The organism is Pseudovibrio sp. Ad5 (assembly GCF_001623095.1).
Classification (GTDB): Bacteria; Pseudomonadota; Alphaproteobacteria; order Rhizobiales; family Stappiaceae; genus Pseudovibrio.
On record NZ_LMCH01000005.1, the window covers coordinates 1 to 115,343 of the forward strand.

The following is a 115,343-nucleotide window of genomic DNA, read 5'->3' on the forward strand; positions in this document are numbered from 1 at the left end:
ACAAACTCTTCTCGAAGTTTCATTGTTGAACACTCTTTCCAAGGCATCCCGGTCCCTCCCTGAATGCCATGTTAATGTGTCAACCATCTCTCCGAACACCTGTCACCTATGTCTCCGGTATGTACACGTAGACCCGGGATCCATACCCACAAACCTGCCGTCTAATGATTGAACCGCAAGTACAAATCATCCCACTTCGGGTTCAGACCTTCAATCGCATCAATCTTCCAAACCCGGCGCCACCGCTTCACTTGCTTCTCCCGGCGGATCGCGTCACTCACATCCCTGAACTGCTCAGAATAAACCAGCTTCGAAACATCAAATTTCGCGGTAAAGCGACACCTAACCTTGCTCTTATGCTCATAAACCCGACGCGCAAGGTCATTCGTCACACCAGTATAAAGCACTCCACGCGGCTTACTCGCCAATATGTACATGAAGTAAGACATGGAAGCAGTTTGACCATCACAACACGCCCCCACAATCACCCAAACACACCATCATCATTTGAGGGACCACCCCATAGATCCCGGCTCAATGGCAGGGAAGATAACGGTGTTGCGGCGGCGGCCAGTGACCAACCAACCGAGACACTTTTACGTGGTGTCCATCAACAGTCCCATTCAATTGCTGCCACCTCGGCGAAGCAAAACTCCGGAATCCCATGTAACATAGGTAATAACCTAAAGATTGCAGGGAGTAAGTCTCATATCCGTCTCACTCATTTCGCAATATCAACTATGTCAGCTTCAATAATGGCAAAAGCTATATTCTTTGCTATGGGTTGCCATTTTACCTGATACTCGCCTTCAATGTTTAACAAGACATCTTTGCTGCCAGTTGGTTTGCAAACTGTTCCAGTCAAACATCGGTCAGACCGAAAAAAGCTATAGATACCATTGCTCAAACCGCTGTAGAACAACGGATCATCAACAACAATGACTAAATATGCACTCTGAACCCCAGCTTTCTTAAGCTGTTCAAGGAAAACTAAGTCCTTGCAAAAACTAAACATCTGTTCAGGGTACTGACCATTACGTGGAAACTTGAGCTCAATTGCAACCAGCAACTCACGCGTTTCACTTAGTACGCAGATATCTAGCTCTTTTTTAAAGAAGGCACTTTTATCAAAACCAAAATAACTAATATTTCGCTCAAACTGTACCACACTGTCGGGAAGTTGTTGCCTTAAGAAGATGCCCAACTCATGCTGAAGGCTAAACTCATTGTAGATTTCAACTTCAGCATTTTTTACAAGATTAAAAAATTCCGAGACATAAGTTTTCATCACCCTCCAATACTCTCACTACCGGATACTATCGAGCTATTGCTAGGATTAAGACCTGCCTTAACTTCCCGAATATCATTGAGTATCCTCAAGCCAATCTGTAGAGCTTCTTCTGCATATCCCCCTGGCACCTGCTGTGCATGAATTGCTGAGTTAGCAACATCATTTGCAAAACGAAATCCATCAGAAAGGTATTCCTTTTCAGGGTACCTCTTTAGGTACTCTGCCCATAGGTTGCGCAGTGATCTGAATTTAATGCTAGTCTTACGATTGATCGACGTGCGAGCTCCTAAGAGTTCACGCAACTCACTTTCCAAATTCATCCTGAGTTTAGCCAGAGCAAGGTGGCGATCATTTTCGCTCTCAGATAGAAATTCTCCGAACAAACTATCTGCATTTTTGTCCATTTCCGCAGAGTGTTCAGATATTTTCTCATAAGCTTGCTGTCCAACAGACAACGGCGGTAAATTGATTGTTGTATGTTGTGATATTTGGCTTGTTAAGGCCAGCAAATTAGAAGATTGAAGACTAAAATTACTTCTAGTCTCTTCTTTAAAAGTATCGATCTCTTTCTTCACTTCCGCTAGATTAGTCTCAAACTTAAAGAGTCCACCTAACGATAATGACTTAGAAAAAGGTAGCAAGAAGAGGAAAATAGAAAGCAAGGCTTGGAAAAATACGTGAGTATCAGAGCTTAAAGGGAAGCCGCCAGCTAAAAAAACAGACGCCCCCAAGATTGCAGCTAAGCTCCAGCAAATTACAAAAAAAAGAAATATCATACGCCGCCCCAATTTCCAAAAAAAAGCAATATACAGAACATCCCTACAGCAACTTATGGGAGAGTGCACGACCAATACGACTCCCCCACCATGACCACATCCCGCCCAAAACACGGCAGCACGCGCGCAAAAATGCGACTTATTTAAAAACTTACGCTTTTCTTGCCCAATCGCAGCGATTTGCGGTTTCCTATTAACCGGAAATCGCGTTATCTAAAGACATCATTAACTTTAAAGCGGGTTCTGCTTGATTGGTCTGACCAGACAAAGAGAAGCCGCTTTGCTTTAGATGTACGCAGGATAATGGCACGCGACTACGATCCCTACAGTCTGTCGAGCCCACAGGTTTATCTGTGGCGCATGATTATTTTTCTGGTTCTGGCAGGCTTCATCGCCTTTGTCCTGATCGGGCAAATCACCGCAGCCTTCATGGCAAACCCCGCATTGAACGGCCTGATCGTAGGCGTCGCAGCACTGGGTATACTTCTGTCTTTCAGGCAGGTCCTGCGAATTTTCCCGGAAGTATCATGGGTTAACGGCTTCCGCCTCGGCGATCCACGCCTAGAGGTGCGCCGCCCGCCGATCCTTCTGGCGCCAATGGCAACCCTGCTTGGCAACAAAGCAGGCGACATGACCATCTCGCCAACCACCATGCGCTCCATGCTCGATTCCATCGGCATGCGCCTGGATGAATCCCGCGAGATTTCACGCTACCTCACCCGCCTGCTCATCTTCCTCGGTCTGGTCGGTACCTTCTGGGGTCTGATGCAAACCGTAAGCGCTGTGGCAACCACCGTCAGCACGCTGAACGCGGCGGGCGGCGACGCAAACGTGCTGTTTGAAGATCTGGTCTCCGGCATCACCGCACAGATGACCGGCCTCGGCATCGCGTTCTCCTCCTCCTTGCTTGGTCTGACCGGTTCCCTCGTTCTGGGCTTCCTCGACCTGCAGGCAGGACAGGCCCAAAACCGCTTCTATCAGGAGCTGGAAGACTGGCTCTCCACCCTGACGGATATCGATCCGGACGAACTGGGCAACGGCACATCTGCCGATATGGCTGCGGACCTGCGCATCACGCTCGACAAGCTGCGCAAATCCATGGAAACAAAAGGCGCTGAGCCGGATGAAAATTCCAACGCCGCCATGAGCAAACTGGCAGAAGGCATTCAGGGCCTCGTCCAGCATGTGCGCTCCGAGCAGAAGATGATGCGCGAATGGGCCGAGGCCCAGTCCATGCAACAGCGCCGGATTGAACGCTTCCTGAAAACGCTCACCGCAGAGGTAGAGCGGGAGAAGGAATAAAGCATGGCTGGTGTACGCACACGCAGGTCTCAAAACAACTCAGAGGATTACTGGCCGGGTTTCGTGGACGCCATGTCCGCGCTCCTGCTGGTGTTCATCTTCCTGCTCTCCATCTTCATGATTGCGCAGTTCTTCCTCAGCCAGCAGCTGTCTGGCCGGGATAAGGTGCTCAACCGCCTCAACCAGCAAATCGCAGAGCTCACAGAGCTGCTGGCGCTGGAAAAGGCGAGTGTTGGAGATCTGGAATCCACCATCTCCTCCCTGCAACTGGGTCTGGACCAGACCGCTGAAGAACGGGATCGTCTTCAGGGCCTGCTCAACGAGCGCTCCGGCCAGATTGACGAGGCAGGTGGCGCACTGGCATCCCTGCGCGCAAAGCTGGAAGGCGAACAGCAGATCAGCGATAAGGCTCTGGCACAGGTAGAACTGCTCAACCAGCAGATCAGCGCCCTGCGCCGCCAGATCGCCGTGTTGGAAGACGCACTGGACGCCTCAGAAACACGCGACCGAGAAAGCCAGACCCGCATTGCGGACCTTGGCAAACGGCTCAACGTCGCCCTCGCCCAGCGGGTGCAGGAGCTGTCACGCTACCGTTCAGACTTCTTTGGCCGCCTGCGCGAAATCCTCGCCCAGCGCTCTGATATTGAAGTTGTCGGCGACCGTTTTGTGTTCCAGTCCGAGGTGCTGTTCTCCTCCGGTGATGACGAGGTCAACCCGCAAGGCAAAAACCAGCTGGATATCCTCGCAAGCGCCATTTTGGAACTTGAGGGACAAATCCCATCAGAGATCAACTGGGTCCTGCGCGTGGACGGCCACACAGATGCCCGCCCACTCTCCGGCACCGGTCGCCTGCGCGACAACTGGGAACTCTCAGCCGCTCGGGCTATCTCGGTGGTCAAATACCTCATTGCCAGAGGCGTGGAACCAGACCGCCTGGTCGCCGCCGGCTTCGGCGAGTTCCAACCCCTCGAAGAAGGCACCACCAATGAGGCCAACGCCAAAAACCGCCGCATCGAGCTAAAACTCACACAGCGGTAGAGACTGATAAAACTTGATAATGAAGCAGGCGTTTGAGCATCCCTCAAGCGCCTGTTTTTTTGTGCTCGTGGAAATAGGTTATATTGAGCAAAACTGCTGCCCCTCAGGGCCACTGAACAACTGATGTGCGAATAACGCCGACATTCGCTGCATCCTAATAGTTCTGCTACGCAAGATGAAACTGTAACGTAGAAGGCCTAAGCGGCCATCCAAGTACTTCTCACTGAGGTTGAAACAGGCACACCCCAAGGCTTCTACAGTCACCCTTATGAGAGATCTGGAATTACCCAACTGACCAGAAGGAACTGACGGCACCCCTCTTGTGGAGAGATGCCGTAAAGAGAATGTTCTAAACTAGATTTCGGCACAGGCAGAAAAGTAAGCATTCGCTGTCTCTAGATCAGCCAGAGGCGTGAACATTTCAAAATCAAACGGACGCCGCGCTTCGTTCTTTTGCACTTTCACAGGCCAATTCTGCGTAACAAGCGCGTCTTTACCAATCGCCACAAAATCACACTCATCTTGCAGGATCATTTTTTGTGCGATTGCAGGATCACCCAGGCCGCCATTCGCTATGACAGGTAAAGCGGTAAGATTTTTTGCATGTGCAGCTAAAGACGCTCCATGTTGAAATGCCGAGGCCTGAGCAGAAAATTCTGTAGTGTGCACGTAATCAGCACCACTCGCTTCAACCGCCTCGAAGATAACCTTTGCGTCGTCTTCTTGTCCTGCCCATTTGTGCTCGAAGTCGTTGACCTTGCTCTGTGATAGACGTACGCCAACCGTAAAGTCGCCCCCGACAGCATCACGAACAGCTTCTAGAACCTCGCATGTCAGTCGTGCGCGTTCAAATATGCCTTGGCCGTATTGGTCACCACGCTGGTTTGCGTAATCGGTTAGGAACTGATCCAAAAGATAGCCGTTGGCACTGTGAATCTCGACCCCATCTGCACCAGCTTCCTGAGCACGTTTAGCCGAGTCTGCAAAACCGCAAATTGCAGTCTTAATCTCAGAAACCGTCATTTCGGAAGGGGTAGGATACATACCAGACCCCCGATAGAACTCCATTTGATGACCTTTAGGCTGTACGGGGGAAGGGCCACGTGTCTCATTAGAGAAGCGATTAAATTGAGACAGGGCACCAGCATGCATTAATTGCATAATTATTTTTGCGCCTGTTGCCTTCACGCCTTTGATTAACTCAGCCCAACTTGCAGCTTGCGTTTTATCAGTGATCCCCGGCTGGAACTCGTATCCCTGACTAAAGTGTTGGTCAGTGTAGACACCCTCGGTAATGATTGCTCCAAAGCCGCCCTTGCCAAATCTCTCATAATACGGCTGCATAAGAGGGCCAACGCAGCCTGAAGCACTTGCACTGACGCGCGTCATTGGAGCGACAAGAGTTCGGTTGCGTAGCTCTAGCTTCCCAAGTTTTGCGCTTTCGAATAACTGAGAGTAGGTCATGGTATCTCCGTTTGCTGGTAGTCAATCGGGTATACCTCTTCCTGCTAGTATGTTAATTGGATGCAATGACTAATCACCTTTTCCAATTCGTTATATAATGACAAGCGAGAACCTATCAGATCTACTCGGTATTTTTCGGGTTGTTGTTGACTCTGGAAGCTTTTCAGCTGCCGGACGCATTCTCAATATCTCACCTGCCTGGGTTGCCAAGCAGGTTACCCGGTTAGAGGCTGTTTTAGGCGCTAGCTTATTGATCCGATCAACCCGTGCTTTGCGTCTTACAGACGCCGGGCAGGAATGCTACCGAACCGCAAGTATTGTTGCTGATGAGCTGACATGGTTGAAGGACAAGCTTTGTGCAGACTCGAAGGCCATCACGGGCGTTGTACGGCTCAATGTGCCCTCAATAATTGCTCAAGATGTTATAGCTGAGCACATTTCTGAGTTTCAGATGAAATATCCGAGCATAAAACTGGACATAGTTGTATCTGATAGCTTTTCTGATGTCTTGAATGAGGATGTTGATATCATTTTTAGGGTCTCCAGAGCCCTTGAAGACAGTACAGCTGTTACACAGCAAGTTTCGTTCGTGCCACGAGTACTTTGCGCCTCAAAAGACTACCTCTCCCGTACTCCCAAAATTGAAACAAGCCATGACGTGAAAGGCCATAAAGCTCTTGTGTTCGATAGCCCTCAGAGTTCTTCTGAGTGGTTTTTGCGCTGTCGCGAGGGGCAGGATTGGATTGCGCCAAACGTCGTGCTGCGTGCCAATAATAGTTTTGTTTTAAAACGAGCAGCGATCAGCGGCGCGGGTATCGCTTTTCTGCCTAAAGTGATTGTAGAAAGTGAACTAAGAACTGGTCAGCTGATCCATTTAGACCAAATAGAAGATGCTGACCCCTTTAAATTGTTCTTATTGCGCGCGCCCAGAAAACATCTTCCCAAGCGTGTTCAAATTGCATGGCGCTTTTTTGCCCAAGCTTGCAAAGACAAAACATAATGGGTGTAGCGCAGCAGTTGTGATGGAATGGCTGCCTCACCTACAACACTCTCAGGTCAAATTGACTTATTTATCCCTTAAGTACTGACGTCACACACTCATTGATCGTTTTTGTACTAGCACCATAAGCACGACAATGCTTTATGTTAGCTTCAACACAATGATAAGGTAGACTAAATCAATGGCAGATCGTTTTGAACGCCACCGCCAAGCGTGGACCCCTGAGGAAATTCGGAAGCTGCATTTGCTGGCGACAAAGGGGATGAGTTTAAAGGCCATAGCCAAAGCTCTCACGCGTTCTGAAGAATCCACCAAGAATAGAGCGAAGCAAGAAAAACTGAAGATCTCAAAAGCCCGCTGATTTCTTACGATCAGACTTTCACAAAAGATACTTTCATGTCAGCCTCCGCTTAATTGATACTCAAAGCCCACGTCACCCCACTCACGGACACTTCCTGCCCTCAATCCGGCTATCACACACCTTCACACGGGACAGATAAGCCGACCACTTCGCAATATCTGCCTCTCCCACGTTTGAGCGCCAGGACTTGATGGTGAAGTAGGTACTGTCATTACCCACAATAACCTTGGTCAGCACTGTCTCACTTTTGGAAGCTGGTGTGGTGGTGCAGCTGGTAAGAAAGAGGCCAAACTCGTAGCCATTCTCACGCCCCCTTCTCACGAGGCGCCCATCTTGCTGCTTGCAGATAGGACTCTTCACCTGCGTATATTGCTTCTCCAGTACCTTCATTGGTACTCGCCGGGAAAAATGAATCTGAACGGTCACCATATCCTTCCAGTTCTTCAGAGATTGTCCGCGAGGGATCATCTCGGAAACCAGCAGACCATTCTTGTTTTGTGAAAAGGCAACCTTGTAGCCCTCAGGCATCCCCACCAGAAGGTTCTCGTCCTTCAGGCCAGAAGCAAACGAAACACCACTTGCAACAAGTAATGCAAATACAGCACCAAGCAATCTACGCATAAGAGCAACTATCCAAACAATCAGGAAATGAAGTGATGCTACATCATAGCCTCAAACCTCAACAAGGGGAGTAACTTCCCTGATGGAGGAGGCCAGCGTTCAGCCAACGAATGTACGCCATTCCGACCTGTATAGCGCAATCAACATAGCAACGCGGCCAGAACGTAAAAAACGCAAAATAACGCAAAGTTTCACATAGTAGCGCAAACACGAAAAAAGCCGCTCCCAGCAGGCAGCGGCTTTTCATGTTATCCAACAAAGGCAGGGCAAGCTCTTTTAGAGTTATGCCCCTTCCAAGCGCGTTCCATTTGATTGAGTCCAATCAAATGATAAGAATTCGCGCTAAAGACGCTCTTAGCGCTCGTCTTCGTCCTCATCACTGTCACCGGTAGATTTGAAGTTCGCGAACACAGCATCTGCATCCACGGCTTCTTCAACTTCACGGGTCTTCGGCGCAGGTGTCGCAAACGCAGCAGCCATTGCTTCTTCGCTTGTTGTTTCATCAACAGGCAGAAGGGATTGCGGCTCTTCACCTTCAATCGGTTTCGGAGCGTTCTTCGCAGCTTTCTCAACTTCGATGTCCAGCTCAATCTGAGAACTCAAACCCAGAGTGACCGGATCCATCGGATCAAGATGCGCAGAGTTCCAATGCGTTCTCGTACGAATTGCTTCAATCGTCGGCTTGGTTGTGCCAACAAGACGCATGATCTGAGCATCAAGCAGCTCAGGATGGTAGCGTACAAGCCACAAAATTGCGTTCGGACGATCCTGACGACGAGAAACAGGGGTGTAACGAGGACCCTTGCGCTTGTTCTCTGGAACACGCACTTTGGACTCGAAAATCTGCATACGGTAGCGCGGATCGTTCGACGCTTTTTCAATTTCGTCACGGGTCAGCTGGCCTGCCAGAACAGGGTCCATACCCTTGATGCCCTGAGCAGCTTCACCATCAGCGATCGCCTTCACTTCAAGCGGATGCAGCTTACAAAACGCAGCAATCTGATCAAAGCCAAGAGCGGTGTTATCTACCAACCATACGGCTGTTGCCTTTGGCATAAGCGGCGCGTTGGACATTGTATAAATCCCTCCTGAGTGCTCCACAGCCTAATCAAAGGTGGCGAAGCCGAATTCCATAAGAGTTTTTGGGAAACTTGAGCGCATTATACGCTCACATTTTCCCAAAAGCAAACCAGATCAACACGGGCCTCCACCATCTTTAGGAAACCTGTGAGAATTCAAAACCGGCCTATGCACTTTCCCTGGCCAACCTTGAGGATGATCTTTCCGATATGGCCGGAACCTTCCATCCTGTCATGGGCGGCCTTTACATCGCTGATATCAAAGACCTTATCCAAAACCACCTTGACCCGGCTGGTTTCCAGCAATGGCCAGACCTTCTCACGAAGAGCCTCAGCGATCTGACCTTTATACGCGTTGGTCCGTGGCCGCAGTGTTGAACCGGTGTGCGTCAGCCGCTTCATCATTAATCGGCTAAAGTTGACATTTTCCGAAGGCCCATGAAGCGTCGCAATCTGGCAGATGCGCCCGTCAACTGCTGCAACAATCCAGTTCTTCTCAACGTAATCACCGCCAACCATATCAAGGATCACTTCAACCCCCTGCTTAGATGTGATGTTACCAATCTCTTTCACAAAATCGGTCGTCCGGTAATTGATCACATAGTCCGCCCCAAGCTCGCGAACCGCCTGAGCTTTTTCATCAGACCCAACCGTTGTAAACACCTCAGCGCCGAAGGCCTTTGCCAATTGAATGGCTGTTGTCCCGATCCCGGAAGACCCGCCATGAACAAGGAACTTCTCACCAGACTGAAGCCCCAAACGGTCAAACACATTGGACCACACCGTAAAGAAAGTCTCCGGAATGCCGGCAGCTTCCTCCATAGATATCCCCGCAGGCACATGCAGAACATGCGCAGCAGGTGCAACACAATACTGCGCATACCCACCACCCGGCGTCAGCGCACAAACCCGCTCCCCTAAGCTGTGAGAAGCAACACCTTCTCCCAACTCCACAATTTCACCAGAAACTTCCAATCCCAGCAAAGGAGAAGCCCCGGGAGGTGGCGGATATGCTCCCGTCCGCTGAATGACATCCGGACGATTTACCCCCGCCGCATGAACCTTGATCAGCACCTCACCGACACCAGGTCTAGGGACTTCAACCTCTGCAATTTCAAGGACTTCCGAACCCCCGACACCGTTCATTACAACGGCTTTCATTTGTGCTGAACGATCATCTATTGTCATAAGCTGCCTCGATTTTTGCAAATAGCGAAACTGCTGCTTGCTCACCTTCTCAATTAGGTAAAGAATAGTAGCCAACAAGTGCCCGTCTACCCCACCAAAGGTGAATTCTCGCTTTTTTGATATCGAGAATTCCCCAAGGCAAACACAAGGAGTACATAACGCTATGGGTTTATTCGATGATGATGACACACCTCACCCAGCAACCTCCGGGGTAATGGTGGGAGAGCCCCTCACGAACCTTTCAATCCACGAATTAAATGAGCGTCTTGAGCAGCTTAAGGCAGAGATCGTGCGCGTTGAGAATGAGATCGAAACAAAATCAAGCGCAAACTCATCAGCCGAAAGCTTCTTTAAGTAATCAAACAAAGTTTAAAACAAAAACTTACTCAAATTCATATAAATGCAAGCTACAAATTGCAAATAAATGAATTGGATACTTATAGTTTACCTATCATTAACCATTTTAAATTAGAACTTAGTTATTCCAGTTGATCTGGAGCCAGAGTGAACATTCACTCTGCTTGACGCCTCCCTGTTAAAACACCTCAGAGCCGCACCGATGCGGCTCTTTTTTTCTGCTCAGGCAACACCCAGTCCCGGTTTAATCACTCTATTCACAACCATGAGTTGGCACGGGCTTTGCTCCGCTCAGATTGAAGTAAGATCTCTTGCTCCATTTCGAGACAGTTTTATTCTTTCCAAAAGGCTCACTTCAATTTTCGAGCCGTAATTGTTTCAGACTGGGATTTTAAAGGACGCGAGTGAGAGAAACCTAACGCAGTTATTGAAGGGATTTTTAAGATGGGTGAATTCAAAACTGAAACAGGGCCAGAGAACACCTTCAACTTCGCTCAACGGCTCATGTCCTCCCAAAACTTCACGGAGCTTTTCCGCGAAGGGATGGGCCTTATTGAAGACACTGCATCCTATCTTGATGGTCCGGGCAGGAAACAGAGCAAAGCTCTTGGCTCCGCCGCGTCTCTCGCTTACGCAACCGAGTCCATGCGCCTCACCACACGCCTCATGCAGATGGCCTCCTGGCTTCTGCTGCAACGGGCAGTCAATGACGGTGAGATTGTACAAGCAGAAGCTCAGAATGAGAAAAACAAGATCCGCGTCGATAATGCGACCAAGGAAATGCAGAACCCGGCCTGGCCAGACCTGCCTGAAACACTTCGCACCCTGATCGAGACCTCATTCCACCTGCAAAGACGCATCAAGCACGTCGATAGCATGCTCAAGGAGGAGCTCCTGCGCGAGCAAGCGGCAAACACCTCCAATCCAGTAGGTGATCAGCTCTCTCAAATCACAGCAGCGTTTAAATAGCCTGATAAGTTTCGCTAGCGTCAAACTCCGCTAGCAACCCTGCGCACTCCTCAAACGCGCACAAAAAAACCCGAAGCAAACGATTCGGGTTTTTTATTTCGCAAACTTCAGAGCAATTATTTGCCCAGGAAGCCACCAAACTTGTTGGTGAAGCGGGACACGCGACCGCCACGGTCCATGAGCTGACGGTCACCACCAGTCCATGCTGGGTGGGAGCTCGGATCGATGTCGAGCTGCAGGGTGTCACCTTCTTTACCGTAAGTAGAACGGGTGGTGAATTCGGAACCATCAACGAGTTTTACAGTGATGGTGTGGTAATCTGGATGAATGTCCTGTTTCATGACTAAACTGTCCTGTCAGCAACGGCTGAGCCGCCTCAATCAAAAGATGGGCTTAGGGCTGGCCTGAAGCATCGGTAGAAAGAAGCCGCACTTTTCCAAGCACGGCACAATTGTGAAGGGGTCTATACCCCATCCAAACCGAGGAAACAAGAGGGTACAGCCCGCAGAAAACCAGAGAAAGCGCTTGCAATTAAAACTATCGGGACACATCTACTGCATCATACGATAAACTTAAATGATTTCGCAGATATCCGGGGGTGGCATGAGCCAGCGGGACTCAAACAATCGGGAAAAGACCTTGCGTCCACTCGCAACACTTTTCCCTTATCTTTTAAGGCACAAAGCCCGTCTGGTTCTGGCAACCTTTGCTCTGCTGGCGGCAGCTGGCCTCACTTTGGTACTGCCAATTGCCGTCCGCTACATGGTTGACTACGGTTTTACCGGCGACAACCCCAACTTGATTGACGATTATTTCATTGTCATTATTTTTGTAATCGCGCTACTCGCCCTCACCAGCTCTCTTCGTTACTACATGGTCATGATGATTGGTGAGCGAGTCGTAGCGGACTTACGCTCTGACGTGTTCCGTCACCTCACTTATTTATCCCCCTCATTCTACGACAAAACAAAATCCGGTGAGATCATTTCGCGCCTGACAGCCGATACAACCCTCATTCAGTCAGCATTCGGAGCCAGCGCATCTATTGCTCTTCGACACTTGCTGATGTTCGCTGGTTCGACGACCCTGATGGTCATCACCAGCCCGCGCCTCTCCTTGTTTGTGCTGCTTGCGATCCCACTCATTGTCTTGCCTCTGCTTGGCTTTGGCCGTGCGGTTCGCAACAGAACCAGCCATGCGCAATCCACTCTGGCAAACGCAATTGCTTATGCAACAGAAGCACTTGGTTCCATTCGCACGCTGCAGGCTTTCACCAATGAAAAGAGCGTTTCAGATCGCTTTGCAGGAGATATCGAGACAACCTATGAAGTTGCTCTCATTGCCACCCGCGCCCGCGCATTCCTGATCGCTACAATCATCCTGATCATCGCCTCAAGCATTGTGGCAGTACTCTGGGTTGGCGCACTGGACGTGATTGATGGCCGTATGAGTGGCGGTCAGCTCACACAGTTCCTCATCTATTCCATCATTGCTGCCGGGGCTATGAGCGAACTCTCTCAGGTATGGGGCGAACTGGCAAAAGCCGCTGGCGCAGCAGACCGCATCACAGGACTGCTGCATGTTCCATCCGAAATCAATGCACCAGCCAATCCAGTCACTCTCCCCTCTCCTGCCATTGGCGAGCTCGAGTTTGATGATGTCGACTTCCATTACCCGACAGCAAAAGAAGCTGGCGTTCTGGAAGGCTTGAACCTCTCCGTCAAGAAGGGCGAAACAGTTGCTATTGTCGGCCCAAGTGGCGCAGGCAAGTCCACGCTGTTCCAGCTCTTGATGCGATATTACGATCCGGTTGCAGGTAAAATCACACTCGACGGTATCGAGCTGAACTCTGCTGATCCACGAGACTTACGCGAGCACATCGCTCTGGTCCCTCAGGACACCGCTATTTTCGGCAGCTCAATCGCAGAAAACATCGCATTTGGCAAAGAGGTCGCGTCCAGAGAGCAAATTGTTGAAGCTGCAAAGTTCGCATTGGCTGATGACTTCATCAACAACATGAAAAACGGCTATGACACACTCATTGGCGAGCGTGGGGTAACGCTCTCAGGAGGCCAACGACAGCGCATCGCGATCGCTCGTGCCATTCTGAAAGACGCCCCTGTTTTGCTGCTGGACGAAGCCACCAGCGCACTGGATGCCGAAAGCGAGACCATTGTCCAAAAAGCCCTCGATAAGCTTATGGAAGGCCGGACCACACTGATTATCGCACATCGTCTGGCAACGGTCCTCAAAGCAGATCGTATCGTTGTGATGGACGGCGGAAAAATCGTGGAAGAAGGCACCCACGACACACTGGTCGCTCAAAACGGCCTTTATGCGAAACTCGCCAGAATGCAGTTTGAGATTGGAGCAGAAGCGCTCAACTCTCAGGAAAAAGCAAGCTAGAGCGCACTCCAGAAAAGCGTATCTGTCTTTCAGACAAAACACTCATAAAAAAAGCCGCGCTTGCACCAAGCGCGGCTTTTTCAATTCTATCTGCGAAGCTTACTCAGGCTCACTCACATCCACTGTATAGTTCAGCGGCATGCGCGCACCATCAGCAAAAATGGTCTGCCCGGAAACATAACTCGCATCTTCTGAAGCGAGGAACGCAGCAATGCTGGCCACTTCAGCAGGTTGTCCCAAACGACCAAGCGGCGTCCGGGAAAGAACCGTTTCCATCTTGCTCGCATCCTGCACAACGCTCTTGAGCATCTGTGTCTCAATGGAACCAGGCCCAATACCGTTGACACGAATGCCGTGCTTTGCCAACGCCACAGCCGAAACATGCGTCAGCTGATTCAAACCACCTTTGGAGATCGTGTAAGGAACCTGATCAGGGATCGCCAAAACACTGTTTACGGAGCTGATATTGATGATTGAGCCAGCAGAACCGCCCTCTTCAACTTTCTCAACCATATGCCGTGCAACAGCTTGAGAGCACAGGAATGCACCCTTCAAGTTGACACGTAGAACCCGGTCAAAATCATCTTCAGAAAGCTGCAGAAAATCACCAGCTGCTGTAATGCCAGCGTTATTAACCAGCACATCAATGTCGCCAAACTCATCCAGAGTGTTTGCAACCATATTGCGCACATCAAGGCGAACGCTGACGTCGCAATGGCAGAACGCCACATGCCCAAACTCGGAAAGAGCTTCCTGAGCCGCTTCACCGGCCCGCTCATCGGAGTCGGAGATCATGACTTTGGCGCCATCTTGCAAAAAACGCTGCGCAATAGCGTAACCGATGCCTTGAGCGCCACCGGTTACAATCGCAACTTTCTTCTCTAGTTTCACTTTGAAGATACCTCTGGCAATGCCGAAATTTCGCCGACCATAATCTCAAAGCCTAAACATGTCGATGCACTTCTCCAGTAAAACTGCTTAGTTCCTCTGAATTTAGCTAACAGATGCCACCCCACGAACAGAGATCGCTTCAGCAATTTCCTCGAGAATAGCAGGGTCATCAATTGTTGCTGGCATCTTGAACTCTTCGCCATCTGCAATCTTCCGCATGGTCGCTCGGAGGATCTTGCCAGACCGCGTTTTGGGAAGGCGCTCAACGGTAATCGCCAGCTTAAAGGCAGCAACAGGACCAACCTTTTCACGCACCAAAGCAACCAGCTCTTTCTCAATCACAGCAGTTTGTTTTTCAACGCCACTCTTCAAAACGACAAAACCACATGGCAACTGGCCCTTGAGATTGTCGGCAATCCCAATCACGGCACACTCAGCCACATCCGGGTGCTCAGAAAGAACTTCCTCCATGCCACCCGTAGACAAGCGGTGCCCGGCCACGTTGATGATGTCATCGGTACGAGCCATGATGAAGAGATAACCGTCATCATCCATAAGACCGGCATCTGCCGTCTTGTAATAGCCGGGGAACTCTGTGAGATACGCTTCCTTGAACCGATCATCAGCATTCCAAAGCGTTGGCAGTGATCCCGGTGGCATCGGTAGCTTCACAACAATGTTGCCCAGCTCACCCGCTCCAAGCTCATTCCCTTCATCATCAAGCACGCGCATATCATATCCCGGCATCGGGACAGTGGAACTACCCAGCTTGATAGGCAGCTTACCAAGGCCAAGAGGATTACCAGCGATGCACCAGCCAGTCTCTGTCTGCCACCAATGATCGATGACAGGTACACCGAGCAGGTTTTCTGCCCATAAAATTGTATCCGGATCAGCTCGCTCTCCTGCAAGGAACAGCGAACGCAGCCCAGCAATGCTGTACTTCGCCAGCTCTTTACCTTCCGGATCTTCTTTCTTGATCGCCCGGAAAGCGGTCGGCGCAGTGAACAGCGAAACCACGGAATGCTCTGAGATCACCCGCCAGAACGCACCAGCATCCGGTGTTCCAACCGGCTTACCTTCATAAAGAATAGTCGCGGCCCCATGAAGCAGCGGTGCATAAACGATGTAAGAGTGACCAACCACCCAGCCCACATCAGACGCAGCCCAGAACACTTCGCCCGGATCAATACCGTAGAGGTTTTCCATGGACCACTTGAGGGCAACCATATGCCCGCCATTGTCACGCACCACGCCTTTCGGCTGTCCGGTCGTACCGGAAGTGTAGAGCACGTAAAGTGGATCAGTCGCAGCAACAGGAACACATTCGGTGGTCATCTTCTCGGCCACCGCAGTTTCCATCAGCGCGCCCAGATCAAAGTCACGGCCTTCAATGAGGCCAGCAACCTTTTGCTCGCGTTGCTGAACAAAACAGAAATCAGGTTTATGGGAGGACAGTTCAATGGCACGGTCCAGCAGCGGCTTATACTCAACCACACGCCCCGGCTCGATGCCACAGGACGCGCTGATGATAGCCTGAGGTTTGCAATCCTCGATACGAACAGCAAGCTCTTGAGCCGCAAAACCGCCAAATACAACAGAGTGGATCGCACCAAGCCGTGCGCAGGCGAGCATTGCAAACGTCGCTTCAGGGATCATGGGCATATAGATCAGCACCATAGAGCCTTTTCCAACGCCCTTCTCACGCAGCAGCGCTGCCATAGCTCCCACTTGCTCTTGCACATCAAGATACGTGTAGGTGCGCTTCTCACCAGTAACAGCACTGTCGTAAATGATCGCTGGCTGTCCCGGACGGCCATGCTCTACGTGGCGATCAACACAGTTGTAGCAGGTGTTGCACTCACCGCCGACAAACCATCGTCCATATGTGCCTTGCGAAGCATCGAATGTCTTGGTGTAGGGCGAGAACCAGTCAATGCCCTTAGCAGCTTCATCCCAGAAGGCTTCTTTGTTTTCTTTCCATCCATTGTAGATGTCGTGGTATCGGCTTGTCATAGCTGCTCTCCTCCCATGCACCCCTGCATAGTACCTGTCCACAGGTTCGGCTAAGACTGAGCCCTGAATGCCCTAAAGGCAAGTTTTGCTATATTATAAAATCGGCTTATAACTAAAGATAACCATATAGTTTTCAACCCGCCTATTTCTTAGTTTCCTCTTAAATAAAAAGGACTTGCCTGCACCCTTGCGGGAAACAAATCATGCTGCCAATTACCGATCCCTTCTTCTACCTCTGTGCAATACCTGCTGTTTTCATCGTTGGCATGGCCAAAGGAGGATTCGGAGGCGGCCTCGCCCTTGTCGGTGTGCCGCTTATGTCATTGGCAATTCCACCTGTGCAGGCAGCAGGAATACTCCTCCCGATCCTGCTGGTCATGGACGCAGTCGGTCTTTTCTCCTACCGGGCAATCTTTTGCAGGAAAACACTGGCCATTCTTATACCAGCTGGCCTGACAGGAACTCTGATCGGCTATTTCGCGGCAGCCTACATCTCTGAAACCCACATCAGATTGGTCACTGGCGCAATCGCTTTGGTCTTTGTGCTCGATTATTGGTTCAACAACAAAGCCAACAAACCACCAAAGCCGCAGAATGTGCTTTTAGGAGGGTTCTGGGGCACAGTTTCTGGTGTCACCAGTTTCATCGCCCATGCAGGCGGAGCCCCATTTCAAATGTATGTCTTGCCACTCAGACTGGCACCACCAGTCATGGCAGGTACCGCAGTCATCTTCTTTTCGGTCGTAAATTTCTCAAAAGTGCTGCCTTACTTCGCCCTTGGACAGTTTGACGCCAAAAACATCGCGACATCTCTTGTATTGCTACCGCTCGCCCCTCTGGCGACACTGGCGGGAATCAAGATCGTAAAACACATCAACAAAGAGCTGTTCTACAAGATCACGTATGCAGCCCTGTTTGTTATCGCACTCAAACTGATTTGGGATGGCGCATCAGGCTTTTAAGGCGTGTTATACGGTGGAGAGAAAGGATGTAGCATAAGCCATCAACTACGTGAGTATCAGTCGCGCTCACCCAAGCCGTGGTAAAGCACACTCTTGATCATGTCGATTGGCCCGTCGACCTCAAAAGCAGCATCCGGCATTGTCTTCCAGGTCACTCGGTTATGAAAGAAACCAGAGGGATCAGTCAGATCCAGATCTCCACGCGCGGGCGAAACAATCCGATACCGAACTTGCTTTGCATTATAGGCATCTGATGGATTGCCTGCATATTCTGAGCTTGGCGGCTGCCCTTCGACCCACGAGAAGAAATAAGTCCGCAGCTGATCTGCCATACTGCCTGTCGAATTGAGCTGACCGAAGTTGAGTTGGAGCCCGACAACCAGACAAACAGCTGTCGATATGGCCCAAAGATACCAATGATCCCGGAAGTGATTCAAAATGACTGCACGATTGAGATACAGCTGGATCAGAACAGGGAACGCCACCAACAAAACAAACCACTGCGCATCCTGTGATCGTTGTGGTCCGAGGGTGAAAATATAACCCGTCAGAGCCACGGTAATCGCGCAGAAAACCACGCCAAAGAATAAGGCGATCTTCCCCTGTCGATTTGGTGTCACTACGGTCATGCGAGCCCTGCTTGTTCATCACTCGCCGTATCAAACGGGTCGCGATTTATTCTTTTATCAGACAGGTCTACATTACAAATCGAAAGGCAAACGGGGAAGACTTCTGAGGTGTTGCAAATTGTCGCGAGCGTTTGTCTTGCCCAAAAACGCAACAAGATTTCACCTTTGCCGTTAAGTTAAGGCACCAGTTGCAACCACCGCATTTAAATTCGCCGAATATATCGACACCAATCCACAAAACATCTCAAAAATACTTATAGATGAAAGTCTAATAACAAGAAGACCCTCAGACTAACATCTAAGTCACCTGAACTACCCCCTGCGTCTATACTCAGATATATCAAAATATGCGACACTCTTAATTCCAAGCTCTTCATCGGAGCCAATAACTATCTTGGGAAAGCTGATAGCCAGCTCAACGGATCTTCGCAGTTCTCTTGAGCGGAAGTTGAATGCCTGGGGAATTTCATGAAAAACAATAGTCCAAACACATCATATTTCGACAAAGACCTCCCAAAAACTGAAGCAAATTACACGCCATTAAGCCCACTCAGTTTTTTGGAGAGAGCTGCAAAAGTTTTTCCAAGCCACACAGCCATCATTCACGGCAAGATTCGCAGGTCCTATAAGGAGTTCTATGAGCGCTCTATTAAACTCGCGAGCGCCCTGGAAAAGCGTGGTATCGACAAGAATGACTGCGTGTCTGTCATGCTGCCCAACACACCACCCATGCTTGAAGTTCATTACGGCGTACCAATGGCTGGAGCCGTTCTCCACGCACTCAACACCCGCCTCGATGCCGCTATCATCGCATTCCAGCTAGACCATGCAGAGAGCAAGCTCGTAATCGTTGATCGTGAGTTCTCGAAAGTCATGGCCGAAGCATTGGAACTGGCAGCGGTGAAGCCGGAAGTGGTGCTTTACGACGACAAAGAATTCCCTCAATCAGCGCCTGCAATTGGAGAGTTGGAGTACGAGGAGCTGATTGCCAGCGGTTCCGCTGATTTTGACTGGCAACTTCCCGCGGATGAATGGGATGCAATCACGCTCAACTACACGTCGGGTACAACAGGAAACCCGAAAGGCGTCGTTTATCATCATCGTGGTGCCTACCTGCTCGCACAGGCAAACATCATCACCGCAGCCATGGGCAAAAAGCCGGTCTACCTCTGGACACTGCCAATGTTCCACTGCAATGGCTGGTGTTTTCCATGGGCTTTGTCCCTCGTTGCCGGAACGCATGTCTGTCTCCGTCAAGTACGACAAGCCCCTATCTGGAATGCCTTGGCAGATGAGAAAGTCACGCACCTCTGCGGTGCTCCAATCGTGATGTCCACGCTGCTCAACACCCCCGAGGACCAAAAGCGCAAACTCACCCATGATGTCGAGTTTTTCACCGCCGCAGCACCACCGCCTGAAGCTGTTCTTGCAGCTATGGCAGAGGAAGGCTTCAATGTTACCCATCTCTATGGGCTGACAGAAGTCTATGGCCCAGCCGTCGTCAACGAATGGCACGACCATTGGAATGAACTTCCAACATCAGAACAAGCTGCATTGAAAGCCAGACAAGGCGTCAATTACGTCGCTTTGCAGGATCTCGCTGTTCTCGACCCCGAAACCATGAAGCCAGTCCCTGCTGATGGAGAAACCATTGGCGAGGTCATGTTCAAAGGCAATGTCGTAATGAAAGGGTACCTGAAGAACCCCTCAGCAACACAGGAAGCCTTCAACGGCGGTTGGTTTCACTCAGGTGACTTGGGCGTTCAGCATGAAGATGGATACGTCCAGCTCAAAGACCGCTCCAAAGACATCATCATCTCAGGAGGTGAAAACATCTCATCCATTGAGATCGAGGAGGTCCTCTACAAACACCCGGAAATCTCCGCAGCAGCAGTGGTTGCCCGTCCCGATGACAAATGGGGGGAAACTCCCTGTGCGTTTGTGGAGCTGAAAGAGAACAGCAGTGTGACGGAAGACGATATCGTAACCTACTGCAAACAGCATCTGGCCAGCTTCAAATCACCAAGAACTGTTGTCTTCACAGACCTGCCGAAAACCTCAACAGGCAAGATCCAGAAGTTCGTACTGCGCGAGGAAGCAAAAAAGATCGGCTGACCCAAAACAAAAAATGCGCCGCTAAAAGCGACGCATTCTCTATTCGGTTAAGAAAAAGGAAGCTACCCTGTCACTCGTATTCGCGAGATCTCATCCTTAAGCTTCAACTTTTGCCTTTTTAAATTGCCTAGTTCGATCTCATCCATCGAAGGATGGTGCTTGGCTGTTTCCAGCTCCCTCTCAATGGTAGCATGGCGGCGTTCCAGCTCAGTCAAATGCTCACGGATGGACATAGGTTTTGATCCTCCTACATTGTCTCTGTTACAGGTGGATGATGGCACCATTTTATTGAGTTGTCGAACTATGATTAGCTGTTTTTTTGGGGCCTCTACAACGCGAGATCGCTAATTCATGAAAAACTTAGGGAACTTATAAATGACCCAGTAAATTTAATGGGTTTCATATTCCACTCAAAAGAGAATTTCACTAAGTATTCAACCCTATATATACGCTGCGTAAATCCGTCATGAGACAACACTTCCTGTAAAAATCGAGAGACTCTTGTTCATCACCGCTGCACATTCGGTATACTGTTGCCGAGCGGTGAATTGCGACAACGCGCCCCACCAGATTTGATCAATGATGGGCCTCGTTGCACACAGACCGATATGTGTCATGTGAGGACAAAACGATGACGGAAGATACTCTCGATCAGGATAGCAAGCGTTCCGAGCTCGCTGAGTTGCGACAGGAGCATCGGGATCTTGATCATTCCATCGAAGCTCTCATTGAAACGGGACGGGCAGATGTTCTCCAGCTGCAACGCTTAAAGAAGAAAAAACTGATGCTAAGAGACCAGATTCAGGTGCTGGAAACACAGCTCTTGCCTGACATTATTGCCTAAATTAGAGGCAGAGCTCTAACCTTCGTATACTATTGGCATTTCTTGTTGTAATTGGCTTGAAACACGCCGTGTTATTTCTATAATCCGCGCTTTCTTCCCAGACGCTCAGAGGGTGCCCGTTTTATGAACCGCACAGACCAGCCAGAAGTCGCTATCATCATGGGAAGCCAATCCGATTGGCCAACCATGAAAAATGCTGCAGATACGCTAGAAGCACTGGGAGTTTCCTATGATGCTCGCATCGTCTCAGCCCACCGCACCCCGGACCGTCTGGTAGAGTTTTCCAAAACAGCAAAAGAGAACGGCTTCAAGGTTGTTATCGCTGGCGCTGGCGGAGCAGCCCACCTTCCGGGTATGGCTGCATCCATGACACCGCTGCCAGTGTTTGGTGTTCCAATTGAGTCGCGCGCCCTGAAGGGACAGGACAGCCTCCTTTCCATCGTTCAAATGCCAGCAGGCATTCCAGTCGGCACTCTTGCTATTGGTCGTGCAGGTGCCGTCAACGCAGCATTAATGGCTGCCGCTGTTTTGGCACTCAACAATCCGGAGATCGCTGCCAACTTGGATGACTGGCGCGAAAAGCAAAGTCAGGCTGTGGCAGAGAAGCCAGTCAACCCGGAAGAGTAAGAGTTTCAGAGGCGCCCACTTGCAGGCGCCTCATTTGTTTCAAGCCGCCCCTAACATCTGGCCCCTAACATCTGGAAAGTTTTCGAAATGGGTTCCACACTACGTCCTGGCGACACGATTGGTATTTTGGGTGGAGGCCAGCTTGGCCGCATGATCGCGCAAGCTGCCAGCAGGATGGGCCTGAAGTGCCATATTTATTGCCCGGATGAAAACAGCCCTGCTTTTGAGGTCTCAGAAAAGAAGACCGTTGCGGCCTACGAAGACGAACAAGCACTCACCCAGTTTGCGAAAAGCGTTTCAGTCGTCACTTATGAGTTCGAAAATGTCCCCGGCGAGACAGCCCGCATTCTGGAGCAGTTTGTTCCAGTTCGCCCCGGTCCACGTGCACTGAAAGTTTCCCAAGATCGCCTGGCAGAAAAGACATTCCTTTCAGAAGAAGCGGCAACAAAGGTCGCTCCCTTCATAAAAGTCGACACGCAGGCAGAGCTGGAAGCTGCGCTCATGGAGTTGGGCGGTCAGGGTGTACTGAAAACGCGCCGTTTTGGATATGATGGCAAAGGCCAGATCATGATCCGTACACCTGAGGATATCGAAGGCGCCATGAGCAAGCTTGGCAATCAGCCATCTATCCTTGAAGGCATCGTCCCGTTTGAAAAAGAGATTTCCATCATCGTCGCTCGTGGCGTGGATGGGACGGTCAAATGCTATGATCCGGCGGACAACTACCACAAGAACCACATTCTGAAGACCTCTAGCGTACCTGCAGACATCCCGGCAGAAACCGCTCAGGAAGCCATCGATATGGCAACCCGCATCGCTGTTGCGCTCGATTATATCGGAGTGATGGGTGTAGAACTGTTTGTCGTCAGAGACGGCGAGGCTACAGAGCTGAAGGTCAATGAAATAGCGCCACGCGTTCACAATTCAGGTCACTGGACAGAAGACGCTTGTCCGGTTTCTCAATTTGAACAGCATGTTCGCGCTGTTGCAGGCTGGCCACTTGGCAGGCCAACCCGAGCACACAATGTCATCATGGAAAACCTGATTGGTGATGATGTCAACTCATGGGAATCAGCACTTCTGGAGCCAAACGCTCGTCTGACGCTCTACGGTAAAGCAGAGACACGGGAAGGCCGCAAGATGGGCCACATCAACCGCCTCTCCCCAAAATCCTGATCGCGTTATCCTACAAAGAAAAAGCCCCAAAGATCTAATCATCTTCGGGGCTTTCATTTAATTGAACCAGACTATCCTAGCCTAACCAGACCAAGTTGATCACGTTTCTGGAACCGGATCAGCAACAGGATGCCGGTGATAAAGAGACCACTGGCCAAACCAACCCAGATCCCTTCTGGGCCCCAATTAAAGGTGAACGCCATCACGTAGGAAAGCGGCACCCCAATAATCCAGTAACCAATCACCGCAATCACCATTGGTATTCGCGTATCGGAAAGACCGCGCAGAACACCGCCAGCAACCACCTGAATACCATCAACAACCATATACACCGCTGCAATAAAGACCAGCGGTACGCCAAGGCGGATTACATCGGCTGCGTCCGGATTGCTGGTGTCCAGATAGAAGGAAATCAGCGTGTCAGGGATCGCAACAAACAACACCGCACCAAGCAGGCCAATCACAATGGACCAGATCAGTGCGACCCAACCGGCTCGCGTAATAGCATCAGCATCACTACGGCCAGATGCGATACCAACACGCACCACAGCAGCGTTTGCAAAGCCAAGCGGAATCATGAACGCAATACCAGAGAGCTGAACCGCAATACCGTGAGCAGCAAGCTCAAGTGTCCCGATCCACCCCATCATCAAAGCGGCAGCTGCAAACAGCCCCACTTCAGCAACCAACATGAGGGAAATCGGCCAGCCGAGACGCAGGATTTCGAAGAACGCAGGCCAGTCAGCGCGCCAGAAGCGAACGAACACCTCATATTTACGAGACTTTTCTTCCCAAAACACATAGGCAATCAAAATTACACAGGATGCCAACGCAGTCACAACAGACGCAATCCCGGCACCTAGAATGCCAAGTTGAGGAAAGCCGTAGTAACCAAAGATCAGCACATAATCGAGAAGTGCATTGACCACAGCACTCACCACAGTCGCCCACAAAACAATCTGCGAACGTTCAATACTGGTAAGGAAGCTACGCAGCGCCGCCACAAATAGGGATGGATACATCGACCACTGCACAATGCGCAGATAATCCGCAGCAATGGCAGAAACTTCTGCGTCCTGCCCAAGAGCCAGCAAGAGGCTCTCACCGTTCCACAGCACGACCATCGCAAAAGTCGTATAAATGAGCGAAATCCAAAGGCCCATGCGCGAAGCACGTCGCACATTACGCACGTCGCCTTTACCTTCGGCTCTGGATGCCAATGGCATAACGGCTTGCAAGAACCCAAGTCCTGCCAGCCATGTCAGAAAGAACAACTGCAAAGCCAGCACGGATGCTGCCAGCTCTGTTGCGCCAAGCCAACCGATCATCAATGCATCGGTGGCATTAATTGCCATCTGCGCAAGCTGCGCACCGATCAAAGGCAATCCCAAAATAAGCGTTGCATTGGACTCCCCCCACCATGCAGACATGGATGTGGGTTTGGCAACGCTGGTGCTTTCAACCCGCGTCATCATAAGCTCCTGAAGAAAAGGGCATGGAGCCCCTCCAGAACTTGAGCCTCTCAAGAACATAAACAAGGCTGGGTCCTGCAATTGACCACAGTGCCTCGCTGGGAGGAAACTTCCTATCATAGAAACAGACCGACAAAATCCCAGTGGCTTCTTGCCTAAGCAATACCGCTAGTGAAAATGTCGATTACGCTACTTTGCAAAACTCTTCAGGAATGTCCAGAGGAATAAAGCAAGGCGCATTATCACCGCCATAGACCATGATGTGTCCGCAAGGCACTTCATACCAACCTTGCCCGCCCTTTTCCAAAGGCTCTGAGACAACACTCAAGTTGCTGTTATGTAAGCGGTAATACAGGCTTGGAACGATCTTATCACTAGAGCAACGCACAGCATAAAGACGCTCACCATCAGTCAAGGCCATCGCTACACGCAATGGAGCAATGACATCATTGCAACGCATAATCTCAAGTGTTTTCGTGAACACCTGTTGCACAGCCCCCACAGGATCAACATCCAGACCATGACTTAGCATGGCAAGAAACAGCGCTTCACTGTCCGTTGTACCCTGCCGGTAACGATAAAAGTCGTCGCTGATCAAACTCTCAATCTGGCGGCGGATATCATCATACCCTCCAATCTGCCCGTTATGCATAAACATCCATTTACCGACAGCAAACGGATGACAGTTTGAACGGGAGGTCGCAGTGCCTGTCGATGCGCGTACATGAGCAAAGAATAAAGAGGACTTGAGGTGCTTGGTGATACTCAGAAGGTTCTCATCACCCCACGCAGGTTGCGTATCACGATAAAGTCCAGGCTCTGATTTGTGACCGTACCAACCAATCCCAAAGCCGTCACCATTAGTGTTTACCTTGGCTTCCGCACAATGCAGGCTCTGCGCAATCAAAGAATGATTGGGCATTGAAATCAGCTCTTCCATGAAAATGGGAGCTCCACGGTACGCAAGCCAGCGGCACATTACATTATTCTTTCTTCTGGTCGATTACCCAAATGAGGTCACTAGAGTATGCATGATCCATCAGCACGTATAAACCCCTTCCCTATAACTAGAGTAACGAGTTTTCTCAGGGATCGTTCCGTGGATCTAAAGAGAGCCCCTCAACCGCAGCTCTCGTGAGTAAGATGGACTCACTCGACTCATCTTCGAAATCGGACATGACGAACGACGTTTGAAGCAAATTCCATTCAAATTTCCACCTCAATTTCCACTGTTCAGAAAAGCTCCTGTGACTTTTTTCAGCAGCAAAAGAGAGACTCAACCATACACAATCAAAGGTTGTATTTTTTCAAAATAATTTCATATGTGAAGTTACAATGCATTTTGAAAGCATTTTTTACTTATCTTTTACTTCACACACGAGCGTGCCAATGCGCCATTTTGAAGAAAATGAGCAAACGCTGCTGAGATTGCCTTGTCCCACAAGAGGTATTCCCCCCTTTCCCATCTATAAATTAACATAGATTCTCAAGTAAGGAGGTAGACAGCCCCCACGCAGTCTGTTAGTTACCCCGTCAAGAAGCGACGCATCAGCGGCGACGGAGTTCTTGTGACCCGTGCATATGCGCTAAGTGTTGCTATCAATCATTTCATCTATGTCGTTCTGGATACGTAATCCAGAATGCTCGAAGGTAAGGATAAACGCGTGCAGGTTCTCGTTCGCGATAATAACGTCGATCAGGCGCTTAAAGCGCTTAAGAAAAAGATGCAGCGTGAAGGCATCTTCCGTGAAATGAAGCTTCGTGGCCACTACGAAAAGCCATCTGAAAAGAAGGCTCGCGAAAAGGCTGAAGCAATCCGCCGCACTCGCAAACTGGCTCGCAAGCGCGCACAGCGTGAAGGCCTGTTGGTCGGCAAAGGTCGTCGTTAATCCGGCGGCACTCGGGACATCACACAGCTAAGGCTCAACTATGTTTGACGAAAAGCGTGTGAGCGGACCGAAGCTAGAATTCAGAACGGACTAACCGGTAAACCGGTTGGTCCGTTTGTTGTTTTTGCTGGTTCATTTGACCTTTTTTTGCCACACTAAAGTGTAGGCTATCGTGTCATTGCAAGGACTCTTTAAGAATGGGGCACATTCTCGTGAACAATAAACTGGCTAAAGGCATCTGTGCGTGTCTGCTCGCACTTGGCGTTGCAGCATGCCAATCCAACTCATCTGGCCTTGTTTATCAGAATGTGCCCATCGACAAAGCTGTTGGCTCTTCCTCCAACATCGATAGTCTGAGTGCTGTTGTTGACGCAAATCCAACCGATGCCGACGCCTACAACAAGCGCGGCATTGCATACGCAAAAGCTGGGCGCCTTGATCAGGCCATTGAGGACTTCAACAAATCTCTTCAGCTGAGACCAAACTCTTATCAGGCTTACGCAAACCGAGCTTTGGTAGAACGCCGCAAGGGCAACACGTCTCAGGCAGTTCAGGATTACAGCTCAGCACTTTCCATCAAGCCAGATTACGTGAAGGCCCTGAACGGACGCGGCAACACCTACCGTTCTATCGGTCAGAACACAGCAGCACTTCGTGATTACAACGAAGTCATTCGCTTGAATTCCGGCGATGCACAGGCCTATCACAACCGCGGCCTCATCTATCAGGCACAAGGTTTACAGGAAGCAGCTCTCAATGACTTTTCATCTGCTGTTGGCCTGAACTCCCGCGCATATTCACCTCTGATCGCGCGCGGTGTAACTTACCTTTCTCTGAGCGATCCAAAATCTGCACTCAAAGATTTCAATGCAGCGATTGCGCTTAACGGCAAGTCCGCATCTGCTTGGGCGAACCGTGGCCGCGCAGAAGAAGCACTGGGGCAGATTACAGAAGCACGCCAGTCCTACAGCAGAGCACTGCAGATATCTTCGACAAACCAGATTGCGAAGGAAGGCTCTCAGCGCCTGTCAACGTCTTCAGGCGTTCCGCAAGCTTAGGCTCGCCAACATATCGCTTTCTAAAGGCCGGACACTCCGGCCTTTTTTATTGCCTTGTTGCCGAAGATATCGACAGCATCCAGTTAATCTCATCACGCCAGTCAATCATGCGAATGGGCGTCCCGTGAGAGCCCGTTTCGAATAGCCGAAAGCGCACCGGATACCGCTGGGTTTTGCCAATGGCTGCCTTAAACAACTGATATTGCTTCTCCCAGCTGTAGACCCTGTCAGCACTACCGTGGCCAAACACAATCGGCACGCCTGCCTTATAGGCTTCACTCGTCAACAATCGTCGATCCGTCGCTCCGCCCAATAATATGAGGCCGGACAGCGGCCCAGCAACGCCCGCCTGATCCGCAAGCCCATAGCAGACCTGTGCCCCCATGGAACCACAGGCCACAATCACTTTGGCCTGGGGGGCTTCTTTTCGGTATTGCGCAATCAGCTCGCGAATTTCCTGGGTGCCTCTGGGACTTTCGAGCTTCACATCAGGAGATAGATAAACGCCATTGTTCCGCACCATCAGGTTTTTCAAGCGATTGAAGTTACCGCCAAACGTCCAATCAGCATTCCCCTGCTTTCGATTGCCCCCCTTACCATGCAGATAAAGCAGCAACAGCTTGGTGTCGGTATCAGGTTTCCCAACTCGGATGTGCTTACGCTTACTACCCGCAAGCACAACTGAGCGCTCCCGCACATACCAGGCAGGCCTGCTGGAAACGTATCGCCCTTCAACCCGTCGTTCTGGTATTTCATCCCGGTCCCGCAAGTCACGCTGGATCTGATAGTCAAGCCGCAGGAACGCCCCGTCCATCGCCTGATCCAGAACCCGCGGATAAGCAAACAGCTCGTCTTTATAAGGCTTCAGCTCAAACCCGGCGGCCTGCGAGACCAGCAGAGCTGACATGAATAAGCTGCCAATCAAATACTCAAAGATCCTGAAGTTGCCTCGCATGGAGCACCTCCGAAATAGCGCATCGCTTAAGGCTTCAGGTAATCATACATAACCCGGCCATAAGGTAGCGTGAGGTCCGTAATAAAATGAACACCGCCGAGTGATTTAAGCATTGGCAGCTCAGCCACTGGCGCATTGGCATGGTGAAACAATTGCAAGCTCGCCGGACCAGACCACGCGCCCTTCACCGTCACATCAGACGCCTCATAAGCAACCAGTTGAGCGATAGCCAAAGAGCCATCAACATCTGGAATAAGCTTCAGATTCACCTGAGTTTTCTGCAGCTTCTTGAGGATCGCATCGGGATGACACTGCGTGCCATGCTCGACATCATAAAGAAGGTGTTGGTACTTGTACCCCATGGTCGCAATAGCAATCGTCACATCGTCAAAAACCAAATGGCCGGTCAATGTTGCGCCCGATATACTCAATTCTGGATGGCCTAGCTTTTTCGGGAAACCCCAGATCTCACGCCCACCAAAAATCGGCGGAGTATCATCAAGAAACATTTGCTGAGTGAAGTTCACAGGGTGATCTCCAAACTTGGCTGGAATCACGATGCCAGACTCGGTGTAGTCTCCAAATCCAGCAGAATCGGGCATACGGATCACTTCAAACATCACCGTGTTGGACCCATCCGGTTCCAAAGGCTCAGGCACAGCTTCACGAATAGCGTCAGGGTCACTTTCATAGGAGACCACAAAAAACTCGCGGTCGATAAACCTGTATGGCCCCTTGGGATAAGCAGGAGAAGCAATCGGCATAGAAGCCTGTTCAAGAATATCGGCAATTTTCATGGACCACCTCGATCATGAAAGAGTGTGAACCGCGGCCAAATCACAGCCAGCGCGCTCTCACCATAAGCACCGATATTTTGGATGTTGCCCCTTGGGTTTTGGGGTGACACTTTCAGAGCTCACCCCAAACACTTTTTTAATCAGCTTGTTACGTCAATTTCTTTGAAAGTAGCCAGTGGCGCTTTTTCGCGGATAACCCAGTTCAACGCACCAAGCTCCGCTTTTAACGTCGGATGAACCAGTCCCAACACGCGCAGTTCACTCGCTCCAGTGCCCGCATGGGTTTGATTTACACGGCTTGCGATATTGAGTGTGGTCGTTGATTGATCAACACTCCAACCAACACGGTCACCAGCAACAAAGGCAACTTTACGCCCGGTTCTGGTCGTACCAATCGGAATACCCTCAAACAACTCAACAGAAGCAAGACGCTCTGTATCAATATGATAATCAGCGATCATCATCAGACCCAACAGGTAATAATATCCCGCCTCTTGAGAAAGCCTCCGCCGGCTCACCTGATCAACCAGATCACTTCGCCCACGAACACCTTTCAACGAATGTAAGCTTGCAACAAAAAACATCTTTTCACCGCGCGTCATAGACGTAGCGCTCAGGAATGCTCGTGTGCTGCTCTGGCGAATAGCCATCTCACCAAGCATCTCGCGCATCGTCTCATCAGCAACGGTCGGGCTGGCCTTGAGAGCTTCACTGAAGTTGGTTGTCGCCAGAACTCCACTAACCGCCGTCCCAACACCACCCGGAATAAACACAGTTGCAAGATTGGTCAGGCGATTGGAAGTCGCATAGGCCCAGGCAGCCTTATCAAGCGCGTCAGAGAGTGGAGGAAACGTCGTGTAAGGGTCTACATTCGCAGCAACAGCAATATAGCGCCGGGCTCTATCTCGCCCTACTACAGCCGCAGCAACACTCTCAACCGCAGAAGTCTTCTTACCACTTTCTTTGGAAGGAGCAGTCGCTCCGGAATTCCCGGTAATGGTGTTCACAGTCCCATTCAGCAACAGGCCGACGCCATCAGCTGTGGAACTCAGTGTCTCTTTGGGAGAGGTTACAAGACTGCCGAGAAATGTCAGAGGCTTGGCAACGGCAGTCACAACGCCCTCACCCGCTTGAGAAACCGTATCCAGTTCTTGAATACCCTTCAGCGCATGAAGTTCATTGATGCGCTTTTGCAATGTCGCCGTACCGCGCACCTTATAAGTCTTGCCATGAACCCTGAGTCTGTAAACAAGCAATGTCCCATTCCGCAACACCGGCGGCACGATTTCGTAGTTGCTACCACTCGCAGCAACGCCTTCTTCCTTCAGGATCTGGGAGAAACCAAGATCAGTCGAGGCAGAATGAGATGGCGATGAGACAACTGCAACCACGATAAAGATTGCAAGCAGCAAGGAACAGCGCAGAAGAACGCGAACAGTTTGCGCAGTAGACATATGATACCCGAACTCAGAACAACTCTTACTAAAGGCTCTATTCTTCAATAATGATCAGAAAAGGGCAGCGCCTCTGGCAAATTTCGGGGTTGAAACGAAAAATCGCAGAAGCACGCTGCTCCTGCGATTCTCAAAACCTTTAAAACCTGAAGGTTTCTTAGATTGTCAGCACAGCTGTTACCACACAAGCAAGCAGGAATACGATTCCCGGTACAACGTGCGACCTGTCACCAGATGCCATACCAACGCCAACTGCAATCACTGTTGCGATTGTGGTGATGCTTGCCCAAACCGTCCCGGCAGTACCACCAAATCCAATCATTGCAATAACGAGTACAAATGTGAGAGCTGCAAGAATTCCAACCTTTGAGAAGTTGATAAAGTTCTTGTAGGTCTTCTCGTGTTCCTCATAGTCCATAACAGACGCGCTCCCGTCAGCCATGCTTCCCCCTCGAAACAAGTAGTTTTCCTAATATCAGTCTTTAACACCACATGGTCCGGTGACGCAACTTCCCTAAAGAACCGCTTTGGAAATAACCTAAGTGCCGGGGATAATTCCAACGGCCTGAGTATGTGCCTCAATCTTCGCCAGTCAAACCACATAAGTCCAGTTGGTGCTTTTGATGGGCACTCAACGCATCCAGCTCAAACCCATCAATCTGCTCATTAAACAGTTGATGGAAGTTAAGCTCAGCTCGTAAGTGAAGGAAAACAGATCCAAGCCCAATAGCCGCCCGGTCCATAAAAACAAAGTAACGAGGTATTTTCACCGGCCCCAGCTCTTTGAGGGACTGATGCACACGAAACGCCTCTTGCCGCCCATAAGCCGCTGGAGAAACACCATCGGCAATCGAGCGTACTCTATCGCTGAGCAACGGGCCAAAAATAAAACTCGCCCAGATATTCAAAGTCTCAATAAGCTCAGTCGTCAGCCCATCAAAACCCCATGTCTCATAAGCAGCAACCACACGGTCCTGATCATCTTCAAGCAGACCGTGATACAGATCCACCACGCCTTGCACAAAATCTGGCGGAAAGATGCGCACGCATCCGTAATCCAGCAAATTCACACCAGCCAGCTCTCCGCCATCCTCAAAGATCGTATAGTTCCCAAGATGGGGATCACCATGAATCACACCATAATGCGCAAACGGGTGCCACCATGCCTTAAACATCACTTGCGCAATCTTGTTACGCGCCTCCAGCTTTTCTTGTCGATAGGCCAGAAGCGGACGTCCTTCCAGCCAGCTCATGGAAAGCAACCGCCGCGTTGACAAATCTTCAAACACTTCTGGAATCTGGATCTGCTCATCTGCAGCAAAAACATTGGCATAGAGCTTTGAATGCCGCGCTTCCCGTCGATAATCCAACTCTTCCCGCAATCGGTCACCAACTTCCTTCGCAATTTCAGAAGTCTCGATCGCAGGCCTGAAACGTCGATGCAGAGCAAGCAACATGTCGAACTGATTCAGATCAGCTTCAACCGCACTATCCATATCCGGATATTGAAGCTTACAGGCCAGCATCGCCCCATCCTGATCATACGCTCTGTGCACCTGACCAAGAGAAGCCGCTGCTGCAGGCTCCTTCTCAAACTTATCAAACCTGCCTTGCCAGCCCGGGCCAAGCTCTGCCCGCATGCGTCGCTTAACAAAAGCCCACCCCATGGGAGGTGCGTTTGCCTGAAGGCTCGCCAGTTCTGCTGCATATTCAGGAGGCACGGCATCAGGAATCGTTGAAAGAAGCTGCGCCACCTTCATCAACGGCCCTTTGAGTTCACCAAGGGATTCTGCGATAGAAGCTGCATTCTTCGCAGGGTCTTGATCCCAGCCAAATAGCTTACCAGCTGCAAGCTTGGCTGCAATGCCACTCATATTTCCACCAACCTTGGCATAGCGGCCAAGTCGGGCGGACATTCTGTTTGCTTCCCGGTCACGAGATGAAGGCATATGGGGTTCCTGCGGCTCACACTTCTATTGCAATATATAGTGCACTGCAAAACCTAGCAGAAAACGCAGAGAACCCAAGGGCACTTTTAGAGATTACCTAATCACATCTTTGCTCAGGCTTGCTCAACACTCTCCACAAACTCCAGCTCAAGCCTGCACTCAACAGCGTTACCATGAGAAGTAACAAACTCCCCCCGACCAGAAACGCCTTCAAATTCCCCAGTCCCGGAACCGGGCACCACAGTCATCGAAGAGCGAACAGTCTGTGCATCAAACACCCCGTTCTCCTCAACGAAGAACGTGCCCTCACGCGAACTGTATCGACCTGAGACCTGTGTGTACCCCGAGCATTTGCCTTCTTTTTCAGCTACATAGGCCAGAAGGTAAAACATGTTCACCTGCCCAACAATTTCTCCGCTGACAGGTCCATGAGCACGAACCGACGTGACCTTGCTCGTCTTGGAAAGTTCTTTTGTAGTCTCTTCCTTCCATTCTTCAACTTTGTAGGTGCATTTAATCTTTGCCATGTTCAGCTCCTTGCATTCAGAGCGGAATACCTACTGCATCAAAATCAGAAGGGCTTGTAAAAGCGCGACAGCTGCTATCTTTTACGCCTATGCCAAATCAGGATGACACCTCAAATCAAATCAGCGGACTGCTAAACCAGCAACGCAGTCTCCAGCACTTCAATCTGGACTGGCTCACCCCAGCTGAACCATTGCAAGATGCCATCGAATTCTATTGGCTGATCACATGGGACCTGCGAGATAAGCCTCCTTATAAGCAAGCTAATCTTCCCCACCCATCCCAACACATTGTCATCGACACCTTGCAGACCACAGGCGTATTTGGCACCAACACAGGCGTATTCCATTATTCCTTGCAGCAGAAAGGCCGCGTGTTTGGCGTGAAGTTTCGTCCAGGAGCTTTCGCAGATTTTTTCAGATACAACCCCTCTTCGCTCCTCAACACCTACGAGAACATCGAGCCGTTTCTCAACATTTCCGAACAAAAACTAGTTTCACAGCTAAAATCAGCAGATGAGCCAGCCGCATTCGCTGTTCAGATGGACAACCTCCTGATTTCGCATAGGCATCCCCTGACATCTAAAGCGAAGGATGCCCGCGCACTCGTCGATACCATCGCGACAACTGACGAAATCAGCAATCTGAAAGATCTCTCCAGGATCTCAGGTTTCCAGCCAAGAACAATCCAACGCCTCTTCCAAAGCCACATCGGCGTTCATCCCAAATGGGTGATTGAACGTTACCGCATGCTGGCTGCAGTTGACGCTATCAACAACGGGCAAGACCTCAACCTAACAGACTTGGCCCACTCCCTCGGCTACTTCGACCAATCCCACTTCAGCAACGCCTTCAAGAAACTGACAGGCCACGCACCAAGCCATTACTTGCCAGAGTCTCTACCAGTTTAAACACGTTCTTCTGCAACCATATCAAGCGCTTGTGCGATAATTGATGCATGCGCTTTGATGCCTTTGTAGTCCAGCTGTTCTTCGGTCAGCCCAAGCAACTGTGTCTTTAAGCCTTGGGCCAGCTGACCACCATCCGGATGCTTTAGCAGGCTATGAATGGGATCGTGGTGAACCCTGATGGTAAAGAGGATGTCGCCACTGTCCGGCAGGCGTCTCAATGTCTGCTTCTCGACGCGCACATAGAGTTGTTCAAATGCCAGATCAGGCTTACAGAGAACTTCATCGCACAAACCTGAAACCGGATGGTGTAGCTCCGCGTCCGTATACAGAGACCAGTTCAGTCGCCAAACTGGCTTATCCGTCTCCAACCGTTCAAAGATCCGCTGAACCATGAGCCCCATGCGGTGCCCATTGAAATCCGGTACCCCTTCATGGATCGCACTCATAGAGCCGCCAAACTTTTCCACCAATGACCAACTGGAAGGAAAACACAGGCTCGCGGCGACAAGCCTATACTCGTCATCGCCTCTACGCATCAGCACCAGATCTTCCTGCACAAGGCGAGAAATCGCGAGTAATGGCGCCTCGGAACAGGACGATAGATCAACGCACTTCCCTGTATTCTTCACGATAAGAGAGTGATCGGAGTGAAGCTCATAAATGTTGGGGAACTGGGCAGGCAGATGAGCAACAAGGAGGTCTGCCACTTCGCGCTGTGCTGCCTCTGTATCCGCCTCTGCAGCAAACACGAAGGCTTTAGGGTCAGCGATTAGCCGCTCTTTTTCATCAAGGTGCGCAGCTAAAAACTCATCAGGCTCAATCCACTCTCTCAAATCAAGAGGCTCGAGCCCAACGGTAAACGGCCTTTTAGAGCCGTCATAAGGTGTGTGAGCAAATCGCGACATAAAACACCCTCCCCACACAAAACATGCACCGGAAGGAGGGCGTTCATCAACCTATACGAGTTACCCGAGCTCTTTCATGAAATGAGCAAACGAAATGATGCCTTCTGGCCACGGCCCCTGACCGCTCTCAGAATTGATATGGCCACTTTCACCAGCATCCTGCAAACGCGCATTCCAGAGCTTGGCAAGCTGCTCAGCACGTTCATAAGTGCAGTACGGATCATTGCGGCTCGCCACAACCTTGGCATGGAACGGCAGCGGAGAGGTTGGAAACGGGCCAAAGCTATGCAACTCAGCCGGTACGCATGAGCTGTCATCAACATCTGCAGGCGCAACCAGATAAGCACCCTTCACCCAATTCTTGATGCGAGGCGCAGCATGAACCACTGCAGCAACACCAGCGGAGTGCGCAACAAGCACCACTGGGCGCGTAGCTTCCTCGACCGCTTTCACAACGGCATTCACCCATTCCTCAAGGTCTGGCTTGCTCCAACTGCTCTGCTCAACGCGCCGACCAGTGGAGAATTTGGTTTCCCAACGGCTTTGCCAGTGGTTTGCGTCGGAGCCATGCAGGCCGGGGACAATGAGAATGTCCGCCTCAGAAATCTTCATAAGGTTCCTCAATACGTGGTCGTGCTAAAAAGTCTGGCAGCTTAATAGGACGAAAATACCCAGTTTTCAAAGCGCCAGCCCAATCTCCACGTTGATTACGCGCAGCTTTTCTACTGGCATGGTCCCAATCGTAGTTCACCATCCGCTCCTCAAAGGACCACCGCGTTCCAACACGGGTCACAATCATGTACCGCGCATGGGGGCTTCCAACTTCCATGGTATGTGCATGAGGCTTGTCATCATCATAGGCTGGCAATCCAACACTGCCTGCGTTCATCACGATTTGTCCGGTCGTTTCCAACCAGATGACCCGAGGGATATGGGAGTGCCCACAAACAACCAGCGGTGAGGTTACATTTCCAACATGCTCTAACACATATTCCGGCGATGCAATTTTGGTGTGATCCCCACAAAGTTCTTCAGTCAGATAAACATTATCAGCTGAGGGCGTCCCATGGCACAGGAACACATTCTCGACATGCTCCATTTGCGTTGGCAGTTGTTTCAGCCACGCTTTGGATTCGTCAGAAAGCAGCGAATAAGCATGTGCATCACTTAGCCCCATTTGGGATTGGACATGGTCCACCAAATGCCGGTCATGATTGCCGCGCACAGTCAGCCAGTTTTCCGCAATGAGGTACTGAGCCGTTTCCTCTGGCCACAACGGCCCCGAAACACAATCACCCAGATTAAACACCAGATCCGGAGACTTCCGCTTTATGTCGCGATGAACAGCTTCCAAAGCAGGCAGGTTACCGTGAATGTCTGAGATAACCGCAATTCTCATAGTCATGACTCCTGATCGGCATTAGTCCCATTAAAAACTAAGAAGGACTATGTTGTCAGCGAGGTTCGCCCAGCAGTGTCAAAACATTGCCAAACGGATCATGAAAATGTGCAAGAACTCCGCCCCAAACCTGCTTTTCAGGCGGACTGGTAAAGGCAACGCCTTTTTCACAAAGGCGCTCATAAGTATCGACAATGTCATCAACCTGAAGAGATGCACCGAGAAAACGACCAATGTATTCTTGGTCTTCCTCGTTATGCGCTTGCTCGATAATGAGCTCTGCATTGTCGAGCTTGGCACCGAATGCGCCAAGCTCTGGCATATCCCAGTTAAGAGGAAGGCCGAGCGTTTCGGCATAAAACTCCCTGGCCTTTTCGATATCACTCACGAAAATCCGCAGACCATAAAGCTTCATCTTCCCCTCCACTGGTGTGCACGGGCGACTTAGGCTTCGCCAAAGACCCGCTTGAAGATCACATCGACATTCTTGGTGTGGTAACCAAGGTCAAAGCGTTCACGAATTTGTTCTTCAGAAAGATGCTTGCGAACGTCTTCATCCGCCAGCAATTCAGTCAGGAAGTCCACCTTAGCATCGCCAGAAACCTGGTAGCTGTCCCAGACCTTCATCGCATTGCGCTGAACAAGACGATAGCTGTCTTCACGAGACGCACCAGCCTGTGTCAGTGCCAGCAAAATGCGCTGCGAGTGCACCAAACCACCAAGGCGATCCATGTTACCCATCATGCGTTCTGGGTAAACCATCAGATTTTCCATAACGTTTGTCAGGCGCGCCAAAGCAAAGTCCAGCGTTACAGTCGCATCAGGACCGATCATACGCTCAACGGAAGAGTGCGAAATATCGCGCTCATGCCATAGTGCAACGTTCTCCATCGCAGGCAATGCGTAAGAGCGAACCATACGAGCAAGACCAGTCAGGTTCTCGGTCAGCACTGGGTTCCGCTTATGCGGCATCGCAGAAGAACCTTTCTGGCCTTTGGAGAAGAACTCCTCAACTTCCAGAACTTCTGTGCGCTGCAAATGACGAACTTCAGTCGCCAGACGCTCAACGGAAGACGCAATCACACCCAGAACTGCGAAGAACATGGCATGACGGTCACGAGGAACAACCTGCGTAGACACCGGCTCAGCACCAAGGCCCAGCTTCTCAGCAACGTGCTCTTCAACACGCGGGTCAATGTTTGCAAATGTGCCAACTGCACCGGAAATAGCGCAGGTCGCGATCTCTTCACGAGCCAGTTCAAGACGCTTCTTACAACGGTCAAACTCAGCATACGCCTGTGCCATTTTCAGACCAAAGGTCACTGGCTCAGCATGAATACCGTGGGAACGACCGATGGTCACGGTGTCTTTGTGCTCATAAGCACGGCGCTTCAAAGCAGCCAGCAGCTTTTCCATGTCGGCCAGCAGAAGGTCTGCAGCGCGAACCAGCTGAACGTTGAAGCAAGTGTCCAGAACGTCAGAAGAGGTCATGCCCTGGTGCACAAAGCGTGCTTCCGGACCAACGATTTCAGCAAGATGCGTCAGGAACGCAATCACATCATGCTTGGTTTCACGCTCGATCTCATCAATCCGCGCAATGTCGAAGGTAGCTGGACCACCTTTCTCCCAAATCTTCTCAGCAGATTCTTTTGGGATCACACCCAGCTCTGCCAGAGCATCACAAGCATGAGCTTCAATCTCAAACCAGATGCGGAATTTCGTTTCAGGAGACCAAATAGCGACCATGTCAGGACGCGAATAGCGCGGGATCATGCCAGTCCTCGTATGCGTTACAATTCTGTCGCAGGATGTAGCAGGACAGGCTCTCTAGAACAATGCCAGAAAGCTCCGGCAATGCCGAAAAAACGCGTTTTTTAGAGAATTCAACGTTGCTATGCGCACTATGAATATTTCTTCATCACCCGAAAAAAGAACCTGCAATTTTCAGTCAACTTGTCTGCAACGAAACACAATCAAATCCAGAATGGAAATCCCTCTTGGGTGGCATCTGTTGCATACTAATTTATGACCAACTTGAGCTCTGCAAAACTTTCCTTATGCTGAGCATCTAAGACGTTTCAAAGTGGTTCTTGAGGGGGAAGTCACATGCAGCTGGGTGCATTTTCAATCAGCCTGACGGTTAAGGACATCAAAGCATCAATCTCGTTCTATCAAAAGCTCGGCTTCGCATGCGATCCCGGTTGTGATGGTACAGATGGCTGGGCGATCATGAAAAATGGCGAGACAATCATCGGGCTGTTTCAGGGAATGTTTGAAAAGAACATGCTCACCTTCAATCCAGGATGGGATCAGGAAGCACAAGCCCTCGATAAATTCCTCGATGTGAGGGAACTCCAAAAGCGCTTGAAAGCTGATGGCATTGAAGTTCACGGACAAGAAGCAGACGAGACCACATCTGGTCCGGCAAGCTTCACTGTGATTGATCCGGACGGGAACCCTATCCTGATAGACCAACACCGCTAGTGGGCAAAGGGTCAGCAGCAAACAAGAGAGCCAGCAAAGTCATATTATAACTCCGACAAACGTTGAGCTTCAGTAAGCTACTCAGTTCCCTCTACACTCCTCTCAATAATCCAGTGAGGTTTGTGAGTGACTGTGCCTTCAAGTGAATTAGCCAATACCAGAGCTTGTTACCTGGAGTCCGACACCCCGGACAGGCAAGCGCATTTCATTGAAAGTAGAATTTTCCTCCGCGACAATGGAACTCTCTCTGCCCAAAGCAAGGGCAATTTCGCCTCTCCTTATGCTTCGCTGTGGTTCGAACATAACGCATTAAGACTTGGCATAATCGCCACCTGACATATTCAGATAGACATTTTCGGAGATAAAATGAGTGAGTTTACGCCTCGGTTTGCAGGCTATGAGAAGAAAGTAAGGGACAGCTTTGCCCGCCAGCCAGCCATGGCCTCATTGGGTATTGAAATCGCCAGAGTAGAACCCGGCATCGTCGAGCTGACCATGCCGTACAACAAAGATTTTACCCAGCAACACGGCTTCCTCCATGCTGGCATCGTCACCACAGCCCTCGACAGCGCAGCCGGATACGCAGCTTTCTCTCTGATGGATGAAGATGCTGCTGTACTTACTATCGAACTCAAAACCAATCTGATGAACCCTGCTGCAGGTGAGTATTTTGTATTCCGCGCAAAGGTCGAGAAACCAGGCCGCACAATCACCTTCGTCAACGCCACCGCCTACGCAATCAAGGACGGCACTGAAAAGAAGGTCGCCACGCTATCGGGCACTATGATGTCCATCCGCGGCAGAGCCGACGTTCAACAGTAGAGAGTTACCGAACCAATCTAAGGCTATTCATCTCGCTTGGGCTTAGCGACTAGATGGAAAGCCATAGATGCAACTTTAAAGATTAATATACAGACTACCACGATTGCCATGTAGCCAACTGTGGTAGATACCTCCACCCACAGCGCGATAGCCGAGCCACCAAAAAAGCCAGCAACTCCGGCTCCTCCCCATTTGTTAATCATCTCAGGCACTGAGCTTCACTCCAAATACTGTAAGCACGCCACTACCAAATGCATCTGCAAAAAATGCAATTTCCCGCTTAAGCACTTCGATATCTATAGTCCGATCTTTCCAGAGTTTTGGATTCTGTTCAATTCTTCTCTTCCATGCTCTCATCATCCGGTTGGCATGATCTGGCAACGTGGCACGAGAAAAATCGAGTACAAATCCCAAACGCGAGGATCCTGAATGCATAATCGATGAAAAAGCGATCAAATACGGCCCCTTACCGAAACCAAAATCTTCATTTCCAGATTGCTGGCGAACTAAATTTATGACTTCTTGAGCAACAGATAAATCGTAATGTTCAACAGCCAATTCACATAATTTTGGAGAGTAACGCGCATGATTTAGTCGTGCTGCGTCGGCTTTCGAATCTACTGGCCACCTCAACACGATTTCACTTCCCGAGGTATTAGGCCTCGAGGGGACAAGCGCAGCGAGAAAAGCTTCGCAAAACATGAGGTGACGAGAGAGAGCGGCATTTGTATATTTTTGAGGAAAAATCACAAACCCGTAACCAGGCCAGTTTTTGTCAAACGCATTTTCTGGTGCCGTGAACTCTCGTGTTTTATGGATTGCTTGATCAAAGTTCGCGCAACCGAAAAGAAGCATCAGCAATGAAAAGACAGGAAGAAATCTCATAATCAACAACCACAACTTCATTAGTAACTTAACGTAATCTAACCAAACTTTAGTATTCCGTAAACACAACAAAAAAGGCGAGAGCCAAAGCCCCCGCCTCCTAATTCAAACTAGATAGACCTTACGCCTTATCCATCTCTTCCAGTTCATCAATGAACCGCTCAATCACAGCCAGACCTTTCTGCCAGAAGGCAGGGTCGGTTGCGTCCAGACCGAAAGGCGCCAGCAGTTCGCTGTGGTGCTTGGTGCCGCCCGCTTTCAGCAGATCAAAATACTTCTGCTGGAAGCCATCCTCGGCTTCTTCGTAAACCGCATAGAGCGAGTTCACTAGGCAATCACCGAAGGCATAAGCGTAAACGTAGAACGGCGAATGGATGAAATGCGGAATGTAAGTCCAGAAGTTCTCATAGCCACCTTCCAGATCAATTGCTTCACCGAGGCTTTCTTCCTGAACACCCATCCAGATCGCAGAGATCTGCTCAGCGGTCAGCTCGCCTTCCTTACGCAGTTCATGCAACTGACGCTCAAAGGTATAGAACGCAATCTGGCGCACAACCGTGTTCAGCATGTCTTCCACTTTGGCAGCCAGCATGATCTGACGCTTTTCAGGTGTCTCTGCCTTCGCGAGCAGATCCTTGAAGGTCAGCATCTCACCAAACACTGAAGCGGTCTCAGCCAGTGTCAGCGGGGTCGGTGCCATCAGCGCACCATTTGGCGCTGCAAGAACCTGATGAACACCATGTCCAAGTTCATGCGCCAGTGTCATCACATCGCGAATTTTGCCTTGATAGTTGATCAGCACAAACGGGTGTGCGCTTGGCACGGTCGGATGAGAAAACGCACCAGGTGACTTACCCGGACGGGATGCAGCATCAATCCAGTTTTTATTGAAGAACTGCCCTGCAATTTCAGAAAGCTCCGGCGAGAATTTCGCATAAGCGTCCAGAACCGTGCTTTTTGCTTCATCCCATGGAATATCGCGCGTATCAGCTTGCGGCAACGGGGCGTTACGATCCCAGAAGTTCATTTTCTCAACGCCAAGCCACTTGGCTTTCATCGCATAATAACGGTGCGACAAACGCGGATAAGCAGCACGGACTGCATCAACCAGCGCATCAACAACTTCACGCTCAACACGGTTGGCAAGGTGGCGGCTGTCAGCAATATCATCAAAGTTATGCCAGCGGTCGTAAGTATCTTTATCTTTCGCCAGCGTGTTCATGATCAGCGTAAAGATGCTCAGATTTTTGCCGAACGTTTTCGCAAGCGCTTCAGCAGCCTTCTTGCGCATGTCCCCGTCAGGTCCTTGCAGCAAGTTCAAGGTCTGCTCAATGGAAAGCTCCTCACCATCAATCTCATAACGAGAACCAGAAATTGTCTCATCAAACAACCGGTTCCAGGCGGCAGCACCGGTCACGTGCTTCTCATGAAACAGCTGCTCAATTTCCTCACTGCGTTCATGCGGGCGTTCTTTGCGCAGGTCTTCCAACCAGGGGCGATAATACGCCAGTTTTTCAGAGTTCAGCGCTTTTTCCAGAACCTCGTCTTCAATCTTGTTCATCTCAAGCGAGAAGAACAGCATGTGAAGGCTCGCAGTCGTCAGCTTTTCCTGCACATCGCCATAAAATTTCTGACGAGCTGGATCTGTTGTGATGCTGGTGTAAGCCAGACCGGCAAAAGAGCCGATACGCCCCATCAGATCTTCAAGTTCCTCATAACGACGCACAACTTCGGCGAGCTCATCGCCAGAACGTGTTGCAATTTCAGCAAGCTTGCCTTTGCAGTCTGCTTCAAACTGCTCTGCCAGTTCTTTCGCACGCGCCATATCCTGATCAATCGCAGGATCATCAATAGAGCTGTAAAAAACTGAAAGGTCCCACTCCGGCAGTTCACCAAGGGCAGAGCCTGCCGTGGCTGCATCAGCGCTTTGATAGGTGATGGAAAATGGAGTGACGTGCTTGAGTGTCATATGAGCGTCCGATTATGGGATGGCATTGCGCCAGAAAAGAAACCTGAGGTCTGCAAAACAAGTTCTGCAGTACACTGTTTTAATATGCGTCCAATCCTTACACATGCAATGGCGTCTTTTAACAAGATCCCCAAAATGAAGTGGGCAATTTGTTTACCAAATTAGGTGCAGGATGACCTGAATTGGCACACTATGCATTACTGCCCAATCGATTTGAAGGGATTTCCCATGGCACAGCGCATTTTGATCGTAGATGACGATCCGGTCCAACGACGCTTGCTGGAAGAAGCCGTAAAGCGGTTTGGGTACCGTTCTAAAAGCTGTGTCGATGGTCGCGAAGCGCTGGAAATCCTTACAGGAAGCGCACAATCAGAAATCGATCTGGTTATCCTTGATCTGATGATGCCAGAAGTTGATGGCTTTCAAGTCCTGAAAGAAACCCGCGACGCAAAGAATGCAGTCCCTGTCATTGTTCAAACAGCCAACGGCAGCATTGAAACTGTCATCGAAGCTATGCGCGCTGGTGCACAGGATTTCGTTGTAAAACCAAGCCGTCCTGAGCGCTTGCAGGTCTCCATCACCAACCTTCTCAAAGTTGCGACGCTGGAAGGTGAACTCACCCGCATCCGCAAACACACAGAGGGCACCCTCACCTTTGATAATATCGTCACGCGGTCTGAGCCGATGGATCGTGTCCTGCGACTGGGCGAAAGAGCTGCCTCCTCCAACATTCCAATCCTCATCGAAGGTGAGTCTGGTGTTGGTAAAGAGCTGATTGCGCGCGCTATTCAAGGTTCCAGCGAGCGTCGGTCCAAGCCGTTTGTCACCGTAAACTGCGGCGCTATTCCAGACCACCTGGTGGAATCCATTCTCTTCGGTCACGAGAAAGGTGCATTCACCGGCGCTGTTGATAAACACATGGGCAAGTTTCAGGAAGCCAGCGGCGGGACCCTCTTCTTAGACGAAGTCGGCGAGCTCCCACTGGAAGTGCAGGTAAAACTCCTGCGCGCGCTGCAAGAAGGGGAAGTTGACCCAGTTGGCGCACGTAAGCCGATAAAAGTCGATTTCCGCCTGATCTCAGCAACAAACCGACGTCTGATCGATCAGGTGAAAGAAGGTAAGTTCCGGGAAGATCTGTATTATCGCCTCAACGTCTTCCCTATCTGGATCCCTCCCCTACGAGATCGTAGTGAGGATATCCCTGAGCTTACCCGTCATTTCCTGGCGCGTTTTGCTGCAGAAGAAAGCAAGCCTCAAGTCACGGGCATCACATCTAACACAGTCAATATGCTTAAGAGTTATGACTGGCCTGGCAACATTCGCCAACTTGAAAACGCAGTATTCCGCGCCGTTGTCCTGTGCGATGGTCCAAGCCTGACATGCGATGACTTCCCGCAAATAGCTCAAGCGACTGATACGCCAATGAGTTACGTGGCAGCACCGCCTGCCGGAAACAAAGAACCGCAAGCTGACGTCTATTCTTCATCCCTAAGTGTAGCGAGTAAATGGGAGGAACAGCAGGACGAACGATTTCTTCAGGTCGAGGCCGTTTCAGCCTTCGACGCGGAGCAACCTCCCTTTGGATATATGCGATCACTCGATGGCGAAGGCCACGTGCGTACGCTCATCAGTGTTGAAGAGGAAATGATCCGGACAGCGATCTCCCATTACGGAGGCCGCATGACCGAGGTTGCCAAGCGTTTGGGCATCGGGCGCTCTACGCTTTATCGCAAGCTGAAGGAATACGGTCTGGAAGAAACTCCGGAAAGCAAAACTGCGCACTAAAGCTCAGTTTGCAGGATGGTTGGAAGCGAATGGGTAAGCCTCGCACAAGCCACAGGCACGCGTGCATCTCAATAAATCGATAAAGCATAGCGACTAACAAAAAACCGTGGGTTTAAGTTCATATCACTGATCCTTGAATTTAAAACATCACGCTGTCGTGCTATCTCAAAACGCATTAGTGTATATGCGTAATAAATATAAGTTTGGGCAAAACAACACTCTTAATTTTTGAGGCATTCTTCTTGTGCCTATAAAGATCAAAGAGTTATCAGGTGGGTAGTCATAAATGTTTGGTAGAACGAGCACATCAGCATTGCTCGCAGGGGCAGTTATTGCGCTTTCGTCAACTATGTATTCTGCGCAAGCCGCAATTCCTGACAATTTTGACGAGCAGCTCGAGCAAGTAAACCTCGCTAAGTCAAATCCTGTTGCGCAGGAAATTCAGCAGGCGCTTAGCAAAAAACACCGCCGCCAGAACTTCCATGCAAAACGCGAAGCAGCAGCTGCAAAACTGTTCTACGAAAACAGAAGCTTCCAGCCCGCCTGGATCCTGAAAGGCAAGCTCTCCACCAGCGCTTTGTCCGTTATGGAAACTCTGCAATCAGCCGATAAAGAAGGCCTGCACGCCGCCGACTACCCGGTGCCAGCAGCAGGCTTCAATGCAGATGGCAAAGCAACCCCAGAGCAAATCGCGGAAGCAGAACTTGAGCTGACCCATTCGATCCTCAAATACGCAGAGGATGCTCAGGCAGGCCGCGTCAGCCCCTATGCGATTTCCGAGGACATTACCCTTCGTCCGGAAAGACCAGACCCGATTGAAGCGCTGACATCCATAGCGCACTCGGTTGCTCCGGCAAAAACTCTTGCGGCCTTCAACCCTCCGCATCCAGAATACAAAGCGCTGAAAAAGCAGCTAGCCGAACTAAGAGAACACACTGAAAATGGCAGCCTTGAAAAGCAAGTTGTCATTCCAGCCGGCAAAGTCCTGAAAGTTGGAGTAAAAAGCTCCCGCGTTGCCGTTCTTCGCGAACGCCTGAGCGTTCCGACTGTTGAATCTCAAATGAACGTCTATACGCAGGATCTGGCTTATGCCGTTGAAGCCTTCCAGGCTGCAAACGGCTTGCATCCAGATGGCGCGGTTGGCCCACGCACACTGCTTGCCCTCAATGGGCGCGTTAGCGGTGACCCAATCAATGACGTTATTGCAAACATGGAACGCTGGCGCTGGATGCCGCGCGAGCTGGGCGAAACCCATCTGCGCGTGAATATTCCAGAGTTCATGGTTCGTTTGAACATGGATGGCTTTGTTCTTTATGAAACCCGCGTCGTTGTTGGAAAACGCTCCAACAAAACACCGGTCTTTTCAGACAAGATGCAACATGTGATCGTAAATCCATACTGGAACGTCCCATATTCCATCGCTTCAAAAGAACTTTTGCCGGAACTGCGCGCAAGCAACCCACAAAGCTACCTGCAAAAGGGCAACTACGAGATCGTGTATGGCGGCAAGATCGTTGATCCTCGCCGTGTGAACTGGGATGCCGTGACCTTCAAGCAGATCCGCATCCGTCAGCGTCCGGGACGCGGCAACGCGCTTGGCAAAATCAAGTTCATGTTCCCAAACAAACACAACGTGTACTTGCACGACACGCCGTCCAAATCGCTGTTCAACCGGTCTGAGCGCGCCTTCTCACACGGCTGTGTTCGCGTGCAGAACCCGTTTGAGTTTGCTGACGCCTTGATGGCCACGCAAAACACGATGACGGGTAATTACATCCGCTCACTTGTCGGCAAGAAGCAGACCCAGGTGAATTTGCAAAGGGATATCCCGGTGCATATCTCCTACTTCACCGCATTTGTGGATGAAGCTGGAAAGCTGCAAAGACGTCCGGATATCTACGGACATGACCAGGCGACGATCGACGCTCTGAATCTTTAAAATTGTCACTATCCACATGTATCCACAGTAATATGACGACTTATGCGTGCGGATTCGCGCGCATTTGTCGCATGTAAATAGCGGTTTCTGGCAAAAAACTTGGATTGTTGCCGTGAAGTCACTAGTTCGCGTTAATTGTAACTAAAGTAAAGGCTCATTAACCTTGTCCGCACTAGATAAAGAGGTGGGGCTCTGGGGTAAGGTTTTAGCCGATAACGCGAAAGCGAGATTCAATTGCGTGACATGATTGCATTCGGGCGCTCGGACTTTGGTAAACGTCTGCCTGGCATTTCAATGCTGGTCGCAGCGGTTCTTTGTGCGCTCTTCCTCACCTCAATTGCTTCGGCCAGTGCGAGCACACGCACGCTCAAGCTGTACTTCACCCACACGAAAGAGCGGGCAGAAATTACCTTCAAGCGGAATGGCCGCTATGACAAAGAAGGCCTTCGCAAGCTCAACAATTTCCTTCGGGATTGGCGCCAAAAAGAGCCAACGAAAATGGATCCTGAACTGTTTGACCTCATCTGGGAAGTTTACCAGAAAGCAGGCACAAGCAAGTACATCCATGTTGTCTCGGCTTATCGGTCGCCTAAAACCAACAACATGCTCCGTAAGCGCTCCAGCGGTGTGGCTAAAAACAGCCAGCACACCAGAGGCCGCGCAATGGACTTCTTCATTCCCGGTGTAAGCACAGCCAAACTACGTGCACTTGGTTTGCGCCAGCATGTTGGCGGCGTTGGCTACTACCCGCGCTCAAACACGCCGTTTGTTCACATGGACACCGGCTCTGTGCGCCATTGGCCACGCATGAGTCGCTCTCAACTGGCAAGGGTATTTCCAAAAGGTGACACCATTCACGTCCCTTCCGATGGAAAACCAATGGCGCGTTACAAGCAGACACTTGCTGCTGTAAAACGGAAAGATTCAGGCCGCTCAACCAGCGTTGCCAGTCGTTCTACTTCATCATCTAAAGCAAGTGCCCGGGCAAGCTCGTCTAACAGTGGTGGAAGCTTCTTCTCCCGCCTGTTCAGCAATTCAGGTAGCAACGAAGGAAGTAAACCGGCACCAACTCCGGCAACAAAAGCACCAAAAGTGCGTGAGCCAGATCCAAGCCGCCGGGTAGAAACCGAGTTCAACGCTATTCCGCAGCCTAAAGTGGCGTTGCTGGCAACTCAGCCAGCAGCAAGCCCGGTTCCAGAAGCAGCTTCTCCTGCCGTTTTGGCTTCAGCAACACCATATGCAAAGCCACAGGATGAGAGTGAGGTTACGCCTGCACCAACGGAGCAGAATCTCAATCTGTTTGCCTCCGCTCGTCCGCGCATAAAACCGCAACAAATTCTTCAGGTCGCCGCTTTGCCGGCGGCCACCCCTGCAGCTCAAAAGCGGGCTCAAGTCATTCCACCAAAAGTGGAAACTCCGAAGGATGGCATTGCAGCGATCATTGCAGCAACTGGCGAGCAAACACCTGACAGCCTACGTCCTCTTGTAGGCGCACAGCTTGCCTACGCCTCTCCTGCCGCGACTGCAGATCTACCAAAGAGCAAGTTCAACAAAAAAACTGCGCTCTCCGCACAGGCACTCTTCGCAGAGCAGCGTCTGCCAGATTTGATGCCGAAATCACAACCAGCTCAACAGACTGTAGTGACAAAGGCCCCCGTCTACGGATCTCCGTTGGTAGGTTTCCATTCAGCTCCAGAGCCAAACGCAGTGCTGATGCTTGATCCAACATGGACAGCAAGAAACCGCCGGACCATCACCATGCAACACCCGGACCAGAATCAACTGGCAGTTCTGATGAGCCCTGTAACAACGGTTTTAAAGGACGCTCTGACCCAAACGCCATATCGCTCAATTCGCAAACGGATCAACCGCGGATCAGCAATCGCATGGCTGGACTCAATCTACACAGGCGAGATGAAAGTCTCCTCCAGATAGGCATCACGTTGTAATGAATGCTCCTCAGCACGGCATCTAAATGCCGTGAAAGCATTCCCCTGCCCTCAGCTAGCCCAGCCTATATCAACAAAGCCAATCAGCACTGCTCGCTCGGGCACCTCTCACCACTCCAAAACCACGAAAAAAGGCCCCTCACCGCAGTAAGGAGCCTCTTTCAGAATTCGTGCTAAGAAGCAGCTCGTGCATACACACGCGCTGCTCTCACCAGTTGGAGCGCTTATGCGTCTTCCATTACTGGGCCAGCCATGCCGAGCGCATGCAGGTAAAGATCGAGGATTGCCTCTTCTTCTTCACGCTCATGCGGCTTACGCTTACGCAAAGAAACGATTTTGCGCATCACCTTCACGTCAAAGCCGTTACCCTTAGATTCCGCGTAAACATCCTTGATGTCATCCGCGATAACTTTTTTCTCTTCTTCAAGACGTTCAATACGTTCAATAAATGCGCGCAGCTGATCTGCTGCTACACCACCGGCATCTGACATATGAAATCCACCTTACGTTCGTGCGAAACACCATTAACCTTGTTGTCTTGCTGCCAGAACTGAGCACACGGGTCAACCGCTCACGACCTCTTTTCAGCAACCTTTACAGGTTCTGGGGGATGAACTGAATTTCAATGGGAATATAAAACAGTTGCCTCAATTGCCGCACAATCTATTGGCACTCACCTGACGGAAATTCACCTTAGCATTGTGGCCTGTTTTCTCTATCTGACATTCATTGTCAGGTAGCCCCTACAGGTTGTCATAAAAATAAGTGCCGCTACGTACGCATTGATACCGCAGCCAAAACATACTCACAATTGTCCAAAGATAAATCTGCGCGACAAATGCGCCCTCTAAATATATCAGCGAACCAGCCTGCTAACTAAAAGTCTTCACTCGGAAATTTAAGATAACAAATTCGAGATTTCCATTCAGCGGAACATTTGCCTCAATCAAAACTCGACAAAGTGTCGCAGCATCAAGAAACAACTTTCGGCTCCGCTACGTAATACGAGTTTTGCTAATCTCCTGATGCTCATTATTGAGCGGTTCAAACCGGACAATTGTCCGAAATGATGTTTATCTCTTTGTCTTATCTTTCAAAAAATCACAGCCAAAAAAGGGAGGAACTGTGGGAGGTAACACTGTTTTTTGGCTTTTCGCTTGATTCCATGTAGAACTCAGGCCAATAAAGATATTCAGATTCCTAGAGGTAAGGTCCGACTTTTGGATCATATTTCAAATGTTGACGGGGGTCGTCCACACTCATCCAGAGTAAGGGTGGCGCAACCAAAGCATGACATGTCGGGTTTAAGCCAATTCATCATCCTGCCGTTTTTGCATGGTCAATGGTGAGCTGGGGCAACGTTCTTTACTCAGAACAACCTGTATTACCCTTTAGTCGTGCTCGAAATCACGTCGGCCATGGGCTGAACCACGTTGACAAGGGCATCAACTGAACGCATTAAACTGCCGTTTGTAGCTGTACATATGACTGTTATGAGAACATCCAGAAACGACTTCGCATCTGCTGTAATAAACCGTTTTCGGAAAAATTCACTGGCTCTTGCCTGTGTTGCTTTTGGAGTTCTGAGCTTTCAGCAGATCCCCTCTGCTAAAGCGGACTTTCGTGCATGCAATAAGACCGAAAGCACAGTTAACATCGCAATAGGCTACCGCGATGGCGCCGATTGGATCACCGAAGGATGGTGGACCATCGACAAAAACACCTGCGACACACTGGTGTCCGGGGACTTGGCGTCACGCTACTATTACTTGTACGCAGTACAAACGGATCAAAATGGCGAATGGGATGGCAAGGCGTATATGTGTGTACGTCAAAAAAAGTTCACCATTCGCGGTATAGAAGACTGTGTCGCTCGCGGTTATGAGCGAACAGGTTTCTTTGAAATAGATACAGGCGAGCAAAGCAGCTGGACGGTCCAGCTGACGGAGCCGGTAGAGCAAGGAACAGGTGGACGATGAAGCGTAATAGACGGGTCAAAATTCTAGCAACTCTCGGCCCGGCGTCTTCCGAAAAAGAAGCAATCAAAAAGCTATGGCTTGCAGGTGCAGATGTTTTCCGCATCAACATGAGCCATTCCTCCCACGAAGTTCTCAACAATTTGGTTGGTCGCATCCGCGAAGTAGAAGCAGAAGTAGGCCGTCCAATCGGCATTCTCGCTGACTTGCAGGGTCCTAAACTGCGCGTTGGCACTTTCGCAGATGACGCAAAGCCAGTTCTAGAAAATGGCGCAACCTTTGTTGTAGACGCAAACGACGCTCCAGGTGACGCATCCCGCGTATACCTCCCACACCCAGAAATTCTTGGCAGCCTCGAAGTTGGCCACCGCCTTCTTGTAGATGATGGCAAAGTTTGCCTGCGTGTAACTGAAGCGTCTCCACAGCGCTGCGTGACCACTGTTGAAGTGGGCGGTAAGATCTCCAACCGTAAAGGCGTTTCTGTTCCAGATACAGAGATCCCTGTTGGTGCATTGACCGAAAAAGACCGCGCAGATCTTCTTGCAGCTCTCGATGCAAAAGTTGACTGGGTCGCATTGTCCTTCGTACAGCGCCCAGAAGACCTCATCGAGGTTCGCAACACCACTCAGGGCCGCGTTGGCGTTCTGGCAAAAATCGAGAAGCCTCAGGCAATTGATCGTCTCTCTGAGATCATCGAGCTGTCCGATGCAATCATGGTTGCCCGTGGTGACCTTGGCGTTGAAATGCCACTTGAGCAGGTTCCTGGCCTTCAGAAGCGTATGATCCGCGCATGCCGCAAAGCTGGTAAGCCAGTAGTTGTTGCAACGCAGATGCTTGAAAGCATGATCACGTCTCCGGTGCCAACCCGCGCAGAAGTTTCTGACGTGGCAAATGCAGTGTTTGAAGGTGCGGACGCAGTGATGCTTTCCGCTGAATCAGCTGCAGGTGACTTCCCGACAGAAGCCGTTACAACCATGGACAAAATCGCCGTGGAAGTTGAGCAGGACGAGAACTACCGTTCCATCATCCACGCTCAACGTACAGAACCAGAAGCAACTGGCGCTGACGCAATCACTGCTGCAGCTCACCAGGTCGCTGAAACTCTGGATCTGGCAGCGATTATTTCCTACACCGCATCTGGTGGTACAGCACTGCGCGCATCCCGCGAGCGTCCTGCAACACCAATCATTGCGTTCTCTCCTGAAATCTCCACAGTTCGTCGTCTGACCATCGGTTGGGGTCTGCACTGTGTTGCTAATCAGGATGCTGCGACTGAGGAAGACCTCATCGACCGCGCATGCTGCCTTGCAAACACTGAAGGTTTTGCAAAGCCAGGTCAGCGCGTTTTGGTTTCCGCTGGTGTTCCATTCGGCACCCCGGGTTCCACAAACATGCTGCGTATCGCATTCGTGGGTTCCAAAGACGCTTAAGTCGTCAAAGAACACATCTTAAAGCAATAAAAAGCCCGTGATTTCGTATCACGGGCTTTTTTCTTTCAATCGATTAAATGAGCTTGCTCCAACGCAACGAACTTCACAAAATGTAGCCTTGCTTTAAAACGCCCATTTGAAGTCTGTGAGCCATTCACTCTCACTCCAAAGACGACGAGCAACCTCTGGGTTCAGCGCATGGCTAGCGATCTGCACTTTTCCAACCGGTCCAACAGTCTCCATGCGCTTTGTTGGGCCATAGTAGCCATTCGGCTCAACTTCCACTCCAGCCGCAGCAAGCACCGTTGGCAGCGCACCTCGCTCAGCAGACTGCGCGAACATACTATTCATCCACTTATACGCCATGCTCATCCAACCTGTCGGACCTGTACTCTGCAAATTAGTGGCTGAATAACCTGGATGCCCCATAGCTACAAATGAAGCACTCCCCGCATCCGACAAGCGCCGCTGAAGCTCCAGCCCAAACATCAAAGTGGCCAGCTTACTTTGCGAGTAGGCTTTCATAGGCGCATAATTTTCACGCATCATCAGGTCGTTAAAGTTGATCTTCCCCATTTGTGCACAAGGCTGGCAACGACAACAAATCTACCCTTTGCAGCTTCAACATTAGGTTTGAGCAAGCCTGACCATAGAAAGTGCCCCAGATGATTGGTCGCAAACTGCAACTCATACCCATCAACACTTTTCAACTCCGGTGTCTGCATAATACCCGCGTTATTGATGAGAGCATCAATCTTGGTGTATCGTGAAGCGACGATTTCCGCTGCATGGCGAACAGACGAGAGATCGCTTAAGTCCAGCTGGACCAGATCTACTCTTCCTTTCGCCTGAGTTCGCAACGCTTGCTGGGCAGCTGAACCTTTTTCAGCATTCCGGCAGGCAATAACAACGTCACCACCCGCTTTCGCAAGCATCCTTGCCGCTTCAAGGCCAATACCGGAGTTACCGCCTGTTATGATATAAGTTTTACCCTCAAGAGAAGGCAGTTTATCCGCAGTCCAGTTGGATACTGCGCTGCTCTTGTTCACTGTGCTCATTAAATTCTCCAATGCGCGGTACCTGTTCGTGCCGCATAATAAAGTTGACAATAATTACTGAAATTGTCAACTGGGTAAACATGAAAACAAACTTTGATAAAAAGAAGGCATTGGGCGTTTTTGCTCAATATGGCTTCCGAAAGACCTCAGTCGGTGACGTAGCAAGCGCGGTCGGCCTCTCACGCCAATCGCTCTACAAAAAGTTTGGAAGTAAGGAAGAGTTGTTCCAGACCATAATCGAGGAGTATTCTGAAGAGGTTGGGCTCCAGGCACTGGATATTCTTGAAGAAAAGACCAATGACTCCAAATCTCGCATCCTACGCGCTTTGGACACGATCATAGGTCAGCATGTCGATCTGATGAGAAACTCTGTCCATGGCGCTGAGCTGGTTCAGATGGGTGAGCAAGTCATGTCTGTCGTTGGTAAAGGCATCATGCCTCGGGTCATGCTCAAAATTGCGGATGTGATCCTGGAGACACATGAGAACAGAAGCAAAGAGCAAGCAGAAGACGACGCATTCATCCTCTACACCCTCGCCAAGGGGCTCTCTCTAACGGTCTCAAACTACGCAGAATATAAATCAGGCATCACCAGAGCTGTAAACCGCCTGCTAGACTAAGAACCAGTAGTCTTTGAGAGCTTAGTGATACTGCCCCCACAGCTCCTCACGTAAGCTTTTAACAGCGTCCTGAGCATTCTCCAGCAACGGATAGATGCTCAGCACATGCTGAAACACTTCAAGTGCCTTATCGTTCTTTCCAGTTTTCCGAAGGATCATGGCAAAACCTGAGAGCGCAGGATAATGGCGCGGCTCGATCCGAAGCACTTGCTCAATATCAGCAAGTGAACGCCCCAGATCCTCTTTCAAGAAATATACGGTCGCCCGGCGGTTCCACCCTTCCACATACCCGGGATCTAAACGAACAACCGCATCCAGCAAGTCAAGCGCTAAACCGTATTCTTTCCCTTCAATGGCTTTAGCAGAACGCATCATGAGCAGATCAAGCGTATGACTCCCAGACTGCATGAAGAGGCTGTGTATGCGCCGTGAGATTGATTGCGCATTACCCAATGTATCCGCATCCCTCAGCTCAAGGAACAAGGCATCCAGAAGCTGCCCACGCGTGTAGTGAGCGGGTACACCATGCCCAGGCGCAGACCGCCCTATCTGAGCAGGACCGCCAGCAGGACCATTAAGAGCAGCCTCAGGGCCGGTATTGAGCTTAGAATGCCCCTTTAGCCCACGAGTGACCTGAGCCTCTACGGGACCCACAACAGCCACAACACGCTCAGAAGCACCTAAACGCTCCACTCCCACCACAAGCAGCAGGAAACACGCAAGCGCGACAGCACCACAAGCGCCAACACAACGCCTCAACCTGTCAGATTGTCGAGAAAAAGAACCCCCTACCGAGAAACCGGAGAGCTGAAGTTGTAGAAACGTCGATGCCCCTGTGACGGAGCTGTTTGGGCGAGCAAACAAAAAAAACCGCATGGCAAAAGCATCTCACTTTTGCCATGCGGCTCGCAACTCTTAGAACCAAGGGTTTTTCGCGCTGTTTTAGTTTAAATCAGCGCAGAAAACTTAACCCTGACGTGCTTTAAAGCGTGGGTTCTTTTTGTTGATGATGTAAACACGACCCTTGCGGCGTACCATCTGGTTATCACGATGGCGGCCCATGAGTGCCTTAAGAGAATTCTTAATCTTCATTATCCTACCCCCGGTTAGGGTCAATTTTATAGGGATCCTGAAGTACCACGATCCGCCAGTGAAAAGAGGCGCTAAGCGCCTCATTAGTACAACCTCTGATCTCGCCGCGCTGCATTCTTACGAAGCGGCGCAGGACTAAGATCGAGGTCCGCTCCGCCGGATATACATCAAGGATGTTAACCGACGAAAAATGGTGGGCGTGACAAGGATCGAACTTGTGACCCCTACGATGTCAACGTAGTGCTCTCCCGCTGAGCTACACGCCCGAAACTTTCAAAGAAGCTCGTCCGTCAGCGCTTAAACGCTGCGGTGGAGAGGCGTATAAGAGGAATTTTGGGAACGTGCAAGTCCAAAAATGGAAATTTGCTATCTCTTTCCACATTCACCCCTCAAAACTAACTAAACAAGCATTTTTTCCACTTCGCGTACCAAATCTTTTAAGTGAAAAGGCTTGGAAAGAACCTTTGCATCCTGAGGTGCCTTGGAATCAGGATTAAGCGCAACAGCAGCAAATCCTGTGATGAACATAACCTTCAGGTCCGGATCAAGTTGAGTAGCTTTACGAGCCAACTCAATACCATCCATCTCTGGCATCACAATGTCAGTTAGCAATAGGGCAAAGGGCTCTTCGCAAATACGTTCGTATGCGCTCTTTCCATTATCAAAGGAAACAACAGTGTGCCCAGCCTTCTCAAGTGCCTTGGACAAGAACTGGCGCATGTCATTATCGTCTTCCGCGAGCAGAATTCGAGACATGTTCGACAACCTTAAAACTCCAGGTGCAGCGACGGGGTTCTCTTTTCAGAGCCCTCCCGTAAATAAATAGAATATGTCAGACGCACTCGCCCCTCGCAATCCGACAGATTCCGAATACTGTACGCTGTTAGGAACAGGAAACTACTCGGGAATACCTGTCAAAACAATAGGGACAAATGAAACAGGTTCACTTCTAAAGAGACTTCTGCGTCAACTGAGGGTCCAGCGCCACACCGCCCCCTCAAACTACGCAAAAACTCGCGCATCTCTTGCCTATTTCATAAGCAAACTTTCAAATGTCTAGCCCATACGCAGATCTCGTTCTATAGTGAGCGGGATTGCGGTGATTAAGGAATGTAGGCTCTGTGACAGTTTTGGAAGATCATCAGATTAAGGCGATAGCGAACTACAGCAGTGCGCTTGACACCGGAGATCAGGTACCCGCATTTGAGGTACTCTCCCCAGATGAACATTCTGTCCCTTTTATTTTTAACAGCCCCCACTCCGGGCGCGCGTACCTTTCGTCGTTCCTTCAAGCCTCTCGATTGGACACCACCCAGATCAGACAAAGCGAGGATGCATTTGTCGATCTTCTCATCAAGGATGTCGAGCAGCTAGGTGCACCGGTTCTAAAAGCCAACTTCCCGCGTGCTTACCTTGATGTGAACAGAGAGGCCTATGAGCTCGATCCAAAGATGTTTGAAGGCAAGCTCCCCAAGCACATCAACTCGCGCTCTCTGCGTGTTGCAGGAGGTCTTGGAACCATCGCCCGCATTGTGGGTGAGCGCAGAGAAATCTACCACACGCGTATTCCGGCAGAAGAAGCGCTGGATCGCATTGAGCAAGTCTACAAGCCCTACCACAACACCCTGCGTGGCCTTTTAAGCAACGTACAGGACAAGTTTGGTCTCGCAGTCCTGGTAGACTGCCATTCAATGCCATCCGCCAACTCAAACAAAAACCACGACCCCAAAGCCGACTTCGTCATTGGGGATAGGTTCGGGACCAGCTGTTCTGCCTGGCTTTCATCCTGTGCAGTCGGACTGTTGCAAAACATGGGCTATAACGTAGCTCTCAATCGCCCGTATGCTGGCGGCTACATCACAGAAAACTACGGCAAGCCAGAACGCGGCGTGCACGCGCTGCAGGTTGAGATCAACCGAGCACTCTACATGGATGAGCACACCCACCAGCCACACTCAGGTTTCCATGACCTGCGCAAAGACCTGATGGAGTTCATTACTGCCTTGGTCGAGATGGTAACGGAAAGCTTTACCAGAGAAACTCTGGCTGCAGAATAACCTGCAGCCCCAGTCCATACTGCCTAAAAACCAAGCCAGTAGTCGTAAAGCCTCTCAATATCTGAGGAACACATAAGAGGCATGGCCCCTTTCAGGACTTCATCTGTCCAATCCCACCATTTCATCTCCAATAGCATCTGAACCTGCTCTTCAGAAAAGCGGGAGCGCACAACTGTTGCAGGATTACCGGCCACAACGGCATATGCTGGTACATTCTTAGTCACGACAGCACGGCTGCCAATCAATGCGCCGTTACCGATCTGCACACCCGGCATGATCATCGCTTCAGAACCGATCCAGACATCATTGCCAACACATGTTGAACCTGCAGGCTTGAAACCGTCCTGAGCTCCTTCAAAAGCAGGCTCATCAAAATAGTGAAATGGAAACGTTGTGGCCCATTCAGGACGATGCCCCTGGTTACCGGCCATCATAAACGCTGCCCCTGAACCGATAGAGCAATACGCACCGATAATCAGCTTGTCTTGCGTCTCTTCATCTGAGCGTAGGTATCGAGCACACTCATCAAAGCTGTGGCCGTGATAATATCCAGAATAGTAGGAATGCTTTCCAACAATAATATTGGGATTAATCACCTGCTCCTGAAGCGGGATCCCCTTAAACGGACTCTCAAAAAAATTCGGCACCTTGTTCTCCCCTTGCCTGCACCTCCCTACGACGGAGAACATTAACAACCAGACAAAAAAAAGGCCGCTCTCAACTGGAGGCGGCCCTTAGTCTAGGGAGGAAACGCCCTTCGCGAAGGGCGGCGCAGACACTGAATGTCGCGCTGCAACAAGACTCGCATCGCATCGCAAACACGTCAAGCATTCAGCGCAGTAATCAAGCTGTTCCTATACGAATTGGCCAGTTTGTATCCTTGAGACAACACCCTGATTTTTCAGGGATCATAGCCGTTGGTATGAGTTTCACGCGATAGTTTAGCAGTAAGTCGTAGACACCAATGCGTGGCTTCAACAAGAGCATTCTCAAACTAAAACCGGCCTCAGAGCCATAGGCATTTGCACTTTTCCAAATCCTGACTATGGTGCGCATGCAATTGACTGCTCCTACCGGATAAATTGATATGACCTCTTCCAGTTCTGATTACGCCTTTCTTCACAAACTTGCTGACGCGGCAGATGCTAAAACCATGCAGCACTTCCGCAGCGGCTACGAAGTAGACAACAAACTGGAAGCAGGCTTTGATCCAGTCACTATCGCGGATCGTTCAGCAGAAGAAGCAATCCGCACGGTTCTGGAAGCAGAGCGCCCGGATCACGGTATCATCGGCGAAGAATATGGCAAAGTCCGCGAAGATGCCGATAATGTCTGGGTTCTTGATCCAGTCGACGGCACACGCTCTTTCATCTGCGGCACCCCGTTGTGGGGCACACTGATTGGCCTCAGAACCAACGGTAAAGCGTCTCAAGGCATCATGAGCCAGCCGTATAACAGCGAGCGCTTTTGGGGCGATTGCAACGAAGCTTTTATGACTGGTCCGCTCGGCAAGCGTGTTCTGAAAACCCGCAGCTGCGCATCCTTGTCAGAGGCAATCATCACCACGACCGAGCCAGCCTTGTTCAATGAAGTCGAGCGCCCGGTATGGGACACGATCTGCGCAGAAGCTCGCCTCACCCGCTACAGCACAGATTGTTACGGCTACGCCATGGTGGCAGCAGCAGGCTTTGATGCAGTCATTGAGACCGGCATGAACACCTACGACATTCTTGCCCTGATCCCAATCATCGAAGGCGCTGGTGGTTTTGTCACCAACTGGACCGGAGGCAATGCAGCAGACGGCGGGCAAGTGCTTGCCACAGGCGACAAGCGCCTCCACGATGAGCTGCTCACCAAACTGGCGCAAGTAGCTGTTTAATCCGCACTTCCCGGAATAAATGCATCAAATGCAGCCCAGAACTGCTCACGATAAGGATCTCGCTCCATTAGAATCTCATGGCGAGATCCTCGAATCTCCAGAAAACTCATACCTGGGCAAGAGCGACAGACTTCTTCTGCATCGTCAGTCGAGACGATCTGATCCTTTCCCGCGCCGATGACTAAAGATGGCACGCCGAATTCAATCTGAAATTCAGGCTCTCTAAAGCGCTCTGTCGCCAATCCCATAGCACGGAACCAGCTCACCGTCGGAGAACCCAGCCCCAACTGAGGCGCCTCTTCAAGAATAGCATTCATCCGCTTAAAGCGATCAGGATCAGACGTGAGCGTATTACCGTCATAGTCGACAAGAATTTTGTCATTGCCACCGGGAACAAATGCGTTCCCCATGCCAACCCAGACAAGCGTCTTGGCAAGCGCACCTGCCATCTTGACCATACGCCCCTTCATCGCAAGACCGACGAGGGGAGCTGTCAGCACCGCCCGGTCAATCTTAGTCTTCAGCCGCCGATTAGCATGCATAACCACAGCACCGCCGGTTGAGTGTGCCAGTAGGAAGTGCGGTCCGGGACAGCCAGAAAGCGAGACATTGTCCAAAACAGCGTGCAAATCCAGAGCGAACTCATCAAAGCTCTCAACGTGACCGCGCCGCTCATTCTTTAACAAACGCTCAGAACCACCCTGCCCGCGCAGATCAAAAGCCACCACATAGAAGCCACGCGCCCGCAGTTCCTCAACAACCTCAAAGTATTTCTCAATAAACTCAGTCCGGCCTTGAACAAGGGTCACAGTCCCCTTGAGCGGAGACCCGGTCGGAGCCCAACGAGCCCAACGGATTTTCACATTGTCTTCTGTCTGGATAAAACCAGACTCCGTTCCCGCAGGAACCCGATTGAAATCCGTATTGACCAGTACCATCAGCGCGTAACCTCTAGTTCTCTCACTCTCAATTTGATAGCCTTTCCAAGCAACAGGCCGCAACCGCAATTTCTGGAAGTTTTTTCCATCTCAGTACGCGGTAACAAGGATATTTACATGCAAGACACAGACCCAACATCTGTTTCCCACGAGATTACCAGCCTCGCTCAGCTCGAAGAGCTCTATGGAAGTCCGAAACAAATCTCTATCGATAAAGAAGTCGGCTATATTTCTCCGCACTACAAAACCTTTATCGAAGCCTCCCCTTTCTTCGCGCTCACAACTGTATCTGAAGAAGGAACCGACTGCTCTCCACGTGGGGACCCTGCAGGCTTTGTAAAGGTCATTGATGAAAAAACCATCGAGTTTCCGGATCGTCGTGGCAACAACCGCATCGATAGTTTGCGTAACATCGTCCAGGATCCACGCGTCTCTTTGCTGTTTATGATCCCCGGTGTCGGCGAAACCATCCGCATCAACGGAAAAGCCAAGATCTCTGTAGATCCGGCTCGGCTAGAAGCTCATAAGATAGAAGGTAAACTGCCGAAATCTATCATGGTCGTCACGGTCGAAACCATCTACTACCAGTGCCAGAAAGCCATTTACCGCTCAGGCCTTTGGACAGAAGATGCGAAGGTAGACCGCAAAACAGTTCCAACTGCCGGACAAATGGCACAAGCACTGTCAAAAGTGGAGTTTGACGGCGATGCCTATGACAAGGCTTATCCAGGGCGCATTAAAGAAACAGCATACTAGAGCCCAAACACCGAAAGACCTGCCTTGATCGCAAGAAGGCAGGTCAGACGGATAAACAGATTAAGATCTCGGGAATGCTTCTTAGTACCCCAGATAACGGTACTTGATGATCCAGCCGCTATAGGCATCAACAACCAGACGCGCCCGGTGCTGCCCCTGCCAGCTGGCTTTTACAATATACACGTCGCCCTTACGCTTTACTTTTTTGAAGTTGCGATAACCCCAGGCCCGTAGACGGCGTTTCACCTGCTTCTTGTTCAATGCATGGTGTTGCCCATGTTCCCAATGACGGTTCTTCTTATAGTGAGCCTGCGTGACCTGAACGCTTACGTTTGGTCCATCGTAGGTGAATTGAGCGCCTGCATTTGCCGGAGCCGCCGCACCAGAAACTCCCAGAGCAACAACAGCTGCAGCGGCCAGTCCGGTTACTTTTTTCTTCAAAGCATTCATCTGTTTTCTCCTTGTCGGCAATAGGGTTTGCCTGAATACAAGGAGAACGTAACAAGGCGCGGATGTACGGGATCAGAAGCGTCTGTTCAGGTTCTGTTAATCTGAAAATGCGGGCACCATTCCTGCAAAAACACCTATTTTGAAAAAAACTCTTGAAACTTATTCGCCCCGTCCCCATCTCAAAATCACAGGCGCCACAGAGTGGGTCTGACACCGCTTAGAACCTTCGCCACGAATGGGAAGGCACTGTAAGCAAAAGGAAAATTTCATCGTCCGCGCGCTTTGCGGCGAATGGTGAACGTTGCTCAGATGACCCGTTGGTCACATAAAAGAGGACACATAAAATGCGTCATTTCGATCTTACCCCCCTCTACCGTTCCACTGTTGGTTTCGACCGTCTTTTCTCCATGCTGGATTCAGGGACGGAACAACAGGGCTCAGCCTATCCCCCTTACAACATTGAGCGCACAGGAGAGAGCGCATACCGCATCTCCATGGCAGTCGCCGGTTTTAAGGAAAATGAACTGACGATTGAAGCTAAAGAACATGTCTTGACTGTTTCCGGCGAGAAAAAGCCTGAAAGCGACGAAAAAGAAGTTCTCTACCGGGGTATCGCCTCCCGCGCTTTTGAACGCCGCTTCCAGATCGCCGAGTATGTGAAAGTGATTGGCGCAAGTCTGGAGCACGGATTGCTCCACATTGACCTCATCCGAGAAATTCCTGAGGCAAAAAAACCGCGCAAAATCAACATCACGGCTGGAGACAAAAAAGAACACAAACAAATTGAAGGCGAAACAGTAGCTCACTAAAGCAGCCCCAAGCCCTCGCGAGGACCTTCCTCCCAAACTCCCACCCTCGCGAGTGGCCACCCTTGTAACATTCTAGATTTTCTGATGTCTCTCCAAGATTGATTGGCACGCCCCTGCCAATCAATCTCACTCAAATCAACAGATTCCTCCTCCGCAATCCTCCCATGCGGATTTGTCTGGCTGCCTCTCCCCCCAGTAAGGGCCAGACACAATCAACGCCCCGCTTGCCCCAGCGGGGCGTTCTTTTATGCGCGCTTCAGCAAGCACAGAGATACTCTCTCTGCATCTGTTTCTATTTTCTGGAATTTCCGCGTTCCCTACGACCACTCAGCCACTTAAGAATTATCGAGTGGTAAGTTACACGCAAAATAAGAAGGGTAGGTTAGTTCACTTAAGGCCTTGCCTTGAACCCACTGGACTGACACCGCAAGGGTTGGCCTCTAACACCCTTGCTAACCCCTTGCAGGTGCCCCGCTGGTCTGCGGATTTATATCCCTCCGCAGACCAGCATTCTATGCTGCATTGCTCGACACTGCAATCATAAGATGTGATCGCGAATTGAACAGTCTGACGCGATTACCCGCGAAGATGCTCCAAAAACTCGTCAACCATCTCTGGAGTGGTCGCAAAGCAGGTCACCAAGCGAAGGAACACTTCATCTTCTGAGACGAAATCCGCTGGAATATCATAGAACTTCGCACCGGCAGCTTCCAGACGTGCCGCCTGTATTTTGGTGAACACTGGGAACAGTTCGTTGGCCTGTGGTTCGATCGGCAATCGCACGCCTTCAATATCACGCATACCATTGGCAAGACGCATGCACATCGCGTTAGCGTGACGCGCTGAAGCCAGCCAATCATCGTCCTCCAGGTAACCTTCAAATTGCGCAGAAATAAAGCGCGCCTTTGAGAAGACCTGAGCAGCCCGCTTGCGCAAATATTCAAAGCCCTCGGACTCTTCAGGGTTGAAGAACACAACAGCTTCTGCACACCAACAACCGTTCTTGGTACCACCGAAGGACAGAACATCCACGCCGGCTTTCCATGTCATCTCCGCAGGAGAGACATCCAAAGACACCAACGCATTCGCAAAACGGGCGCCATCCATATGCAACGGCACATTCCGGGAATGGGCCACATCTGCCAGTGCCTGAATTTCATCAAGCTGGTAGATGGTCCCAAACTCTGTCACCTGAGAGATGGATACTGCAGCAGGACGGCCATGCATCGGATTGTTATCCGGCACCTTGTCCATCGCTGTACGCAGCGCATCAGGCGTAAGTTTGCCATGTTCGCCACCAATACCAATCAGCTTATTACCAGCCGTAAAGAATTCCGGAGCATGGCACTCATCAACATTGATGTGTGCATCTTCATGACAAAACACTGCCCCGCCTGGCTTCGCATAGGTCGCAAGCGCCAGGGAATTGGCTGCTGTTCCTGTAGAAACCAGAAACACGGCAACTTCTTTTTCAAAGAGATCATTGAATTGCTGCTCAATAGAGCGGCTCAATGGATCAACCCCATAAGCGGTGGCAAAGCCGCTTGTATGGTTCGCAAGTGCAGTCATAACTGCACTCGTCGCACCTGCCCAGTTGTCACTCGCAAAAATCATAGGATTTGAATAACAACAAACAGAGGGAACTCAAGCCATTTTTGGCTTATAGGGCGGTGCTCTCCGCCATAAGCTCTCTAGGCCAACAACACTTGTACAGAGTCTTTGCACAGTTGATCCTTCTGAGCATCTGTTTTCAGTGTCAAAACAAGCGGACAATGATCAGAAACCTCAGGTTTTTGAAGCACTTGAAAGTCTATAATCTCCTCAACCCGATCAATCAGCATGTAATCGGCAAATTTTCCCGGCTTTTTATAATGGGAATTCCGCGTGGTTTCGACCCCATAATGATTGACCAACTCAACAAGGCCATCGTCTTCCAACAAACGAATGGTCTCACTGCCAGGCTCTACATTAAAATCTCCACACACCACTCTTAGATCACCGGGCTCAGAAACCGCCTGCGAAATATTGAGCAACCGCTTCGCTTGTTCAAAGCGTTCTGGCGTGTCCTTCTTACCATTCAAGTCACGCAGGCCATGCATATGGGTGATGCTCACGGCACGATCTGTTGCATAGTCATAAACACGAATTCCATGCGCACTGCGAGAGCGTGGATGGTCTCCATAACTTTCCGCAGCATAACCTTTGTGCACAAATCCCTGCACCTGACCAACGATGGGAAAGGAACGATGCACAAACGTGGCCAGACCCCATTGAGATGAGATAGACTGCTCTTCATCCCACAGCACACCCTGAGCAGCAGGACAAAAGACGGCAACATGCTCAGGCAGTGCCGCACACACATCACGGAAGAAATTTGCCCGCTGAGGTAAGATGTGATCACCATCCCTATAAGTCAGCCAGTCCTTATCGCTTTCCGGTGTATGAACTACCTCTTGCAGACAAAGGACATCAGGCACAGCCTGAGATAAATACGGCAGCAAGTCAGAGTAGAGCGTCCCTCCCCAACCATTCAGGCACATGATCTGCAACACGATCTCCCTTAGTTCTGAGTGCGCATGCTCCAGTCATACACGCAAACGAAAAAGAGCGTATCACTTCAACAGTGATACGCTCTAATATCTATACGTAAATCCGCAGGTTTGTCAGGCTCTCAGTGTAGCCTTATGCGTGGCTCTTTGTGTCTGAAACACCAGTTTCGTGGTGAATGCCAAACCATTTGCCCAGCACCCAGTCCAGCGAGAACACGCCAGGACCACGGATCACAAGCACAGTTGCCAGGAAGATCCACAGTGCGCGCTGATCAAAGATCAAAGCAGATGGATGACGATCAAACAGTGCACCGATTGTTGGCATATCAACACCATGACCAACCACGTCCACGATAGACATAACAATCACGAAGCCAATGAAACCAATGCTTGCAGCACGAGTAAACAAGCCGACAACAATCAGTACCGGAATGATAACTTCACCCCAAGTTCCCAAAAGCACAATCAGGCCATATGGGAAAAACGGGATCTGAGAGATATCGTATCCAGCCGCCTCGGTAATATGCGGCAAAATCTGCGCATATGCACCGGTTGAAGGAAACAAGAACCCGAGCGCACCATCACCAAACTTGGTCAGCGCCGAATTCCAGAAGTACATAAACAGGACGCCTGCGAAAAGAAAGCGCGCAGACAAGCCGAGAAACCAGCCTTCAGTTACGCGCTCCAGCCAGCCAAATACGCCCTGGTATAAATTTACAAGCATTCTCATCGGATTCCTCCTCTGGTGCTTTCCACCACTCGGGGGCCTTACCGCCCGGCCCCTCGCAATCAATATTAAGCTTTGACGTCCACGCTCGCGAACACGCGTGCGCTCAGCAGGCAGCCCAATGCCTGCGACAGATCAAAGAATTTGTAAGAGGATGAAACCGCTTCTGCAGCTTCTCCCAATGTCTTGCCAAAGAACAGTAAATCAGCGAATGCCGCTACGTCCTGAGCCAATCCGGTCAGTGTCACGTCCATATCTGGTCGGCAAATCAAAATCACTTGATCAGCCTCTGGAGTGATGCCTTCCACATCTTCCGAGCGGTTCTGTTTCCAGATCTCGCTAAGCGGAAAACGGGAGTAAATCAGTCTATGTGCAGGGATAGGGGTAAACACCGCATCCCCTAGTTTTGCTGGATCAATCTTGGATAACACATCCGGCGCAACAGGCGTCGCATTTGGCCCGTGGTAAACACGCAGCCATGCCCATTCCAACGCAGCAACATCTTTCAGATAGGGATAGTCCGCGAGTGGAGGAAACGCGCCAATGAACTCAGAGAACTTGCCCCCAAACTCACTCAGTACCGGTTGCTCTGGCGGATGCTTGCGAACGAACTCCGCAGCAAGTGCCCGGAAGTAATCACGCCCGACCAAATCATGTACTGCTGGAAAGTTGGCAGCCATCGCATCAATCAAGCTCGCCATTACGTTATTGCGATAAACGCCATAACGCTTCTCAGAGGGATGACCATCACGCCCTACAACCCCATCGGGCACAGGGACAGCTGGATTCATCAGCCCATCCGAAAACATGTCAAAACCTTGCATGTTCGACTGCAAATCCTGCAAAGGAACGCCAAAACCTTTCAACGCAATCTTTTCCTTAGTGCTATCAGGCGCTTGGGACATGATCACCCCGCTTCTCAGCGGCTTGGGCCTGTGTCTCAATGTGAGATTGTATCACCACATCCGCCTGCTCAGCTTCATAAGCGAGAATTTCCCAGGTCGGAATATTCGCATCCCACTCAATAAGAGTCGGTTGAGGACCAGTCCGGTCAATTGTCCGCGCATAAAGCGCCCACACAGGATCAGCAACTTTACGATCATGTGCATCGATTAGAAGAGGATAGCCCAGCTCATCTGTTTCTGGTGCATGCCCGCCAAGGTGAATTTCCTGTACGTGCTCAACCGGGAATCGGTCCACATAATCTTCAGGAGAACCACCAGAGTTCGTCGCAGAAACAAAGACATTGTTCACGTCCAGCAGCAATCCGCAGCCAGTTCGTTTTACAATCTCGCGAAGAAACTCAGTTTCTTCATAGGTGCTCTCCTTGAAGATCACATAAGCACTTGGGTTTTCAAGCAACATCTGACGACCAAGGAAGGTCTGCACTTCATCAATATGGTCGACGACCTGCTGCAATGTCACCTCAGTGTAAGGCAGAGGCAGAAGATCATTGAAATACTCGGTGTCGTGTGTTGACCAGGCCAGGTGCTCACTGAAAAGGCCCGGATCGTACCGGTCAGCGACATCTTTCACGCGAGAAAGGTGCTCCTTGTTCAGTGGATCAGCACCACCAATAGACAGTCCGACACCATGAAGAGAGATTGGATAATCACGACGGATCGCTTCAAGGTAACCGTGTGGAGGACCACCGGCACCCATATAGTTTTCCGCATGAATTTCGAAGAAGCCCATGTCAGGTTTGTCATTGAGAATACGATGATAATGATCAGCTTTTAAGCCCACGCCACCTCGTGCAGGTAGTTTTGCATTGACTCTTTGCGCGCACATATCAGTACCTCGTTCTATATTATGACTTCTTCTTAAAGAAACACCGGAGGGGAAAAACCCGCCCCGGTGCAACGCAGTATATTGTAAAGTAAAGCGATTAGTGAGGCAGATCGCGGGAAAGTTCAGTCAAAGAACCTTTACGGTCACCTGGGACTTCAATGGATTCACATGTACCGGTTGGTACGAGGGTCCAAGCATTGCCCTGATAGTCAACAGTGGAAGTACCTGCACAAGTGGTGCCAGCGCCCGCTTTACAGTCGTTTTCACCAGCAAGGGAAACGCCGTAACATTTTTCTTTAGAAGCAGCTTCAGCAACAGTAATGTTTGCACCAGCTACAGCAGCAGTAACAGCGGTTGCAAGTACAGCAGCGGACAACGTTTTTTTGGACATTTCAAAACTCCTCAAATTGAAATTCGGCGATGTGTTCAACAGGTTCGGTTCGCCTCTGAAGACAGTTCTGACAAAAAACTCGATCAATGGGAAATCAAACACATGTTATTTTCACGCGATTAAATCAATAAAATGAGATCATCGTCCTCACAGGTTCGTGAATAGTTGAAATATTATTGCATCTAACTTGAGTTTTAGATGCCAATGCGACAATCGGCCTAATAAAATTAAAAGAATAGAAATAAAGACTTTCTGAAACGCTCTTGCTCTACCCTCTGAAATCTGGCATGTTCGCGACGCGGAAAAGGACAGGAGTGCTGTCCTTATTATCCCGCATGCGTTGATGACAATCTGGAAGACAGCTTCCAAGCGATCCACCTAAGAGATCCACACAACGCAAAAGAGAAGGATGTAGGCGCGTTCCCAACGCCGCGACATTCTCCCCCAAATGTGTGCCGTGCGGACATATCGCAATGCACTCGCCAAAGGGGTAAGATAGATCGGAGGAAACTCCGAATGGGCGGTCCTATGTATAAAGAGGCCGTGCTTCATTCGACAGATCCGGGGCAAGCCGTGCCGGGGCTTCGAACGAGCCGCGAGGAAGACCTCCCCGCGACCCGAACGAGGAAGTGACCTTAACCGGTCACATTGAGATGAGCGAAAGTGAGGCCAAAAATGGCAGAAAAAGGAGGAAACACGATGCATATGAGTGGGGGGGAACCTATGAAAACCCGAGCTACCACCACAGGCACCGTTACGGAAAAACTCCGCACTGCTGCCACTGAGGGGCTTTACAATCCAGCCAAAGAGCACGATGCCTGTGGCGTCGGCTTTATAGCTAACCTCAAAGGCGCACAATCTCACCACGTGGTACAAAGCGGCCTTCAGATCGTTGAAAACCTGACACACCGCGGCGCAGTTGGCGCTGACCCATTGATGGGCGACGGTGCAGGTATGCTGACCCAGGTCCCACACGAGTTTTTCAAAGAAGAATGCTCGAAGATCGGATTCGATCTTCCAGAAGCTGGCGAATACGGCGTTGCATTCTTCTTCCTTCCACAAGATAAAAAGCTCCGCGAGCAGTGCGAAAGCATCGTTGCGGAATGTGTTTCTGATGAAGGTCTTGAAGTATTAGGCTGGCGTGATGTTCCGGTCGACAATTCTTCTTTGTCGAAAGCACCGGATATTGCAGCGACAGAACCTGTTTCCCGTCAGTTGTTTGTAACTCTACCAAATAATACTGATGGCAATATTCTGGAGCGCCGCCTCTTTATCCTGCGCAAAGTGATCTCTAACGTGGTGCGCGAGAAATCCGAGGGCGTAGAAAAAGGCTTCTACGTCGTTTCCTTCTCCAGCCGCACCATCGTCTACAAAGGCATGTTCCTCGCGTACCAGCTTGGCGCTTACTATGACGATCTGCGTGATGAGCGCTTTATCTCTGCGCTGGCGTTGGTTCACCAGCGCTTCTCAACCAACACTTTCCCGTCATGGGATCTGGCTCACCCATACCGCATGGTTGCGCACAACGGTGAAATCAACACCTTGCGCGGCAACGTAAACTGGATGGCAGCCCGTCAGGCATCTGTATCCTCTCCTGCATTTGGTGACGACATCAACAAGCTATGGCCGATCTCTTACGAAGGTCAGTCTGACACAGCATGCTTCGATAACGCCTTGGAATTCCTCACCACTGGCGGCTATTCCCTTGCGCATGCAGCTATGATGCTGATCCCGGAAGCGTGGGCCGGCAACCCGCTGATGGACGAAAACCGTCGCTCTTTCTACCAATACCATGCCTCTATCATGGAACCATGGGACGGACCTGCAGCGGTAGCCTTCACAGATGGTCGTCAGATTGGCGCAACGCTCGACCGTAATGGTTTGCGCCCTGCCCGCTACATCGTCACTGATGATGACTTCGTGGTTATGTCTTCTGAAGTTGGTGTTCTCGACATTCCAGAAGAGAAGATCATCCAGAAATGGCGTCTCCAGCCAGGCAAAATGCTTCTGATTGACCTGGAAGAAGGCCGCATTGTTTCTGACGAAGAAATCAAGCGCCAACTCTCCACGGCGAACCCTTATAAAGACTGGCTGCACCGCACGCAGATGGTTCTTGAAGACCTTCCATCCGTACGTGAACGCGCGCCGGTTGCAGGTGAAACCCTTCTCGACCGTCAGCAAGCCTTTGGTTACACGCAGGAAGACATCAAGCTTCTCATGCAGCCAATGGCAACCGTTGGTCAGGAAGCACTGGGGTCTATGGGTACTGACACACCTGTGTCCGTCCTCTCAGACAAATCCAAGCTTCTGTATACCTACTTCAAGCAGAACTTTGCGCAGGTAACCAACCCACCGATCGATCCGATCCGCGAAGAATTGGTGATGAGCCTCGTGTCCTTCATTGGACCACGTCCGAACCTGTTTGATCTGAAAGGTCTTTCTACCTCCAAACGTCTGGAAGTACGTCAGCCAATCCTCACCAATGCTGATCTGGAAAAGATCCGCGCTATTGGTGATATCGAAGACAATCAGTTCCAAACCAAAACCCTCGACATCACCTACTCTGCTGAGAAGGGGACCGAGGGCATGGAAGATGCTCTGGAACGCCTGTGTGCTCGCGCTGAAAAGGCTGTTCATGGTGGTTACAACATCATCATCTTGTCTGACCGCGTGATCTCACGTGCCCGTATTGCAATTCCTGCACTATTGGCGACAGCTGCTGTCCATAACTACCTGATCCGCAAAGGCCTTCGTACATCAGTGGGTCTTGTGGTTGAAACAGGTGAAGCACGCGAAGTTCATCACTTCTGCGTTCTGGCCGGTTATGGTGCAGAGGCAATCAACCCCTATCTCGCATTCGAAACAATCCGTTCAATGCACTCTGAAGGGTCTTTCCCTGAGGAAGTGGATGAGCATGAGGTTGTCTCTCGCTACATCAAGGCCATCAACAAAGGCATGCTCAAAGTCATGTCTAAGATGGGCATCTCCACCTATCAGTCTTACTGTGGTGCGCAGATCTTTGATGCGGTTGGCCTGAATTCAGAATTTGTAGAAAAATTCTTCTTCGGTACAGCAACAACCATCGAAGGCATCGGCCTGAAAGAAGTTGCTGAAGAGACTGTTGTTCGTCACCACGATGCATTTGAGGACATTCCTGTTCTGCGTCGCTCGCTGGACGTTGGCGGTGAGTATGCATACCGGACCCGTGGCGAAAACCACATGTGGACCCCGGACAGCATCGCCACTCTTCAACATGCAGTACGCAACAACCTGCCTGAAAAGTATCTGGAATTCGCCAAGGAAGTGAACGAAGCCTCTGGCCGTTACACAATCCGTGGCATGTTCCGCATCAAATCAGCAGAAGAACTGGGACGCCGTCCAGTCAACATCGATGAAGTTGAGTCCGCAGAAGACATCGTCAAGCGTTTCTCAACGGGTGCAATGTCTTTCGGCTCAATCTCTCGCGAGGCTCATACATCGCTTGCGATTGCTATGAACAAGATTGGCGGTAAATCCAATACTGGTGAAGGTGGCGAAGAAGCCGAACGCTTCAACCCACTGCCGGACGGATCTCCCAACCCAATGCGTTCTGCGATCAAACAGGTTGCATCAGGTCGCTTTGGTGTAACAACCGAATATCTGGTCAACTCTGATATGATCCAGATTAAGGTCGCTCAGGGTGCAAAACCGGGTGAAGGCGGACAGCTGCCAGGCCATAAAGTGGATGCAGTGATCGCAAAGACTCGTCACTCCACGCAGGGCGTAGGCTTGATTTCACCTCCTCCGCACCACGACATCTACTCAATCGAAGATCTGGCGCAGCTGATCTACGATCTGAAGAACGTAAATCCAGAGGCAGATATCTCCGTCAAGCTGGTGTCTGAAGTTGGTGTTGGAACAGTAGCAGCAGGTGTTGCCAAAGCGCGAGCAGACCACATCACGGTCTCTGGCTTTGACGGTGGCACAGGTGCATCCCCACTCACTTCTTTGAAACACGCCGGTTCTCCATGGGAGATGGGCCTTGCTGAAACCCAGCAAACGCTCGTTCTCAACGGCCTGCGTTCCCGTATCGCTTTGCAGGTTGATGGTGGTCTTCGCACAGGCCGTGACGTACTTGTTGGCGCTCTTCTGGGCGCAGATGAGTATGGCTTCTCAACTGCTCCGCTGATCGCTGCTGGTTGTTTGATGATGCGTAAGTGTCATCTCAACACCTGCCCGGTTGGTATTGCGACCCAGGATCCGGTTCTGCGGAAACGCTTTAAAGGCACTCCGGAACACGTCATCAACTACTTCTTCTATGTAGCCGAAGAACTTCGCGGATTGATGGCAGAACTCGGTGTCAGGAAACTGGACGAAATCATCGGTCGCTCCGACATGCTCGACAAAGAAACTGCAATCAATCACTGGAAGTCTGAAGGCCTTGATTTCTCAAGGATTTTCTATCGTCCAGATGCGACCCAGGAACAAAGCCGCTGGTCACAGCTTCAAGAGCATCCAATCAACGAAGTTCTGGATCGTGAACTCATTCGCAACGCGATGCCAGCACTCGAAAGCAAAGAAAAAGTTGAGTTCCCGGCAAAGATCAAGTCTGTTGATCGTTCCGTTGGCGCGATGCTTTCTGGTCAAATTGCTAAACGCTACGGTGCAAAAGGCCTCAAAGACGATACCATCCATATCTCTATGACAGGTACGGCTGGTCAGGCGTTTGGTGCCTTTGTTGCCAAGGGCGTGACGATCGATCTTGAAGGCGATGCAAACGACTATGTAGGCAAAGGCCTCTCAGGTGGTCGCATTATCGTACGCCCACCAGAGAACACCCGCATCGTGCCGGAAAACTCTATCATTGTTGGGAATACCGTTCTTTACGGAGCAACCAGCGGTGAAGTGTACTTCCGTGGTGTTGGCGGCGAGCGTTTCGCAGTTCGTAACTCCGGAGCAACTGCGGTTGTTGAGGGTGTTGGCGACCACGGATGTGAATACATGACTGGCGGTGTTGTTGTTGTAATCGGTCAGACTGGCCGTAACTTCGCAGCAGGCATGTCCGGTGGTGTTGCTTACGTATTGGACGAAGATGGTACTTTTGGCTCCCGTTGCAACCTTGCAATGGTAGACATTCAGCCCGTGCAAGAAGAAGACGACCTGCTCGAAAAGCTGCATCACCATGGCGGCGACATCGAGTACAAAGGACGTGTGGATCTGTCAGCTGACATGACACGCCACGACGACGAGCGTCTGCGTCTCATTCTTGAAAACCACGTGAAGTATACTGGTTCCACCAAAGCTCAGAATATTCTGAATGACTGGGAGAACTGGCGTCCGAAGTTTGTGAAAGTTATGCCGGTTGAATACCGTCGCGCGCTTCAGGAAATGAAAGCTGCGCGTCTGGGCCTCGCGGCTGCGGAATAAGAGGGGAAGACATGGGTAAGGTAACTGGCTTTTTGGAGATCGACCGGCAGGAGCAAAACTACCAGCCGGCATCAGATCGCATCCGCCATTTTCGCGAATTCACTGTCCCGCTCTCGCAGCCGGAAGTGGAGCGTCAGGCAGCTCGTTGTATGGATTGTGGTATTCCGTTTTGCCACGGTCCTGCCGGTTGTCCAGTAAACAACCAGATCCCCGATTGGAATGATCTGGTTTTCGCTGGCGACTGGGAAGAAGCATCACGCAATCTACATTCAACCAACAACTTCCCTGAATTCACGGGCCGTATTTGTCCTGCTCCATGCGAGGAAGCATGTACGTTGAATCTGGAAGACATTCCGGTCGCGATTAAAACTGTCGAACAAGCAATCGCTGATCGCGCCTTTAAGGAAGGTTGGATCAAGCCTGAACCAGCTGCGACCAAGACAGGTAAAACTGTTGCAGTTATTGGGTCTGGTCCTGCAGGTATGGCAGCTGCTCAGCAGTTAGCGCGCGCTGGTCACACAGTTCATGTTTACGAACGCGAACCAAGTGCTGGTGGTTTGATGCGATATGGTATTCCTGACTTTAAGATGGAAAAACACTATATCGACCGCCGTGTAGCACAGCTGGAAGGAGAAGGCGTAACCTTCCACTACGGTTGTGAAATCGGCAAAGACGTAGAGTTTGAAGAGATCCACACACGTCACGATGCAACACTGCTTTGCACTGGTGCAGAACGCCCGCGCGATCCAGGCATTCCAGGCATGGACCTCAAAGGTGCGATGTATGCGATGCCTTTCCTCGTACAGCAGAACCGCCGCGTTGGTGGTGAAGATGTATCGGGCGAAGAGCCATACTGGGCTGGCGGCAAACACATTGTTGTTGTTGGCGGTGGTGACACCGCATCTGACTGCGTTGGGACATCCTTCCGTCAAGGCGCTCTGTCTGTAACCCAGATGGACATCCGTCCAATGCCACCACTGAAGGAAGATAAGAACCAGTTCTGGCCATACTGGCCAACGAAGTTCCGTACCTCAACTTCTCAGGCTGAAGGCGCAGAACGTGAGTTTTCCGCGGCAACGCTCGAAATCGTAGGTGATGAAGACGGTCACGTAACAGGCGTAAAATGTGCTCGTGTAGATGAAAAACGTGTTCCGATTGAAGGAACCGAGTTCATTCTCAAGGCAGATCTTGTTCTTGCAGCCATTGGCTTCTCAGGCCCGAACATGGAAACTTACGTCAAAGAAGCTGGTGACGACCTGGAGCTGGACCCACGCACCAACGTGAAAGCAAACACCGAAGACTACAAAACCTCCATCAAAAAGGTCTTTGCAGCTGGTGACGTGCGCAAAGGCCAGTCCCTTGTGGTCTGGGCTATCCGCGAAGGTCGTCAGGCCGCTCGTTCAATCGACGAGTTCCTGACAGGTTCCTCCAACCTGCCACGCTAAACACAGCGGACAATCAAACAACAAAGCCCCGGAAAGGCCCGCTTTCCGGGGCTTTGTTGTTGCTTCATTCTTTCTCACTCATACATTCTGAGTTGAACTTGCAAGCACTAAAAGCACCGCATGGCCTCCCATGCAGTGGTGAAACGAGAATTCCCGAAGGTCGGGATGAGCAAGGCAGCAGGCAACACCTGCGCTACTTGTTAGAAATGAGTCTTTGGCATTGGCTACGCGCCTTGCCCGGGCATTTTGATATGGACAACATCGCCTCTTATCCTGAAAGACACGATAGCCAGTTTCCTGGAAAGACAACGGCTTTGCTTTGGCAAGTTTCCCGGCCTAAACAGGTCCTCTGTCCCTGACATTTATTGCTCTGACCAGCAAATGCCACTGCGTGATGCCCCTCAAGCTTGGGCCCTTCCTCTCAGACCATGCAGTCACGTCTGAAAATCGGTTCCACCGGACCTTTGAAAGATGCGTTACCTCTCTCAAAAGCCCCACCCAGCCCACGACACGCTGACGGACGGTCCGCCAACTGCCCGTCACGTGGGCATGGGATTAGTATGAGGGCATATTTGCTTAAGGGGGATAAGTTTTTTCAAATACCACTCACCATCATTTGCCCGCAGGCATGCAAAGAACATCAAGCAGCTTTCACATTCTCCAGGAAGCTTGCCACTTCAGATCGTAAGTTCTCGGAGAGATGACCCAGCTTTCCAGCGGCCTGATGCAGGTCATTCGAAGCATCTTTTGTGCCCTGAAACCCACTATCCAAATCCAGCATGTCTGTCGCGACCTGCGAAACATTCTGGTGCGCACTATTCAGATCCCGAGAGATATCCTCAGTTGCCTGTTTCTGATCACCAACAGCTTCATTAATGCCAGTTGATAAGGAATTGATCTGCTCAATTGTCTCTCCGATTGAGCGGATCGCTGTCACAGCTTGCTCAGCAACCTTTTGCACCGACTCAACCTGTGTTGAAATCTCTTCGGTAGCTTTTGAGGTTTGGCCAGCAAGGTTTTTCACCTCACTTGCAACCACAGCAAAGCCACGCCCCGCTTCCCCTGCGCGTGCTGCCTCAATTGTTGCATTCAATGCCAACAGGTTAGTCTGGTCAGCGATCTGATCAATCAGCTCGATCACCTCACCAATAGCCTTCCCGCTTTCCACCAAACGCCCAACAATCTCATTGGTCTTGTGCGCATGTACGGCAGCATCCTGCGCAAAACGGGCAGCTTGTGTGGTGTTATCACCAATCATTCCCGAAGAACGCGACACACCTTCTGCCGCTTCAGCCAATGCTTTCACAGAGGTTTGTGTGGTTTGCGCGACATCACTGGAAGATGTCATGGCACTGTGAGCACCCTGCACGCTCGCATCCAGCTCTCTGGAGCGTGTCTCCACTGCCTGACTGATCTCCAGCAAATCATGCACGACATGACCAACTGAAGCCTCAAACTCCTGGGCAACACTGGCTAACGCCTGTTTGCGTGCATCTGCAAGTTCCAGCTCCTGCTGTATTTTTGCTTTTGCATCTGCTTCAGCCCTATCTTTCAGCACAACACGGAACTGAGCAATAGAACGAGCAATCGCCCCGATTTCATCTCCACGTTCTATGCATTTGATCTCAGTGTCCAATGCTCCTTCAGCCAGAGCATCCAGACCACGTTGCAACGCAGCCATGTTGTTTCTCATGCCCCGTGCAATGACAACAGCCACAACAAAGAACAGAGCCCCCACAGGTGCACAGACCATCACAATGTACATAAGATTATCGACAAGCAGCGACTCTAGCGCGCTTTGCCCATGATCAGACATAAGCTGCGACCTTAACGCCTCATCTCCCAGAGCAGACGTCAACGCATCGTATATTGTGACAAAGGAAAACAGCGTGCCGAGCGACATGATTGACATGGCCAGAAATACGACCAAGACAAACTTGCCTACCATCGACAGCTTAAAAACATGCGGTTGGGTAACCATCAATAGCCCCACTTCACCCATAAGTTTAATGTGAGTAATGTTACCCATGTATGTAAACAGAACACTACCATGAGGCTGTGAATTGCATACATTTTCGAAAAAACAGCGATAAAATTTAATTTTCTGCAGAAATTCTTGAATCTGCGCTAATATTCAAAGCTCAATCAATAAAAAATACTTCGAATATTAAAATCCAGTCCAACGTGTGTCGTCAGCTCGACCAGAAACTTCTGGCAGCACTTCTCCAGATACAGTCAGCTTAAACAGATCACTTCCCGCAGCAGCTTTCCCGCCTTTATCATCAGGCCCGATAAGCTTAGTTTCAGGAGACGTTAGACGACCGGTCAAAACAATAAAGTTCGGATCATCTTTCACGCCTTCAAAAATGAAGGCCGTCGCACTACCAAATATGCGTGCTATTTCTCGCTCAACAAAGTAGGCGACTTTGCGGTATCCAGCCCAGGTAAAGTAGACCCCATCCTTCGCCCTCAATCGGCGGCGCTTACCAGTAATGTCCGGGCCATGCGGCGTATATTCCCCCTCTTCACTTTGGAAGGCAGCCCAAATGTCGACAAAGATACCTCCAGCTGGTTCAACTTGCTCTTTGAACAAATCATTGAGATAGCTGAAGTTAGCACTCGTAAGATACTCTTCTGCAGGCGCAAGGCCCACCCAAATCAGAGGCAATTGCTCATTCCGGACGGCTGCAACCAACGAGGCCGTCCTGAAGCGGTATTCTTTCTTCCACTCTTCCCCTTGAAACTGCAGTTCCTCAGCGTAGCTGGCAGGCTGCCCATCAATAACACCTTGCCCTACAACCTTGATGTTCCGGTTATCGCGTGCGCCTAAAGAAACAACCACAAGCCCCACATCTTCGCTCTTCAGCACAGCTGTCACGTCTTCAGGCCAGTCCGGGTTTTTATCTGCGACAAGGCCAGTATGAGGATAAACAAGCTTCTTGACTTTAATCGAAGGCGTTTCAGCATACACGGCCTTCAAACCATCAGCCAAGCCCATCGCCAGATCATCACCAATGACCAGAAGGATCTTAGCGTCCTTACTCTTTTCTTTCTCAACGATCTTGGGAGTGTTGACTGCAGCAACGCCAGCACTACGGTTTTTTCGCGTTGTACTTCTGCTTCGCTTCTTCCTTGTAGGATTCGCCTGCTCGATTCTTTTATTACCCCCACCAAACAACCAGCCAAAGAATGACTTATTGCCTTTTTTGGGAGCGCCTGTGCTGTTGGTTCTCACCTGAGCTGCAACCTCAACGGGCACAACAGAAACACTGACAAAGCAAAGGCTTATCAGTGCCACAAACACAAAGGACAAAAAGGATCGTTGCATAATCGCGAGTCTCCAGCAGGAACCAACCACCAGCATTGGTTTCCTGCCATTAGGAAACCCGATTATGTTCTACCTTGCAACCTATTAAGAAGCTTTATTGAATCGTGACCATCTGGAACCAGTCCCGACGCTTTTTGATAAGCCTGAATAGCCTGACGGGTCCTCTGACCAATCTTTCCATCTACAGCTCCAGGTTTATAACCCTTCTCGGAAAGCCCCTTCTGAAGCGCTTTTTTCTCGCTAAATGTCAGAGGGCGATCACCACGCGGCCATTCTACAGCAAAACCAGAAAGCCCCAATAATCGATCAGAAAGGTGCCCAACCCCAAGCGCATAAGCACTTGAGTTGTTATAGCGTTTGATCACGTAGAAGTTTTTGAGCAGCAAGAACGCAGGTCCGCTTGCTCCAGCAGGTGTATAAAGCCGTGCCATGTCAGCACCACGCGGGAACTTCGAGCCATTCGCCCGCTTCACACCAAGCTTGCCCCAACTCACAACAGACTGCTGCTTGCGTTGGTTGCTTAAGCGGTAATTGAAGTTCTTCGGCAGAGTAACCTCATAGCCCCAGGTCTGCCCTGACTGCCAACCCATCTTGTTGAGATAGGCTGCTGTTGAAGCCAACGCATCAGGGATGCTATTCCAGATATCTCTTTTTCCATCACCCGTAATATCAACTGCATAGGCCTGATAAGTCGTCGGGATGAACTGCGTATGCCCCATGGCACCCGCCCAGGACCCCCGCATTTGCGTAGGCGAAACATCACCATTTTGAAGGATTTTGAGAGCAGCAATAAGCTGCTTGCGTGCATATTTTCCGCGACGGCCACCATTGTAAGCCAGTGTTGCGAGAGCACGAGGCGTTGAACGAACAATCGATGTATTATCGAGAATACGCCCATATGAACTTTCCATCCCCCAAATCGCCAGCACGACATGACGGTTTACGCCATATTTAGCCTCGATCTTATCAAGCCAACCAGACCATTCATCCACCATGCGACGCCCGTGGTGCACCCGATCCTCTGAAACGGCACTATCCAGATACTGCCAGATAGCACGCGTAAACTCAGGTTGGTTCTCTGCACTCTTCTTAATTCGTGGATCAGGGGTCATCCCCTTGAAGACACGATCATAGAGTTGAGCGTTAACACCTTGAGCTACAGCTGTCCGCTTATAGCTTGCAATCCATTTTTGAAAATCACTCCCCTGAGCAAAGCCGTAGGAGTTGCTGAAAAATAGAAACCCAGCGCACAGGACAGCTGGCAAAGAAGAAAATCGCATACTGCTTTCTCCAGTCACCCGAATGGGAGGTTGTTAGGCGCACTTTGCGCAGTCTTTTTGCTTAGCCCCCGGAGGCATTACTGCCATGACTGTCAACCATGGTAAAAAAAAGGCCGTTTTTAATCAAAACCCCTTTTTAAGCTTGTCAATTTTTACTAGATGCATCTCTGAAAAATTAACGCGCTCCAAAACACTTCAAGAATTCAGCGTCTTATCCGAAGGCCAGCTTCAATGAGGCTGCTTGTGTAGTTGCTATTTGGTGAAGAGCTCTCAAACGCACGGAACGTATAACGAGAAAGCAGTGCTGCATCCTTGGAGAAAGCCCACACCAAACCAAAGGATCCAGTTCCCTCCTGCTCAACAATATCTACCCCTTGATACGTCCTGTAAGTGTAGCCAAACTGAACATCACCAACCAGGTCCTGAGTAAACTGATGTGCATACCGAGCATCACCCGCATAAAGAATTGAACCAGAAGCTCCACTGATATTCGTACCGCTAAAGCTGGTTGCTCCACTAACGGTCACAGTATCCCGACGTGTAGGAGACCAAACAAAAGCTCCATCGAAAATCAGCCCCTGCAAAGCATCAAGGCGATTGTCATCCAGATACTCAGCCCGATAACCAACACCAAACTCACCACGAAGCTTAGGTCCACGATCAACACGAAGACCAGATTTTACAAAGTAACCACGCGATGTTCTATCGAAGCAGGATGGATCACCGTTACAATCTTGATCGTATTTTCGGACAAGAAACCCACCCTCTAAGTAAGGTTCAAATGCAGCTCCATTATCAAATGATGTACGCAGAGTGGCATCAAACACAGTATTATCGCGAGGCTGCGAACTGCTCATTTGCCCACCGTAAATCGTACGGTCCACACCAATGCCGCCACGCAGCTGAACCAACGAAACTTGCCTACTGAGTGAGAATCTACTTCCAATTTCCTGCACAGAATTGGTACGCCCGGTCGACGCCTCATTTTCAGCAGAGGACCGCTCCTCTCGCGAAAATGAATAAACACCATCAATATCGGCGGTTGTCAGGTCACTCAAATCAAGACGCACATTCCCACGGCCGGTGACAACAGGCTGGTTATTGTCAGGCTCACGAAAGAAAGCGCGAAGGCTACCCCGAAGCTCCAACCCGAGTCCGTGCCGCTCCCAATTTGAAACCACACCAACTGCCGCATCAACTTCATAAAACCCATCCGGCGTACCGCCATTTGCCTGCTCAGCATTGTCGGTCCAGCCAAGGCCAGCATCAAACGACGGCGTCAGGCGTAACGACCCAAGCTGAATGCCAACAGGTCGGTCCTGAACAGTCTCTCCATCAAAAACACCCTCATCAGAATTCCCACCTCCACCAACGGGTCGTGAAAGACGAGAAGCAGCTGCAACTCTCTCCGAAAACTTGGCCGCCCTACTCCTGCGACCAGTACCAGTGAGTTGCTGGTTAACAGTCTGGACGGGAGGCTGAGCTCCAATGCGTGGTCGTCCTTCTTCAATCAGCTGTTCAAAGGGTGCCGCATCCGTTTCAGAAGGATTTTCAAAGTCCGCACTCGGTTCATTCTCGAAAGCGAGGCTATCCCTAAACTCCAGATCACTGGTTTGCGCGACTGCATAACACCACGGAAATGCGCCCAGCATCAAAACACAGGTCAGAATTGACCTGCTTTGAATGCTCTTCAAAACGTCTGGGCGCAACCACATAAAATATTCCAGCAATCCACCTTCAAATGAAGGAAATTCAACAAGCCTCACACTCGCCGAACATGGTTAACGTTTCCTTGCAAAGAGACGCTCTACCCTTGATTGTTTTCTCAATTCAGATTTGGTAGAGGGGAAACCAAGTCTTGCCCCAGAGTGTTCACAATGCACTCTTATCTAGTGCAGGAATCTTGCTGCAAAAGCGTCATTGTGCTCCTGAGAGCAAAGCCAAGAAGTAGTGCCAAATGCATATGCCATCATTTCTAACGCATGAAGACCGTCCTCTGCGCCCGGCTGATGAGTGGATACACTCCGCTGCAAAGACGATTGAAACAGAGATTGCTGCGCTCAACGCGTTACAGGCAAGTCTTTCCAACGGCTTGGCAGAGCCTTTCACAAAAGCGGTAGAGACAATCGCTCACTCAAAAGGCCGCGTAATCGTCTCTGGTATTGGCAAGAGCGGAATCATTGGTACCAAACTGGCTGCAACGTTAGCGTCCACCGGGACGCCCGCTTTCTTCGTACACGCAAGCGAAGCAAGCCACGGTGACCTTGGTATGATCACTGAAGATGATGTGGTTATTGCCCTCTCCTGGTCTGGCGAAACCCAAGAACTTGCAAGCCTGCTCGGCTTTACACGCCGTTTTAAGGTGCCTTTGATCGCTATCACCCGCAACGCAGCTAGTGCACTTGGTCAAGCCTCAGATATCTGTCTGACATTGCCTAAAGTTCCAGAGGCCTGCCCTCATGGATTGGCTCCCACATCAAGCACTTTAATTCAACTCGCCCTGGGAGATGCACTTGCAATTGCGCTCTTGGAAGCAAAAGGTTTTACAGCTCAAGACTTTAAAGTTTACCATCCTGGCGGCAAACTAGGTGCGAGCCTGATGCATGTGAAAGATGTCATGCACACGGGTGATCATTTACCAGTCGCCCAGAACGGTATGCTCATGAAAGAAGCTCTCGTTTTGATGACCCAAAAGGGATTTGGCGTTCTCGGCATTACCAATAATGATGGAGTACTCATTGGCATCATCACGGATGGTGACTTACGTCGTCATATCAGCCCGGACTTTCTGGATAAGAAGGTCGAGGATGTCATGACACACAACCCCAAAACGATCGAAGAGACGCTTCTGGCGCCCTCAGCACTGGAAGTAATGAACTCACTCAAGATCAGCTCACTCTTCATTGTCAGTAATGATAAGCCAGTTGGAATCATACGCACACTTGATCTTCTGAAAATCGGAGCGGCCTGACCCGCACTTGGAACAAGCTCTTTGATGCCCGAGATGTGTTCACCCTCGGGCATTTTGATTCTCATAGCCATCCATTTGGTTCACATCTTCCAACAGCACAACCTGATTTTTGCCATTTATTAGGATTTGGTTAGCCTTAATACCCCAAATTAACACTAGTTAAATTGCCTCATCAAAGGCGCACATTCGGGTAAGCTAAATGGATCTAGCCACGATAATCGGCGTTATCGCTGCTTGCGTAACTGTGCTGATAGCTATCTTTCTGGGTGGAAGCTTCAGTCAGTTCGTTGACCTTCCTTCCATCTTGATCGTGGTTGGTGGCGGTCTCGCAGCCACACTCGTGAGATTCCCTCTAAATGGGTTGCTCAGTGCTTTTGGTATGGGAGCAAAACTCGCTTTCACCCATAAGAAGATCGAGCCTCGCGAGCTTGTCGAGAATATCGCTCATCTTGCAGAAACGGCTCGTAAGGAAGGCCCACTCGGTCTGGAGAATGTCGAGATTGAGGAACCGACCCTCGCCAAAGGTATGCAATATGTGGCTGATGGTTACGACTACAATCTCATTCGCGACTCCATGGAGAAAGAGCGAGACCTCTACCTGACCCGCTTGAATGAAGGCGCTCGCGTATACCGCGCGCTTGGCGACTCAGCTCCTGCCTTTGGCATGATCGGGACACTTGTCGGTCTGGTACAGATGCTAGCGACTATGGATGATCCATCCACAATCGGCCCCTCCATGGCAATTGCGCTTCTGACAACGCTGTACGGCTCACTCATCGCAAACGTTGTGTGCATCCCGGTTGCCGATAAACTGGACTCCAAATTTGAGCAGGAAGAGCTAAATCAAACCCTCGTCATCGACGGCGTTTTGCAGATTCGTGAAAGCAAAAGCCCATCGCTGATCCGCGAAATGTTGCTCGCTTACATCCCAGAAAAAGGCCGCAGCGATATGATCGAAGCGGCAGCTTAGTCCTTCGGCAAGGGAGAAACACAATGGCAGGCAGAAAAAAAACAGCTCCCGCAGGCGCACCCGCATGGATGCTTACGTTTGCTGACTTGATGTCTCTTCTTGTGTGCTTCTTTGTTTTGATTATCTCGTTTTCCGTACAGGACAAGCAGAAACTTCAAGTCGTTGCAGGTTCTATCAAAGACGCATTCGGCATCAAACAGGTGACCAAACGCGCAGGCGTTCTTGAAATCGAAGGCGTGCCACTACGCGACTTTATGAAAGACATCACCTACGAGAAGCAGATTACAGACGCTGATTTTGCGACTGAAAGCCATCCGGAAAAACGGAAACAAGGCCCGGAAGCAAACACTCACACCACCAAAAAGGCAGACATCGAGAAGCCGAGACAGTTTGCAACTGCAGTTGTTTCGCTCCGGCAGGCTTTTCAGGAAATGCCTGAGATCACAGAGATCTCCAACAACATCATTCTTGAAGAAACCGATGAAGGCCTTAACATCCTGATCGTGGATCAGGAAGGCCGTTCAATGTATCCGGAAGGGTCAAAATACCCTTATGAGATAACAAGGCAGCTACTCGCTAAAATGGCGCCTGTTCTGGCAAAAATGCCAAACCGTGTCCGCATTACCGGACACACGACGACAGGACAGCTCATCACAGCTCCAAGTGAAACTGGCTGGGAACTCTCAGCAGATCGCGCAAACACAGCACGACAGATTCTTTCCGAGTATGGTCTGCCCTCGAACAATATTCATTCTGTAGTGGGAAAAGCTGATTCTGAACCTCTCTTCCCGAATGACCCATATCTTGCAGCAAACCGCCGCATTTCAATTCTGCTGATGGCAGAAGAACCGCCGCTGCCACCAGATTTCAATCCATATCAATAGGCCTAGGCCTCTTCGCCTTCTGAAGCTGCTTCCACAATGAGAGTTGTGCCTTCTTGGCCGACGACTTTCACATGGGCACCTGCTGGTAAATCCGGGCCATTTACACGCCAAATAGAGTCACCAATCTCAAGCGTGCCTTTGCCATGAGCGAGTGCCTGCTTCAACACAAACACACGTCCTTGATATCGGCTCCCTCTTTTATTGAGATGCGGATCACCTTCTTTGTCATCGTCTTTAACAGTCAAACGACGACCAATAAGGAGGAAGCTGACAGACAAGACACCCCACAGCACAAGCTGCCAGCGCCAGTCCATATCAAAATATGCAACCAGAGCGCCAACAACGAGAGCCGCTGCCCCAAACCAGATCAGGAATGAGCCAGGAACAGCTAACTCAAGCCCAATAAGAACAAGCCCGGAGGCAAACCAAACCCAAGGTTCGATACTGTTTTGGAACAGCTCAATCAGCATATCGATCAGCCCTCTGAATTACCGGTATTTGGAATACGGCTGGAACGACGGTGTTCGTTGTCCCTCAGTACTTCTTTGCTTATTTCAGCAATACCGGCAAGGCTTCCAATCATCCCAGTTGCTTCCATAGGCAGAATGAGAGTTTTCTGGTTTGGAGACTTTGCAAGTTCACCGAACGCTTCAACATATTTGTTAGCCACAAAGTAATTGATCGCACCCATGTCACCTTTGGCAATCGCCTCAGAAACCATCATGGTAGCCTTAGCTTCAGCTTGTGCCAGACGCTCACGTGCTTCAGCATCGCGCATAGCAGCTTGCTGGCGGCCTTCCGCTTCCAGAATGAGTGACTGCTTCACACCCTCTGCCTTAGCAATCTCGGCCTGCCGGGCACCCTCAGCTTCCAGGATCGAAGCACGCTTCTCACGCTCAGCTTTCATCTGACGACCCATCGCATTCACCAGATCGCTCGGAGGGTTGATGTCCTTGATCTCAATACGGGTGATCTTCACGCCCCATGGCTCACAAGCCGCGTCAACAACACGCAGCAAACGAGCATTGATTTCATCACGATTGGAGAGCAGTTCGTCCAGATCCATGGAACCCATAACACTACGAATGTTGGTCATGGTCAGATTCAGAATCGCATTCTGCAAGCCTAGAACTTCATAGGCCGCCTGCGAGGCGCTCAACACCTGATAGAAAGTCACACCATCAGCAGTAATCGTTGCATTGTCTTTGGTGATCACTTCCTGCGCTGGAACATCAAGCACCTGCTCCATCATATTCAACTTATGACCAATCTGGTCAATGAACGGGATGATGATGTTCAGACCCGGATGCAGCGTCTTCCGGTATTTTCCAAAGCGTTCAACTGTGTAGTTGTAGCCTTGAGGAACCATCTTCGCGCCAGCAAATACAACAAAAATGATCACAGCCACTAAAATGAGGACAGTAATCGAACTACCTGTCAAAATATCCATATCTATTAATCCTTTGGAGGAATTTGCCTTAACTATCGTAGCTTTGTCCCATTAAAACCAGAGAAAACTGCACGAATAAATGCCAAAGAGCACCGCTTCCTAAAAGAAACGAGTGCTCTTCTTTACATAGTAAATTAAAACTTAACTTCTAGATCCAACCCTGAAGCTCACGGCGAACCACATTCTCCAGCACAGCCATACCTTCAGGAGCATCATTGAGGCATGGAATATGGGTAAACTGCTCCCCTCCATGTTCTTCAAAGATCTCTGCTGCTTCACCAGCGATTTCTTCCAGAGTTTCAAGGCAGTCAGCTACAAAGCCCGGATTCAAAACGGCAATCCGTTTCACACCATCTTTCGCCAGCTTCTCAACTGTCTTGTCCGTGTAAGGCTGTAACCATTCTTCTGGACCAAAGCGAGATTGGAAGGTGATCTGAAGCTTCGTCTCATCCCACCCAAGCTTCTCACGCAACAAGCGAGTCGTTTTCTGACAATGGCAGTGGTACGGATCGCCCTTATCAAAGTAGCTCTGCGGAATGCCGTGGAAAGACGCGAGAACCATCTCTGGTTCTTCATCCAGCTCACTGAGCTTGTTCTTGATCGAAGCAGCAAGCGAGTCAATGTAAGTATCGTCATCATGATAAGGCGGCACAATACGAATGGTCGGCTGCCAGCGCATCTTCAAAAGTGAACGAAAGACTTCATCGTTTACGGTCGCCGTCGTCGAAGCTGAGTATTGCGGATACAACGGGAAGACGAGAATACGGTCGCAACCCTTTTCCCTCAGCGCATCAAGACGGCTCGCAATGGATGGATTGCCATAACGCATAGCCCAATCGACAACAACATTGTCACCCAGCCCCGAAAGCATCTCAGAAAGCTTGTCAGACTGACTCCGTGTAATGGTGCGCAACGGACTTTCATCCAGCTCGTTGTTCCAGATCTCTTTGTAGGCCTCACCAGACTTTTGCGGGCGCTTGCTCAAGACAATTCCATGCAAAATGGGCAACCAGAGAAAACGCGACCACTCAATGACGCGGCGATCTGAGAGAAACTCTGCCAGATAACGACGCATGGACCAGTAATCTGTCCCGTCTGGTGTCCCAAGATTTACAAGAAGCACACCCACTTTCCCAAAGGAGACCGGAGGGTGGTTTTCTTGCTTTGTTGCGTTACCGCTTGTGCTCTGGTTCATGAGACCCCTATGCGCATCAGATCCAATCCAATTGCTAAATAGAGTTTCCCAATGCTCGCGCCAAGGTCAAACCCTATGATTTTCTGATTATTACCGTGAAACTACCCAAAATAGAAAAATGCCAGCCCACATACGCAGACTGGCATTCTCAAAATCGATCAAATCAAAAGCTGCTATGCAGTCACTTCACGTTCGTCAGAAATCACTTTGCCATCATTTGGCAAGGTATTGGGGGCAACCAGCTCCACGTCACCATTGAGGCCAGTGTGCTCTTTCAGAGATTTTTTCAAAGCCGCAATGAATTCATCACTTGCAGCTTCAGTCTCGACCTTCAGGATCATATGGTCCTGCTCACCCTGGCGCACGACTGAGAGACGCGCACGCCCGGCCTCATCACCAGCGTTTTTACGCAGGCGCTCAATCTGTGCCGGGTCAACAAACATGCCCTTCACTTTGGTACGTTGGTCTGCCCGCCCCATCCACCCTTTCAGGCGCATATTCGTACGACCGCACGGCGAAATGCCCGGTAGCACTGCAGACAAATCTCCCGTTGCAAAACGAATAAGCGGATAGGTTGGCGAGAATGTCGTCACGACCAACTCTCCCACTTCACCCGGAGCAACAGGTTCTCCCGTTCCAGGACGAACGATTTCAATAATGAAATCTTCGTTGGCGATCAGACCTTCCATGGCTTCACTTTCATAAGCCACGATACCTAGATCAGCCGTCGCATAGGCTTGCAGAACTTTCACGCCGCGACTTGCGTATTCCTCACGCAAGCTCGGATAAAGCGCCCCACCGGAAACAAGACTATATTTGATGGAACTTACATCAGCCCCCAACTCGGCAGCACGGTCCAGAATAACCTTCAGATAGTCCGGAGTACCGGCATAAGCCGTCGGGCGCAGGCTCGAGATCGCAGAAACCTGCATGTCCGTATTACCAATACCTGCTGGGAAGACCACACAGCCATATGCACGTGCACCCTGATCCAGAATGAACCCACCCGGTGTCATGTGATAGGACAGCGCATTGTGAACGATATCACCCGGACGAATTCCAGTCGCATGGAACGCACGCGCTGATTTCCATGGATCAGCTTCGGATCCCTGCGGTTCCCAGATTGGTCCCGGAGACATAAAGATGCGTTTGTATGTAGAAAAGTCACCAGAAGCGAACCCACCAAGTGGGGGCTCTTCAGCCTGAGCAGCAAGAAGGTCCGACTTTCGGAGAACAGGGAGCTTAGCCAAAGCTTCACGGCTCGTGACTTCAGCTGGGTCAACATCTGCCAGATGCTTTGCCCAACCAGACGCCTCGTTCTTTGCCATGGCAATCTGCCCCGGCAGCCGAGCCATCAAATCAGCTTCTCGTTCCTCTGGGGACCGGATCTCCAACTCATCAAAATATTGGTTTCCCATAGAAGCCCTCCCATGGCCTCAAACATCTTCCCAGCAGGAGACGAAAGCCTCCCGCAAATTTATTGGACAGGTACTCTAGTTAAACCCGACAGGATCAACGCGGCCCTGACAATCAGATTGCACCGGCTTCGCGGCCAACAGTAACTCACTCATCGGGGTATTTGGCTCAACCCTGCCCTTCAGATTGATAAAGAGCTCGGTAATTAAACCACCTTTGCAACGCACCTGAACGCGGTTCCCGGCACCAGCGCCAAAGGTTTCATCAAAAGCCGCACGAACCTGCGCTGTCGTGAGCACCTCACCGATGTTGGCGGCAAACAGATCACGGACAGCTGAACCGTTCAATTGCTCCATAAGATCAAGAGATTCTGCGTAATACTCTTCTGCATTGTCACTGTAACAAGTGCCGTGCTTCACCCATTCATAACGGTCCAGATGGGATTGAGCGCCCGGCATCACCTTGTCCAGCTCTTCACGAGTTGCATCATCCAACTCAACTGGAGGCAACTGCCCCCGTGTAGAACGCTCTTCTGCCAGACGCTTTTCTTCCCGCGTTACTCCACACCAGAAGTTGCCACGCGGTTGAGGCCACAAACCATGCAATGCAAAGTGGCTCGCATCAAACCGTCCTTCCACCTGAGAAGAACACTCTGGTATCTCTTGATGTGTTTGACAAAAAGCAGGTTGCCAGCTCGCAGCAAGCAGGAACTCAGCGTCTGCCGAAGGCCCTTTGACAGCAGGGCGAACCACATTTGATCCGGCAGAACCTCCAGAACCATTGCCAGTATTCAGCCCGCTACCATCAGCTTCAACCAGATGCAGACCACAGGAAACATCCACCCAACGCTCAGCTGGATTTACGCCATTCATGCGAATGAAGTAATGAGATGCCTGCGATTTGTTCTTCCCAAGCAGTTCATAGGCACGCATCCGTTCCACATGAACGTTTCCAGGATTTGTCTGCTTACGAATAGATTGAAATGCTGGACAGGCTTCCTCTGCAAGAAAGAAACCGTCCAATTTCACTTGAGAAGCAGCAGGCAAAACAGAGGCCACGCTCAAAAGCGCAGCCCCGACAATCACTTTAGAAAGAAAATGCATGTGGTCCTCCAAAATACCTTTTGCAGCAATAAGCAGCATGCAGATTATTCAAAACCAGATACATTGACTTCCTGTGACAGTTCACCCCCACTATTTTAGGGGCAAGTTCTCAATTAGTGTAGATTACGCCAACCACCGTTTGCGGCGTTTGTAGTGTTTGCCATCACGGAAGGATTTACGCCCCTCTCCGCCAACACCTAGATAGAACTCTTTCACGTCTTCGTTTTCGCGCAAAGAATCAGCATCACCATCCAGCACGATACGGCCAGCTTCCATGATGTACCCATAGGTCGCGTACTTAAGCGCAACGTTGGTATTCTGCTCAGCAAGAAGGAAGGACACACCTTCATTCTTGTTCAGCTTCTTCACGATCTCAAAGATTTCTTCCTGCAACTGTGGAGCAAGGCCCATGCTTGGCTCATCCAGCAAAATCATGTCTGGGCGGCTCATCAAGGCACGACCCACTGCACACATCTGCTGCTCACCACCAGAAGTATAACCCGCTTGAGAACCCCGGCGCTCACGCAAACGCGGGAAGTAGTCATACACCATTTCCAGATCGCGCTTGATCTCAGCATTGCCATCTTTGCGGGTATAGGCACCAGTCATCAGATTATCTTCAATGGAAAGGTGGCCAAAACAACGACGGCCTTCCATGACCTGAATGCATCCGCGCTGAACCAGCTCATTCGGAGAAAGCGCCTGAACTTGCTTTCCTTGGAAAATGATATTGCCCTTCGTCACTTCTCCACGCTCCGCTTGCAGCAGGTTGGAGATTGCTTTCAGGGTCGTTGTCTTACCGGCACCGTTCGCACCCAGCAGAGCAACAATACCACCCTTAGGCACGGTCAAAGAAACACCTTTGAGAACCAGAACCACGTGGTCGTAAATGACTTCGATGTTGTTGATAGACAAAATGTCTTCGGCAACCTGCAGGTTAGCGGCTGGTGCCTTGGATTTTGATGTCTGTTCTGCAATTGCGTTCATGAGATCAGCCTTAACCTGCGAACATTCCGATTGTTTGAATTCGATAAATTGGCCGGGCACCACCGCGCCCGACCAAAACAACAAGGCTTAGTTACAAGCGAGGTCGCCACGACCAGGCCAAGGAGCATTGTTTTTCGCGTAGTCAGCAGCTTTTTCCAGCTCAAGCGGCTTGATCAGTTCACGGTTTGGAGTCAGCAGGTCACTTGCCTGTACAAACTCTTCGCCGTTCCACTCAAGCATCCATGCACCAGAGTGACCTGTATGGTTGTCACAAGCCATCTTCAGTGGAGGTGTCATGCCCTTCATACCCAGCTCTTCAAGGCGAGCTGCAGTGATGTCCAGATTTTCAAGGCCCCAGCGCAGCTGTTCAGCATTGATGTTCTTCTCACCAAAATGATCTTGAGCAGTTTTCGCTGCTTCAGCCAGGATCATGGAGATGATAACACCACGCTGATAGAAGACAGTATCCATGTCAGCTTCAGATTTGATCTCTGAGTTGCCTTTGGAAACTATATGCTTACGGATGTCTTCAAGAACTGGATAGTTACCTGGAACGTTAAAGCTGACCGACTTGTAGCCCTTCGCTTTTACACCAACGTTCTGCAAGTCAGCATCAGAGCCAGACCACCAGATGCCAATGAAGTTTTCCATTGGGTAACGGGTCTTAACCGCTTCGGTGATCGCACCGGCGTTCATCGCACCCCAACCCCACATAACAACGTTGTCTGGACGCTCACGACGAATCTGCAACCACTGTGCAGACTGGTTCTGCATCTCTTTCAGACCAACAGGGATCGGAACCAGCTTGAAGTCATGCATTTCTGCAAGCTTTTCCAGAAGCGGAATTGGCTCTTTACCGAATGGGTGATCAAGATGCAGAAGAACGATCTTCTTACCCTTCAGCGAAGACATGTCACCACCAGCAATGTAGTCGAGGATCATGTACGCGCCATCCCAGTAAGACACTGGTGGGTTAAACGCCCAAGCAAACGTATCACCGTCTGACATTGGCGAGAAACCGTAACCAGGTGCCAGAATTGGAATACGGTCCACGTTGGTACGAGGCATAACCTGCAAAGTAATACCGGTTGACCATGGCTGTGTTACGAGAGCTTCTCCCTTAGTCTTCTCGTAGCACTCAACGCCTTTATTGGTGTTGTAACCAGTTTCACACTCGATGTAATCGATTGGCACACCACCGATACCGCCATCACGCTCGTTCAGCATGAGCATGTAGTCACGCTGGCCATTCATGATTGGCGTACCAGTACCCGCAAATGGGCCAGTACGGTATGTCAGGTTTGGAAAGTTAAGACCGTCTGCTGCCATTGCAGCTGTGCTCATAGCAACTGCAATGGCACCTGCTGCAACAGCCTTACCTAAATTCGTAAAGTGTTTCATATTTTCCTCCGCGTTTGCGGCTCCCGCCGCGGACCATTTCCTCTATTCCCCAGCTGCTCCCGCAGTTCTTTATTAGTGAGGGAATGGCCAAATGATGAGCTTTTCACGAATAAGCGCCCAGAACCGCGCAAGACCGTGAGGCTCGACAATCAAGAACATGATAATGAGAGAACCAACCACCATAACGTTGACATGTTCCATGGTGGCAGAACCGATACTCAGGCCAAGCATTTCTGGCAGAAGGTTCAGCACAACTGGCAGAGCCACAATCAGGATCGCTCCAAGGAAGTTCCCCATCACACTGCCAAGGCCACCAATGATCGCGATAAAGACGATCTGGAAACTCATTGGAATATCAAAGAGATTTGGCTCAGCAGCACCTTTCCAGAAAAACACCATCAGCGCACCAGCAATACCCACGATATAGGAGCTGACAGCAAAGGCAGAAAGCTTTGCACGCATCAAGTTGATGCCCACCAGCTCCGCAGCAATATCCATGTCGCGAACAGCCTTCCATGTACGACCATACCGGCCACGTGTCAGGTTGATCATCGCAAAGGTCACAACGGAAACAATGCCAAGAACAAAGTAGTACTGAACCATAGGCGACGCATTCGGGCCTGTTACAACAAGACCGAAAATATCCATGGTGCGTACTTCAATCGCGCCGGATGCATTGTAGTTGTAAAGCCACGCCCACTTCTCAAAGAGCCACACCAGGAAAAACTGCGAAGCAAGCGTCGCAATCGCAAGGTAGAAACCTTTAATGCGCAGCGACGGCAAACCAAACGCGACCCCAACCGCAGCAGAGAAGAAGCCAGAAAGGAACAACGCAACAATGATGTTCATTTCTGGGAAGATCGTAGTGATCTTATAGCAAGCATAAGCACCAACGCCCATGAAGCCCGCAGTACCCAGCGAAAGCTGCCCGGCATAACCGGTCAGAATATTCAGACCAAGCGATGCCAGAGAATAAATCAGCACTGGCACAAGCAGAGCCTTGTAGGTGAACTCCGATGCGAACATCGGAAAGACCACATACATAGCGGCAAGGATCACAACCAGCAGGACCATATCCTGCTTGATTGGGAAGAGCGCCTGATCACTTTCATAGGTCGTTTTGAACTGACCAGAAGTTCTGTAAAACACGTCAGGCCTCCCTTACACGCGCTCGATGATTTTCTCACCGAACAGCCCTTGCGGACGGAACAGTAAAACAATCAAAGCAAAGATAAAGGCGAACCAGGTTTCGGTGTTGCCACCAAACAGAGGCTGACCCCAGTAAATTTCGAAGACTTTTTCCAGAAGACCGATAGCAATACCGCCGATAATCGCGCCGGATACAGATTCCAGACCACCAAGCATCAGCACTGGCAAGGCCTTGTACGCAATCACTTCCAGAGCAAACGATACACCAGCCCGAGCACCCCAGACGACGCCGGTAGCAAGAGCAATCACACCAGCAATAAACCAGACCAGAACCCAGATAGTGCTGAGGGAGATACCAACAGACAACGCTGCAGTATGATCATCACCCAGCGCACGGATCGCGCGACCCATCGCAGATTTGTTCAGGAACACCAGCAGGCTGATAACCAGCACGATCGCCATAACAACCGCGAACACGTCTTTCTCTTCCAAAAGCAGGAAGCCGCCGAACGGTTCAAATTCAATAGCACCGGTTGGAATACCAAGCGCTTCGGTGATCATCACCTTGTTCTCACCACCGAACACGAACTCACCAAAACCGATGAGGAACATGGTGATACCGATGGTTGCCATGAACAGAATGATGTCTGGCTGCCCGACAAGCGGACGAAGCACAACACGCTCAACGCTCATTGCCAACGCATACATGATGCCAAGAGTAAGCGGCATCGCGATTGCAGCAGCAACAAACTCGTTGCCAACAAAAGGAACCAGGAAGGTATGCAGGCCAACCAAAGACAGCGCAGCAAACACAACCATAATGCCTTGCGCAAAGTTAAAGATGCGCGAGGATTTAAAGATGAGAACGAAACCAAGTGCAATCAGCGCATAAAGAACACCGGAGACGAGACCTTCCCACAACACCTGTAGAAAGAAGTCCGGCATTCCGTACATCTGAACAAATGGATCAATTAGTACGTTATAAAGTGTTTCCATGGGGGTGCTCCCTAGTGTGACACGCCCAGATAGGCATCAATAACTTCTGGGTTGCTCTGCACTTCTTCTGGCACGCCATCAGCGATCTTGCGGCCATAGTCCAAAACAACGACACGGTCGGAAAGGTCCATCACAACACCCATGTCATGCTCAATCAGAGCAATCGTAGTGCCGAGCTGATCATTCACATCCAGAATGAATCGGCTCATGTCCTCTTTCTCTTCCAGGTTCATCCCTGCCATCGGCTCATCGAGCAGCAGCAGTTCTGGCTCCATCGCCAACGCACGAGCAAGCTCAACACGCTTCTGCAAGCCGTAAGGAAGCGTTCCCACTGGCGTGCGACGAATATGCTGGATTTCGAGAAAGTCGATGATTTCCTCGACCTTCTTACGGTGCTCAATCTCTTCCCTCTGAGCAGGTCCCCAATAGAGCATCTGCCAGAATAAGTTCTGCTTCATCCGCGTTGCACGTCCAGCCATGATGTTATCCAGCGTGGACATACCCTTAAACAAAGCAACATTCTGGAAAGTTCGAGCGATACCCTGACTAACCGCAAGGTGCGGTTTCATGGACCTGCGCTTCTCACCGTTGAAGGTGATCACACCTTCCTGAGGCTGATAGAAACCATTGATTACGTTGAGCATGGACGTCTTGCCAGCACCATTGGGACCAATGATCGCGCGAATTTCACCCTTCTTGATGTTGAAGGAGATATTCGTGATTGCCTTAACGCCGCCAAAGGAGAGAGAAACGTTCTCAAGATCCAGCAGAACCTCGCGCTCCTCGGCCCTTTTTTTGACCTCTTCGAGCGTTGGATCCATTACAGTCATTCTGCCGCCTCCCCAATCGCGGACATTGCTTTAGTGCTATGGGTGTCCATGTCCCGGATCTCGACGGTGGCTTCAATCGTGCCTTGACGGCCATCTTCAAAGGTCACCTCGGTCACCACATGCTTGGAGATCTCACCTGCATAAAATGCTTCAATCAGAGGCGCATAACGGTCAGCAACGAAGTTACGACGGACTTTCTGAGTACGTGTCAGCTCGCCATCATCCGGATCCAGCTCTTTATGCAGAACAAGGAAACGTTTGATCTGGGCACCAGCCATCATTGGTTCTTCAAAAAGATCCTTGTTCACCTGATCCACATGGCTTTGGATTGTTTTGTAAACGTCAGGATGTGCGGCCAGTTCCTGATAGGAAGCATATGCAATGTTGTTCCGCTCAGCCCAGTTACCAACCGCAACAAGGTCAATATTCACAAAGGCACAAACGTAGTCGCGCTCGTTTCCGAAGGTCACAGCTTCTTTGATGTTCGGGAAGAACTTCAGCTTGTTCTCAATGTACTTCGGCGCAAACATGGAGCCATCAGTCAGCTTGCCTACGTCCTTCGCACGGTCGATGATCTTCAGGTGCCCATTCTCAAGGAACATGCCAGCATCACCAGTGTGAACCCAGCCATCCTCAGTCTTGGTGGTCTTCGTTGCCTCATCGTTCTTGTAGTATCCAAGGAACGCACCCGGCGAGCGATACATAACCTCACCACTCTCCGCGATCTTCACTTCAACATCTGGCATAGGAACGCCAACCGTATCAGCATAAATCTGGCCATCAGGCTGAGAGGTAATGAACACGGAAGATTCCGTCTGCCCGTAAAGCTGCTTCAGGTTCAGGCCGATTGAACGGTAGAACTTGAAGATCTCAGGACCAATCGCTTCACCCGCGGTGTAAGCCACACGAACACGGGAAAAACCCATCTCGTTCTTCAGCGGCCCATACACACAGAACTCACCAACAGCATACTTCATGCGCTCAAAAAGAGAGACTTTCTCTCCATTCAAAATGCGCTCACCAACTTGGTTCGCATAATTGAGGAAGTAGTCAAACAGCTTCTTCTTCATCTTGCCCGCATCTTCCATGCGAACTGTGATGTGCGTCAGCATACCCTCAAACACCCGCGGCGGTGCAAACATGTAAGTTGGGGCAATTTCCTTGCGGTCAATCGAAACTGTTTCCGGACCTTCAGGACAGTTCACGCAGTACCCGGCTGTAAGACACTGTGCGTAGGAGAACACATGGTCACCAACCCATGCCATCGGCAGGTATGCGACTGTGTCTGCATTCTCATCCAGGTTATCAAACTTGTTCGCATTCTGAACAGCAACAACCAGGTTATTGAAGGTCAGCATCACCCCTTTCGGACGACCAGTCGTACCGGAGGTGTAAAGGATCACAGCAACGTCTTCACTCTTGCCAGCACTGACGGCATCAAACCAGTCATCAGCAAGCTTCTCATCATTGTCGAGCAGAGTCTGCCCGGCTTCCTGAACGCTCAGGTAACGATGAAGGCTTGTGTGGTCGTAATCACGAAGGCCTTTAGGGTCTTCGTAAATGATGTGCTCGAGCAACGGTAGCTTCTCGGACATCTCAAGCAGCTTATCAACCTGCTCCTGATCTTCAACAACCGCAAAGCGCACTTCTGCGTGGCCAAGCACGTAGCCGATCTCTTCTGCCACTGAGTCAGAATAGACTGGGATCGGAATACCACCCAACGCCTGCACGGCGGCAAAAACCCAATAAAGATGCGGACGGTTTGCACCAATCACCGCAACCTTGTCGCCTTCTTTGCACCCAAGGCTCTTGAGCCCAAGAGAAAGCTTGCGCACTTCTCCAAGGACCTCACGCCAGGTCCAGCTCTGCCAGATCCCGAGGTCCTTTTCGCGATACGCGGGACGATCCCCCCATTCCCGCGCATTCCGAATAAGCAACTGCGGAAATGTGTCCATACCCGCTGACGGAGGCACCTGCATCTTTGAATCACCTCTCACCAAAGGTCATCTTGTGCCTTTGGTCTGCCTGTTTACTCTGAGGAAATACGAAAGACTAATAGCCCCGCCTCGCAAGTCCTCCACCTGCGAGTTCCTCCCTGGACTTATTCTTAGCAAGATACGAAAGCTTTTTTAATGGGTTTTATTCATTGCGCGTTGCAACCTTGAGCACTTGTGCAATGCAAAACTGTGATATTTCAACGAGTTACATTCAAAAAACTCTATACTAAGGTATACATGCATTATATTTGTCACGCATAAGCGAAATACTATAGGTAAATCAATGCCCAATACTTTTGAATAGGTTTCAATTCCTTTTTGTAGATCATTGGACTAAGTCAAAAAAGAATCACTACTTTGGGCTATGGGCACTGCAACAAAAAAGGGGCGCGAATACTCGCGCCCCTTACATATACTAAGCAATTAATACTTTTAGCCGTAGATCACTTTTGGCAACCATGTTGCCATTTCCGGCAGGTACCACAGGATGATCAGCATCAGAACCTGAATGAGAACAAACGGGATGATACCGAAGTAAATGTCTGAGGTTTTCACTGACGGCGGCGCCACACCCCGCAGGTAGAACAACGCAAAGCCGAACGGAGGCGTCAGGAACGATGTCTGCAAGTTTACAGCCATCATCACACCCAGCCATGCAGGGCTCATCGGTTCACCATTAGGCATCTCAAGCTGCAGCAGAATTGGTGCAACAAGCGGAACAACCACGAACACGATTTCCAGAAAGTCCAGGAAGAAGCCCAGCACGAACATTACAGCCATAACCGCAATGATCGCACCCAGCGCACCACCCGGCAGACCAGTCAGCGCTTCCTTCACCAGTTCCTCACCACCCAGATCACGGAAGATCAGGGAGAAGAATGTTGCGCCGATCAGGATCACAAACACCATACAGGTGATCTGTGTGGTCGACTGCATCACTGGCATAAGCACTTTCTTCGCCATCACGCGGTAAAGCGAAACGAGCAACCCATAAGCAAGCACTGCGCAGGCAAAACCAGCAACCCAAATACCAATCATATCACCGGTTGGGATCTCGTTACGTGCAACACGCAGGTCCATGAAGGATGTCAGAACCAACATCACAACAAGAGACAGCACAGCCAGATACACCGGCCAAGGCTTGTCTTCTTCCATGCGGTATCCAGCAAGCAACAACGCACCAACAGCACCCACAGCAGCAGCTTCAGTTGGTGTCGCAATACCTACGAGAATTGAACCAAGCACCGCGATAATAAGCGCAATTGGCGGCACAAGAGCATGAAGAACCTGACTGAGGGTTGGTCCCGCAGATCCATCATCACGCATTGGAGGCGCTTTGTGCGGCTGTGTGAACGCAACAAACAGCTGGTACACAATGTAAAGGCCAACAAGTGCAAGACCTGGAATAAGCGCCCCTGCAAACAAATCCCCTACAGAGAATGGATCTGGAGCAAAGTTACCCATCTCACGCTGAGCGATCTGGTAGCCGTTGGAAAGCTGGTCAGCAAGGAACACAAGCACGATGGAAGGCGGAATAATCTGCCCCAGCGTACCCGAGGCCGCAATCGAACCGCAGGCAAGACGCGGGCTGTAACCGTTACGCAGCATGGTCGGCAGAGACAAGAGCCCCATGGTGACCACAGTTGCGCCAACAATACCGGTTGAGGCAGCAAGCAGAGCGCCCACAATCGTTACAGAAAGCCCCAGACCGCCCGGCATACGCCCAAACAACCGGCCCATGGTTTCCAGCAGCTCTTCCGCAACCTTGGAACGCTCCAGCATCACACCCATAAAGATGAAAAGCGGAACCGCAATCAGGGTTTCGTTGGACATGGTGCCGAAAATTCGGCTCGGAATTGCGCCTAGCGTCACGCTGCCGCCAAAGAACGACGCGATCAGAGCGAAAATCAGTGCGACACCAGCAAGAGTAAATGCAACAGGGAAGCCCGCCAACAAACAAATACAGGCAACCGCAAACATCAAAATATCAAGAGTATGAAGAAGTCCATCCATCTCCGATTACTCCTGGATCTGACGAAATGAGTCGAGTGCCTTCTTGTCACCGCGAAGGGCAAGAACACTTCGAAGAATAATGGCGACACCCTGTAAGGAAACCAGAACGGCAAAGGCAATAATCGCACTCTTCAGAAGATACCGTCCTTGAATACCGGATGCCTCCTGAGACCCTTCCCAGATTGCCCAGGAACTGAGCACATAGCCCCAGGACCAGTAAATAATCACCGCACACATCGGAAGAAGGAAGAACACCGAACCGAGCAGATCAACCATCGCTTTGATACGTGGGCGAGCATCCCGGTAAAAGATATCGACCCGCACGTGCCCATCTACGCTTAGCGTATAAGCAGCAGCCGACATAAACAGGAAACCGTGCATGTAGGTGATGGATTCTTGCATCCAGATGGAACCGATACCAAAAACGTATCTCATCACCACCACTGTAAATTGGACAAGCACAATGCCCAAAGTCAGCCAGGCGCAACTCTTGCCGATGCCACGATTGACTGAGGTAATCAGGTTCATTAGGGCGCGCATGCCCGCCTCTTCGTCTTGGTCTAAACCAAGCCTCTAGGATTATTATTGGGCCCCAAAGGCCAAGATAGAGCTCTTGAAAGAAAAGCTCCCCGCAAGGATTGCGGAGAGCGTGTGCAGCAATAAGTAAAATTAACCCAGGATACGATCGCGAGCTGTCAGGTAGTTACGCTCAGCAAGGCTGGACCATGCAGAGGTTTCCTTACGAGATTTGAGGTAGCTTTCGTAGATGCGCTTGGAGAGGTCATCTGTTTCAGCCACTTCAGCAACAACTTCTTCAGCTTTACGGCCGATTGCATCGAACACGTCATCAGAGAAGTCACGAACCTGAACGTTGTGCTTGGTCAGGAGAGTTTCCAGAGCAGCACCGTTGTTGTGGTTGTACTCAGCGAACATGTAGTTGTTCTCTGCCATACATGCAGAACGGATCAACTCCTGCTGACCAGGTGTGAAGCTTTCCCAAACACCTTTGTTCATGCCGAAGGACAGACCAGCACCTGGCTCATGGAAGCCTTTGGTGTAGTAGTACTTAGCAACTTTATAGAAACCAAACGCCATATCGTTCCATGCGCCAACCCACTCGGTTGCGTCGATCGCGCCGGACTGCATTGCAGGGAAGATTTCAGAGCCAGGAAGCGCAACAGCTGATGCACCAAGACGGCGAAGAACTTCACCACCCAGACCAGGCATACGCATTTTCAGGCCTTTGAGGTCTTCAAGAGATTTGATCTCTTTGTTGAACCAGCCACCTGCCTGCAGACCGGTGTTACCAGCCAGGAAGGATTTAACGTTGAACTGACCAGCAAGCTCATCCCAAAGCTGTTGACCGCCACCGAAATGCATCCATGCTTCCAGCTCAGCAGCTGTCATGCCCATTGGAACGGCAGTGAAGAAGCCAAATGCTTTGTGCTTGCCGAGCCAGTAGTAGTCAGCAGCGTGGTACATGTCAGCTGTACCATTGGAAACAGCGTCGAAGCTCTCAAATGCAGGAACAAGTTCACCGGCAGCAAACAGCTTTACAGTCAGCTGACCTTCACTGGCAGCAGTGATGCGGTCAGCGATGCGCTGTGCGCCAGTACCGAGACCCGGGAAGTTCTTAGGCCAGGTGGTGACCATTTTCAGTTCGCGCTTACCAGCTGCGAGTGCTGGAGCTGCAAGAGTAGCTGCGCCAGCGGTTGCACCTGCCAAACCAGCATTTTTCAGAAAACTACGGCGGTCCATAAAAACTCCTCCCAAGAGCTTCTTAAATCAAATCTCTTTATGCCTCCGCAGAATTGAACCTCTTCCATTGAGATCTCTGCGACAACATGACCAACTTCTTATAACCCTAAAACTACGTGAAAATACAAGGAAATCTGCACTCTATTGGACAAATTAATTATTCTTGGATCAACTGAGCGTACCTCATCTATGCGTTTTCAACCGAAACCAGCCGCAACGTAACTATCGAAACATTTTTAGGAATCTCCGCCCTTGAGGGCTAACAATCAACCTCCAAAATCGGAATTCATAGCCTTTTATTTCAATGTTAATAAGTCAGCCTACATGACCTAACTGGCTTGAGCATTGCTCCATTAATTTTCTGGGTGAATTAAGCCACACAGGTGGTAGATGCTTTAAAATACAATAATTTAGAGGAAACTAATCTACAGTTTCAGTTGAAACTGAGCAGAGGTGCGCAGACACGATGCCACCCGATAAATCCGAGGCCTTAGACCTCAATCAGGTCGGCATTGCAAAGCGAAGACAGCTAACATTTAAAGATGCGTTCCGATGCACAAACAACTATCCACACGAAGGTGTGGTTTTCTACAGGTTCGCGCATTAACGATAGCGCGAATTTCTTCGAAAACGCCCATACGAAATTGCTTGAAAGCAAATTTCTCAGGCATTTCGAGAGCGATTCTTCCAAAAATTGCCGTAATCTAGAACAGACCTGCCGTTGCGCCACCATTCAGCCCAGCAATCAGCATCAACGTTCCCATCAGCAAAATAGTCAGAGCGCCAACCACCTCAAAACCGCGCAGAATAACCGTACCAGCCTGACTGTCGGCACCCCAGATCCGCAAGGCAACCTCACGCGAGAGCACTGCGAGACTCGCCAGAATAGAAACGGTAATACCTGTCCCCAATGCCATCACGAGCGTGGAGGCCACACCAGCCCAAATCATGCCCTGAGAAAACGCAAACGCAAGCACGATCAAAGCACCGGTGCATGGACGAAGCCCCACTGCCAGAATGATCGACCAGATGCTTGTGAGTGTCATGGCTGAGTTCTGAACCATCTTCGGATCCGGCGCATGCGCATGGCCACAGCTGGAACAAACCTCTCCATGCTCCGAATGCTCATGTTGATGATGGTCATGTGAATGACCGCAGCTCGAAGCAGGCTTTTTACCAAACCATGGCTTCAAAACACGTTGCCAAACAAGGTAGAGGCCAAGCAGGAAGACCAACACATAAGAGCCAAGCTCAAACCAGCGGGCTGTTGCATTAATCGCCGTACTGGTCAGATGCAAAAGGACTCCAGCCCCACCAACCAGCACAATCGCTGTCACTGCTTGCGCAAAGGCAGAAGCAAAGGAGAGCGCAATCCCTTTCTTCAATGTCTGCTCATCTGCAATCACGTAAGAAGAAATCACTGCCTTACCATGCCCCGGCCCTGCAGCATGAAACACGCCATACGCAAAGCTGATCAGCATCAGAAGCCACCCGGCAGAAGGATTGTTGCGGAAGTTTCTCAGCGCGCTTGTCAGCTTAAGATAAAACTCATTCTGCAACCGGGTAATGGTCGCCATGCCTTGCTGGAAAATATTCATATCCGGACCACGCAGCTCAGCAGTATCCGCAGTCTCACGCTCAGAAACGGAAGACAGCGTCATCGGCTCACCACCTTGCGCAAGCGCTGCCACAGCATCTTCTGCAGACGCAGGTGCACTCTCAACTGGCCCAGGTGTAATCTCGGAAATGAATTTAGTATTGCCCGTAGAAGCTGTTGTAGTCGCCACACCATCGCAAGACACAATCACCTGATTGACAAGCGCTGCTGTGTATCCCTGCAACTCTTCAGGAACATTCCGCTGGTCAGCACCGATCGTTGCCAACTGGGCAGCAATTTGCCCGTCCAGCTCAGGAGGATGGACCAGCTCAACAGAACATTTTCCGGGAGCATTCTTCAGCGTCACGGCCATATCTGCCTTAGGCCATTTAAAATCGATGTAGTAGGTTGGGTCATAAACATCGAGTGTGATCGGCTTGTCAGCCTTGATCTTCTCTTTGAGCGGCAGTGTAAAACTCAACTCCACCAATGACACGGGGCTCGTGTCTGGCTGGCTGCGACCAGCTGCAATCTCTTCAGCAATTGCTGCTCGGTCTTCATCGCTGATCAACCAGTAATCATCAAAGGCTACCTTGATCATTTTCATGGATGGATCAAATGGCTCAGAGAAATCTATCTCCGCTTTGCTGTCATCCCCAAACGTGAAGTAGCCGTACTCTCCAAGACCCTCAATGTTGATCTTAGCCAGCTCATCCAGCTCATTTCTCTCGAAAAATCCATTCTGATTGGCATCCAACCCCTGCACGGCATAGGCCGTGTACAGGTCGTCAAACAGCCATTTGTGCCGAATGTGGGTCAGATACCCGTCATCATCAAACACCAACTCGGCGCGCGCTTGCACAAACATATGCGGATGTGCTGCAACCTGTTGAGAAGGCAACAGAAATACCAGCAGCATGCAGAATGCGGTCAAAAACCGTAGGAGCTTATGAGACATGGCGCCTTAACAAAATATGAGAACCCGACACGACAAGTGTAATAAAATAACGGCAAATTCAAGACCCATTTATTGAAGGTCCTGAGATACGTTTTTCCCGTAATTTAGAACCATTCGGATAATTCTTCCGAATTTGATGCCCATCACCTACGAAATAAACCGGATATTGCTTTAAGAATAAACCAATATCCCCGCAACGCTTCTTGTTCAATTTCGTTTGGGAGGGCTGAATGAACGTGCCATTGCATAATAAAATAACGATCGATACCTACATGACCCCATTGGATCATCCAGAATTCGCTGGCCACGAGCAAATCGTATTTGCAACAGACAACGAAACGGGCTTGAAAGCGATCATCGCGGTTCACAATACCAACCGCGGTCCCGGTCTCGGTGGATGTCGCATGTGGAACTATGCAAGCGCAAATGAAGCTCTGACTGATGTTCTTCGTCTCTCAAAAGGCATGACCTATAAGAATGCGTTGGCTGACCTTGCTTTGGGAGGAGGAAAGTCAGTCATCATCGCAAACCCGCGCACTGATAAGACCCCAGAGCTTCTCAGAGCATTCGGCAGACACATCAATCGCCTTTCCGGTAGCTACATCACCGCAGAAGATGTGGGCATCAGCTCTGACGATATGGAAATCATTGGCAGCGAAACCCAGTTTGCTCGCGGGACAGATGCCACTGGTTTTGGCGATCCTTCGCCGTACACTGCACTGGGAACCTTCGTCGGGATCAAAGCAGCTGCCAAACATAAGTTTGGCTCTGAAGACCTCTCAGGCCTGACTGTATCACTCAAAGGTCTGGGTCATGTGGGATATGACGTAGCACGTCAGTTGCATGAAGCAGGCGCTAACCTGATTGTCTCCGACATCTATGATCCGGCAGTGACCCGCGCAATCGAAGAGCTCGGCGCATCCAGCGTGTCTCCAGACGACGCACATCTCGTCAAAGCGGATATCTTTGCCCCATGTGCGCTTGGCGGTGGCCTGAATGCTGCAACTATCCCGGAGCTGAAAGTAGCTGTGGTCGCAGGAGCTGCAAACAACCAGCTGGAAACACAGGAAGACGGCGCAGCACTCATGAAGCGCGGCATTCTGTACGCTCCAGATTACGCCATCAACGCAGGCGGCGTCATCTCTGTTGCTTTGGGCGAGCCTGGTGCATCAGACTCAATCGTGCGTCAGAAGACCCTCGCGATCGGTGGCACACTTGCTCAGATCTTCGATCGGGCCGATGCAGAAAAGCGCCCAACCAACATCATCGCGGATGAGTTGGCTGAAGAGCGCTTCCAGCATCACCATAATCCAGCTTAAAACGGAGGGCAGATCTAGCCCTCTTTTGGCAAAGGCCCATCAAGCATTTTGGGGCAGTCACCATGCTGCTCCAATTGCTTGTGCCAGTTGACCATGTAGTCAACAAAGGCACGCACCTTCGCAGACAGATGCCTACGATGCGGATAGACCGCGTACATCGCAGGCCCCGGCACTTCGTAGTCTTCTAATGCCGGTATCAGCGTACCTGCCATCAACTCTTCCAGCACATAAAAGATCGGCAAACGCACAACGCCAAGGCCTGCCAGCGCTGCTGCAACCGCAGTCTTCGCACTGTTCACATGCATCGGCCCTTTAACGGGAACAGAAAACCGCTCTCCATTTGCCAGAAACATCCAGTTGGTCTTGTGCTTGTAGTTGGTATCAATGATGCAGGGCATACTCGCCAGATCACTTGCCTTCTCAGGCATGCCATGCGCTTCCCAATACGCAGGAGAGGCACAAACCACGACACGAACATCCCGAATCTTCCGCGCAATCAGGCTGGAATCCTCAAGTTCGGCCACACGAATGGCAACATCATATCCTTCTTCGACAATGTCGACGAAGCGATCTTCCATCTCGATGTCCAGTTCAACGCGCGGATGTTCCTGCAAAAACGAAGCAAGCACTCTACCCAGCGTCGCCTCAGAAAAAGAACGCGGTGCACTCAGCCGTAATCGGCCACGCACCTCCCGATGGTCTTGCTGTACCGCATCTTTCAGGTCATCAAACCGCTGCAACAGCTCACCAGCTTCACGGAAATAGGCTTCACCAACCTGGGTCAGAGAAATCTGGCGGGTGGTCCTGTTCAGCAGGCGCACGCCCAGTTCGTCTTCCAGCTCGCTCACATACTTGGAAATAAGCGCCTTGGAGCGCCCCATATCCCGTGCTGCAGCCGAAAAGCCACCGCTTTCTACCACCTGCAAAAAACATCTAATTCGTGTGATGGAATCCATCGATCAAACCTCATAGGTGGTCGCAGTCAACGAGCATCAGCCTGTTGTCTTTGTAGGCGCTTCCGGCGACGTCTCACACGTCCTGCAATGCCAACCATCCGCAAAAGAAACAAACCCGCCGTAAACCCAAGTCCAGCCAGCACTCCACCTTCAATGGTCACAGGCACAGCAGGCTCAAAGTCTTCCCAGGTTGCCTTGGAAAGCTTGGTGTCCGGCTCTTTCATGAAGATCCAGACGCGCTCAAACACAGCAGCGGTTTCCATCGCCAATTGCTGTTCTTTCAAAGCCTCAAGACGGTCCAATGACCGCTCAACGCTCATCCCGCGCAACTGCACAAACTCATCCGCGCTCTGTGCCATATGCGTTAATGCAGCAGAAGCGCTTCGGTGGGTAACAGTCGCATCCGCAACAAAATCGGCTTTCACTTCCTCCAGCGCATCAATAGCACCGCCCATACGCTGACGGTATTGCTGGGCAAATTCAGGAAGCTGAGAGGTCACAATGCCGCTTACAAGCGCAACGCCAAGCGTCAATACTCTTGCAAACATCATTGCAAACCTCCCCTCTAAGTTAATCTACCAGAGTGATCACTCCAGCAGCACCTTCTTCCGTACCAAAGGCCAGCCGGTTCCCCTTCTTATCCCAGGCAAGGGCAGAAACAGGACCAGCACCCGGACGGCGCAACAGCACTTCAGCATTATCGTGGAACCGAACGGCCATCACCATGCCATCCTGATAACCAATCGCCACCATTTCTTCAGTTGGATGGCAGCAAACAGTCGTCACCATGCTGTCCCCGCGCACGCCAAGCTCCAGAGGTGCCTGCCCCATAGGACCACTCTTGCCCATAAACGGCCAGAGGATCGCAGCCTGAGCACCGGACGTCGCCAGATACTTGCCTTTGGCAGACCAGCTCACGGACTTCACCTTACCCGGATAACCGGTCATGCGCATGTCTTGGCTGTCGGCCAAACGCCATCCGTGCAGAGCGTTCTCCTGCATAGTGGTCACAAGGTACTTTCCTTCAGGAGAATACGTGACCAGACTATGCGCACCTTTCCAGCTCAGTTCCTGAGGATCACCAGCGGCATTTACCCAAAACAACGTCACGCCATCATAGCGGGATGCAGCAAGGCGCATCCCTTTAGGCGCAAACGCCAAACCAGCAAAGGCACGCGGCAGCTGAAATTCTTTGACCTCGCCGCTCTTCAGACGAACCCAGGCCGTACGACCAGATGCATAGGCCACACTGTCCTGCGGGCCAGCTGCAATAATGTCGATCCATTTTCGCGGCTGCTCAGCAAGCTCTTCAACACTTCCATCAGCGCTAACTTTACAAATCCTGCCATCACCACCACCGGTGATCAGAGACTTGCCATCTAAAGAAGGCGTTGCACAAAGCAGGCCATTTTTGTGAACCGGTGTCTGGGTTTCCGGCCCACCAGCAAAAAAGACAGAACCTTCACCACTGGCAAAGGCAGCTACATCACCCAGAAATGTTGCAGAAACAACAAATCCATCGGTATCAAGAGGAGCAGTTACAGGCACCAGAACTTACTCCGCAACACAAGCTTCAAACGCAGTTTTCAGTGCAGCACCATCCAGCTCACGGCCAATGAAGACAATGCGGCTTTCACGCTTTTCATCATCCCGCCAATCACGCTGATGGTTGCCCTCTACGATCATATGAATGCCTTGCACCACATAGCGCTGCGGATCATCCTTGAACGACAGGATACCCTTCATGCGCAAAATGTTCGGCCCCTGAATCTGCGTAATCTGATTGATCCAGTCAAAAAAGACCTTCGGGTCCAGATCGCCAACCGTGAAGGAATAGGACTTCACAGAATGCGTGCCTTCATGATCGTGATCACAATCTGGGCCACACTCATGGTCAGGGTGGTCATGATCATGTTTGTGATCGTGCCCATGGTGGTGGTGATCATGGTCGTGATCACAATCCGGGCCGCACTCATGATCGTGCGCGTGCTCAGCTTTTTTCAAAAACTCTGGATCAAGATCAAGAATACGGTCCAGTTCAAAGGCCCCACGATCCAGAACATCAGAAATCGCGATCTGACAGCGCTCTGTATGGTGGATCTTCGCATACGGGTTGATCTTACGAATCGCCGATTCAACGCCAGCCAGTTCCTCTGCTGAAACAAGATCGGTCTTGTTCAGCAAAATCACGTCAGAAAACGCAATCTGATCTTCTGCTTCCTTAGTGTCTTTCAAACGCTGCTGGACATGACGGGCATCAACAACAGCAACAACAGCATCAAGCTTAGCCGCTTCGCGCACGTCATCATCCATGAAGAACGTCTGTGCAACAGGAGCCGGATCAGCAACACCCGTGGTCTCCACGATGATCGCGTCAAACGCGCCTTTGCGTTTCATCAGGTTCTCAACGGTGCGGATCAAATCACCACGAACTGTACAGCAGATACAGCCGTTGTTCATTTCATAAACTTCCTCGTCAGACTCAACGAGAAGGTCATTGTCGATACCAATTTCGCCGAACTCATTGACGATCACAGCATAGCGCGTGCCATGGTTTTCGCTCAGAATACGGTTCAGCAAAGTGGTTTTACCTGCGCCCAGATATCCGGTCAGCACGGTAACAGGAATACGGCTATCAGCAGCCTCGGACATTTACGTCTCCTTGGATGGGTGTGCGCTCGCACTCAGCTGGCACTTGGAACGCGTTCGCTCCGATAAAAATGTTAGAGCATAGCTGCGTTCATGCAAATGAACGCAGCTATGCGATAATCTCTTGCCCTCAATATAGACAGTTGCTCTGCCAGCAAAAGACCCTAGCTGCGGATTAGCTGTTATCGCACCTTCTGTCCCCCAGGAATTGGCACCACCATCTAGCCCACGTCACAATCCAAGCTTGCGCCGAAGCTCCAGAACAAGCAGAAAACCGATGCAAAAAATGATGAAGAACACCGCAAAGCTAATGGCAACCGGCATACTGCTGTTCAGCAAGGGAGAGAAGAAAAACATATAAATCAAAATCATCATCGCCATTGTCACAACAATGCGCGCCGGGCTTCTCGTCACAAACTGAAAAACACCCAAAGACCTGATCTTCTCAGGCACACGAAGACCACTCATAAAAATCTCCATTCAAAATAAAAGGTGATCCTAGGCTCGTTATTTGACAGAAGCAAGAAGCCAGCACCGATGGCTTAAACAGGACCACCCAACCTCCAGCGCTCAACCCACTCAACTAATTTCCGTTTGCATTCAATCGCTTCCATCCCCTACCATCCAGCCGATCGTTTTGGGGAACTGGGAGGCCAACCATCATGCTGAAAACCATAGAGGCGTTTGACCGCATCGGGGACGAAAACGCATTTGCCGTTTTGGCACGGGCAACTGAACTCGCTCAGCAGGGCCGCGATATCATCAATCTCGGCATCGGCCAACCAGACTTCAAAACACCGGAACACATCGTGGAGGCAGCCGTCAAAGCGTTACGCGATGGCCACCACGGTTACACCGGCGCTACGGGTATTCTCCCACTCAGAGAAACCATCGCAGCAAGCCTACATGCGGAAACAGGCGCAAATGTCTCCCCTGACGCTGTCATGGTCGTTCCCGGCGGCAAGGTCACCATGTTCATGGCAATCCTGATGTTTGGTGAGCCCGGCAAGGAAATCCTCTACCCAGACCCCGGCTTCCCGATCTATCGTTCCATGATTGAGTTCACAGGAGCAACACCAATCCCGGTGCCAATCCGTGAAGAAAACGACTTTGCTTTCTCAGCCGAGGAAACCCTGAACCTCATCAATAAGCGCACAGCTCTACTCATCCTCAACTCCCCGGCCAACCCGACAGGCGGCGTGACACCGCGCTCTGAGATAGAGAAGCTGGTAAAGGGATTGGAAAACCATCCAAACCTGCCAGTCCTATCTGACGAGATTTACTCCCGCATGACCTATGACGGGCTTAAGCACACGTCCTTGATGGAATTCAAGCAACTCAAAGACCAACTCATCCTGCTCAATGGCTGGTCCAAAACTTGGGCTATGACAGGCTGGCGCATGGGCTATTCCGTCTGGCCAGCTTCTCTCATTGATAAAGCACGCAAGCTTGCCGTGAACTGCTGGTCGTGCGTCAACACACCCAGTCAATACGCAGGCATTGCCGCCATCGAAGGCCCACAGGATGCAGTAGATAAGATGATGCTGGCTTTTGACCGCCGACGTAAGCTCGTGGTGGAGGGACTAAACGCCCTGCCCGGCATCTCCTGCAACACACCCAAAGGCGCCTTCTACGCCTTCCCGAATATCAAAGAAACAAAATGGCGAGCCAAACATTTAGCTTCAGCACTCTTGGAAGAAGCAGGCGTTGCGCTCATCGGCGGACCTGATTTTGGTGTCTTGGGAGAAGGATATCTGCGTTTTTCCTACGCCAACTCAGAGGAGAACATCAGCCGTGCATTGAGCCGTGTGGGTGATTTCCTAAGCACCCACACCAAATAGGAAAACTCTAACGCTGCGCTGTCACCACAATGGCCTTTTCGATCAAGTCGGAAAGGTCTGGGGCCTTACTGTCCTGATGCACAGGCTGCATGATGAGGAACAGAGAGGAAGGCCCAATTGAGGTCAATCCATCAAGCTCATCAATATCAAACTGGAGCACGACTTTCCCGTCTGCATCCATCAGCGACAAGCCATCATCATAGCTCCACTGCCACGCTGTAGCTTTGGAGATAGGCGCATAAAGCCCCTGACAATTCTTGGTCTCAAACGAGTTGCCATATCCACTCGCAGCAGGCTCAGAACCAAGCTGCGCAGAGCAGGTTTTAGACGACAACACATCAGAAATTGACCAGTGACCAGAAATTACACTGGCTTGACCGGATAGGACGCCAAAGCTAGCTAACGCCAGGGTTGCGCCGGCAGCTACTACTGTTTTTCTCAAAATCCCATGCATACGAACAGCCTCCAGGATCTGTTTTATGTACAGATTCTGGACGCAATCAGTTAACTCAAGGTTAACAGGAAATTAAGTGAGAGATAACAGATCTAAAAACATAACTTATTCATGGATTTAACTCAAAAACAAATACACGCATTACTTGTTGAATACAGATACAATCTAAAATAAATCTAATTACATACTAGTTATTATTTACATGAAGTGCAAAACGCACTCGTTTTAGGTGATTTGCATTTCGCATCAAAAGGCAACCAAGCAAGGCAAGCCAACCAAAACTCAAAGACCACCGCGAGGAGCACTTAAAAATGAGCAGCCTTCTCTACCTAGCGAAGCGAGTCGATTTAGAGAGTTAGCCAACGAGAAGAACCATACACGTCATGGCGAGTGTAAAAAAACCAAACATCTTCAAGTCTTTATGATCTTCGATACTTCCACGAGAACTGACCATGACGAAACTCCAAACGCAATACAAGATGCCGCTTAGATAAGCGCGGCATAGTAAACATAGAGTTTCAATGAGGCAGTTTCACGATCACCAAACTGCCTTTTGGTTTCAAATGGCAGTTACTCAGGGTTCGCGCACAGCCCGTCCACTGACACCAGTCGCTCACCCGGAGGCGGCGCACTCTCACGAATTCGCAGCTTAGGCTCGATTAACGTCAGTTCATTACTGAGCTTCTCGCCATTCATCTGTGAAAGCATGAGTTCTGCAGCATTCACACCAATGGTTCCGGCCCCATTGTCCACAGTGGTCAGGGCTGGTGTTCTATTTTCCGTACCCTCGGTGTCATCGTAACCAACAATTGCCAGGCCCGGCCCCGGCTCAACACCAAGTCGGCGAACAGCACTCATAACACCCAGCGCCACAAGGTCGTTGAAACATACCACAGCTGTTGGCCGAGGATCCGTCTGCACAATCTGCTTGGCAATGGATCGGCCATCATCCTGCGTCATCAACTCAGGAATATCCAATTGCTCATCCGCATTGATCCCCGCATCCTCAAGCGCTGAGCGCCAACCGCGGTTCCGGTCACGCCCGGCAGAACTGCCACGCCGACCACCAACCATCGCGATCTGGGTATGCCCTTGCTCAATCAGATGTTTAGTAATGCGGTAGGATCCAAGGAAGTCATCACCACGAACACAAGGCGCATCCGCTCCAGCGACATCGCGGCAAACCAGCGTGACCGGCACTCCTTGCCGCACAATGGAGTTGATGTCCTTGTCAGTCGTGCCAACCGAAGCGCACAAAATAAGCCCATCAACCCGATGCTGCAGCAGCGTATCGGTGAAATGTTTCTGCCGCTCGACAATATCGCGGTGATTACAAATCAGAATGGTCTTGTTGTGCAGCGCCAGAGTTTCTTCCAGCCCACGAAACACCTCGGCAAAATATGGATTGAGAATATCGTGAACCGCCACCCCAATCATATTGGATTGAGATGTCCGCAAAGATGCAGCTGACCGATTATAGATATAGCCCACTTCCTCAGCATAGGCTTTCACCCGTGCTTTCGTGGTTTTAGCGATCAAAGGGGAATCTCTCAAAGCCAAAGAAACTGTAGCCGTCGAAACGCCCAGTTTCTCAGCAAGATCGCCTAATCTCAATGGTTTACCTGTGCCGCTCAATGCCGATGTCCTCGCATATCCAGCCGGATCCAGTTTGTATTCTTAAGCACTTATGCACAGCAACATTAGCAAATAGCAATACTCCACACTGCCAACAAAGAGAATTCATTATGAATTCTCAAGTTTTAGCCACTTGCCAAACCCATCAAACATGCTGATATTTTTTAGCGAAATACATAAGCAAATGACAGGTTTCGAGAAAATGTATTCAGACTTCAAATTATTGGCCCAGTACAACACCTGGATGAATGCACAGCTTTATGAATGCGCGGAACAACTGAGCGATGCGCAACTCAAAGAAAACCGCGGTGCGTTCTTCAAATCAGTCTTCGCGACCTTCAATCATATCGTGGTGGGAGATCTGGCCTGGCTGCGCCGTTTCGCAAAGCATTCCCAAACATATGAGAGCCTGCAGCAACTTGATCAGTTTCCAGTGCCAAAAGCACTCACATCTATTCCATACGACAGCTGGTCAGACTTGAAGGCTGCGCGGCAAAAGCTGGACGCGATCATTGAAGAATTTGCAGGGGACATCACCGCCACCCAAGCGGAGAACGCTCTCACCTATGCCAACATGAAAGGCATACCTGCAACGAAAAACTTTGGGGACTTGGTGCTGCATTTCTTCAACCACCAAACCCACCACAGAGGGCAGATAACAACCCTGCTCACCCAGTTTGGACTGGAAACACCAGATACAGACCTGCTGTTTCTCTGCCAGGACGCTTAAATCAATAAAAAATCATTGGCCTGTGTTTAACGCAGGCCTTGCGCCTTCAGCTTAATCAGCAGCTTCCAGCTCTACCTTCTTCGCAGCCTGCTCTTGCGCAGTTTTATCTTCGTTCTCCAGCTCATCTTCCAAATCCGGATCATCTTCAAAGCTGGCAGACAGGTTCTTCTCAACCTGACGCAACAAGCGACGAAGCTTCTTGCGGTCTTTGTCATCCATACCTGCAAGCGCTTCTTTCTCAAGACGCTTCCACGCACGATCAACCAGCAAAATCCGGTCACGGCCTTCCTCACTCAGGAACACGCGCGCAAGCCTGCCGTCTGTTTCCGAGATCCGGCGGAACACAAGCCCCTGAGCTGTCAGGCGTGTCACCATTTTTGTCACGGTTGGTGGCTGAACACCAAGCGCCAGAGCCAACTGGCTCATGGTCTTGCCATCTGTCTCGCTCAAAACTTTCAGAACCGCTTCCTGCCCCGGATGCAATCCAATGCGCGATAAGTGTGCCCCAGAACGCGCACGCTGCGCTTTCGCGGCCTGAGCAAGACGAAATGTCGTGCTTTTTTTAAAATTGAAACCCATGGTCTGGCTAATCTCGCTGCTGTCCCGATCAACGTCAAACGCCCGAAAAAAGGCGCCGTACAGCAGTGATAGCCGCCGAATATATAACTCAGATGACAGTTCGATAATTATTTAGTGACCTAATGAGATTTCTTAGGTGTTTAAGCTCTTTAGTTCTACTCAGTGGGATTTTTGAGGTTACGCGGATACTTTTATCCGGTGTCCCATCGCTTGTTCCAAAGCATCCACCGCTTCACGGCAATAGGCCGCGTATTGTGATTCCATACGGTAGTTCAGCGAGCGTGGGTAAGAAGCATCCAGCGTCATATCGTGGGTAATCCGCCCCGGCCCAGCGGCCATGACCACAATGCGGGAGGACAGGAACACACTCTCATAAACAGAGTGCGTCACGAACAGGATCGTCCAGTCATGGGCAGACTTCAGCTCAAGTAGGTCATCATTGAGCCTGTTGCGGGTAATCTCATCCAGAGCTGCAAACGGCTCATCCATTAGCAACAGCTTCGGCTTGGTCACCAGGGCTCGTGCAATGGAAACCCGCATCTTCATGCCGCCGGAAAGCTCTGTGGGCATATGCGTTGAAAAATTAGAAAGCCCGACCATCTCCAACGCTTCTTCAACACGATCCTTCGCATCACGCTTGGAAACACCCTTCACCTTCAACGGCCAGTAGACATTCTCAAAGGTATTCGCCCACGGCAGCAGCGTTGGATCCTGAAAAACAAACCCAACCTCTTCCTGCCCGGACCGGATAATCTCACCTGAGCTGGGCTCCTCCAACCCGGAAATGAGCCGCAGAATAGTAGACTTCCCACACCCTGACGGCCCAAGAATACTCAAAAACTCCCCCGCCCTCACATCCAAGTCAAACCCATCGATAGCGGTGGTGCCATTTTCGAAGGTCTTGGAGATGTCCTTTAGGGACAGGAGGGGGGAGTTTTTCATTTTCATTGGGACCTAAGAAAGTTTATTTCTCCTAGTCGACTTATCATAAGATTGATCTCACGCCCACCTTATTGAACAACAGCCGTATTGAAGTTTTTGTTGACTGGATGATTGCATGGAACCGCAGTTCCGGCACCATCAATATCAGCACCACATACCTTTGCGTTGTCTTGATAATCCAAGAGCTGATGCCCCCAACCTAAAACTGTACTTCCAGGCATGTTCGGAACCACCTCGCCAGTCAGAACAGCGCGGGAGGCCACAATGGTCTCAAGCATTCTTGCCTTCAAATCTTGATCATTGCCAGATCCAACAGCTAAATTACAGGCTGCCTGTACAGAACGTAAAGGACCACCTATAGGAGTGGTAATCTTCGTATTCCAAAGATAATCCATATCGGCAATACGCCCAAGAGCTTCATGTTCGCGAGAGGGATCTATAAACGCGAAGTCAGCACCGCTAGTATACTGAGCATTCGCAAAACTCGCATCATCTGAACCAGAAAAATAGCCGCTTCTCGGCCAGCCAACAATTCTCTTAGTCCCAGGGAATTTCGTTCCAACTTCATCAATCAGGCTGTGCCCTGACACCCCAGTTGCAGCCGAAGAGCATGAAAAGAACACAAGCTTATTGAAGTCGGCGCCAGTATCCCTCGCTGTCTTAAGATGTTGAGCAAAAGCGTCTTTAGCAAATGGCCCAATACCATCACAGTTGCCATGGGCAGTTGCAATCAAATCATCAACCTGAGTAATATTTGCAGGCCCAGAGAGCTGGATAACTGCGCCGTTATCTTTCATGTAATAAACATTATCGGCACCTAGATTATTCTCAGTCCAAATTTGGTTTCGAGAATTTGTAAATCGATCACAATAGGTTGAAGTAATCAGAACACCCGTAGCAGCTCCCGCTTCACCAGCCATCACCCCGGCCAGTGCCAGTGCAACACCCCCAAGCAGTCCTTTTCGTGTTTTTCTGGAAAACATAATCGGCTTCTCCTTTTTATTGTTAGCCACCAAGAAGGACGGGGCACTGCTCTTCACGTGAGCCATTAGCCCCAACTGCCAGTCACCAGAGTAAACGCCTTCCTACCCACTACCTCTGAAAAACCGGAGCATCCCACGCCCTCCCCCCATGACGTCCGCGCTCCAACGCGCTACTCTGCATGCAAGACAACAAGCACCGGAAAACCACATGAGCGACCTGCCCCGCCGTTTTTGGCATGAGATGACAACAACTGACTTCTCTGAGAACGACACCAGCGACTGGATCGCAGTGTTGCCGATTGCGGCGATTGAGCAGCATGGCCCGCATCTGCCGGTCTACACGGACACCTGCATCGCGGAAGGGCAAGTCGCTCGCACGGTTGAGCTGTTGCCCGATGATCTGCCAGTCACATTCCTCCCCGTTCAGGCCGTCGGCAAATCAGATGAGCATCACTCGTTCCCCGGCACGCTCAGCCTCACATGGGAAACTGCCGTCAAAGCCTGGATTGAGATTGGGGAATGTGTTGCCAGAGCAGGCATCCGCAAGCTGGTGCTGGCCAACTCCCACGGCGGCAACTCACCACTGATGGACATCATCACCCGCGAGCTGCGCCTTAAGCACAACATGCTGGCCGTGGAATCCAGCTGGCTCCGCTTCGGCCAACCGGAAGGCCTCTATGCTGAGGAAGAGTTCACCTACGGCATTCACGGCGGAGATATCGAAACCTCCATCATGCTCTCCTTACGTCCTGATCTCGTACGCATGGATCACGCCACAGACTTCACCTCTACCCAAACCGACCACATCAACAAAGATGCCTACCTGCGGGCCCATGGCCGCCATCAATATGGTTGGATGAGTGAGGACCTGAACAAGACCGGTGCCCTCGGCAATGCGGCGCTCGCCACAGCAGAAAAAGGCCACTCCTCCCTCACTCACGCCTCTCAGGAGTTCATCAAACTCCTGCGCGATGTGCAACGTTTTGATGTGTCATCCTTCAACAAAAGCTAGATCATACCTTCAATTAATGACGTAATTTCAATGCGGTAACACCTCATAAAAATTCCTCTTGCTATAAATTGTCATTTATGACAGTTTATTCAAAACAAACACATGAGGTTGGCAATGAAGATCTGTCTCATCAAAGCATCTGCACCGAGCTATTTTAAAGACTACAAGAAAGCGCGTGGAGGCCCGCCTCAGTCCATCTTCTCAGCTGCGGCAGCAACCCCCCGCCATTTTCAGCTGGAGATGCATGACGAAACCATCAGGATGGTCGATCCCCGCAAGGTGACTGCCGACCTCGTGGTGCTTTTCTTCGCAACCCCGGATGCCAACC

107 protein-coding genes and 1 tRNA gene (1 of these 108 running past the window's edge) are annotated in these 115,343 nt (G+C 50.5%); 36 read left to right on the forward strand and 72 right to left on the reverse strand.

Annotated elements, in window-relative coordinates; all coding sequences use genetic code 11:
- Positions 1 to 161 precede the first annotated feature (161 nt).
- The 3 genes from PsAD5_RS02860 to PsAD5_RS02870 all read right to left on the reverse strand — a co-directional run bounded on the left by PsAD5_RS02860 (position 162) and on the right by PsAD5_RS02870 (position 2,067).
- Positions 162 to 449, reverse strand: coding sequence for a GIY-YIG nuclease family protein (locus PsAD5_RS02860; RefSeq protein ID WP_063291036.1), 288 nt, complete (start codon positions 447 to 449; stop codon positions 162 to 164).
- 272 nt (positions 450 to 721) lie between these two features.
- A complete protein-coding gene (locus PsAD5_RS02865; RefSeq protein WP_063291037.1) occupies positions 722 to 1,288 on the reverse strand; it encodes a hypothetical protein in 567 nt (188 codons plus the stop codon).
- Positions 1,288 to 2,067 carry a hypothetical protein gene (locus tag PsAD5_RS02870; RefSeq protein ID WP_063291038.1) on the reverse strand — a complete coding sequence of 260 codons (780 nt, stop codon included), beginning with the start codon at positions 2,065 to 2,067 and terminating at the stop codon, positions 1,288 to 1,290. The genes PsAD5_RS02865 and PsAD5_RS02870 overlap by 1 nt, the downstream gene beginning before the upstream one ends.
- A gap of 303 nt (positions 2,068 to 2,370) precedes the next feature.
- On the opposite strand from PsAD5_RS02870, the gene PsAD5_RS02875 reads away from it, so the two are divergent.
- Positions 2,371 to 3,369, forward strand: coding sequence for a hypothetical protein (locus tag PsAD5_RS02875; RefSeq protein ID WP_057462010.1), 999 nt, complete (start codon positions 2,371 to 2,373; stop codon positions 3,367 to 3,369).
- 3 nt (positions 3,370 to 3,372) lie between these two features.
- The gene (locus PsAD5_RS02880; protein WP_057462011.1) at positions 3,373 to 4,407 is read left to right on the forward strand and encodes a peptidoglycan -binding protein; all 1,035 of its coding nucleotides are present in this window, start codon (positions 3,373 to 3,375) and stop codon (positions 4,405 to 4,407) included.
- Between the two features lie 354 nt (positions 4,408 to 4,761).
- Here the strand turns inward: PsAD5_RS02880 and PsAD5_RS02885 are convergent, their stop codons facing one another.
- Entirely contained in the window at positions 4,762 to 5,871 is a 1,110-nt protein-coding gene (locus PsAD5_RS02885) for an NADH:flavin oxidoreductase (protein WP_063291039.1), read from the reverse strand.
- A 97-nt stretch (positions 5,872 to 5,968) separates the two neighbouring features.
- Between PsAD5_RS02885 and PsAD5_RS02890 the strand changes: the two genes are divergently transcribed.
- Entirely contained in the window at positions 5,969 to 6,871 is a 903-nt protein-coding gene (locus tag PsAD5_RS02890; protein ID WP_063291040.1) for a LysR family transcriptional regulator, read from the forward strand.
- A 442-nt stretch (positions 6,872 to 7,313) separates the two neighbouring features.
- Here PsAD5_RS02890 and PsAD5_RS02900 read toward each other — a convergent pair whose 3' ends face one another.
- From PsAD5_RS02900 to PsAD5_RS02910, 3 genes are all read right to left on the reverse strand, one after another.
- Positions 7,314 to 7,853: a hypothetical protein gene (locus PsAD5_RS02900; RefSeq protein ID WP_063291041.1), complete on the reverse strand. Its 540-nt coding sequence runs from the start codon at positions 7,851 to 7,853 to the stop codon at positions 7,314 to 7,316.
- A gap of 354 nt (positions 7,854 to 8,207) precedes the next feature.
- A complete protein-coding gene (locus PsAD5_RS02905; protein ID WP_057462016.1) occupies positions 8,208 to 8,927 on the reverse strand; it encodes a DUF1013 domain-containing protein in 720 nt (239 codons plus the stop codon).
- A gap of 161 nt (positions 8,928 to 9,088) precedes the next feature.
- Entirely contained in the window at positions 9,089 to 10,120 is a 1,032-nt protein-coding gene (locus tag PsAD5_RS02910; protein ID WP_063291042.1) for an NAD(P)H-quinone oxidoreductase, read from the reverse strand.
- Between the two features lie 163 nt (positions 10,121 to 10,283).
- Between PsAD5_RS02910 and PsAD5_RS02915 the strand changes: the two genes are divergently transcribed.
- Positions 10,284 to 10,478: a DUF1192 domain-containing protein gene (locus PsAD5_RS02915; RefSeq protein ID WP_063291043.1), complete on the forward strand. Its 195-nt coding sequence runs from the start codon at positions 10,284 to 10,286 to the stop codon at positions 10,476 to 10,478.
- A 443-nt stretch (positions 10,479 to 10,921) separates the two neighbouring features.
- Positions 10,922 to 11,446: a protease adaptor protein RcdA gene (gene rcdA / locus PsAD5_RS02920; protein WP_057462019.1), complete on the forward strand. Its 525-nt coding sequence runs from the start codon at positions 10,922 to 10,924 to the stop codon at positions 11,444 to 11,446.
- Between the two features lie 116 nt (positions 11,447 to 11,562).
- Here the strand turns inward: rcdA and rpmE are convergent, their stop codons facing one another.
- Positions 11,563 to 11,787 carry a 50S ribosomal protein L31 gene (gene rpmE, locus PsAD5_RS02925; RefSeq protein ID WP_008551475.1) on the reverse strand — a complete coding sequence of 75 codons (225 nt, stop codon included), beginning with the start codon at positions 11,785 to 11,787 and terminating at the stop codon, positions 11,563 to 11,565.
- Positions 11,788 to 12,049: 262 nt separating this feature from the next.
- On the opposite strand from rpmE, the gene PsAD5_RS02930 reads away from it, so the two are divergent.
- On the forward strand, positions 12,050 to 13,852 hold the full coding sequence (locus PsAD5_RS02930) for an ABC transporter transmembrane domain-containing protein (protein ID WP_208988457.1): 1,803 nt from the start codon (positions 12,050 to 12,052) through the stop codon (positions 13,850 to 13,852).
- A gap of 99 nt (positions 13,853 to 13,951) precedes the next feature.
- Here PsAD5_RS02930 and PsAD5_RS02935 read toward each other — a convergent pair whose 3' ends face one another.
- Entirely contained in the window at positions 13,952 to 14,743 is a 792-nt protein-coding gene (locus tag PsAD5_RS02935; RefSeq protein ID WP_057462020.1) for an SDR family NAD(P)-dependent oxidoreductase, read from the reverse strand.
- 102 nt (positions 14,744 to 14,845) lie between these two features.
- Positions 14,846 to 16,759: a propionyl-CoA synthetase gene (locus PsAD5_RS02940; RefSeq protein ID WP_063291044.1), complete on the reverse strand. Its 1,914-nt coding sequence runs from the start codon at positions 16,757 to 16,759 to the stop codon at positions 14,846 to 14,848.
- 203 nt (positions 16,760 to 16,962) lie between these two features.
- On the opposite strand from PsAD5_RS02940, the gene PsAD5_RS02945 reads away from it, so the two are divergent.
- Entirely contained in the window at positions 16,963 to 17,721 is a 759-nt protein-coding gene (locus PsAD5_RS02945) for a sulfite exporter TauE/SafE family protein (RefSeq protein ID WP_057462022.1), read from the forward strand.
- Positions 17,722 to 17,777: 56 nt separating this feature from the next.
- Here PsAD5_RS02945 and PsAD5_RS02950 read toward each other — a convergent pair whose 3' ends face one another.
- Positions 17,778 to 18,350 (reverse strand): hypothetical protein, encoded by a 573-nt coding sequence (locus tag PsAD5_RS02950; protein ID WP_057462023.1) that lies wholly within the window; start codon positions 18,348 to 18,350, stop codon positions 17,778 to 17,780.
- 468 nt (positions 18,351 to 18,818) lie between these two features.
- Between PsAD5_RS02950 and PsAD5_RS02955 the strand changes: the two genes are divergently transcribed.
- Positions 18,819 to 20,465: an acyl-CoA synthetase gene (locus tag PsAD5_RS02955; RefSeq protein ID WP_063291045.1), complete on the forward strand. Its 1,647-nt coding sequence runs from the start codon at positions 18,819 to 18,821 to the stop codon at positions 20,463 to 20,465.
- A 62-nt stretch (positions 20,466 to 20,527) separates the two neighbouring features.
- Here PsAD5_RS02955 and PsAD5_RS27500 read toward each other — a convergent pair whose 3' ends face one another.
- Positions 20,528 to 20,749, reverse strand: coding sequence for a YdcH family protein (locus PsAD5_RS27500; RefSeq protein WP_446737478.1), 222 nt, complete (start codon positions 20,747 to 20,749; stop codon positions 20,528 to 20,530).
- 347 nt (positions 20,750 to 21,096) lie between these two features.
- Here PsAD5_RS27500 and PsAD5_RS02960 point away from each other — a divergent pair, with 347 nt between their 5' ends.
- From PsAD5_RS02960 to PsAD5_RS02970, 3 genes are all read left to right on the forward strand, one after another.
- Positions 21,097 to 21,309: a YdcH family protein gene (locus PsAD5_RS02960; protein WP_057462025.1), complete on the forward strand. Its 213-nt coding sequence runs from the start codon at positions 21,097 to 21,099 to the stop codon at positions 21,307 to 21,309.
- Between the two features lie 123 nt (positions 21,310 to 21,432).
- Positions 21,433 to 21,936, forward strand: coding sequence for a 5-(carboxyamino)imidazole ribonucleotide mutase (purE, locus tag PsAD5_RS02965; protein ID WP_008551529.1), 504 nt, complete (start codon positions 21,433 to 21,435; stop codon positions 21,934 to 21,936).
- 87 nt (positions 21,937 to 22,023) lie between these two features.
- Positions 22,024 to 23,112 (forward strand): 5-(carboxyamino)imidazole ribonucleotide synthase, encoded by a 1,089-nt coding sequence (locus PsAD5_RS02970; RefSeq protein ID WP_063291046.1) that lies wholly within the window; start codon positions 22,024 to 22,026, stop codon positions 23,110 to 23,112.
- A gap of 71 nt (positions 23,113 to 23,183) precedes the next feature.
- Here the strand turns inward: PsAD5_RS02970 and PsAD5_RS02975 are convergent, their stop codons facing one another.
- Entirely contained in the window at positions 23,184 to 24,584 is a 1,401-nt protein-coding gene (locus tag PsAD5_RS02975) for an MATE family efflux transporter (protein ID WP_208980561.1), read from the reverse strand.
- Positions 24,585 to 24,768: 184 nt separating this feature from the next.
- Positions 24,769 to 25,506 (reverse strand): class II glutamine amidotransferase, encoded by a 738-nt coding sequence (locus PsAD5_RS02980; protein ID WP_244272057.1) that lies wholly within the window; start codon positions 25,504 to 25,506, stop codon positions 24,769 to 24,771.
- Between the two features lie 742 nt (positions 25,507 to 26,248).
- Here PsAD5_RS02980 and rpsU point away from each other — a divergent pair.
- Both rpsU and PsAD5_RS02990 read left to right on the forward strand, forming a co-directional pair.
- Entirely contained in the window at positions 26,249 to 26,473 is a 225-nt protein-coding gene (gene rpsU, locus PsAD5_RS02985; RefSeq protein ID WP_057462062.1) for a 30S ribosomal protein S21, read from the forward strand.
- A 197-nt stretch (positions 26,474 to 26,670) separates the two neighbouring features.
- A complete protein-coding gene (locus tag PsAD5_RS02990) occupies positions 26,671 to 27,531 on the forward strand; it encodes a tetratricopeptide repeat protein (protein ID WP_063291047.1) in 861 nt (286 codons plus the stop codon).
- A 46-nt stretch (positions 27,532 to 27,577) separates the two neighbouring features.
- Here PsAD5_RS02990 and PsAD5_RS02995 read toward each other — a convergent pair whose 3' ends face one another.
- The 6 genes from PsAD5_RS02995 to PsAD5_RS03020 all read right to left on the reverse strand — a co-directional run bounded on the left by PsAD5_RS02995 (position 27,578) and on the right by PsAD5_RS03020 (position 33,213).
- Positions 27,578 to 28,486 (reverse strand): alpha/beta hydrolase, encoded by a 909-nt coding sequence (locus PsAD5_RS02995; protein WP_063291048.1) that lies wholly within the window; start codon positions 28,484 to 28,486, stop codon positions 27,578 to 27,580.
- Between the two features lie 26 nt (positions 28,487 to 28,512).
- Positions 28,513 to 29,283 (reverse strand): acetoacetate decarboxylase, encoded by a 771-nt coding sequence (locus PsAD5_RS03000; protein ID WP_063291049.1) that lies wholly within the window; start codon positions 29,281 to 29,283, stop codon positions 28,513 to 28,515.
- A 140-nt stretch (positions 29,284 to 29,423) separates the two neighbouring features.
- A complete protein-coding gene (locus PsAD5_RS03005) occupies positions 29,424 to 30,737 on the reverse strand; it encodes a hypothetical protein (RefSeq protein WP_063291050.1) in 1,314 nt (437 codons plus the stop codon).
- A gap of 157 nt (positions 30,738 to 30,894) precedes the next feature.
- Complete coding sequence (locus PsAD5_RS03010) at positions 30,895 to 31,179, reverse strand: aa3-type cytochrome c oxidase subunit IV (protein ID WP_208980563.1); 285 nt, start codon at positions 31,177 to 31,179, stop codon at positions 30,895 to 30,897.
- Positions 31,180 to 31,315: 136 nt separating this feature from the next.
- Entirely contained in the window at positions 31,316 to 32,686 is a 1,371-nt protein-coding gene (locus PsAD5_RS03015; protein ID WP_063291051.1) for an ABC1 kinase family protein, read from the reverse strand.
- A 113-nt stretch (positions 32,687 to 32,799) separates the two neighbouring features.
- Positions 32,800 to 33,213, reverse strand: a complete 414-nt coding sequence (locus tag PsAD5_RS03020; RefSeq protein WP_063291052.1) for a DUF3224 domain-containing protein — start codon at positions 33,211 to 33,213, stop codon at positions 32,800 to 32,802.
- An 89-nt stretch (positions 33,214 to 33,302) separates the two neighbouring features.
- Here PsAD5_RS03020 and PsAD5_RS03025 point away from each other — a divergent pair, with 89 nt between their 5' ends.
- Positions 33,303 to 34,121 carry an AraC family transcriptional regulator gene (locus tag PsAD5_RS03025; RefSeq protein WP_063291053.1) on the forward strand — a complete coding sequence of 273 codons (819 nt, stop codon included), beginning with the start codon at positions 33,303 to 33,305 and terminating at the stop codon, positions 34,119 to 34,121.
- Here PsAD5_RS03025 and PsAD5_RS03030 read toward each other — a convergent pair.
- The 5 genes from PsAD5_RS03030 to purB are packed head-to-tail and all read right to left on the reverse strand — an operon-like array spanning position 34,118 to position 38,198.
- Positions 34,118 to 35,026 (reverse strand): heme-dependent oxidative N-demethylase family protein, encoded by a 909-nt coding sequence (locus PsAD5_RS03030; RefSeq protein ID WP_063291054.1) that lies wholly within the window; start codon positions 35,024 to 35,026, stop codon positions 34,118 to 34,120. The two genes, PsAD5_RS03025 and PsAD5_RS03030, sit on opposite strands and share 4 nt — an antisense overlap.
- A gap of 60 nt (positions 35,027 to 35,086) precedes the next feature.
- Positions 35,087 to 35,638, reverse strand: coding sequence for an RBBP9/YdeN family alpha/beta hydrolase (locus PsAD5_RS03035; RefSeq protein WP_063290258.1), 552 nt, complete (start codon positions 35,636 to 35,638; stop codon positions 35,087 to 35,089).
- Positions 35,625 to 36,425, reverse strand: a complete 801-nt coding sequence (locus PsAD5_RS03040; RefSeq protein WP_063291055.1) for a metallophosphoesterase family protein — start codon at positions 36,423 to 36,425, stop codon at positions 35,625 to 35,627. The genes PsAD5_RS03035 and PsAD5_RS03040 overlap by 14 nt, the downstream gene beginning before the upstream one ends.
- A 55-nt stretch (positions 36,426 to 36,480) precedes the next feature.
- Entirely contained in the window at positions 36,481 to 36,840 is a 360-nt protein-coding gene (locus PsAD5_RS03045) for a VOC family protein (RefSeq protein ID WP_057462038.1), read from the reverse strand.
- 29 nt (positions 36,841 to 36,869) lie between these two features.
- Positions 36,870 to 38,198, reverse strand: coding sequence for an adenylosuccinate lyase (gene purB / locus PsAD5_RS03050; RefSeq protein ID WP_057462039.1), 1,329 nt, complete (start codon positions 38,196 to 38,198; stop codon positions 36,870 to 36,872).
- A 333-nt stretch (positions 38,199 to 38,531) separates the two neighbouring features.
- Between purB and PsAD5_RS03055 the strand changes: the two genes are divergently transcribed.
- Complete coding sequence (locus tag PsAD5_RS03055; RefSeq protein WP_063291056.1) at positions 38,532 to 38,909, forward strand: VOC family protein; 378 nt, start codon at positions 38,532 to 38,534, stop codon at positions 38,907 to 38,909.
- A gap of 366 nt (positions 38,910 to 39,275) precedes the next feature.
- Entirely contained in the window at positions 39,276 to 39,731 is a 456-nt protein-coding gene (locus tag PsAD5_RS03060) for a PaaI family thioesterase (RefSeq protein ID WP_063291057.1), read from the forward strand.
- A gap of 204 nt (positions 39,732 to 39,935) precedes the next feature.
- Here PsAD5_RS03060 and PsAD5_RS03070 read toward each other — a convergent pair whose 3' ends face one another.
- On the reverse strand, positions 39,936 to 40,616 hold the full coding sequence (locus tag PsAD5_RS03070) for a hypothetical protein (RefSeq protein ID WP_153040819.1): 681 nt from the start codon (positions 40,614 to 40,616) through the stop codon (positions 39,936 to 39,938).
- Between the two features lie 121 nt (positions 40,617 to 40,737).
- Entirely contained in the window at positions 40,738 to 42,585 is a 1,848-nt protein-coding gene (locus PsAD5_RS03075; RefSeq protein ID WP_063291060.1) for a M3 family oligoendopeptidase, read from the reverse strand.
- Between the two features lie 228 nt (positions 42,586 to 42,813).
- Between PsAD5_RS03075 and PsAD5_RS03080 the strand changes: the two genes are divergently transcribed.
- From PsAD5_RS03080 to PsAD5_RS03090, 3 genes are all read left to right on the forward strand, one after another.
- Complete coding sequence (locus PsAD5_RS03080; protein ID WP_063290266.1) at positions 42,814 to 44,370, forward strand: sigma-54-dependent transcriptional regulator; 1,557 nt, start codon at positions 42,814 to 42,816, stop codon at positions 44,368 to 44,370.
- 286 nt (positions 44,371 to 44,656) lie between these two features.
- Positions 44,657 to 46,309, forward strand: coding sequence for a L,D-transpeptidase family protein (locus PsAD5_RS03085; protein WP_208987766.1), 1,653 nt, complete (start codon positions 44,657 to 44,659; stop codon positions 46,307 to 46,309).
- Between the two features lie 243 nt (positions 46,310 to 46,552).
- On the forward strand, positions 46,553 to 48,244 hold the full coding sequence (locus tag PsAD5_RS03090) for a DUF882 domain-containing protein (protein WP_063291061.1): 1,692 nt from the start codon (positions 46,553 to 46,555) through the stop codon (positions 48,242 to 48,244).
- 238 nt (positions 48,245 to 48,482) lie between these two features.
- Here the strand turns inward: PsAD5_RS03090 and PsAD5_RS03095 are convergent, their stop codons facing one another.
- Positions 48,483 to 48,749: a DUF2312 domain-containing protein gene (locus PsAD5_RS03095; RefSeq protein ID WP_057462047.1), complete on the reverse strand. Its 267-nt coding sequence runs from the start codon at positions 48,747 to 48,749 to the stop codon at positions 48,483 to 48,485.
- A 1,002-nt stretch (positions 48,750 to 49,751) separates the two neighbouring features.
- On the opposite strand from PsAD5_RS03095, the gene PsAD5_RS03100 reads away from it, so the two are divergent.
- Together PsAD5_RS03100 and pyk are read left to right on the forward strand one after the other, a co-directional pair.
- A complete protein-coding gene (locus tag PsAD5_RS03100) occupies positions 49,752 to 50,237 on the forward strand; it encodes a DUF1036 domain-containing protein (RefSeq protein ID WP_208860363.1) in 486 nt (161 codons plus the stop codon).
- On the forward strand, positions 50,234 to 51,664 hold the full coding sequence (gene pyk / locus PsAD5_RS03105) for a pyruvate kinase (RefSeq protein WP_057462049.1): 1,431 nt from the start codon (positions 50,234 to 50,236) through the stop codon (positions 51,662 to 51,664). Before PsAD5_RS03100 ends, pyk begins: the two co-directional genes overlap by 4 nt.
- 123 nt (positions 51,665 to 51,787) lie before the next feature.
- Here pyk and PsAD5_RS28220 read toward each other — a convergent pair whose 3' ends face one another.
- Positions 51,788 to 52,240: a hypothetical protein gene (locus PsAD5_RS28220; RefSeq protein ID WP_208988459.1), complete on the reverse strand. Its 453-nt coding sequence runs from the start codon at positions 52,238 to 52,240 to the stop codon at positions 51,788 to 51,790.
- Positions 52,213 to 52,722 (reverse strand): SDR family NAD(P)-dependent oxidoreductase, encoded by a 510-nt coding sequence (locus PsAD5_RS28225; protein ID WP_208988461.1) that lies wholly within the window; start codon positions 52,720 to 52,722, stop codon positions 52,213 to 52,215. Before PsAD5_RS28225 ends, PsAD5_RS28220 begins: the two co-directional genes overlap by 28 nt.
- An 80-nt stretch (positions 52,723 to 52,802) precedes the next feature.
- Between PsAD5_RS28225 and PsAD5_RS03115 the strand changes: the two genes are divergently transcribed.
- Complete coding sequence (locus PsAD5_RS03115) at positions 52,803 to 53,342, forward strand: TetR/AcrR family transcriptional regulator (protein WP_063291062.1); 540 nt, start codon at positions 52,803 to 52,805, stop codon at positions 53,340 to 53,342.
- A 21-nt stretch (positions 53,343 to 53,363) separates the two neighbouring features.
- On the opposite strand, the gene PsAD5_RS03120 is transcribed toward PsAD5_RS03115, so the two are convergent.
- From PsAD5_RS03120 to cpdR, 4 genes are all read right to left on the reverse strand, one after another.
- Positions 53,364 to 54,218: a tetratricopeptide repeat protein gene (locus PsAD5_RS03120; RefSeq protein WP_208988462.1), complete on the reverse strand. Its 855-nt coding sequence runs from the start codon at positions 54,216 to 54,218 to the stop codon at positions 53,364 to 53,366.
- A gap of 90 nt (positions 54,219 to 54,308) precedes the next feature.
- Positions 54,309 to 54,434, reverse strand: coding sequence for a type B 50S ribosomal protein L36 (ykgO, locus tag PsAD5_RS03125; RefSeq protein ID WP_054662728.1), 126 nt, complete (start codon positions 54,432 to 54,434; stop codon positions 54,309 to 54,311).
- Positions 54,435 to 54,625: 191 nt separating this feature from the next.
- Positions 54,626 to 54,700 (reverse strand) — tRNA-Val (locus PsAD5_RS03130).
- A gap of 133 nt (positions 54,701 to 54,833) precedes the next feature.
- Positions 54,834 to 55,190 (reverse strand): cell cycle two-component system response regulator CpdR, encoded by a 357-nt coding sequence (cpdR, locus tag PsAD5_RS03135; protein ID WP_008551455.1) that lies wholly within the window; start codon positions 55,188 to 55,190, stop codon positions 54,834 to 54,836.
- Positions 55,191 to 55,675: 485 nt separating this feature from the next.
- On the opposite strand from cpdR, the gene PsAD5_RS03140 reads away from it, so the two are divergent.
- Complete coding sequence (locus PsAD5_RS03140) at positions 55,676 to 56,491, forward strand: N-formylglutamate amidohydrolase (RefSeq protein WP_082596602.1); 816 nt, start codon at positions 55,676 to 55,678, stop codon at positions 56,489 to 56,491.
- Between the two features lie 23 nt (positions 56,492 to 56,514).
- Here the strand turns inward: PsAD5_RS03140 and catB are convergent, their stop codons facing one another.
- Complete coding sequence (catB, locus tag PsAD5_RS03145; protein WP_063291063.1) at positions 56,515 to 57,138, reverse strand: type B chloramphenicol O-acetyltransferase; 624 nt, start codon at positions 57,136 to 57,138, stop codon at positions 56,515 to 56,517.
- Between the two features lie 440 nt (positions 57,139 to 57,578).
- Here catB and hisN point away from each other — a divergent pair, with 440 nt between their 5' ends.
- Entirely contained in the window at positions 57,579 to 58,370 is a 792-nt protein-coding gene (gene hisN, locus PsAD5_RS03150; protein ID WP_063291064.1) for a histidinol-phosphatase, read from the forward strand.
- Here hisN and PsAD5_RS03155 read toward each other — a convergent pair.
- Positions 58,367 to 59,308, reverse strand: a complete 942-nt coding sequence (locus tag PsAD5_RS03155) for an alpha/beta fold hydrolase (protein ID WP_063291065.1) — start codon at positions 59,306 to 59,308, stop codon at positions 58,367 to 58,369. The two genes, hisN and PsAD5_RS03155, sit on opposite strands and share 4 nt — an antisense overlap.
- A gap of 117 nt (positions 59,309 to 59,425) precedes the next feature.
- Between PsAD5_RS03155 and PsAD5_RS03160 the strand changes: the two genes are divergently transcribed.
- The gene (locus PsAD5_RS03160) at positions 59,426 to 60,064 is read left to right on the forward strand and encodes a pyridoxamine 5'-phosphate oxidase family protein (RefSeq protein ID WP_063291066.1); all 639 of its coding nucleotides are present in this window, start codon (positions 59,426 to 59,428) and stop codon (positions 60,062 to 60,064) included.
- 81 nt (positions 60,065 to 60,145) lie between these two features.
- Here PsAD5_RS03160 and PsAD5_RS03165 read toward each other — a convergent pair whose 3' ends face one another.
- Positions 60,146 to 60,514 carry a hypothetical protein gene (locus PsAD5_RS03165; RefSeq protein ID WP_063290275.1) on the reverse strand — a complete coding sequence of 123 codons (369 nt, stop codon included), beginning with the start codon at positions 60,512 to 60,514 and terminating at the stop codon, positions 60,146 to 60,148.
- 344 nt (positions 60,515 to 60,858) lie between these two features.
- Between PsAD5_RS03165 and PsAD5_RS03170 the strand changes: the two genes are divergently transcribed.
- Complete coding sequence (locus PsAD5_RS03170; protein ID WP_063291067.1) at positions 60,859 to 61,323, forward strand: Hsp20 family protein; 465 nt, start codon at positions 60,859 to 60,861, stop codon at positions 61,321 to 61,323.
- A gap of 576 nt (positions 61,324 to 61,899) precedes the next feature.
- Here PsAD5_RS03170 and PsAD5_RS03175 read toward each other — a convergent pair.
- From PsAD5_RS03175 to PsAD5_RS03200, 6 genes are all read right to left on the reverse strand, one after another.
- Entirely contained in the window at positions 61,900 to 62,937 is a 1,038-nt protein-coding gene (locus PsAD5_RS03175) for a threonine aldolase family protein (RefSeq protein WP_063291068.1), read from the reverse strand.
- A 77-nt stretch (positions 62,938 to 63,014) separates the two neighbouring features.
- Complete coding sequence (locus PsAD5_RS03180) at positions 63,015 to 63,872, reverse strand: endonuclease/exonuclease/phosphatase family protein (RefSeq protein ID WP_063291110.1); 858 nt, start codon at positions 63,870 to 63,872, stop codon at positions 63,015 to 63,017.
- 133 nt (positions 63,873 to 64,005) lie between these two features.
- Positions 64,006 to 64,596 (reverse strand): DoxX family protein, encoded by a 591-nt coding sequence (locus PsAD5_RS03185; RefSeq protein WP_057461819.1) that lies wholly within the window; start codon positions 64,594 to 64,596, stop codon positions 64,006 to 64,008.
- Between the two features lie 71 nt (positions 64,597 to 64,667).
- Complete coding sequence (locus PsAD5_RS03190) at positions 64,668 to 65,504, reverse strand: HvfC/BufC N-terminal domain-containing protein (RefSeq protein WP_063291069.1); 837 nt, start codon at positions 65,502 to 65,504, stop codon at positions 64,668 to 64,670.
- The gene (bufB, locus tag PsAD5_RS03195; RefSeq protein WP_063290279.1) at positions 65,488 to 66,390 is read right to left on the reverse strand and encodes an MNIO family bufferin maturase; all 903 of its coding nucleotides are present in this window, start codon (positions 66,388 to 66,390) and stop codon (positions 65,488 to 65,490) included. Before bufB ends, PsAD5_RS03190 begins: the two co-directional genes overlap by 17 nt.
- Positions 66,391 to 66,487: 97 nt before the next feature.
- Positions 66,488 to 66,781, reverse strand: a complete 294-nt coding sequence (locus PsAD5_RS03200) for a BufA1 family periplasmic bufferin-type metallophore (protein WP_057461822.1) — start codon at positions 66,779 to 66,781, stop codon at positions 66,488 to 66,490.
- 723 nt (positions 66,782 to 67,504) lie between these two features.
- Between PsAD5_RS03200 and gltB the strand changes: the two genes are divergently transcribed.
- Entirely contained in the window at positions 67,505 to 72,187 is a 4,683-nt protein-coding gene (gene gltB, locus PsAD5_RS03205) for a glutamate synthase large subunit (RefSeq protein ID WP_084405903.1), read from the forward strand.
- A gap of 11 nt (positions 72,188 to 72,198) precedes the next feature.
- A complete protein-coding gene (locus PsAD5_RS03210) occupies positions 72,199 to 73,632 on the forward strand; it encodes a glutamate synthase subunit beta (protein ID WP_063290280.1) in 1,434 nt (477 codons plus the stop codon).
- Positions 73,633 to 74,272: 640 nt separating this feature from the next.
- Here PsAD5_RS03210 and PsAD5_RS03215 read toward each other — a convergent pair.
- The 4 genes from PsAD5_RS03215 to PsAD5_RS03230 form a co-directional block, all read right to left on the reverse strand.
- Positions 74,273 to 75,613, reverse strand: a complete 1,341-nt coding sequence (locus PsAD5_RS03215) for a methyl-accepting chemotaxis protein (RefSeq protein WP_208980703.1) — start codon at positions 75,611 to 75,613, stop codon at positions 74,273 to 74,275.
- Positions 75,614 to 75,799: 186 nt separating this feature from the next.
- Entirely contained in the window at positions 75,800 to 76,960 is a 1,161-nt protein-coding gene (locus tag PsAD5_RS03220; protein WP_208988464.1) for an SGNH/GDSL hydrolase family protein, read from the reverse strand.
- 62 nt (positions 76,961 to 77,022) lie between these two features.
- Positions 77,023 to 78,240 (reverse strand): lytic murein transglycosylase, encoded by a 1,218-nt coding sequence (locus tag PsAD5_RS03225; protein ID WP_063291071.1) that lies wholly within the window; start codon positions 78,238 to 78,240, stop codon positions 77,023 to 77,025.
- A gap of 203 nt (positions 78,241 to 78,443) precedes the next feature.
- On the reverse strand, positions 78,444 to 79,955 hold the full coding sequence (locus PsAD5_RS03230) for an outer membrane beta-barrel protein (RefSeq protein WP_208988465.1): 1,512 nt from the start codon (positions 79,953 to 79,955) through the stop codon (positions 78,444 to 78,446).
- A gap of 242 nt (positions 79,956 to 80,197) precedes the next feature.
- Here PsAD5_RS03230 and PsAD5_RS03235 point away from each other — a divergent pair, with 242 nt between their 5' ends.
- The 3 genes from PsAD5_RS03235 to PsAD5_RS03245 all read left to right on the forward strand — a co-directional run bounded on the left by PsAD5_RS03235 (position 80,198) and on the right by PsAD5_RS03245 (position 83,065).
- Complete coding sequence (locus tag PsAD5_RS03235; RefSeq protein ID WP_063291073.1) at positions 80,198 to 81,211, forward strand: KpsF/GutQ family sugar-phosphate isomerase; 1,014 nt, start codon at positions 80,198 to 80,200, stop codon at positions 81,209 to 81,211.
- Positions 81,212 to 81,410: 199 nt separating this feature from the next.
- Entirely contained in the window at positions 81,411 to 82,181 is a 771-nt protein-coding gene (locus PsAD5_RS03240; RefSeq protein WP_008551696.1) for a motility protein A, read from the forward strand.
- A gap of 23 nt (positions 82,182 to 82,204) precedes the next feature.
- Positions 82,205 to 83,065 (forward strand): OmpA/MotB family protein, encoded by an 861-nt coding sequence (locus PsAD5_RS03245; protein WP_063291074.1) that lies wholly within the window; start codon positions 82,205 to 82,207, stop codon positions 83,063 to 83,065.
- Between the two features lie 2 nt (positions 83,066 to 83,067).
- Here the strand turns inward: PsAD5_RS03245 and PsAD5_RS03250 are convergent, their stop codons facing one another.
- The 15 genes from PsAD5_RS03250 to PsAD5_RS03320 form a co-directional block, all read right to left on the reverse strand.
- Positions 83,068 to 83,535 (reverse strand): NfeD family protein, encoded by a 468-nt coding sequence (locus PsAD5_RS03250; protein ID WP_063291075.1) that lies wholly within the window; start codon positions 83,533 to 83,535, stop codon positions 83,068 to 83,070.
- Positions 83,536 to 83,540: 5 nt separating this feature from the next.
- Positions 83,541 to 84,515, reverse strand: a complete 975-nt coding sequence (locus tag PsAD5_RS03255; protein WP_063291076.1) for an SPFH domain-containing protein — start codon at positions 84,513 to 84,515, stop codon at positions 83,541 to 83,543.
- Positions 84,516 to 84,663: 148 nt separating this feature from the next.
- Entirely contained in the window at positions 84,664 to 85,710 is a 1,047-nt protein-coding gene (gene hemH / locus PsAD5_RS03260) for a ferrochelatase (protein WP_063291077.1), read from the reverse strand.
- Positions 85,711 to 85,883: 173 nt separating this feature from the next.
- Positions 85,884 to 87,128: a phenylacetate--CoA ligase family protein gene (locus PsAD5_RS03265; RefSeq protein WP_063291078.1), complete on the reverse strand. Its 1,245-nt coding sequence runs from the start codon at positions 87,126 to 87,128 to the stop codon at positions 85,884 to 85,886.
- 75 nt (positions 87,129 to 87,203) lie between these two features.
- Complete coding sequence (locus tag PsAD5_RS03270) at positions 87,204 to 88,229, reverse strand: ribonuclease T2 family protein (protein ID WP_208982050.1); 1,026 nt, start codon at positions 88,227 to 88,229, stop codon at positions 87,204 to 87,206.
- A gap of 123 nt (positions 88,230 to 88,352) precedes the next feature.
- Positions 88,353 to 89,216, reverse strand: a complete 864-nt coding sequence (locus PsAD5_RS03275; RefSeq protein ID WP_057461836.1) for an ABC transporter ATP-binding protein — start codon at positions 89,214 to 89,216, stop codon at positions 88,353 to 88,355.
- An 87-nt stretch (positions 89,217 to 89,303) separates the two neighbouring features.
- Entirely contained in the window at positions 89,304 to 90,617 is a 1,314-nt protein-coding gene (locus tag PsAD5_RS03280; RefSeq protein ID WP_063291080.1) for an ABC transporter substrate-binding protein, read from the reverse strand.
- A 72-nt stretch (positions 90,618 to 90,689) separates the two neighbouring features.
- Positions 90,690 to 91,766 (reverse strand): branched-chain amino acid ABC transporter permease, encoded by a 1,077-nt coding sequence (locus tag PsAD5_RS03285; protein WP_063291081.1) that lies wholly within the window; start codon positions 91,764 to 91,766, stop codon positions 90,690 to 90,692.
- A 12-nt stretch (positions 91,767 to 91,778) separates the two neighbouring features.
- Positions 91,779 to 92,762, reverse strand: coding sequence for a branched-chain amino acid ABC transporter permease (locus PsAD5_RS03290; RefSeq protein WP_057461839.1), 984 nt, complete (start codon positions 92,760 to 92,762; stop codon positions 91,779 to 91,781).
- A gap of 11 nt (positions 92,763 to 92,773) precedes the next feature.
- Complete coding sequence (locus PsAD5_RS03295; protein ID WP_057461916.1) at positions 92,774 to 93,583, reverse strand: ABC transporter ATP-binding protein; 810 nt, start codon at positions 93,581 to 93,583, stop codon at positions 92,774 to 92,776.
- Positions 93,584 to 93,588: 5 nt separating this feature from the next.
- On the reverse strand, positions 93,589 to 95,571 hold the full coding sequence (locus PsAD5_RS03300) for an AMP-binding protein (RefSeq protein WP_063291082.1): 1,983 nt from the start codon (positions 95,569 to 95,571) through the stop codon (positions 93,589 to 93,591).
- Between the two features lie 450 nt (positions 95,572 to 96,021).
- On the reverse strand, positions 96,022 to 97,602 hold the full coding sequence (locus tag PsAD5_RS03305) for a TRAP transporter large permease (protein ID WP_063290291.1): 1,581 nt from the start codon (positions 97,600 to 97,602) through the stop codon (positions 96,022 to 96,024).
- Between the two features lie 6 nt (positions 97,603 to 97,608).
- The gene (locus PsAD5_RS03310) at positions 97,609 to 98,142 is read right to left on the reverse strand and encodes a TRAP transporter small permease subunit (RefSeq protein ID WP_057461842.1); all 534 of its coding nucleotides are present in this window, start codon (positions 98,140 to 98,142) and stop codon (positions 97,609 to 97,611) included.
- Positions 98,143 to 98,271: 129 nt separating this feature from the next.
- Entirely contained in the window at positions 98,272 to 99,360 is a 1,089-nt protein-coding gene (locus tag PsAD5_RS03315; RefSeq protein ID WP_063291083.1) for a TRAP transporter substrate-binding protein, read from the reverse strand.
- Between the two features lie 704 nt (positions 99,361 to 100,064).
- Positions 100,065 to 101,915: a HoxN/HupN/NixA family nickel/cobalt transporter gene (locus PsAD5_RS03320; RefSeq protein WP_063291084.1), complete on the reverse strand. Its 1,851-nt coding sequence runs from the start codon at positions 101,913 to 101,915 to the stop codon at positions 100,065 to 100,067.
- A 230-nt stretch (positions 101,916 to 102,145) separates the two neighbouring features.
- Between PsAD5_RS03320 and PsAD5_RS03325 the strand changes: the two genes are divergently transcribed.
- Positions 102,146 to 103,234: a Glu/Leu/Phe/Val family dehydrogenase gene (locus PsAD5_RS03325; protein WP_057461845.1), complete on the forward strand. Its 1,089-nt coding sequence runs from the start codon at positions 102,146 to 102,148 to the stop codon at positions 103,232 to 103,234.
- 14 nt (positions 103,235 to 103,248) lie between these two features.
- Here PsAD5_RS03325 and PsAD5_RS03330 read toward each other — a convergent pair whose 3' ends face one another.
- The 5 genes from PsAD5_RS03330 to PsAD5_RS03350 all read right to left on the reverse strand — a co-directional run bounded on the left by PsAD5_RS03330 (position 103,249) and on the right by PsAD5_RS03350 (position 107,307).
- Positions 103,249 to 104,190, reverse strand: coding sequence for a LysR family transcriptional regulator (locus PsAD5_RS03330; RefSeq protein ID WP_063291085.1), 942 nt, complete (start codon positions 104,188 to 104,190; stop codon positions 103,249 to 103,251).
- A 26-nt stretch (positions 104,191 to 104,216) separates the two neighbouring features.
- Positions 104,217 to 104,741, reverse strand: a complete 525-nt coding sequence (locus PsAD5_RS03335) for a DUF2937 family protein (protein WP_063291086.1) — start codon at positions 104,739 to 104,741, stop codon at positions 104,217 to 104,219.
- 19 nt (positions 104,742 to 104,760) lie between these two features.
- Positions 104,761 to 105,738, reverse strand: a complete 978-nt coding sequence (locus tag PsAD5_RS03340) for a WD40 repeat domain-containing protein (protein ID WP_063291087.1) — start codon at positions 105,736 to 105,738, stop codon at positions 104,761 to 104,763.
- A 6-nt stretch (positions 105,739 to 105,744) separates the two neighbouring features.
- The gene (locus tag PsAD5_RS03345; protein WP_063291088.1) at positions 105,745 to 106,842 is read right to left on the reverse strand and encodes a CobW family GTP-binding protein; all 1,098 of its coding nucleotides are present in this window, start codon (positions 106,840 to 106,842) and stop codon (positions 105,745 to 105,747) included.
- 228 nt (positions 106,843 to 107,070) lie between these two features.
- Positions 107,071 to 107,307 (reverse strand): hypothetical protein, encoded by a 237-nt coding sequence (locus PsAD5_RS03350; RefSeq protein ID WP_057461851.1) that lies wholly within the window; start codon positions 107,305 to 107,307, stop codon positions 107,071 to 107,073.
- Positions 107,308 to 107,501: 194 nt separating this feature from the next.
- Here PsAD5_RS03350 and PsAD5_RS03355 point away from each other — a divergent pair, with 194 nt between their 5' ends.
- Complete coding sequence (locus tag PsAD5_RS03355) at positions 107,502 to 108,680, forward strand: pyridoxal phosphate-dependent aminotransferase (RefSeq protein ID WP_063291089.1); 1,179 nt, start codon at positions 107,502 to 107,504, stop codon at positions 108,678 to 108,680.
- 7 nt (positions 108,681 to 108,687) lie between these two features.
- On the opposite strand, the gene PsAD5_RS03360 is transcribed toward PsAD5_RS03355, so the two are convergent.
- A complete protein-coding gene (locus PsAD5_RS03360; protein WP_063291090.1) occupies positions 108,688 to 109,134 on the reverse strand; it encodes an AprI/Inh family metalloprotease inhibitor in 447 nt (148 codons plus the stop codon).
- Between the two features lie 570 nt (positions 109,135 to 109,704).
- The gene (locus PsAD5_RS03365; RefSeq protein WP_063291091.1) at positions 109,705 to 110,769 is read right to left on the reverse strand and encodes a LacI family DNA-binding transcriptional regulator; all 1,065 of its coding nucleotides are present in this window, start codon (positions 110,767 to 110,769) and stop codon (positions 109,705 to 109,707) included.
- 184 nt (positions 110,770 to 110,953) lie between these two features.
- Here PsAD5_RS03365 and PsAD5_RS03370 point away from each other — a divergent pair, with 184 nt between their 5' ends.
- Positions 110,954 to 111,499 (forward strand): DinB family protein, encoded by a 546-nt coding sequence (locus PsAD5_RS03370; protein WP_208988466.1) that lies wholly within the window; start codon positions 110,954 to 110,956, stop codon positions 111,497 to 111,499.
- 51 nt (positions 111,500 to 111,550) lie between these two features.
- Here PsAD5_RS03370 and PsAD5_RS03375 read toward each other — a convergent pair whose 3' ends face one another.
- The 3 genes from PsAD5_RS03375 to PsAD5_RS03385 form a co-directional block, all read right to left on the reverse strand.
- A complete protein-coding gene (locus PsAD5_RS03375; RefSeq protein WP_057461855.1) occupies positions 111,551 to 112,078 on the reverse strand; it encodes a MarR family winged helix-turn-helix transcriptional regulator in 528 nt (175 codons plus the stop codon).
- Between the two features lie 177 nt (positions 112,079 to 112,255).
- Entirely contained in the window at positions 112,256 to 113,020 is a 765-nt protein-coding gene (locus PsAD5_RS03380) for an ABC transporter ATP-binding protein (protein ID WP_084405904.1), read from the reverse strand.
- 68 nt (positions 113,021 to 113,088) lie between these two features.
- Positions 113,089 to 114,003, reverse strand: a complete 915-nt coding sequence (locus tag PsAD5_RS03385) for a hypothetical protein (RefSeq protein ID WP_153041332.1) — start codon at positions 114,001 to 114,003, stop codon at positions 113,089 to 113,091.
- 208 nt (positions 114,004 to 114,211) lie between these two features.
- Between PsAD5_RS03385 and PsAD5_RS03390 the strand changes: the two genes are divergently transcribed.
- Entirely contained in the window at positions 114,212 to 115,015 is an 804-nt protein-coding gene (locus PsAD5_RS03390; RefSeq protein ID WP_063291094.1) for a creatininase family protein, read from the forward strand.
- A gap of 114 nt (positions 115,016 to 115,129) precedes the next feature.
- Positions 115,130 to 115,343, forward strand: the 5' portion of a protein-coding gene (locus PsAD5_RS03395; RefSeq protein WP_063291095.1) for a B12-binding domain-containing radical SAM protein. 1,028 nt of this gene lie beyond the right edge of the window; the window shows 214 of its 1,242 coding nt (coding positions 1–214); the start codon lies at positions 115,130 to 115,132; the stop codon falls past the right edge of the window.

Bases quoted from the DNA above. Each gene is read 5' to 3' on its own strand.
- PsAD5_RS02980 (WP_244272057.1), bottom strand. From the start codon at position 25,506: ATGCCCAATCATTCTTTGATTGCGCAGAGCCTGCATTGTGCGGAAGCC.
- PsAD5_RS03185 (WP_057461819.1), bottom strand. From the start codon at position 64,596: ATGCTTGTAAATTTATACCAGGGCGTATTTGGCTGGCTGGAGCGCGTA.
- PsAD5_RS03250 (WP_063291075.1), bottom strand. From the start codon at position 83,535: ATGCTGATTGAGCTGTTCCAAAACAGTATCGAACCTTGGGTTTGGTTT.
- PsAD5_RS02950 (WP_057462023.1), bottom strand. From the start codon at position 18,350: ATGACCGTAGTGACACCAAATCGACAGGGGAAGATCGCCTTATTCTTT.
- PsAD5_RS28220 (WP_208988459.1), bottom strand. From the start codon at position 52,240: ATGGGGAAGATCAACTTTAACGACCTGATGATGCGTGAAAATTATGCG.
- PsAD5_RS03330 (WP_063291085.1), bottom strand. From the start codon at position 104,190: ATGGATTCCATCACACGAATTAGATGTTTTTTGCAGGTGGTAGAAAGC.
- PsAD5_RS03325 (WP_057461845.1), top strand. From the start codon at position 102,146: ATGAACGTGCCATTGCATAATAAAATAACGATCGATACCTACATGACC.
- gltB (WP_084405903.1), top strand. From the start codon at position 67,505: ATGAAAACCCGAGCTACCACCACAGGCACCGTTACGGAAAAACTCCGC.
- PsAD5_RS02995 (WP_063291048.1), bottom strand. From the start codon at position 28,486: ATGCGAGGCAACTTCAGGATCTTTGAGTATTTGATTGGCAGCTTATTC.
- PsAD5_RS28225 (WP_208988461.1), bottom strand. From the start codon at position 52,722: ATGAGCACAGTGAACAAGAGCAGCGCAGTATCCAACTGGACTGCGGAT.
- PsAD5_RS03305 (WP_063290291.1), bottom strand. From the start codon at position 97,602: ATGGATGGACTTCTTCATACTCTTGATATTTTGATGTTTGCGGTTGCC.
- bufB (WP_063290279.1), bottom strand. From the start codon at position 66,390: ATGTGCGCGCAAAGAGTCAATGCAAAACTACCTGCACGAGGTGGCGTG.
- PsAD5_RS02880 (WP_057462011.1), top strand. From the start codon at position 3,373: ATGGCTGGTGTACGCACACGCAGGTCTCAAAACAACTCAGAGGATTAC.
- PsAD5_RS02945 (WP_057462022.1), top strand. From the start codon at position 16,963: ATGCTGCCAATTACCGATCCCTTCTTCTACCTCTGTGCAATACCTGCT.
- PsAD5_RS02975 (WP_208980561.1), bottom strand. From the start codon at position 24,584: ATGACGCGGGTTGAAAGCACCAGCGTTGCCAAACCCACATCCATGTCT.
- PsAD5_RS03220 (WP_208988464.1), bottom strand. From the start codon at position 76,960: ATGCAACGATCCTTTTTGTCCTTTGTGTTTGTGGCACTGATAAGCCTT.
- PsAD5_RS03355 (WP_063291089.1), top strand. From the start codon at position 107,502: ATGCTGAAAACCATAGAGGCGTTTGACCGCATCGGGGACGAAAACGCA.
- PsAD5_RS03160 (WP_063291066.1), top strand. From the start codon at position 59,426: ATGCAAGACACAGACCCAACATCTGTTTCCCACGAGATTACCAGCCTC.
- PsAD5_RS03015 (WP_063291051.1), bottom strand. From the start codon at position 32,686: ATGCCTTCATCTCGTGACCGGGAAGCAAACAGAATGTCCGCCCGACTT.
- PsAD5_RS03075 (WP_063291060.1), bottom strand. From the start codon at position 42,585: ATGACACTCAAGCACGTCACTCCATTTTCCATCACCTATCAAAGCGCT.
- PsAD5_RS27500 (WP_446737478.1), bottom strand. From the start codon at position 20,749: ATGGTGCCATCATCCACCTGTAACAGAGACAATGTAGGAGGATCAAAA.
- PsAD5_RS03070 (WP_153040819.1), bottom strand. From the start codon at position 40,616: ATGAGATTTCTTCCTGTCTTTTCATTGCTGATGCTTCTTTTCGGTTGC.
- PsAD5_RS03345 (WP_063291088.1), bottom strand. From the start codon at position 106,842: ATGTCCGAGGCTGCTGATAGCCGTATTCCTGTTACCGTGCTGACCGGA.
- PsAD5_RS03120 (WP_208988462.1), bottom strand. From the start codon at position 54,218: ATGCGGTTTTTTTTGTTTGCTCGCCCAAACAGCTCCGTCACAGGGGCA.
- rpmE (WP_008551475.1), bottom strand. From the start codon at position 11,787: ATGAAACAGGACATTCATCCAGATTACCACACCATCACTGTAAAACTC.
- PsAD5_RS03235 (WP_063291073.1), top strand. From the start codon at position 80,198: ATGCATATGCCATCATTTCTAACGCATGAAGACCGTCCTCTGCGCCCG.
- PsAD5_RS03020 (WP_063291052.1), bottom strand. From the start codon at position 33,213: ATGGCAAAGATTAAATGCACCTACAAAGTTGAAGAATGGAAGGAAGAG.
- pyk (WP_057462049.1), top strand. From the start codon at position 50,234: ATGAAGCGTAATAGACGGGTCAAAATTCTAGCAACTCTCGGCCCGGCG.
- PsAD5_RS03210 (WP_063290280.1), top strand. From the start codon at position 72,199: ATGGGTAAGGTAACTGGCTTTTTGGAGATCGACCGGCAGGAGCAAAAC.
- PsAD5_RS03335 (WP_063291086.1), bottom strand. From the start codon at position 104,741: ATGATGTTTGCAAGAGTATTGACGCTTGGCGTTGCGCTTGTAAGCGGC.
- PsAD5_RS03350 (WP_057461851.1), bottom strand. From the start codon at position 107,307: ATGAGTGGTCTTCGTGTGCCTGAGAAGATCAGGTCTTTGGGTGTTTTT.
- PsAD5_RS03040 (WP_063291055.1), bottom strand. From the start codon at position 36,425: ATGAGAATTGCGGTTATCTCAGACATTCACGGTAACCTGCCTGCTTTG.
- PsAD5_RS03190 (WP_063291069.1), bottom strand. From the start codon at position 65,504: ATGTCCCAAGCGCCTGATAGCACTAAGGAAAAGATTGCGTTGAAAGGT.
- PsAD5_RS03165 (WP_063290275.1), bottom strand. From the start codon at position 60,514: ATGAATGCTTTGAAGAAAAAAGTAACCGGACTGGCCGCTGCAGCTGTT.
- PsAD5_RS03100 (WP_208860363.1), top strand. From the start codon at position 49,752: ATGAGAACATCCAGAAACGACTTCGCATCTGCTGTAATAAACCGTTTT.
- PsAD5_RS03085 (WP_208987766.1), top strand. From the start codon at position 44,657: ATGTTTGGTAGAACGAGCACATCAGCATTGCTCGCAGGGGCAGTTATT.
- PsAD5_RS03060 (WP_063291057.1), top strand. From the start codon at position 39,276: ATGAGTGAGTTTACGCCTCGGTTTGCAGGCTATGAGAAGAAAGTAAGG.
- PsAD5_RS03215 (WP_208980703.1), bottom strand. From the start codon at position 75,613: ATGGTTACCCAACCGCATGTTTTTAAGCTGTCGATGGTAGGCAAGTTT.
- PsAD5_RS02905 (WP_057462016.1), bottom strand. From the start codon at position 8,927: ATGTCCAACGCGCCGCTTATGCCAAAGGCAACAGCCGTATGGTTGGTA.
- PsAD5_RS03310 (WP_057461842.1), bottom strand. From the start codon at position 98,142: ATGCGCGCCCTAATGAACCTGATTACCTCAGTCAATCGTGGCATCGGC.
- PsAD5_RS03225 (WP_063291071.1), bottom strand. From the start codon at position 78,240: ATGCGATTTTCTTCTTTGCCAGCTGTCCTGTGCGCTGGGTTTCTATTT.
- PsAD5_RS02915 (WP_063291043.1), top strand. From the start codon at position 10,284: ATGGGTTTATTCGATGATGATGACACACCTCACCCAGCAACCTCCGGG.
- PsAD5_RS03375 (WP_057461855.1), bottom strand. From the start codon at position 112,078: ATGGGTTTCAATTTTAAAAAAAGCACGACATTTCGTCTTGCTCAGGCC.
- PsAD5_RS02875 (WP_057462010.1), top strand. From the start codon at position 2,371: ATGGCACGCGACTACGATCCCTACAGTCTGTCGAGCCCACAGGTTTAT.
- PsAD5_RS03300 (WP_063291082.1), bottom strand. From the start codon at position 95,571: ATGCAGGTGCCTCCGTCAGCGGGTATGGACACATTTCCGCAGTTGCTT.
- PsAD5_RS03385 (WP_153041332.1), bottom strand. From the start codon at position 114,003: ATGTTTTCCAGAAAAACACGAAAAGGACTGCTTGGGGGTGTTGCACTG.
- PsAD5_RS03200 (WP_057461822.1), bottom strand. From the start codon at position 66,781: ATGTCCAAAAAAACGTTGTCCGCTGCTGTACTTGCAACCGCTGTTACT.
- cpdR (WP_008551455.1), bottom strand. From the start codon at position 55,190: ATGTCTCGAATTCTGCTCGCGGAAGACGATAATGACATGCGCCAGTTC.
- PsAD5_RS02930 (WP_208988457.1), top strand. From the start codon at position 12,050: ATGAGCCAGCGGGACTCAAACAATCGGGAAAAGACCTTGCGTCCACTC.
- PsAD5_RS03275 (WP_057461836.1), bottom strand. From the start codon at position 89,216: ATGAACGCAATTGCAGAACAGACATCAAAATCCAAGGCACCAGCCGCT.
- rcdA (WP_057462019.1), top strand. From the start codon at position 10,922: ATGGGTGAATTCAAAACTGAAACAGGGCCAGAGAACACCTTCAACTTC.
- purB (WP_057462039.1), bottom strand. From the start codon at position 38,198: ATGATCCCGCGCTATTCGCGTCCTGACATGGTCGCTATTTGGTCTCCT.
- PsAD5_RS03155 (WP_063291065.1), bottom strand. From the start codon at position 59,308: ATGGTACTGGTCAATACGGATTTCAATCGGGTTCCTGCGGGAACGGAG.
- PsAD5_RS03030 (WP_063291054.1), bottom strand. From the start codon at position 35,026: ATGTCGCGATTTGCTCACACACCTTATGACGGCTCTAAAAGGCCGTTT.
- PsAD5_RS02970 (WP_063291046.1), top strand. From the start codon at position 22,024: ATGGGTTCCACACTACGTCCTGGCGACACGATTGGTATTTTGGGTGGA.
- PsAD5_RS03025 (WP_063291053.1), top strand. From the start codon at position 33,303: ATGCCAAATCAGGATGACACCTCAAATCAAATCAGCGGACTGCTAAAC.
- PsAD5_RS03080 (WP_063290266.1), top strand. From the start codon at position 42,814: ATGGCACAGCGCATTTTGATCGTAGATGACGATCCGGTCCAACGACGC.
- PsAD5_RS02940 (WP_063291044.1), bottom strand. From the start codon at position 16,759: ATGACAAGCCGATACCACGACATCTACAATGGATGGAAAGAAAACAAA.
- PsAD5_RS03010 (WP_208980563.1), bottom strand. From the start codon at position 31,179: ATGGCTGACGGGAGCGCGTCTGTTATGGACTATGAGGAACACGAGAAG.
- PsAD5_RS02890 (WP_063291040.1), top strand. From the start codon at position 5,969: ATGACAAGCGAGAACCTATCAGATCTACTCGGTATTTTTCGGGTTGTT.
- PsAD5_RS03265 (WP_063291078.1), bottom strand. From the start codon at position 87,128: ATGGGAAACCAATATTTTGATGAGTTGGAGATCCGGTCCCCAGAGGAA.
- PsAD5_RS03270 (WP_208982050.1), bottom strand. From the start codon at position 88,229: ATGCATTTTCTTTCTAAAGTGATTGTCGGGGCTGCGCTTTTGAGCGTG.
- PsAD5_RS03370 (WP_208988466.1), top strand. From the start codon at position 110,954: ATGACAGGTTTCGAGAAAATGTATTCAGACTTCAAATTATTGGCCCAG.
- ykgO (WP_054662728.1), bottom strand. From the start codon at position 54,434: ATGAAGATTAAGAATTCTCTTAAGGCACTCATGGGCCGCCATCGTGAT.
- PsAD5_RS03000 (WP_063291049.1), bottom strand. From the start codon at position 29,283: ATGAAAATTGCCGATATTCTTGAACAGGCTTCTATGCCGATTGCTTCT.
- PsAD5_RS03170 (WP_063291067.1), top strand. From the start codon at position 60,859: ATGCGTCATTTCGATCTTACCCCCCTCTACCGTTCCACTGTTGGTTTC.
- PsAD5_RS03005 (WP_063291050.1), bottom strand. From the start codon at position 30,737: ATGTCTACTGCGCAAACTGTTCGCGTTCTTCTGCGCTGTTCCTTGCTG.
- PsAD5_RS03320 (WP_063291084.1), bottom strand. From the start codon at position 101,915: ATGTCTCATAAGCTCCTACGGTTTTTGACCGCATTCTGCATGCTGCTG.
- PsAD5_RS03390 (WP_063291094.1), top strand. From the start codon at position 114,212: ATGAGCGACCTGCCCCGCCGTTTTTGGCATGAGATGACAACAACTGAC.
- PsAD5_RS03230 (WP_208988465.1), bottom strand. From the start codon at position 79,955: ATGTGGTTGCGCCCAGACGTTTTGAAGAGCATTCAAAGCAGGTCAATT.
- PsAD5_RS02910 (WP_063291042.1), bottom strand. From the start codon at position 10,120: ATGACAATAGATGATCGTTCAGCACAAATGAAAGCCGTTGTAATGAAC.
- PsAD5_RS03095 (WP_057462047.1), bottom strand. From the start codon at position 48,749: ATGTCAGATGCCGGTGGTGTAGCAGCAGATCAGCTGCGCGCATTTATT.
- PsAD5_RS02865 (WP_063291037.1), bottom strand. From the start codon at position 1,288: ATGAAAACTTATGTCTCGGAATTTTTTAATCTTGTAAAAAATGCTGAA.
- PsAD5_RS03295 (WP_057461916.1), bottom strand. From the start codon at position 93,583: ATGGATCCAACGCTCGAAGAGGTCAAAAAAAGGGCCGAGGAGCGCGAG.
- hisN (WP_063291064.1), top strand. From the start codon at position 57,579: ATGACCTCTTCCAGTTCTGATTACGCCTTTCTTCACAAACTTGCTGAC.
- PsAD5_RS03055 (WP_063291056.1), top strand. From the start codon at position 38,532: ATGCAGCTGGGTGCATTTTCAATCAGCCTGACGGTTAAGGACATCAAA.
- PsAD5_RS03315 (WP_063291083.1), bottom strand. From the start codon at position 99,360: ATGGACCGCCGTAGTTTTCTGAAAAATGCTGGTTTGGCAGGTGCAACC.
- PsAD5_RS03245 (WP_063291074.1), top strand. From the start codon at position 82,205: ATGGCAGGCAGAAAAAAAACAGCTCCCGCAGGCGCACCCGCATGGATG.
- PsAD5_RS03290 (WP_057461839.1), bottom strand. From the start codon at position 92,762: ATGGAAACACTTTATAACGTACTAATTGATCCATTTGTTCAGATGTAC.
- PsAD5_RS03175 (WP_063291068.1), bottom strand. From the start codon at position 62,937: ATGATTTTTGCGAGTGACAACTGGGCAGGTGCGACGAGTGCAGTTATG.
- hemH (WP_063291077.1), bottom strand. From the start codon at position 85,710: ATGAACCAGAGCACAAGCGGTAACGCAACAAAGCAAGAAAACCACCCT.
- PsAD5_RS02990 (WP_063291047.1), top strand. From the start codon at position 26,671: ATGGGGCACATTCTCGTGAACAATAAACTGGCTAAAGGCATCTGTGCG.
- PsAD5_RS03360 (WP_063291090.1), bottom strand. From the start codon at position 109,134: ATGCATGGGATTTTGAGAAAAACAGTAGTAGCTGCCGGCGCAACCCTG.
- PsAD5_RS02960 (WP_057462025.1), top strand. From the start codon at position 21,097: ATGACGGAAGATACTCTCGATCAGGATAGCAAGCGTTCCGAGCTCGCT.
- PsAD5_RS02870 (WP_063291038.1), bottom strand. From the start codon at position 2,067: ATGATATTTCTTTTTTTTGTAATTTGCTGGAGCTTAGCTGCAATCTTG.
- PsAD5_RS03280 (WP_063291080.1), bottom strand. From the start codon at position 90,617: ATGAAACACTTTACGAATTTAGGTAAGGCTGTTGCAGCAGGTGCCATT.
- PsAD5_RS02955 (WP_063291045.1), top strand. From the start codon at position 18,819: ATGAAAAACAATAGTCCAAACACATCATATTTCGACAAAGACCTCCCA.
- PsAD5_RS03045 (WP_057462038.1), bottom strand. From the start codon at position 36,840: ATGAAGCTTTATGGTCTGCGGATTTTCGTGAGTGATATCGAAAAGGCC.
- PsAD5_RS02900 (WP_063291041.1), bottom strand. From the start codon at position 7,853: ATGCGTAGATTGCTTGGTGCTGTATTTGCATTACTTGTTGCAAGTGGT.
- PsAD5_RS02885 (WP_063291039.1), bottom strand. From the start codon at position 5,871: ATGACCTACTCTCAGTTATTCGAAAGCGCAAAACTTGGGAAGCTAGAG.
- purE (WP_008551529.1), top strand. From the start codon at position 21,433: ATGAACCGCACAGACCAGCCAGAAGTCGCTATCATCATGGGAAGCCAA.
- PsAD5_RS03115 (WP_063291062.1), top strand. From the start codon at position 52,803: ATGAAAACAAACTTTGATAAAAAGAAGGCATTGGGCGTTTTTGCTCAA.
- PsAD5_RS02860 (WP_063291036.1), bottom strand. From the start codon at position 449: ATGTCTTACTTCATGTACATATTGGCGAGTAAGCCGCGTGGAGTGCTT.
- PsAD5_RS03380 (WP_084405904.1), bottom strand. From the start codon at position 113,020: ATGAAAAACTCCCCCCTCCTGTCCCTAAAGGACATCTCCAAGACCTTC.
- PsAD5_RS03090 (WP_063291061.1), top strand. From the start codon at position 46,553: ATGATTGCATTCGGGCGCTCGGACTTTGGTAAACGTCTGCCTGGCATT.
- PsAD5_RS03255 (WP_063291076.1), bottom strand. From the start codon at position 84,515: ATGGATATTTTGACAGGTAGTTCGATTACTGTCCTCATTTTAGTGGCT.
- PsAD5_RS03035 (WP_063290258.1), bottom strand. From the start codon at position 35,638: ATGAAGATTTCTGAGGCGGACATTCTCATTGTCCCCGGCCTGCATGGC.
- PsAD5_RS03240 (WP_008551696.1), top strand. From the start codon at position 81,411: ATGGATCTAGCCACGATAATCGGCGTTATCGCTGCTTGCGTAACTGTG.